The organism is Enterococcus sp. AZ126, assembly GCF_051714545.1.
GTDB lineage: Bacteria > Bacillota > Bacilli > Lactobacillales > Enterococcaceae > Enterococcus_L.
Map to the genome: position 1 here is coordinate 1,960,825 of NZ_JBIOSB010000001.1, position 115,343 is coordinate 2,076,167.

Sequence of the window (115,343 nt, forward strand, 5' to 3'; positions counted from 1 at the left end):
TTAAACGCTTCTCCTGCTTTTGATTCCTTTAAAACCGCTCTGCTATATCCTGAAAGAACACCTATTATTGGAATACCGCAGCCTAAATAATCAATTAATTTTCCAGGAAGTACTGATTCAAAGATTTGATGGTTTTTCAAACTAAGAAAAGCCAAATCTGCTTGTTTCACCTCATTCAGTACACTTCCTCTTGAAGTTGGCGGAAGAATTTCCACTGTGTTCTCTAATTCTTTTTCTTTGATTTTTTTTTCTAAATACTCTATTCTATAACCATATCCAATTACAATAAATCGAATCTGGTCATCCATTTTTAATTTTTCTGCAACCTCAAGGAAAATATCAAAATCTTGCGCTAGGCCAACGTTCCCTGTGTAAATAATCGTAAATAGCGATGATTTTTCTTTTTTTTTAATTGCTAAATCAGTTTTAGTTAAGCTATTCGGTATAAATACTAGTTTTTCTTTACTAACGCCCTTTTTTGTTAAATAACTTTCAAATCCTTGACTATTTATGATAATCTTATCTGCTGATTTGTATAGTTTTTTTTCTAATATGAAAGACATTTTAAGCAAAAAAGAATTAGTAAATTTGTCGACTCCCAAAAAAGAGTCTGGCCATAAATCTCTTATATCCATTATTAAATCGGCTTTCCATTTTATTTTTGCAACAATTCCTGCTAAGATAATGAATACTGGCGGTGAAGAAACGAAAATCTGATCATAGGTTCCTTTCCTCTTTAAGATGACAATAAGAATTTTTGCCAAAACCTCTATATACAATAGAAAGCGAAAAAACAAATTTTTTTCATATTTTTTGATCTTAATATTAACTTGAGTAATATTTTCAGAGCCTTTTTCTTGTTTGTCTACATACAAACGCGTATCTGGATAAACAGGAATGGTCGTAATAACATCTACTTCGTTATCTTCAGACAGTGTTTCATAAAAATTTTTCATTCTATTTGCAGCACTACCTATTTCAGGGAAATAGTTTTGAGTAATTAACAATATTTTCTGACCCAAACTTGTAAGCTCCTTTTCAATACTTTAAGCATTATATTAAGACATCATTTCATAAAGATTCCCTAAATTATAGTAGTGATCGCCTTTTTCTTCTAAAACATTTTTTGTATCGAGTATCGTTGAGTTTCTCATACATCGAAAATTTTCTTGATTTAATTTTTTGAATTCACTATGATCCGATAATATCAATGCTATATCTGAGTTTTCTAATGCAGTTTGGAGATTCTTTTCAACAAAATCCGCTTCAACGTGTGGATCAAATGCAATGATTTCAAAGTTTGTTTCTTCTGTTAATCTCTTATAAATTTCCATAGCTGGGCTTTCTCTTACATCATCAATATCTCCTTTGTAAGTTAATCCCATAACTGTAATTTTATTTCCATTCATTTTATCCATCATTGCTATGACCGTGTCAAAAACATATTCTGGCATTGAGTTATTTACTTTTCTTGCCAACTGAATTAATGGTGAGTACTCTGGTGAAGCAGCCGCAATAAAATAAGGGTCGACAGCCAAGCAATGACCTCCAACACCTGGTCCAGGTGTATGTAAATTTACACGCGGATGTTTATTTGCCATTTCGATAACATCTAAAACATTAATTGATAAGTCATTAGCTATTTTTGCTAGTTCATTCGATAACGCGATATTAACGTCTCTATATGTGTTTTCCATCAACTTAGATAGTTCCGCAGTCTTTGCTTGTGTTAGTATCAATTCTCCTTGAACAAAGGTTTCATAAACTTTTTTTCCTGCTAACGTACATTTGGGCGTGACACCACCGATAATTCGATTGTTGGAGACTAATTCTTCTAAGACTTGTCCTGGTAAAACTCTTTCTGGACAATGTACTAAGAAAATATCTTCGCCGACAATAAAGCCTTTTTCTTCAATCAAAGGTAAAATATAATCTTCGGTAGATCTTGGTGCGATAGTTGATTCTACAATAATTGTATTTCCTTTTTCTACATGTGCTAACACATTTTCTAGTGCATTTAGAACGTAAGATAAATCACACGACTGATATTCATCGTCATTATTTGGTGTTGGAACAGCAATAATGAAAACATCTGCTTTTTCTGGCGTTAATTGCGGTTTAAAATTCCCCTTATGTAGCGCTGACTGTAACGCTTCTTGTAACCCAGGTTCTTCAATATGTACCTGTCCATTTTTCAGCATTTCTATTGTATCTGTATTTATGTCTACACCAATTACTTCTTGACCATGATTTGCAAACATTACTGAGGTTGGTAATCCGATATAACCTAATCCCATTATTAAAATCTTCATTTCTATTCTCCTTTGTTATTTTGCCTGTGGAATAATTAAATCCCATTTTCCTAGAATTTTTTCATTTGGGATATACACAAGTTCAGCCTTTTTTAAATTTTCTGGTACTTCAAAATAAATATCCCCTTTGATTTCTTTTCCAACTTCAATTTCTTGTCCAATATTATTCGCATCACTTACTACACTATATTGTTTTTTTTCTGCTTTTAATTTAAAGTCGCTGCCGCCAATACCAATTACTGTACTCTCTTGATTTTTGATTGCAAAGTGAAGTTGAATAATTTTTTTCTTTTCATCTACTCCTGATTGCATTGCATCAATAGATAATAATTTCATTTTAGTATTTTGGATTAATTTCGTCTTAAATTCTTGTTTAACTTCACTGACCTCAGAATTCTCAGAATTTTTCGTTTTAGCAACTTTCGTACATCCAGCTAACAATAAAACTACGCTAACTAAAATAAACACTTTTTTTTTCATTTTATTTCTTTCCTACTTTCTTATAAAAATATTAAAAGTTAATTAATTATTAGCTACTAGCTACTAACATTGATTTGTATTTAACTTTTTTCCAATTATGTTAGTTCTAGTATTTACTTATCATATAAAAAATAGACATCAAGTACTTCATTTTGAAAGCGCGTTCTTAACTTTTCACGAAAAATATACTCATATGAAGTCCACATCCTTAAACAGAAAAAAGGGGTTAATTTTTTAATAATACGAATGTGTTCCTGCCTTAGTAAATCATATTTTTCTAGCAATTTTATTCCATTTCCTTATTATATAGAGATTATATTTTACTTTTCGGTAATTGATATAATCAAAAAATCGGAAGGTATCAGAAATTATTATTATAGTTTTTCGTACGTCATGTTCAAAGAAGACAAAAAAAGTGATTGAGACAAAACTCAAAGAGTTTTGTCTCAATCACTAAAGATTTGAATAAATGATATGCAAAAATTGAGCACTCTATTATTCCATTTAAATCTATTTCCTAAAACATTAGATATAATACAAATTCTCAGACGGATATACCGCATCACTGGTAATATCTAATCCTAACTCCCGTAATGTTTGCTCATCATTTTTACTCAGCATTACAGTAGAGTGTGCTTGGACACCATTCAATTCAGATAATTGATCATAAGCCAATTGAGCTGTCGGATTCGTCACCGCACTGATCGCTAAAGCAATCAAAATTTCATTCGCTTTTAAAGCCGTAATTTTACTATGAAGATCTTTTCGTTTCATTGTTTGTATGGTTTCAAGAATCACTGGTGATAATAATAAAATTTCATCTGAAATATTGGCTAATGTTTTAATAGAATTCAAAATAGCAGATGAACATGAATCCATTAAGCTGCTAGTTCTCCCCGTTACAATTCGACCATCTTGTAACTCAAAGGCAATAACAGCTGGTGTATCGTTGCTTTGGGTTTGTTCTCTTAACTGCTCTGAATACTGCCGAGCAGGAAGCACTGCTTTGCGATCTTCTTTTTTCAGTTCGACTTCTTCCATGATCAATTTAATGCGATTGACTGTTTCTTCATCGATCAAGCCTTTTTTAAAGTCACATTCTGTGGCAAAACAACGACGAATGATTTCTTGTTTAGAGGCTTCTTTCACTACGTCATCATCGATGATTCCAAAACCAACACGGTTCACACCCATATCGGTTGGGGATTGATAAACAGATTCTTCGCCCGTGATTTTTTCAATGATCCGTTTGATCACAGGGAACGTCTCCACATCGCGATTATAATTGACGGCAACTTTTTGGTATTTATCAAAATGGAATGAATCGATCATATTCACATCTTTTAAATCAACAGTTGCTGCTTCATACGCAATATTTAAAGGATGCTTCAACGGAACATTCCAAACTGGAAAGGTTTCGAATTTTGAGTAACCAGCGGTCTTGCCCTTACGGCTTTCATGATAAAGCTGATTCAAACAAGTCGCTAATTTTCCACTACCAGGACCGGGTGCTGTGACCACCACGATTGGTTTGGTTGTTGGGATGTAGTCATTTTTACCAAAGCCTTCTTCGCTAACGATTTTCTCAAGATTTGATGGATAATCTTCGATTGCTCCATGTTTATACACTTTGATCTCTCTTCTTTCAAGCTTATTAATGAACATTTTTGTAGAAGGCTGTCCACTGTAGCGTGTAATGACCACGCTATTAACTGCTAAGCCGTATTCTCTTAATTCATCGATTTGACGTAAAATATCCATGTCATAAGTGATTCCATAATCGCCACGAATTTTGTTTCGTTCGATATCACCTGCATACACACAAATCAAAATCTCAGCTTGATCTTTTAATTTCTGTAGAAGTTTAATCTTAGCATCTGCATCAAATCCTGGCAAAACACGTTTTGCGTGCATATCGCCGATTAATTTGCCGCCAAATTCTAAATATAACTTATCATAGTGATCGACTCTTTCTAGGATATATTTTGATTGTTCTTCGATGTACTTTTGTGGATCAAAACCCAGTTTTTTCACGTGAGAACCCTCCGATACTTGTATACTGCCATCTATTATAAACTTATTTACTACAGATTACGATATAGAATTTTATAATTTAACAGCTAAACGTATTTAGTACATAATTGACTACTAAATATTCCTATGCTACCATATTTGTAATAAATTGAGGAGTCTTTTGTTTGATAAACTTATGTCCACTACGGGTAATCTTGTCTTACTTATAGTTGATTAAATACAGAGGAGACTAACTATTATGGAAATTAGAACAGTTAATCGCAATGACTATCAAAAAATCGATGCATTAATACGTAATACATTTACGCATACAGAAAATGGTTATGGTAATGAAACGGAGTTAGTTGATACGATTCGTAAGAGTCAGGAGTATATTCGTGACTTGGAGATTGTAGCAATAGAAGAAGGTAAAGGAATTGGCAAAAAGTTAATGGAAGAGTTAGAGAAGCGGGCAAAACACTTAGATTATCCCTTCATTTATTTTAGGTCATGCAGATTATTATCGTAAATTCTGCTATATTCCTGCTAGTAAATTTAACGTAAACGCCTCTTTTGATGTGCCTGATGAAGTATTTATGCTTAAACCTCTTTATGATGATGGTTTGACTAATATCAGTGGTGTCATCAAATATTCAAAAGCTTTTGAGTCATTTTAATTTTTAGGATGTAGAAATTTCTATGTTGTCACACAAATCTCGGAAATAGTGAATTATAAGAATAATCTTAGGACAAAAGTCTTTGACTCTGAGAAATAAGAAGGCATTGCTTCTGCTTCTATCATTTATTTGGATTCCTTTGAGCTAGGATATGACTCGCAAAGTTATGTTCTAGCCTTTTTATTTTAAACTAAAAAAAATTTTTATAACCAATGACATTGTGGATTGGTGAGTATTATTACTTTTCTTTTTTTAATGGTACAATTTTTTCTAGTCAAGAGTCATCTTTGAAACTTGAATCAATTTCAACTGTTAGGAGTTACTTTTTTATGATAAAAAAAGAAGAAATGCCACTTTGCGACGTGGCGACTACTGTTCAATTAATTGGCAGTAAATGGAAAACGTTGATTTTACGAGATCTCATCACTGGGCCAAAAAGAAATTCTGAGCTAAAACGATCATTATCTGGAATTTCGCAAAAAGTGTTGACTGAAAGTCTTAATTCAATGATTGCAGATGGAATTGTGGAGCGAGTCGATTTTCAAAAAGTACCGCCTCATGTTGAATATCAACTAACCCCCTTAGGGGAAACGTTGTTGCCTGTTATTGAATCAATGAGGCAATGGGGGCAGTTTTATAAAAAACAGCTTGGATAGATAGTTACAAATTAGTGCCTACTTAACATTTCTTAAAATATTGTCTATACTTTTAGGAAGGAGATACGCAATTATTAAGGAGGATATCTAAATGAATATTGAAACTACAACAATGGAAGCGATTCATACCGACGTTTTGCAAACAACACTAAACGGAGAGCCTGTTTTAAGAGTTGTAAAAAAAGATAAACTAATGGAATTTGACGAGAATACGTATGCTAAATTAGTTGGTTCATCTTTTCATAATGGAACAATCGAAGTAAAAATGTTAAGCCGTTTATTGTCGAATGCACCAGATTTTGCACGTGGTTTTATTGGGATTGCGTTTAGGATCAGTGAGGATGATACAACATTTGAATCATTTTATGTACGACCAACAAACGGTCGGATTGATGATCCTGTCAGAAAAAATCGTGCTATTCAGTATTTTTCTTATCCTAAATATACGTTTGACTATTTCCGAAATCTTGGCATCACTGATTTTGAAGGTACGGCTGATATCGGGCTTGACGAATGGATCAGCTTAAAAGCAGTGATCAATGGTGCTAGAGGAGCCTTTTATTTGAACGACAGCAAAAAACCTTTGTTAGTGGTAGAAAATATGAAACATGGCGCTGATGCCAAAGGAGCGATTGGATTCTTCGTTGATATTGGAACAGAAGCTTTCTTCAAGGATTTGAAGATTACCAAAACAGATTAAAAAAATCATTTAAAACGCGTAAACATCTTTAGATATTCCAGTAATCACTTCAAATGATCTGGCAAAGAAGTAATCGACCTATACATCACACCTATCCTATCTATTATGACAGGGAATGTCGTTGTAGGTCTATTACTTTTTTATTAAGATGAAATAATCGTAAAACTGGTATTTGACCCCTCAGCAAAAATCTGTTCCAGTTGACTAAATGGAGATAACCCTTCTAGATCAAAACTTTATCACTAAGCTCCGTATAGATCGTTTCAATGTAATTTTGAGCTACATTTTTTTCAATTATCCTATACAAAAATTATTAACTTTAATTTTTTGTGAATCTATCGATCATTGCTTACTTTTCTCTTCTGATAACAGCTCAATCAACTGCTGTTGCTGTTCAACCACTTTCACTAGCTGTTCATTCAATTCTATTTGACGGCTTCTTTTCATTCGTTGTAATTTCGTTTCTACCCACTGACTATTTTTAAAGAGGCGAAGTGCTTCAATTATATGTCCTACCAAAATAATTCCGACTGCACTAATGCTTAAGCCAACGAGCCAATTTTTCAAGATAAGTAACTGTTCCCACGTTTGTTGCACTAGATTGGGAATTCCAGCAATATTTTTTGTTGTTTGAATCAGTTCTCTCACTTGCTCAAACAATGACATTATACTAGGAATCAGCTGATCTAGCGTGAAGGTCGTGCTAAGAAAAATATTGGAGAGATTTTCTTGAAATACATTCAGCTCATTTAAACTCAACCTGTTGATTCGTTGATCAATGACAACGTATGCCTGATACGTTTCAATTGCCATTTTTGTCAAGATCGTTAAAAGAGTGATTATTAAAAATAAATACCCAATAACAAGTAATTTTTCGCTTAAGTGCCACTGATCATTTTTTCTCAAACGCCATAAAAAATACCCAATTAATACTAATCCTGCTAGTACGACTAAACTTTGAACAATCACTAATATTGCGAGTTGGTTGATCATTTGTCGAACATTGTCGACAAGTGCTGTCTGCCAATCTTTAGATAAAAAAAACGTTAATACATTATTGAATGTGATCCTAAAGTTTTTTCGAATGATTCCCTCAATAAATCCTTGTTCGTTGACCACTAAATACAACAAGATCCCCAAATAAATCAAGCTACTAAAATGAACTATCGCCCGCAAACGATTACTCTTAACTGACTGTTGTTCCCCCATCACGAATCCCCCTCTTTTAACTACTGCTATATTATAAACTTATCATAGCATTAAAAAGTGAAAGTCTGTATTAATAAACTTTTTTCATATTTTATTTGTAGAAAGTTCTAACGTATTTATTTGATTATAAATTTGAACTACGTTAAACTTTTAGAAAGTTCACTTTAGCTTCATACTATTTTTTAGATATAATGTTTATTTTATAAATAAAAGGGAGTGATAGTCGATGTGTACAAGTATTACGATGACAACGAAAGAGCAACAGGTTTTATTGGCTAGAACAATGGATTTTGCGGTTGTTTTAGATGCGGAACCAACGTTTATTCCAAGGAAAAAATTTGTATTCTCCAATGATGAGCATTATGATCGTAAAAATGAATATGCTTTTGTTGGAATGGCACGTCAAGTAGATAAAGAACGCTTTGTTTTTGCGGATGGTTTGAACGAAACAGGACTTTCTTGTGCTGCCCTTTATTTTTCAGGGTATGCTGACTATAACAGCCAAGACAGCGATAAAAAGTATACTTTAGCCCCTCATGATGTTGTTCCCTTTTTACTTTCCAACTGTTCAAGCCTTGAAGACGTCTCTCGGACAATGGAAAATGCCCAGGTTGAAAATGTGGCTTTAGATTTTTTAGGTATCGTCTTACCTCTTCATTGGGTCGTCACTGAAAAAACTGGAAAAAGTATGATCATTGAATACACGGAACAAGCATTACATATTTATGAAAATACGATTGGCGTCATGACAAATAGTCCTGATTATAAATGGCATACGACAAATTTGAGAAACTACATTGGACTTCAACCTGAGCAAAAAACTGAAGTTCATTTGAAAAATATGGTGATGAAACCTTTTGGAGAAGGTGCCGGTGCTTTTGGTCTTCCAGGTGATTTCACTCCACCATCAAGATTTGTCAGAGCGACTTTCTTGAAAGCTTGCTTACAGGATGTCCAGACTGAATTAGATGGTGTCACTGCCATGTTTCATGTTCTTTCTAACGTTTCTATTCCTAAAGGTGCTGTGAAAGCAACGCAAGCCTTTGATTATACGCAATATACCTCAGTTATGGTGAATAGTTCACTTCATTATTATTATAAAACATACACTGATCAGCGTATTCGCTGCATCCAATTAGATAATGAAGATTTTGAGGCAACTTCTGGAAAAATTTGGTCTAATAGAGAGTCAGAAGATATTTTGTATCGAAATAGTAAAAAATAAGGTATTAACATAAATAACTAGAGCTGTAACCTTTTTAGCATAGGTTACAGCTCTAGTTTAATTATTATTTATATTCTCTAACCAAAGACATACGATCAACAAAATTCTAGAATTCTCTCTATTTTTGAACGTATTTAGTTATCCTCAAATTTCTGATTGCTACAATTACACATTCATTTTTCTGCTCGCCATCCATTTGATCATTTCTGGGTCTGCATGAGAGAAAAATTGACTTTCACCTTCATTCAACGTAGAAATTTCTGCTTTGTCTTCCTTTGATAACTTAAAATCAAAAACAGCTAGATTTTCAGCCATTCGTTCTGGCTTCACTGATTTTGCTAGAACAACGATCTCTTGTTCAATTAGCCAGCGTACAATGACTTGAGCGACTGATTTATGATATTTAGCAGCAATATTAGTCAGAACTTCATTTGAAAATATCCCATTTTTCCCTTCAGCAAATGGTGCCCAAGCTTCTGGTGTGATACCTTCTGCTTTTAATGCTTCGATATTTTTTGTTTGATGATTGAAAGGATTGATTTCGATTTGATTGACTTGTGGGACAACCTTGTTAAATTCTGCTAAATCAACTGCTCGATCGACAGCAAAATTTGATACCCCGATTGCGCGGATTTTCCCAGCTTCTTGTAGTTCCTCCATTGCACGCCAGGCACCGTAAACATCATTGTACGGTTGATGTAATAAAAGTAAATCTACGTATTCTAAACCTAAACGATCAAGTGAACGTTGAAAAGAAGCTTTAACGCCATCATAAGACACGTTTTCCACCCAAATTTTAGTTGTTATAAACAATTCTTCACGAGGAATACCTGAAACTTTGATGCCACGACCAACTGCCTCTTCATTCAGGTAAGATTGAGCGGTGTCTATATGACGATAACCCGCTTTGATTGCGTCGATTACTGCTTGTTCTGCTTCTTTTGGCTCTGTGATTTGATAGGTACCAAAACCTAAGATCGGGATTTTTATTCCATTATTCAATGTGACTGTTTGCATTTGTATTTCCTCCATTTCTCGTTCTATGACTGACTAACAACATCACTATAAACTATGGAGCTAACTTCATAGCAAGCATTATCTTCCTAATTTTAATATTTTACTTTCCAAAGTTCCTCAACGTTCTCTGAGGTAACTTCTCCTGATTTAAACTTGGCGATATGCTCATCATACGTATTGATTTTGTATTGAAGTAAATCGCGGGTTTTGGTCATTTTTTCTAGCTTATCAGTGATTTCTTGTAATTGGTCGTATAGAATTTGTTTTTGTGCCTCTTCCACATTGCCACCTAATTGTGAAAGTGTGGCAAATTCAATGAGAGACTCGATTGAGACACCTGCATGACGTAGACTTTTGGCTAAATAAATCCAATTTAAGTCTCTTGTTGTGTATACTCGGTAACCATTTTTGTCTCGCTCAATTGGCGGGATCACACCGACACGTTCGTAATAGCGAACCGTATCTGTCGTTAGGCCAAACATTTCAGCTGCTTCTTTACTATTCAATAGGTTCCTCTCCTTTTATTCCTTATTCTAAACTGGAAAAATCGTGATTGATAATTTCTAGTAACTTAAATGTATCCGCCTCAAATTCAAATTTTAAAATACAACAATTTCCTAGTCGGTCCTTTTGATCTATTTCACTTGTATGGGCCCAGTTTCTCATGAATTGTCGACAAGAGGCCCCGTGGGATACGGCTAAAACTGTTTCGCCTGCTTCTTTCATTATGTTCATTAACGTTTCAGACACTCGTTCTCTAAATTGAAACTCCTCTTCCCCACCATAGGCAACAAAGAAATCGCCATAAGGTAATGGTGGATTTAACGCTTCACTTTCTGACTCGAAACGGCCAAAGTTCCATTCTTTCAGTCCTTTGACTCTTTTATAAATCATATCGGTCACTTGTTCCAAGGTATCACTAGCTCGCTCAGACGTTGAAGCGTATGCGCTATCAAAATTAATGTTATGGTCTTTAAAATAAGTTCCCGCAATTTGTGCTTGTTTGATCCCTTTTTCTGTTAGTGGGGAATCACACCACCCTTGAATTTTTTTCTGTTGATTAAACAACGTTTCACCATGTCTCATTAGATATAATGTTTTAGTCATACACCCATCCTCATTTCTATTCTATAGGTTCATCCTAAACCATGAAGTGAACTTCAAGGCAAGCAAAAAAAGCGAAATAGTCATTTTTCAATTCAATTTCTATTTATTTACAATAAGCGCCCTTCATCATGCCACATCCCATACATCTTATTCGCTTTTGTATTCTTGATAAATTTAGCCAAACGTTTCTCAAATAGTTCTGGCTGGTCTTTATAATTTTGGATCGTATCTATACGAATACGTCGATATATTTCTGGGAAAGTCATGAAAATTTCATAGGTTTCCAAGTCTTCTTTCAGTCGTTCCATGATGGTTTCGTCGATTTCAAAAGAAGCTTCTGTCATATCAGGCAGGATATCTCTACCTCGTGCTGTCATCAATCCTACTCTTTCGAGACGACGAGCTCTTTCTTTGTTCAATTCTGTCCAAGAACTTTTTTTGGTTCTTGGTGATAGTCGTTGAGCCGTTTGAGTTTCAGATATTTTCTTTTTGATCCCATCAATCCAGCCAAAACACAATGCTTCTTCTACTGCATCTAGGTACTGGATTTTATTTGGTTCAGCTTTGACACTGACAATGATCCAGCAATATTTTTCAGTCGTACTGTTTGCTTTTAGCCAGTTTCTTAATTCTTTTCTGGTTGTTATGGTCAGTAAGTTGTCAATTTCCATTTCTGCCCTTTCTTAAACCCTATTTTTCATCTTGATCTAGTTTTTATAGGTCTGAGTTAATTTGATGATCTCTTGCTTATGTAATTCTTTTAAAGTTTTCGGTTCAATGACGTTGACGCCACTACCAAACATCAGTAAAAAAGGTAAAATCATTCGCTGCTGTTTCGCATAAATTATTACGTCTACATACGTTTCTTTCACCTGGATTTCATCTTCTGTGTAATAATCATACAGTTTCCCTAACTCCTCTTTTTTGAATCGTAGATGAATTTTCTCTTCGCGTTTTTCTAGTATTTGGTCATTTGAATATTCGATAGGATCAAAGTCTGCTGAGTGAATCGCTAATTGACGAATTCTCGTTACTTTAAAATATCTAAAAGCCTCTCGATTCTCGCAATAAGAGTATATATACCAACTACCATTCATCAGCATTAATTCATAAGGATGGATCAGTCTATTTGTGTGATCTCCCTTGTTATCCACATAATCGATCAATATCTTTTTATTTTGTTTTAAAGCAAGATTGATCTGATTTATTTTTACTTTTGTTTCTGTTTCAATTTCCAGTCGATGCATCGTTGGAGAGTCGAAGGAAAACCGTTTTTTGGGTATCATTTTATGCTCTGTTTGTTTCTGTAGTTGCGTGATTTTTTCTTTGATAATAGCTTGATCGTCAAAAATTCCAAATAGGCCTTCTTGAACATTCAACGCATTCAAAATCGCTTCTTTCTCTGACTCACTATAGGTATATGTTTTTAACTTGAAAGAGTTTATCAACGAAAAACCGCCATTACGGCCTGAATGAGAAATAATTGGAAATCCAGCCATTTCAATCGTTTCCATATCTCTAAAAATGGTTCTTTTGGTCACGTCAAAGCGCTGAGCCAACTGAGCGGTTGAGACAATTTCATTATCCAAAAGCAATACGATGATCGCTAAAATCCGTTCAATTTTTTTCATAATTTTCCTCCTTTCATCACTAGAAGAAAAAAGACAAAACTTGCACTTTCGAGCTAGTTTTGTCAAAATAGTTCCTTCATCTTATTCCCGATACTTGATTGCCAATCCTTTTAAGAAGTTTCGAGCATAACGATCACCACATTCTTTGTAGTTTCGGTGCCCTTCTTTTCTTAAAATTGCACTTAATTCACTTTCAGATGCATAGACGCCCGCAAGTCGCAATACATCCAACATATCATCACTTGTAAGTGTTAAAGCAATCTTTACTTTTTTTAGCAACACATTATTGACAGTACTTTGGTTTGTGATCAAAAAAGTCGGCTTAGGTGCTACACCATTTTTTACAGGTGGTTTGCCTCTTTTATATGTGATCAAACCGTTTAAAAAAGCTTCTAATGTCCGATTATCACAAACAGCATCCCGCGGAAGTTCATCTTCTTCATTCTGTTTTGTTAAAAGTACGCGTAACTCTTCTCTTGTAACTTCTAAGTCACCTAGTTTAAAAATTTTGATCATATCTGTATCTTTAATATCTAGTGCATAACGTAAACGAATCAATATATCGTTATTATTCATCTTTTTCCTCCAAAAAAACATCATTATTCATTAGTATAAAGCTTTCTTTCAGAGAATGCATCCATTTGTTCTATAATTTTATTTTATGTAGTATCTATTTCTTTATCTACGTTATTTTTAGTACTACATCTGCAACTCCTAATAATCCTCGTAAAAAATGATTTAATGAAAAAAGAAGGTGAATCAAAAGTAAAAATACTTTTCGAAAACCCCTTCTTTTTCCTCGGGGTTAAATACTTTTATTCCAACCTTCTTGTATTTTTTTTGAACAAGGTAAACTAACTAAACGCATTATCTCAAAATACCTATTACAAAACCGACGCAACCGAAGTATAAGGCAGCCCTAAATCGGTCGCTACTGCTTGATTGGTCAGCACGCCGTTCATAGTATTAATACCTGATAGTAGTGCTGGATTTTGCTCTACGGCTTGAACAAAGCCTTTGTTTGCTAGCTCTAGTACATACTGTAATGTCGCATTGGCTAAAGCAAATGTTGCGGTTTGAGGGACTGCTCCTGGCATGTTAGCAACTGCATAATGGATCACATCATGTTTAACATACGTTGGATGTTGGTGTGTAGTCACTTCATCGATTGTTTCAAAGATTCCACCCTGATCGATAGCAATATCGATGATCACGGAATATTCTGGCATTGAAACGACCATTTCTTCTGTGACTAGTACTGGTGCTCTTCGCCCGGGGATCAAGACTGCTCCGATGACCAAATCAGCTTCTTTCAGTGTTTCTTGAATATTGAAATGATTCGAAACGAGCGTTTTAACAGCTCCATTAAATTGATTATCGATAGCTTGTAATTTTTTGATATTTACATCTAGAATCGTGACATCTGCCCCTAATCCTAGAGCTATCTTCGCTGCATTACAGCCAGAAATCCCACCACCGATGATTGTTACTTTCCCTTTTTTTACTCCTGGAACACCACCTAATAAAATTCCTTTTCCTTCTGGGATTTTTTCTAAAAACTGAGCGCCGATCTGAGTAGCTAATCGACCAGCAATCTCACTCATCGGGGCTAACAGCGGTAATTCTCCGTCAATGAATTGAACACTTTCATAAGCAATCGCTCTCGTTTTTGTCTTCATTAATTCTTCAGCTAAAGACTTATTTGCTGCTAAATGAAGATACGTGAATAAGATCAACTCTTCTCTTAAATACTGATATTCTTCTTTTAAAGGTTCTTTTACTTTTAACACTAATTCTTGTGCCCACGCTTCTTTAGCAGACGCTACAATTGTTGCACCAACTGCAACATATGCTTCATCATGGATCGAAGCACCTAGCCCCGCATTGGTTTCAATATATACTGAGTGACCATGCTTAATAAGATCCAAAACACCTGAAGCTGGTAGTGCTACGCGATTTTCACCGTTTTTTATTTCTTTCGGAATACCTATTTTCATTTTTCAGGACCCTTTCTAGCTTTTTGCTTATCTTTTTAGATGATAGGCTATTTACTAAATTATAGTTTAATGAAAGTTTATCTGCAATACAAAGTGAAAAGTTTAACATTCTCTTTTATTTTTAATCTTCCAATCACTAAAATACCTGAAATAAATCAAGAATCGATTTATTTCAGGTATTTTTTAAAGCGTCAATTTTTGAGTCTATTCACTATTTTCAAAAAAAAATAAAAGCAAGCTCTTAAAAAAGAATAGTATTTAAGAATCCAAAAAAATGACTTATAGAATATATGGTATACGCACTTAAACAAATTAGCGTAAACAGGTAACTAGAAATACTGACTTTATTTAGAGACGATTTTTTTAATTGAAATAAAATAACAAACATACATATTACTTGAGCATATAATAAAAAATCTCTGATTAAGTTGTATTTAAATCCCAGAACAAGGCTAGTCACATCTAGCGTAATCACAACTAATATCATTAATCCAAATAGACGAAAACTTTTCTTAGCATTCGGTGTCAGCTGACTTGGACTAAGCGATCCATAAAGAACAATTATTGATATATACGCAATATAAAATAAATTATTAAAAATAACCCCCATTTTTTCACTCCTCTAATCTTTGACTCTTTCAACCATAGTTTACCACATTCAATTACAAGTCAGGAGTGTTTTGACTCCATTTAAAACTGATTTTGAGCGTTGATCCATTATTTTTTGTGATGAATAGCTATAAAAAAGTTTAGTAAGGTGATATTTTATCCTACATACAGATCTGTGCTAAAGCTAACATAGATAAGAACAAATAGCTGGAACAAAAGCCTCCTTTCGGAATTAAGCTTCTGTTCCAGCCTTTTATAAACATTCGTTTAGATTATTTGACCATCACAGTAAAATTATCAATAACTAGATCATACGCACCACCTGTTGTATAAATACCAAATGTCGTATTTCCTGAGGTGTCACCGACTATTTCTGCTTGATATTTTTTGGTTTTTCCATCTGCGGAAGTTTGTACGATTTCGCCAACTTTTTTAAGGTCTTGCAGTGTTTTATATTCTCCTGTCATTGATCCAGCAAAGAAACTATCTTTTCCATCGGTTTGATAATCAAAACTGATCGTGTATGTTTTTCCTGCTTCAAATTTTACATTTTGCGGTGTTGTTTGAAGCATTAATCCAGCGCCTTGCTTATGGGATTTTAAAGACCAATTGCCTGATAATACATCAGATACTTTATTTTCGTTCCAACCATATTGTGTATACGGTTCATTTTTTTCTGATAAATGGATTCGTGGGTCTTCAACACCACCCGCTTGTCCTTTCACAAATGGGAACAATCCGATTGCTTGGGTATCTTCAAAGTCTTGTTTGATGATCGTTTTACTTGTTACATTGATTACATCTGTTTGTCGTTCAACTATGCGAATATCATCAAATTTCGTTTTGTTAGTTCCTGCTTCTGCTGCTAAAGTTAGGGTTACTTTTTTCGCGTTTTCTGGAACAACAAAATCGACTCTGACATTTTGCATGTATTGAGGATATTGACTGCTTGTATGATTAATATCTGCTTGAATATAATTTTGGACGACAGAATTAGAATATTCATTTGTGTATTTTTTTCCATCAATGTCTAGAGTTACGCTTGCTTTGCGATTATGGGTCTCCGTATTAACGTATGCGCTGTATTTTCCTGCTTTTGGCAATGTTAATTCTTGTTTGATCGTCATCGCTTTTTTGCCAGTGTTTAAAACATAATCACCATTTGGATCTTTAAGAACTGCAGCGTCCCCTTGAACGACTTGCCAATTTTTAGACAACGTATCTTTTTCATTAAATCCTGGATCTTTGACTGGTGTTCCTGTCCCAAATTTCACTGGTTCAGTAGTCGTTGGTTCAGCAATAACATATGGTATTTTAGCCTCCGCTTGCAGCGTTACTTGGTTGCCATTTAGATTCGCTGTCCCTTTGTCTATTCTTCCTTGATCGGTTAATTCATAAACATGTAAATTGGTTTTTCCTTGTAACTTCTCTGGAATCGTCCAAGTTGTAGTGCCACCACGTTCATTCCAATGATATAACTTAAATTCATTATTGACTGTCCATGGTAATAAATACGTATCGCCTTTCAATACTTCCACATTATTTAATGTTATACGCTTTTGATCATTTACATCTTTTTTCGTCACAATTACTTTGTCACTAGCATTTGCCAGTTTGATCGTACCGTATATTTGACCCTTTTCAGAAGTCGTTGTATCCCAGTTCGTGATTTGATAATGTTGTAAAAACTTCGTTGGAATATTGATTGCAAAGGTTTTGTCTTTATACGTATTAAAGTTTGTTTTACCAACCCAGCCTTCGTATGCTTCAAATTCTGTACCGCCAAGCAATGGATTATCAGAAATGATCCATGTGTCTTTTTGATGATTACGGATAAAGCGGACAATATCACTGTTAAATCCTTTTGTTGCAGTTCCTCCATACGCTTTTTCAGCAGACCAGTGATTCCATATCGAATCATATTCTAGGGCGTTTGGAAATTCATTGGCCGTGATCCAGCCCAATCCGTTGATTTCTTTCCCTAATTGTCGGCTTAGCCAACCTGCTTCACCTTGATTCCCCCAAACATCTACGTAAATATAATCCAAGTTCGGTACATTTTGTTTTAGTTCTTTAAAACGTTCCAAGCGATTTCCACTGATCGTATCTGGTCGTTGTTTGATAAAATAAGACGGATCTAACCAATCCCAGCCTTTTTTTGTCGGATCTACCAAGTCTTCATTGAATGATTTTGCTTCTGGATAAGATTCTGTATCATTGACGTGTACACCAAAAATGGCATTGAGTTTATGACCTTCATCAATCAATGTGTTTAACTCATTTTGACCCCCTTGGCGTTTTCCAACAGCACCGTAATCTGGATGAGCTGAATCGTGCCCTTCATTTTGATACCCTTTCAACAAGTTCATTTGTCCTAAGCCATCCGTCAAATTATAGACGCGTTTTGATTCATCCAACGTTACTGAAAATGGATTCGTCGCCTGACTAGCAAAGTTGAAAGGAATTCGTTGATTGACTAATTCTGGGACTTTTTCTGCACCAACAGGGTTATTCATGATTGCTCGATAATTGATTGCTGCATCTTGCCAATCGACTTTACCATCCCCATTTAAATCTTTTGCAAATTTGATTTTCACCTCTGGTACTTCACCCGTCAAATAAGTATCAGGCGCATCAAAAGGACGATATGTCCAAGAACCGCTCCATATTGATGTTACATAACCAGACTTTGTTTCTTTGGTTTGTTTATAGATTCGATTATTATCACTGTTATCCACGCTTCCATCACCATAAGCATTGGTCCAAAAACTTGCAGCATACTCATCTGTATTTAAAAATCCGTACATGTACTGCTTGGTGCCAACTTCGTTTGATGTCGTTAGATTCTGGAAGGTATCTCCATTTTTATTTCCATTGTTTGCATTGGTTCCCGTATTCATAACGACACCAGAAAATGCTGCTCCTGGATCTGTACTATTTACAGAAAGTAATTCTTGATTTGCAATGGCTAGCGTATGGATTTTCGTTGTGCCTTCTTTGATGTCTGTTATCTTCATAGAAACTTCTTGACCATCAGATGCTGTAAACTGGACGTTGAATCTTAGTCCTAATGATGGAACCGTTACTTGATAAATTGCCTTATTTTGGCTTGTGGATTCTTTTGTCGCTGTTGCTTCATGTGGTTTTCCATCGACTAAGACTTGGCTGATTTTTTCTTGTTGCCCTTTAAAGATGATTTTGTTGTCTCTCGGATTTTCATAGCGAATCACTCTTGGAAACGTAGGGTCTAAAACAGCTGTGATATCAGTAGAGGAAATTTTGTCTCCACTTTCAATACTTCCGTCATCCGTAACCGTTACGGTGGCTTTTGCTTTCAAAGTGGTGCCAGAAACGGTGCCGGCTACATCAAAAGTGCCGACTTTTTGATAAGATTCTGGCGGAATACTATCCCACGTCACGTTTTCTTGTTTTTGATTACCTGTATTGTAGATTGCTTTAACAGTAGCAGGTAACATTGGAGCTATCCCTATTTTTGTATACATCTTGACTGGCGTTAATTCAGTAATTTCTGGTACTAACTCAGGAATACTACCGCTGTCACCATTTTTAAAATAGCGATAGCTGATTGTTTTTTGATCATACCAGGTTCTAAAACCAACTCGGCCTGCTGTTGTCGGAATTTTACTTCCATTCGCCAAAACTGGTTCTCCGTCATAAAATTGTGTGCCGTTTAACCAGATTGTGATCTTTGTCCCTACATAACGAACTTTTAAAACATATGTCGTATCGGCAGCTAATGTTGGGCCTGAGATTCCATCATTCCAGGAGGTCGGACTTTCAACAAGCCATTTGCCGTTTACATTATAGCCTACGAAAAGCCAGCTATCTTTTGAAGTGCCTCTAATAATGACACCTGTTCGACCTTCTCCTTGGCTAAATTTAAATGAGGTTTCTATTTCTCCATCTGCTTTTTGAGGTGAATCTAAATTGATCGATACCGCATTATTTCCAGCCTCCGTTTTGCGAGAACTATCTAAGACATTGTCTTTCAAACTCCTATTTGTCCCGCCAACCAAATCCTGCCAAGTGCCTAACGTTCCATTTTGAAAATCCGTCTGCCAATAAGTTGCCGCAGCTGCTGGATCAGCTGGAACCTGAGATTGTCTTTCACTGCCGCTCTCACCTTCATCTGCTAAAACACTCATCGGTGTCAGCACAGCAATACATATCATCAAAGCAACTAAGCTGATCGATACCGTCCACATTTTCTTCATTTCATGGTCACTCTCCTCATATTTTTTGAATACGCTATCATTTTCATGCTAATCAAATTTCCCCAAAATCCTTAGTGATCAAAAACTAGAATGGGATTCAGAATCTATGTTTTTATCCTCATTCTAGTTTTTGTACTGCTATTATTTTTTGTTTCTAAAAAACTCTAACGACTCAATGGACTATTTCTACCTTATCATGCCACGAACTCGCTGTTCTTTCTACGACTTCATTTAGTTGTTGAATATGTTCTTTTCCTTCTGTTCGAAGCCAATTACGGCCTGCTTTTTCACCACTTTCAATGAACGGTGCCACGCCATTTTTCCATGTTGCCCGTCCACATAAGACACCATTGAATGTAGAACCCGCTTCTTTCGCAAATTCTAACGTGTCTTGGAACATTTTTGCTGTAACACCAGCGCTTAGAAAAATGAAGGGCAAATGCGTTGCATCACTTTGTTGTTTAAAATATGATAGTGCTTCTTTGCGAGAATAAACAGCCGGTTCCTTCCCAATTCCTTCAACATAATTCATATTTACAGGAACTTCTACTTTTAACACGTCTACTTTATACTCTGGTTTTGAAAATTCTCTCATCATCTTGATGACTTTTTCAGGTTTTATTTTTGCATATTCACTAGAAGATGCATCTGTAATTTGGGCATCGTACGAAACTAATTCTAAATAAAAGGGAATATCCTCAGCGAAACATTCGCTGCCCAAGCGTTCGATAAAAACATGTTTGAGATGATTGATTTCCATTGGTTCATTTGCATCATAATACAATAAAAATTTAATGGCATCGGCACCATTTTCAAGCAAGCGTACGACAGACCAATCTTCTAAAAGATCTGGCAATCGTCCTGGTGTTGAAGCGTCATACCCTGTTTTTTCGTATGCTAGTAATAAACCAGATTTTGGATCTCTAGCCTCAGCTGCAGGTATACCATATTCTGGATCTAATAAAATTGCTGAAGCAAATGGAGTCAATTCTTGAGAGACCATTGTTTTAAAATCAATGATATGCTGCTCAGTCGGTTCGACTCCTAAAGCATGGATCATTTTTTTCAAAGCACCGCGTTGGTCGATCGCCAACGCTTCAATGATGCCATTTTCTGTTGACAAACGATCCATCGCTGCTTTTTTAGTTGCTGTCATTTTTAACATTTATATCTCCTCTTTTTTTTATTTTAGTCCTGATACTCGTAAATTTTGACTCCCTTTACCACACGATTGACAGTACCTGTGGCTGAAGGAGTGTCTGGGGTATTGTCCACATTTAATGCGCTATGGATAGCAATCGTTTGCGCCAATAAAATGTAAGGCAACACCAGATAAGCTTCAGGTAATGCTGTACCTTTGGAATAAGTGAAGCGTCGACCAGAGAAATTAGCAACCGCCTCTGTATCCACTGTCACAATAGCTGCAGCAATAGTATCTGCTTTGATTTCTTCTGCAATATCCAGATCATATTTCCTTGTATAAGGATCATTTGCAACAAAGACGATCACAAGTGTTTTTTCATTGACGAAGGATTTTGGGCCATGTCTAAACCCAACGGATGAATCAAAAATAGTCGCGGTTTTTCCAGCAGTCAGTTCGAGAACTTTTAATTGCGCTTCTCTTGTTAAGCCAGCTAAACTACCTGAGCCAAGATAGGCTATCCGATCAATAGAGCCTGCCAATAGTTCTTCTATTTCAGATTCTCTTGTGATCACTTCTTCTCCCATTTGAATCGCAGTTTGGACAAATAATTCTTTTTCATCTTCACTGCTCGTATCAAAAATCAAGAGAGCACTTAACAGCATACACGTAAAACTACCCGTCATCGCAAATCCTAAATCATTAGATTTTTCAGGCATTAGTAAAAGTAAGTTTCTATTATCCCCTGCCGCTTCAAGAGCAAGTTGACCTTCTTTGGCACAGGTGATCGTAAGTTGATATAGATTTTTTACTAGCTGTTTTGCTAGTTTCACGGTTGCAACCGATTCTGGTGAATTACCGCTACGAGCAAAGGAAACTAAAATTATAGGTTCTTCTGTTTGTAAATAGTCATACGGATTAGAGACGATCGTTGTTGTTGGGATACTCTCAAAAATAAAATGTTCTTTATTCCCTTTATGATTTAAATAGGGCGTGATCGAATCGCCAACATACGCGGAAGTTCCTGCACCAGTAAAAATCACACGAATTTTTTTACCTTTTTCAGCTGCTATGATTGACGCAATAAATTGCTCTATTCTTTGACGCTGATCATTATAATGATCAAATGCTTCTTGCCATAATGTGGGTTGCTGTTTTATTTCTCGGGTCGTGATCGAAGCACCTAGTTTTTCCAATGTTTCTTGGTTTTCTTTGAATAATTCCATGTTGTGTTCTACTCCTATCTATTCATCTTCTTCATCAAATGCATCTGACGTCAATAATTCATTGACTTTAACCGTATGTTCCTTTGCCTCCGATACAAAATCACTTTGACTGCCTAACAAGCTTGCATTAACAAAACTGATAACCATTGGTAAATTCATACCGGCATATAGTTCAAACGAATCCCCGTTCATTAGCTTTTTCGATAATATATTGCAAGGTGTTCCACCTACTAAATCTGAAAAAACGATAAAGTGATCTAATGATCGTGTGATTTCTTCAAATTTAGTTAAAAACTCTTTTTCACCTTCTTCGGCTAGTAAAGGAACAGTATAAATATTGTGTTGTTCCCCCATGATCATCTCCGCACTACCTTTTAGTGCTGTACAAAAGTTTCCATGACTAACTAATATTAAATTGTCCAAACTTAGTACCTCCCAACTATTTTGAAATGACTCCTAAAGCAGATAGCGCAACTGAAATGATCAATACGATAAAAATTGCTCTAGTCGACGTGATATTTTTTTTGCCAAGCAACCAATACACACCACCGACGATTGCAGCTGGTAACAAACGAGGCATGATCATATCCACATTATTTTGAACATTAATCGTTAAATCTCCAATGGATGGTGCCCAAGCAAAATGGACATTGATCATCGTGGCAACCAACGCTCCGACCATAAAAACACCCATAAGTGTTGCTGCATTGGTCATTGCTGTCAGCCTACTTTGCATTGTCGTTACAAGTGAAATTCCTTCTTTATACGCAAATGCCAATTGCTTCCAGCGAAATACCATAATGCCAATTTGTGCGGCCATCCAAATAAATGCACCTATCGGATTACCATTGACCGCCATGTTTGCCGCCAACGCGCCAAAGATGGTTGGTACTAACGCCCCAAAAATCGAATCTCCGATTGCAGCAAAGGGTCCCATCAAACCAACTTTGATCCCAGCAACTGACTCTTTTGCTGAAAACCCTTCTTTTTCTTCAATTGCCAAATCGATCCCTGTAATGATCGTATTTAAAAAGTTACTGGTATTAAAAAATTGTGCATGTGTACGCATCATTTCTTTTAATTCCGGTGTATCATCACCATACATTTTTCTTAATTGAGGTAAAATCGTGTATAAATAGCCCGAACCTTGCATTCTTTCATAGTTCCAGCCTAACTGGAAAGTGAATAAACTTCTTTTATTGATTTGATTAAAGTCCTTTTTCGTTAATTTATAGTTAGATTTCGTCATCTTCGATCTCTCCTTCATTCGTTTCTTGTGAACGATCTTTTACGACAGCAGGTTGTGCGATTGATTTTTTATATTCATTTAAGGCTAACGCAAAACCGATCAGTGCAATCGCAAGCATTGGTAAATTAGTAAATGCTGGAGCAAAATCTTTTGCGACACCGGCAACTGCGCCACCTAGTAATTGAATATTTCCAAATACAGTCGTTAAAAGTGCTGTCAATACAAATCCTAAAATCAAGTAAGCTAAATGTTTTTTTACTGGTAAGTATCTTAATAAAATTGCAAACCCGACAGCAGGTAAAACAGCCCCTGCAACTGATAAACCATCGCCTAACCATTTTAAATCTGTATTCAAATAGCCCACAACATTATCGACAAAACCTCCACCAAAACTAAGAGCAAAAAATACAGGCAACGCTCTTGAAAGGGCCCAAGGGACAGCGCCTAGTAAAAAATTCCGTTCAATCCCTTTATAATTCATTGCTTCAATATTACTATCTATTCTGTGCGCAAAGAATGTATTCGTAAAACGACCAAGAATATCCATTTGAATCATCAAACTAGCTACTGGTACTGCAATCGCAGCAATCGCTTGTTCTGGATTCATCCCTAATCCTACTGAAAAAGCTGTTGCTAACACTGTCCCTGAATTCGCATCGATTCTGGAAGCGCCACCAAATGTTCCTACACCTAAAATAGTCAATTGCATACTTCCGCCAATAATCAATCCTGCCGTTACATCTCCCATAACAAGTCCTGTCACCAACCCAGCAAAAACGGGTTGGCTAAACGCTGAATAAATTTGTAGTTCGTCTAAAATTTGATACCCTGCATAAAGCGTTAATAATAAAATTTGCCACCATTGAATTGCCATTGATATTCCTCCTAAATTTAAAAGTGCAGCGGGCTCGTTCTGGCTCGAATGGAAAATAGGAAAAATCGACTGAGACGCTTTTTGTCTCATTCTATTTTTATCTTTTTCCCGAGAGACTAGCCCGTAGAACTAGACAACATTAAAAGTGCAGCGGGCTCGTTCTGGCTCGAATGGAAAATAGGAAAAATCGACTGAGGCGCTTTTTGCCTCATTCTATTTTTATCTTTTTCCCGAAGAACCAGCTCAAGTGCTATCTTTATTTCAACAATCCCATAAAATCTTCTGATTTATCACTCGGTACCATTTGAGAAACCAATTTCACTCCTGCAGCATCTAATTTTTTAAAAGCTTCTATATCATTTTCCACTACATTGATCGACTTGCTGATTGCTTTTGACTCTTCACTTTGAGACATATTGCCAACGTTTATTTCTTTGATCGGGACACCTAATTCTACTAATTTTAATAACCGATCTGGTTTTTTAGCGATGATCAACAATCGTTGTGAATCATATTTTCCAGCTAAAATATTAGTAGCTGCTTTTTCTATCGGCAAAACACTTAGTTTTACACCAGCAGGCGTCGCTAATTTTAATCCACTTTTTTCAATCGCATTTTCTGAAACCTCATCTTCCACAACCATAATACGACTAATATCGAGCTTCGTTGTCCAAAGATTTGCTACTTGTCCATGAATCAATCTTCCATCAATTCTTACTGCAATGATCCCCATCTTCCTCACTATCCTTCCTGTATTTCCTTATATTTCGGTTGCTTTTCAAATGTAACTTGTGAAGCCCACAATCCTTCTGTTTCAAAGATAACGATTTCATTTCTTCCTTTTTGCAAAACAGACGCTGGAACATACAACGACAATGTCGGACCTTCGTCCCAAAATCTCCCTAAGTTGAATCCATTGATGATCACTACCCCTTTACCAAACTCATGCAACTCAATAAATGTATCTCCTGCCTCTTCAACATCTAATTCATAGCGGTAAAACGCCGGTGTCCCTTCGATCCATTCTTTCTCGTAATCAATACGATCAAGCCTTGAAAAATCAATACTATATTGATCCCAGTCACAAATAAAATGTAAGTCTGACATGACACCCGTTCGAATACCTTTTCGCTGTGTATTTGCCAATAACTTATGTCCGTAATTCACACGTCCCATATTTTCAACTAGAATATCCAGCTGATTTTGTTCTTCCTTCGGGTTGCAACTAATTTTTTCACCAATTTCATCTCGATACTGAGTAGCGATTTTCGTTTGATTCAAGAAGAATTGGATACGATCACTGGCATCGATCACACGATAAAATTCTTCATCTGATCGCTGTGGCTCTTTTGTTCGATACAGTAAATAGCCGTAATTTTGATTTAATTTTTCCATACTTTCAGGATATTTACTATGGTGATGTGTCGCGATTGATTCTACAACCGAAAACAGACTCACCTTTTCTTTTAAAGAAGCTGTAGTTGGCTCTAAATCAATTTTTCTAAGTGGTTCTGATTGTTCTATTTCAGGAAATAGTGTGTGGATTTTTCGTTGCACTGAGAAAAATTTTTCAGTTGGATTTCCTTGTTCATCTAAAAGTGCGTCATAATCATACGACGTGACCTGTGGTAAATCCTTACGTCCCCGTGCTGAGCAGCCATTCATAAATCCAAAATTAGTTCCTCCATGGAACATATATAAGTTGATACTACCTAATTTTAAAACTTCTCCAACAGCTTCTGCTAATTCTTCTGGATCTCTTCTAACGATTTCTTCACCCCAACGATTAAACCAACCATCCCAAAATTCCATACACATCAACGGCCATTTTTTCCCATGAAGTTGGTGTAGGTTCCTTAGTTGAGCAAAATTTTCTTTTGCTTTTGAACCAAAGTTACCAGTACTTACTATATCTTTTTCTAAAAGCATCCCAGCAGTCTGTGCCTGCTCCCAAGCTCCATCCGAGGTAAACAGTGGAACCGTGACATTATTTTTTATCATCAAATCGTAAAGCCCCAACAAATATGCTTTATCCTCACCATACGACCCATATTCGTTTTCCAGCTGCATCATGATCACAGGACCACCTTGATCAATTTGCAGTGGACTGATTTGTTTAAACAGTTTTTCATAATAACGAGCTACTTTTTCAATAAACTTTGGATCCGATGAACGGATCCGCATCTCTTGCTCATTCAACAACCATGCTGGCAATCCGCCAAACTCCCACTCTGCACAAATATAAGGCGATGGACGCAAAATGACGAATAAGCCTAAACTTTGTGCTATACCTGCAAATTTTTGAATATCTAATTGATTTGTAAAATCAACTGTCCCTTCTTGTGGCTCGTGTAAATTCCACGGAATATAGGTTTCAACCGTATTAAACCCTAATGCTTTCAAATTATAAAGCGAATGATACCACTCTTGCGGCCTAATTCTAAAATAATGTATAGCTCCTGACATGATTTTAAACGGCTTTCCATCCAGTAAAAAATCCTCTTTCACTTCAAATGTATGCATTTCAGCCTCTCCTTTAAAACGCTTTCAGTTAATATATCAACATATTAACTTCTTTTCGTAGGATTTGTCAATATATTTATTTTTAAATGTCTAACATGAAAAATCATGGCTATTTTTTAGCATTTAACTTATTATATTAAGTAAGAGAAAAATGGAGGTGTAAAATGAAAATTCCAAAGTATCAACAAATCAAAAATGATTTATTAAATAAAATAAAATCTGGTGAGTTTGAACATGGGGATCGTTTTTATAGCGAAAACGAATTGATCAAATTATACAATGCTAGCTCTATCACAGTGATTAGAGCAATCCAAGAATTAGCATCAGAAGGATATCTGGTCCGTTATCAAGGAAAAGGGACGTATGTTTCTCGCTCTAGAAAAAGAAAATTAGTCGAATTTACCGATATCGAAATTTTTGCAGGTAAAACTGAAACAGTCAAAGTTGTTAGTATTGTAGAAGAAGCTGATCCAAGAATACTCAAAGAACTAAACTTAGACAAAGACCAAACATACAGACGAATCACTCGAGTTCGTAAAGTGGATAACGTCTCGTTTATTTTACATTTCACTTATATGCCGAATCAATTTATTAATCCAGACGTACAAGAATTGAGTTACTATGACTCTATTTATGAGCGTTTTAAAACAGAATTTGGTATTCATATGTATGATGAGCATGCAACAGAAACAAATGAAATTTTATTCCCTGCACCGAAAAAAGTAGCCAAACTTTTAGCTATTTCTGAGACTGAACCAGTCGTTTTCCAGAAAAAAAAGACGACCTTGCAAGATGGAACAATCGCAGAATACGTTGAAAGCTATAAAAAGTGGGACTATTATAAGATTGAATTTTCAACCTATACAATGTAACGATTATCATATGTTAGAAACACACGAAAACAAAGATTCTCATTTCTTTTGTGTGTTTTTTCAATGAAAAAATGAAACCGTTTAATAAAAGAAATTATGTTAATAAAAATAGAAGGAGCTGTTTCAATTGATTCATTTGATTTGTCCAAATCCAGCAATTGATCGAACCCTTTTGGTAAAGAACTTTACTGCTGAACGCCCAAATCGACCTTATAAAGGGCAAGATTTTGCTGGTGGAAAAAGCTTTAACGTCGCTTATGCGATGGATTTTGAAGATGGTTCTGTTCCTTATTGTATTCATACGATTTTAGGCGGAAGAAATGGGGACTATCTAAACGAGCTTGCTTCAAAAAGAAATATTCAGTTAGAAATAACCGAAGTAGAGATCAATACACGTTTTTGTACCATCATTGTAGATACAACAAACACTACAATTTATCCCCTCTATGAAAATAGTTTCGTATTAGATGAACATTTGTTAAACAAATTCACCCGACAATTATTGAATGCCGTTCAGCCAGAAGATACGGTCGTTTTTTCAGGCTCTCTAATGAAGGGCATGCCAAATGATTATATTGCACAGATAAAAGAGCAATTAAAGGGGCAAGACATTCGATTTTTCATCGATACTAGTGGTCAAGCTCTAGTTGAAGCTTATAAAGGAAATCCTGAAGTAATCAAAATCAATGATGAAGAATTAAGTGATTTAGTTCCTGACTACACTTTTGACAGATTACAAGATTATGCTCATTTTCTAAAATCTGAAGCAGCAGCTACTATTCCTTATTTCATTGTCACACTTGGTGAAAAAGGTGTTATTGCAAAATTAAATCAACAAGTTTATCATCTTTGCGTTCCGCCTGTACAAGCTAAAAATCCAATTGCCTGCGGTGATTTCTTTTTAGGTGGATTGGTCAAATATTTAACGTTAGGACAACTAGATGCTGTTGATGTCTTAAAAAAAGCAGTCAGCTATTCGACCGCTAATGTGCTGAACTGGTTTCCTGAAATGAAACAAGCCGATATCGAGCGAATCGAACAAGAAATAATCATCACCCCCTTATAAAAGAATAAATAAACGAATTCCTCTTGACCTGATACGCGTTTCATACTTTATAGTGAAAAAAAGACTGGAGGAATCGTTTATGATAAATGGGATGCTTGAATTGACTGATGATTTAGGACTTGATTATTACTTTGTTTCTTTAGCAACTGAACATGGAATACTTGTCATTCGCAGCTTGAATAACTATTGCAAACCAATCAATAAAACTGTAAAATTGGCTGAAATAAAAAGATTGACGTTTGGAGAAGAAGACACACTTGATTTTATTTGCTTTGATTATAAGGAAGAACATTATCACTTTCTTGATTATGGGAATCATCTGATGCCTTTTTTAAGTCATATACTTCGACCTTTGGACGTTAGTTATTAGGTGTGAAAGGAGTCACTTATGGCAAATATTCGTGATATTGCCAAGTTATCAGGCTATTCGGTCACTACTGTTTCTCGTGTTTTGAACAATCATCCTTATGTATCTGAGGAAAAACGAACAAAGATCTTAAAAATCATGCAAGAACTTGATTATATACCCAATGCTAAAGCGCGTGATTTGAGTAGTGGAAAATCAAAACATATTGCCGTCATGATTCCTTATGCCAATCATCCTTATTCTGACAAAATCGTCAGTGGTATTTTGAATGCTGCCTTTAAGGATGGCTATAAAGTAACCTTGCTGCCAACTAATTATGATCCTACTATTGAGATGAATTATTTAAATGCATTAGCAGCAAAAGCTTGGGATGGCATGATCATTACCTCAAAAAAAGTTTCATTTGAGGTGATCGTCCGTTATCTTAAATATGCACCGATCGTTTGTTGTGAAAATACTGGTGATTTTCCTATATCTTGCGTTTCGATCAAACGTGAAGAATCCTATATCGATCTGTTTACCAGTTTGAAAAAACAAGGGTATCATAACATTGGCTTAACCGTCGGACGAACTGAAAAAGAAAGTGCTAGCACAGGATTGGTTTTACAAGCCTACAATTCCATCATCGGCTTATCAGATCCATCTATGATTGTTAGAAACTGCCGTACATACGAAGATGGTATTCAAGCTGGCATTCATTTTGCAACGTTAAAGAATCTTGAAGTGATCGTGACCAATGGCGATGATGTAGCTGCTGGTATTTTGCAGCATATTTCTTTAGCGCAGGTCAGTGTGATTGGGGAAGAAAATTTACTCTCTAGTAGACTGCTCAATTTTTCTACCATTGATCATCATATCGATCAGTGCGGTGAAGCAGCTTTCCAGCTTTTATGGGAAAAAGAAAGTAGAACTGTGTCTATCCCTTATACATTTATTGAACGAAGATAAGTTTATCAAGCTTTGTCACTATTCTTTTCTCTTAAATCAAAAGGGACTGTATTCTACAACTGTTGATACGTTGTAGAGTACAGTCCTCTTTCGCTTATCTCTTATGATAAGTCAATGCTTGTTCAATACAAAAAACCAATTCATTGATGGGTAATTCTTTTTCAGGATCAAGTACAATTGCCCGATTTTTAGAAAACTCGAAAACATCATGAAATAATGCTCTAAATTCCTCCACCAATGTTGTTTGACATTGAAAGAAGAGGGCAATTTTTTCATCCCCAAAACGATCGATACGAATGGGACTACCAGATTTGCTGCTTTTTGTTGCATAGGATGGCTGATTCCACTTTAAACTTTCTTCCAACTCACCAACAATCGTCAAACTCGCTGCAGTATCAAAAATTAATTTTCGAAGTGCAAGTAATGGTTTTCGGTAACGTTCAGGATACTGTTCAAAAACTGTCACTACCTCATCTGCCATTTCTTTCATTATATCCCTCTTTTTATTTTATAGAGATCCATCATTCTTAGTGATCAGCTACACATTTATTTGGTAACTATAAAGTAACATAGAAATGCTGACATCTTTGAGTCATCATTTACTCTTTTAAAGGAAATCACATATCAGCTGAGGTGAAAACATCCGATACATCATCATCTTCTTCTAATTTATCAATCAAAATTTGCAGTTGCTCTTGTTGATCTTCATTTAGCTCTACTAATGTTTGCGGCACCATCGTCAATTCAGCTTGTGCCAATGTATAGCCGTCTTTTTCTAAGGTATCTCTAACTGTAGTAAAATCTTCTGGTGCTGTATAAATTTCAAATACTTCTGCCGATGTTTCCAAATCTTCTGCGCCTGCTTCCAGTATATTTTCAAACATCGTCTCTTCATCAACAGAAAGATTTGAGCGCTCGATCGCAATGTATCCTTTACGATCGAACATATAGCTAACAGAACCTGTTTCGCCTAAAGAACCGCCATTTCTAGTAAAAGCAACTCGGACATTTGTTGCTGTACGGTTACGATTATCTGTCAAAGCATAAACTAAAATCGCAACACCCGCTGGTCCATATCCTTCATACGTAATTTCATCATAATGTTCAGTTTCACCTGCGCTACTGGCTTTTTTAATTGCACGATCGATATTATCATTGGGCATATTCGCCGCTTTTGCTTTGTCCATTACAAGCCTTAACGCCGCATTTGTTGCAGGATCAGTCCCGCCAGATTTAGCTGCTACGTAAATTTCCCTTGATAATTTTTGAAAAATCTTTCCTCGTTTTGCATCTTGCGCATTTTTTCTACCTTGAATATTTTTCCACTTGCTATGACCTGCCATTGATTATTCCTCCTATTCTAAAAGCCGAGAGAGCTTGCTCAGCCTTGACAGGAAAATAGGAAAAAATAACTGAGACGTTCTCTGGCTCATTTATTTTTTATCTTTTTCCCGAAAGGCTAGCTCTTGAAGCTAGATAACACTAACGCTGAATAATCTTACAACGTTTGTTTACCTTCTATTCTACTATGCTTGTAAATAGTTGCAACCTTTACTCTTAATCCATCCATTTGCTATACTAACAATCAGACAGTATTTCATTGAAAAGAGGAAAAATTGTGAGTATATTTTTAAAGAAACTCCAAAAACATCAAGACAAACTCAGCCGGCTAGAAAAGCAAGTTTTAGCTTATATTATTGAACATCCAGAAGAAATTGCTCAAAGTCGTATTGACGAGATCGCTAAAAAAATATATGTTTCGACTGCAACAATCAGCCGAACAAGTAAAGCTTTGGGCTATAGTGGTTTTCAAGAGTTCAAATATACGTTGATCCATCATTTAGAAGAAGAACAGCGACCAGCTTATCAGCCTTCAGCTAATTTCACTCAACTAGCTGAACGTGTCCAAAATGAAATCAGCGAAACCTTACAATTAGTGAATCAAGAATACCTCGACGCAGGTGCAATGCTGCTTGCGAATAGTCAGCGAGTAGAATTTTTTGGTGTAGGCAGCTCTTATTCCTGCTGTTTTGAAGCTGCACGTAAGTTGACTTTTGCTGGTAGAATTGCTAACGCGCGAGAAGACTGGGATGAATTGAGAATCGTTGCCAAACATTTAACAACAACAGATGTTGCGATTCTTGTCAGCTATAGCGGTGAAACGAATCTCCCCTTAGAGTATGTTGCGATTTTAAAAGAAAAAAAAGTACCCATCATCGCAATCGTTGGTTCTGCCAATAGTCCTCTTGAAGAATTAGCTACATTGGTCTTTCATGTCAAAGTTACGAACGGTTATTATGGTGATATCGACATGAGCTCTCGAATTCCGATGCATCTTGTTTTAGAACTGTTGATTCTTCATTACATCGAAACTTATGTAGAAAAATGAAACAGCATACATTTTTTGTAAATCCTTTCTACTTATTTGAAAGCGCTTGTTTTTTGATTTTTCCCCACGTACACTGGAGCTACTATAAAAGAAAATATTTATTTTTCTTATCTAAAGGGGGAATACTACTGTGAAAAAGAAATTTAGTTTTTGGGAATTTTTTCAAGGTATTGGAAAAACATTTATGTTACCTGTAGCCTTGCTCGCTTTTATGGGATTGATTTTAGGCATCGGCAGCTCGTTTTCTAGTCCAACGACAATTGAACTATTGCCATTTTTAGACCAGCCTTGGTTACAAGTGATTTTTCGCTTTATGTCTACCGTTGGCGGATTTGCTTTTACCTACTTGCCATTATTATTTGCAATGGCCATTCCATTAGGCTTGGCCCGTAATGAAAAAGGAGTTGCAGCTTTTTCTGGTTTTGTCGGTTATGTTGTCATGAACTTATCCATTAATTTTTATTTGACTGAGACAGGCAAATTGGCAGATCCAGACCACCTCCGTGAAGCAGGACAAGGAATGGTTTTAGGAATACAATCGATAGAAATGGGCGTTCTCGGCGGTATTATTGTTGGAATCATCGTGTACTTGCTGCATAGTAAATTCTATACGATACAATTACCAGATGCTTTTGCCTTTTTTGGTGGAGCACGGTTTATTCCAATCATCACCACACTTGTCATGGCGATCGTGGGGATTTTAGTCCCAATTATTTGGCCACTATTCGCACTTGGAATCAATAGCGTGGGCTTTATGATTCAAAAAGCAGGAATTTTTGGCCCATTTTTATTTGGCGCAGGTGAGCGTTTGTTATTACCTTTTGGTTTGCATCATATTTTGGTTTCGATGATTCGCTTTACTGAAGCTGGTGGGACACAAATCGTGGATGGTCAAAGTATATCTGGTGCCTTAAATATCTTTTATGCACAACTTCAAAGTGGTTCACCCATCAGTCCGGCTGCAACAGCCTTCTTGTCACAAGGAAAAATGCCAACGTTTATGTTTGGTCTCCCAGCTGCAGCTTTAGCAATGTATCAAACAGCATTGCCTCAAAATCGGCATAAAATTAAGGGTTTATTGATTTCTGGAGTCATTGCTACTTTTGTCACAGGTATTACAGAACCAATCGAATTTTTATTCTTATTTATTGCCCCTGTATTATACGGATTTCATGTGATCATGACAGGAGTGGGCTTTATGATCATGGCGCTGCTTCAAGTTGTGATTGGCAATACAGATGGTGGTGTATTAGACTTTTTAATTTTTGGTGTCTTACAAGGAACGTATACAAAGTGGTTCTTCGTTTTGATCGTTGGTGCCATCTGGTTTGCGTTATATTATGTTGTATTCAAATTTGCGATTCAAAAATTCAACTTAAAAACCCCTGGTCGAGAACTCGTCACTGAAAACGTTTCTGAAACAGAACGAACGTATAAGAAAAAAGGAAACTATAATGGCCCACTGATTCTTGATGCTTTAGGTGGGACTACAAATATCGTTTCGCTGGATAATTGTATCACACGACTACGTTTAGTTGTAGACGATATGAGCGTTGTAGATGAACAAGAACTGAAAAACCAAGGTGCTATCGGCGTTATTAAATTAGATTCAACTAATCTTCAGGTTATTATTGGAACTCAGGTCGCGACTGTAAAAAATGAACTAGAAAGTTTAATGGAATAGGACGTAAACAGATGAAAGATAAAATTGATTTTGATAAAGTTATAGACCGAAAAGGCACTTTTTGCACACAATGGGATTATATCGCTGACCGCTTTGGTGAAGCTGATTTACTTCCCTTTACTGTCTCTGATACTGATTTTGCTGTCCCTGACGAGATTTTAGAGACTCTTCAACATCGTTTGAGTCACCCGGTTTTCGGCTATACCCGCTGGAATCATAATACCTTTAAAGAAAGTATTCAACAGTGGTATCGCAAACGTTTTGATTATAAACTGAATAGTGATTGGATCGTTTATAGTCCTTCCGTCATCTATTCGATTTCTAAACTAATTGAATTGAAGTCGACAATCGGCGATCAGATTATTGTTCAAACCCCTGCTTACGATGCTTTTTTTAAACTGATCGATGCACAAAATCGAACGTTGATAGAAACAAAACTTCTCTACCAAAATAACCAATATACTATAGATTTTAACGACTTAGAGCTAAAACTAAAACATCCAGACTGCCGAATTTTTTTATTGTGTAGTCCCCATAACCCGACTGGCCGTGTTTGGACGCAAGACGAATTGACACAACTCCTCTATCTTTGTGACAAACATAAGGTCTTTCTAATTTCAGATGAAATTCATATGGATATTTTGCGAAATACTGAGCAGCATTCTCCTATTTTTAAGTACGCAGTAAATCCAAACAATGTTGCTTTATGTACCTCAGCAAGCAAAACATTCAATACTCCTGGTCTAGTGGCTTCTTATCTGATGATTCCAGATATTGCTTTGCGGGAACGTTTTTTGACACTACTAAAAAACCGCGATGGCCTTTCATCTACCAGTATTTTGGGAATGGTAAGTACAATCACAGCTTACACTCAATGTGACTATTGGCTAGATCAGTTGAATCATTATCTAGATCAAAATGTCCAGTTGACAGAAGACTTCCTCCAAGAACATTTACCTGAACTAACCGTTGTGTCCGCCCAAGCCACGTACTTACTTTGGATCGATTGTTCTAACTTGTCTTTTTCAATGGAGGAAATTCAAAACGCTCTTGTAACACATGGAAAAGTCGCTATTATGAGTGGAGCGACCTATGGTGAAGCAGGTGCCTCATTCCTACGTTTAAATATTGGCTGCTCCAAAGAAAAATTACTTGAAGGGTTACAACGGCTTAAAAAAAGTATTGTATACTTAAAAACAATATAAAAAAGCAAGGTAAATCAACATTTTTCAACAGTTGCCTTACCTTGCTTTTTTATTTAATCAATCATTTCAAAACGAACCTCAACACCACGTAATACAAACAGTCCACCGTCTTTAAATGGCACCGTACATTCTTCTTGAGTTCCACTTAATAGTTGAATATTAATGCATTCTGTATCTGGAAAAATACGATAAGCTAGCATCCCCAAGCTAGGAATCGTTGCAGTATCTCTAGTCTTGCTTTTATTAATAGCGATAATCTCCATAATCAATCACTCCTCGTCTTATTATAGAATGAATTCTTTTAAATTCCACTATGTTCTACATAAGAGTTTTTTCATTTGACGATAATAATGGTATTTTATCTTCTAGTACCTCTTATCCATCAATTTTTTTTCAGCTCCTAATAATATAAAAAAAGCAAGACTCCGCTCAACAAAGTCTTACTTCCGTTATTTTTTCCTCATTTTTTTAATACCAATCACAAGTAAACACAAAACAATTGCCGTCAGAGCTCCGATAGAATCTAACATCACATCCTGAAATAGTGGTGTCCGTCCTCCTGTCAGCATTTGATGGTATTCATCTAAACCAGCGTATCCCGTAGCCGTAAGCCACGTCACAATACCAATCAAAAGCGGTTGTTTGATTTTCATATTCAATCCAATGAACCAACTACCGCCTAACAAAAAATACGTCCCAAAATGAGCGCCCTTACGAATGAAGAACTCTACAAATTTTGAATATCCTCTCGCTTGAATACTTATTTCACTACCAGCATAGTTAAATGAAATTCCTTTTAACTGTTCTTTAAATGGATGATTGCTGAATAGCTTATCCATTAGGCCCACTTGAGATTGCTGTTCATAGGTTTGAGAAGAACTATAAAATAAAATAGCCATGATCAAAAAAGCTAGAAATATATATGAATTACTATTTTTTAACTGTTTTTTCAATTTGTCACCTCGTTTCAGATACTATTATTATAATTGTTTTTTTTAATAAAATAAACAAGCACTCAATCTTTTTTTCTTATGATATACTAGAAGAAATAGATTTAAGAAAGAAGGAATCAGATATGACGTATTCACTTGTTTGGGATTTAGATAGTATTTTTCCTGGGGGCAGCCACTCCGTACAATTGGAACAAAGATTAACAGAATTGAAAGAGCAAAGTCATACCTATCACCAATTGATCGAACAATGGACACCAGGAAATGATGCTGACTATCAAGAATTACAACAAATTTTAGCTTTACAGGGAAAAATTTCTGATGGTTTTTCTCAATGTAACAGCTTTATCACAGCTCTATCATCCGCTGACACAAAAGATAAAAAAGCTAAAATCTTATCTGGTGATTTGTTTTCATTATTACCTGCAATTCAACTAGCAGAAACAATTTTTACAAAAAAATTGACAGAAATTTCTGATGAACATTGGGAAATCTTGACAACTTTACCTGTCTTTGAAAATATTGCATTTCGTTTAAATGAAATTCGCCGTGATGGTAAGCAACTCTTATCCGAGCAGGAAGAAAACATTATCAACACATTATCTTTAGATGGGCTTAATGCTTGGAGTAGCCATTATGATACGATTGTGGCTAGCATTTCGATTCCATTTAAAGAAGGAGATCAGACACTATCACTTTCAGCTGGACAAGCTTTCAATCGGATGATGAGTGATCCTAACACAGATGTTCGTGCAAAGCTATTCAAAGAATGGGAAAAAGCTTGGAATGAAAAAGCCCCATTACTAGCAGATACGTTGAATCATTTGGATGGCTTCCGTTTGAGTGAATACAAATTGCATGGTGTCACAGATTTCTTAGAAAAACCACTAAACTATAACCGCATGCAAAAAGAAACTCTAGACGTGATGTGGGCAACGATTCAAAAAAATAAAAAACCTTTTATCGATTTCTTGACTCGTAAAGCGCAATTATTTGGAAAAGAAAAAATGGATTGGCAAGACCAAGATGCTCCGATTATTTTAGGAGATTTAGAAGAAAAAGCATATAGTTTTGACGAGGCAGCCGAGTTTATTCTGAAAAATTTCGAAAAATTCAGTCCTAAAATGGCAACATTCGCGAAAGGTGCTTTTGAAAAAAGTTGGATCGAGGCAGAAGATCGCCCAGGTAAACGCCCAGGCGGCTATTGCACAGAACTTCCTGAAACCAAAGAATCAAGAATTTTCATGACATTTGGAAATTCAATCAACGAAGTCGCAACATTGGCTCATGAATTGGGTCATGCATTCCATAGCAGCGTGATGTGGGATCTTCCTGCACTTGATCGGGAATACGCAATGAACGTCGCAGAAACGGCTAGTACATTCGCAGAATTGATTGTTGCAGATGCAACGCTTAAAGAAGCGAAGTCACCTGAAGAAAAAATCAATTTATTAGACACCAAGATGCAAAATGCAATTGCAATGTTTATGAATATCCACTCTCGTTTTATTTTTGAAAATAGCTTTTATGAAGCGCGCCAAAAAGGATTGCTTAGTGAAGATGAAATAACAGAATTGATGCTTGACGCTCAAAAAGAAAGTTATCAAGATAGTTTAGGAACTTATCATCCTCATTTTTGGGCAAGTAAATTGCATTTCTTTATTGACGATGTGCCGTTTTATAATTTCCCGTACACATTCGGCTATTTGTTCAGTATGGGAATTTACGCTTATGCTAATAAACAAGGCAGTGATTTTGAAGATCAATATATTGCCTTACTTCGAGATACTGCATCTATGACTTCAGAAGACTTGGCTAAAAAACATCTTAATATCGATTTAACCAAACCTGATTTCTGGCAAGCAGGGATCGATCAAGTGATCAAAGATGTGAATGAGTTTATGGAACTAACGGAAGAGTATATTAAATAGTATTAAGAAGCTTCAACGCATTTTTCGTTGAAGCTTCTTTTTAAATTGCATGCAAAAAAAGAATCAGACAATCGTCTGATTCTTAAATTATTAAGATAAACTTGATTACATACGTACAGCAAAACTCGGTGTAAATGAGCCAACATTGCTGTATTCAACGCCTGTACTTTCGTTACCAGCGTGAATATAACCACCGCCACCTGTAGCAATCGCTACGTGGTAAGAAGCACCTGGGCTACCCCAGAAGTATAAATCTCCAGCTTGCGCTTCTCCTACAGAGATGCGTGTACCAGCACTTTCTTGAGCGACTGTATAGCCACCGACATTACGGCCAGATGATTGCATGAATGAGTAGTAGACTAAGCCAGAACAGTCAAAACTATTTGGTCCCTTAGCACCCCAAACATATGGTTTACCAACTTGTGCTGCTGCAATAGCAATCGCAGAACCGCCAGTTGGTTCTGGTGGTGTTGGTGTTGGTGTTTTATCTTCTTCCTTTGGAGTTGGAGATGGTGTAACTCCTCCGTCGCCATTATTAACAGGAGGTGTTACAACTCCTGAATTATTATTTTCTGTTGAACTACCTGTTGTTGATTCTTCAGTAGATGAAGCAGTTGTACTTGGTGCTGTTGCTTTAGCCGCTGCAGCTTCTTCAGCAGCTTTTTTAGCATTCGCTGCTACTACTTTTTCTTGTTCAGCAATACGTGCTTGTTCTGCGATTGCTGCTTCTTTTTCTTGTACTAGTCCAGCTTTTTGATCTTCTGCAGTTGCTCTTTCAGCAGCTAATGTTGTTTGTAATACATTCAAATCTGCTTCTGCTTTAACAAGATCGCCTTTTTGAGCTTCAAGTTCTACTTGGTTGTCTTGTAGTTCTTGTAATTTTTCTTCATTTTCAGTTTTCTTTGTTTCAACTGTTTTTTTGTCTTCTTGTTGTTGTTTTACTAAACTATTATTTGCTTTAACAATAGTAGACATTGCTGTTATACGAGTAATAGCATCAGAAACTGATTTTGAGTTCAACAATGTATCCATGTAGCTAGTGCTGTTCCCATTCACTTGTACATCACGTGCTTGATTTTTGATAGCAACTTCGCGTTTGTCGATACGTTTTGTTAATTGCGTAATTTCTTTTTCTAAGTTAGTAGATGTTTTTCTTAATTTGTTTTGTTGTGCTAGCAATGTTCCTGCTTTTTCGTTAATAGAAGCTACTTGATCTTGTACTGCAGCCACTTGGCTTTGAGCGTCAGCTTCTTGAGATTTCAATCCTGAAATTTTTTGGTCTTTTTGTTGAATTTTAGAGTCCACTTCGTCTGCTAATGTGATTGCTGGAAAAGCTACAGATGTAAGGGCTAATGAGCAAGTCATTAGTAATGGTAATATACTTTTTTTCAAAATTCATTCCTCCGACTTTTACTATTAATAAATTCATTGTTTGAGTAATTTTCATTCTTATTATTGATAACGAAACCATTGTAGCATAATCACATGTCATACATATAAAAATAATGTTACAGGAGTATTTCATTTTTGAAAGTTGAATATGACATTTGATATATTGTCATATTAACTGACTAAAAATATATGGATTACAGCTTTCATATTATTTTATGTTGGCTACTAATTCATCAAAAAAAGAAACACCGTATAAAATCGTTTAATACTTTAATGCAAAAAAATTTCCATTAGCAACATCAATCATCTTTGCTAATGGAAATTCCACTTTCATCTTAAACTATCCTGGAAAGCGCCATACAACAGCTCTAAAGTTTGCTGCATAAGGACTTGGGGTCCATCCTGTAGTTGTTGACACATAACCAGAACCTGCTGGATTGTTGGATTCAACAATCTGGACTGAACTACCGTTGACTCCCACGACTAGAACAGTATGAACACCATCTAACCAAGCATCTGGACTAAGAGAGTTTTCGTATTGAACGACATCTCCAACCTGAACATCAGACCAAGAGACTTGAACTGCTCCTGATTGAGTATATCCGCTATGTGGACCTCCTGGTAAGAATCTAACACCTGCTGCATTTAGCCAATTTTGCACGGCTACAATGCACTCACCACTTTGTCCCCAACCTGTTGGATTTGTCTGACCAACAGAATTCAAAGCGATTTGCGCTGCTCTTTTCTTCGCTTCAGACACACCACCAGTACCGATACTGGTGCCACCGCCATTATTACCGTTGTTTTTCCCTGGTGTTGGCGCCGCAGCTGTTCTACTTGTTGTGCCATTTTCTTCTACAAGATTGGTTTGTGTAAGACCTGGATTTGCAGCTTGTGCTTCAGCAAGTTCCTTAGCAGCTTGTGCTTCGGCTTTTCTTTGTGCTTCGGCTTGTTTTACTTGCTTCGCTTGTTCTTGTTCTAATTTCTTTTGTGCTGCTGCTTTTTGTTCAACATACTCAGACTTTTTGTTTTCTTCTGTTGAGCGTTGTGCTTGTAACTCATTTTTAGCAATTTCTTGTTCAAGTTTCAATGTATCTAAAGAAGCTTGTTTATCTGCTAATTCTTTTGTAGAAGTCTCCAGTACAGAGATTTGCGACTCCACTGTCTTTGTCTTTTTTTCTACATCTTCTTTATCAGAAGTTTGTTGTGCTAATAGATCATTGTTCGCACTAACGAGTGCTGTAATGCCTTGTACTCTGCTGATTGCATCAGAAATAGACTCAGAATTGACGATCACATCTAAGTAGCTAGTACTTGTTCCACTTACTTGAACATCACGAGCTTGATTACGCATTTGAACTTCTCTTTTTTGAATACGAACATTCAAATCAGAAATCTCACCATATAATTTCGTGATTTCTTCTTTAAGTGCTTTTTTCTTGGCTGTTAATTCATCAATTTTAGTCGCTGTAGTCAGCATATCTGATTCGATTGTTGCTAATTTAGTTGCAGCTTCTGATTCTTTTGTTTTTAGCCCATCGATGATTGCATCTTGCTGTTCAATCTTTGTATCATAGTCATCGGCAACTGCAGCCATCGGCAACACAGCTGAAGTAAGTGTGATTGAGCAAACCATCAATGCTGATAATATATTTTTTTTCACTCTTTATTCCTCCGGATTTACTTATACATTTATAATTTATGTGTACTATTTCGGTTTTATGTTTCTTGACAACAGTCTTATTGTATCATAGCAGTATGACATACAGATAAACAGTATATTACAAAATTGTTTCATGCAACATAGTTAAATAACGTTTGATATTATTCAACACACTAGAAATTCATAATGTTAAATAACGATTTTTCGCAACATCCCCAAATTCAAAAAAAGAAAAAGACTACTCGTTAGCGAATAATCTTTTTAGTGGATAGGAAAAAATAACAAATATCAACATATTAAAAAGCAACGTTGGACCTAAAACCTTCGTGATAAATAATAATGGTGCAACATTTGATATATGAAAAATAATTTGGAGTCCCATTGCAATCAATTCATACGTAGTTACAAAAATAATCATACCAAAAAATGCTGTTAGCAGATTTGTGTGAACCACTCGTTGGAATCGGTACATCATCATAACTGTTGCCGTCAGTGCAACAGTATAAATACCAATGATCCCGATATAATAACTGTCGCAAATCATCCCCAAGATAATCGCCGTAATTAGTAAATAACGTCTAGACAGATTAGGGACTGCCATCAAAAAAGCCAGCAACAGGAAATGAGCATTTGGAAAATAAACATTATCAGTTACATTCCGCGCAGCTTGAGTCAATTGACCATCGATCAGCATCAGTACAAAGAAAACTACTGGCGCATAGTATTTAACATTTTCTTTTCGGATCACTTGCATCTTACTCCCCCGCTCCAGCTAGTCTCTTAATGATCGTTACAACGGGGATATTATACATTTCAGCATAAGGCTTAACATAAACTTCACGATCTAAACCAAAACTGTCTGGTTTCACTTTTTGAACCACACCAACTGGTAAATTCGCTGGAGAATTTTGACCTAGCCCAGATGTTTGAACAACATCACCTTCTTTGATCTCCATATCTCCTACTAACTGGCTGATGATCAATGTATTATCTTTATCATTGTAATTTTTCAAAAGGCCATATGAATCTCCATTTTCAGAATTGACTTTAACTGGGAAATGGTTAGAATTTTGATTTTTAGATGTTAATAGTTCTACTTTAGAAGACGTCGCATTCACTTCAACCACCCGACCAATCAACCCTTTTTGGGCTAAAACTGCCATATTTGGTTTGATACCGTCATTTGAACCTCGGTCAACAACTAATAAATCTTGCCACATATCCGGTGAACGAGTAATAACTGTTGCTGTTACTTTTTCATAATTCCCCAATGTTTCGTTTAATTCTAATTCTTTTTTTAATGTTTCGTTTTCTTTTTTTAAGTTATCATTTTGGATAGAAAGTTCACCATATCCATCGATTCTTTCTTTTAAGCGTTCATTTTCGTCATAGGTCTTAAAAAGTGTGCTGATTGATGATACTCCGCTTCCGATGACTTTACCTGGAAATGAAATCACTTTGTCAACAAACCCTACGCTATCGTTGACTGCTGATTGACCAAGATTGGCTTTTCCGCTGTTTGCTCTGTGAGCTGCAGTCAAACTAATGATCGTAACCACGATAATCACTACGATCAGCGTGATAATTATATTTTTATTTGGATTAAATTTTTTCACATCGACACCCCGAATAATCTTTAGACTGATAGCAATAATTTTACCACTAATTAGAGGCAAACAAAAGAGCTGTGGTGCGTCTTTACCTATTTTTATTAAATAAAGCTCATTTCCAAGAAAAAACAGAGTAGGCTAAATGCCTCACTCTGTTAGAAAAGTAAAATCAAACGCAATGTGTATTGCTTATTTTTCTTTATTTTCTTCAGTCAACAATGCTTTGCGTGATACGTTCACACGACCTTGTTTATCGATTTCGGTAACTTTTACAAGTACTTCATCGCCAAGTTTCACAACGTCTTCTACATTGTTTACTCGTTCATTGGCTAATTGAGAAATATGAACTAAACCATCTTTTCCTTTGATCAAATTAACAAAGGCACCAAATTTTTCGATACGAACGACTTTACCAAGATAAACTTGTCCAACTTCCACTTCTTTTGTTAATTCTTCAATGATCTTGATTGCTTTTTTGATCATATCAGCATCAGCAGAGGCGATACTTACATTACCTTCTTGATCGATATCGATCTTAACACCCGTTTCATCAATTATTCCGTTAATTGTTTCTCCACCTTTACCAATAACATCTTTGATTTTTGCTGGAGCAATTTGGATCATTTCGATTTTCGGTGCGTATTTGCTTAACTCTGGACGAGGTTCAGCTAACGTTGATGTCAATTCAGCAAGAATTTCCATACGTGCTTTTTTCGCTTGAGTTAATGCTTCTGTCAAGATTTGTTCAGTGATCCCTTGGATTTTGATATCCATTTGTAAGGCTGTAATTCCATCTTTTGTTCCAGCAACTTTAAAGTCCATGTCGCCTAAGTGATCTTCTAATCCTTGGATATCTGTTAAAATTGTATAGTTTTCGCCATCACTGACAAGACCCATTGCAATTCCTGCAACTGGTGCTTTGATCGGCACACCAGCATCCATCAATGCTAAGATTCCTGCACAGATACTTGCTTGTGAAGAAGAACCATTTGATTCTAAGACTTCTGATACCACACGGATCATATATGGGAAATCAGCTTCATCAGGAATAATTTGTGCCATCGCACGCTCACCTAAAGCACCGTGACCGATTTCACGACGGCCAGGTGATCCAGCACGACCTGTTGAACCTACAGAAAATTGTGGGAAATTATAATGATGAATGAAACGTTTACTATCTTCTACACCTAATCCATCAATGATTTGATGTTCGCCAAGTGGTGCTAAGGTCACTACAGACAACGCTTGTGTTTGTCCTCGAGTGAATAAACCAGAGCCATGAACACGTGGTAAAATGCCAACTTCTGAAGCCAAAGGACGGATTTCGTCTAATTTACGACCATCAGGACGGATTTTATCGATCGTAATCAATTCACGAACTACGTCTTTTTCTAAATCTTCAGCGATTTGTTTTACTTCTTTCCCTACTTGCGCTTCTTCTTCATGACCAGCAAATTTTTCAGCATACGCTTCTTTCAATTGATCTTTGATTGCATCGATATTGACTTCGCGAGCTAATTTTTCTTCTGTCATCACAGCTTCTTTCATTGAAGCGTAGTAGGCATCGAAGATTTCTTTTTTCAAGTCAGCATCAACTTGTAATAATTTGATTTCCATTTTTTCTTTACCGACAGCGGCAACGATTTCTTCTTGGAAAGCCACTAATTCTTTGATGGCGTCAAAACCGAAAAGTAACGCACCTAGCATATCTTCTTCAGATACTTCTTTGGCACCACTTTCAACCATGTTAATGGCTTTTTTCGTTCCAGCAACCGTTAATTCGATATCTGTTTTTTCAGATTGTTCGACTGTTGGGTTCAATACGTATTCACCATCAACACGACCGACATCAACACCTGCAATCGGTCCGTCAAATGGAATATCTGAAATTGCTAATGCCAGAGATGAACCAAACATTGCAGCCATTTCTGGTGTGCAATCTTGTTCCACACTCATTACAGTATTTGTGATTTGAACTTCGTTACGGAATCCTTCCGCAAACATTGGACGAATTGGACGGTCGATCAGACGAGCTGTCAATGTTGCACGTTCGCTTGGGCGACCTTCACGTTTGATAAATCCACCAGGAATTTTCCCTACTGAATACATTTTTTCTTCGTAATTCACTGTCAATGGAAAGAAATCAAAATCTCTCGCATCTTTTGAAGCAACAGCCGCACTTAAAACGACTGTCTCCCCATAACGAACTAATACTGCACCATTTGCCTGTTTGGCTAATTGGCCGACTTCAACTTGTAATGGACGTCCGCCCCAAGTTGTTTTGAATACTTGTTTTTCTGACATATATCTCTTCTCCTTCGATTCTTCGGAAAAGTTAGACTGCTACTAAACAAATGAAAAGATTCAAAAAAATTGAGTCCTTTTATTTGGTTAGTAGATTCATTCAACCCTTCCAAAGATGATGATTTTTTAGTATTTTAAGGATAACTAGACCTTTGCTTTTAAATAAGCTAAAAAGCGAGGTTCGTTACGAATCTCGCTTTTCCAGTGTTTGATTAACGACGTAATCCTAAACGTTCGATCAATACGCGGTAACGTTGGATGTCAGTCTTACGTAAGTAAGCTAACAAGTTACGACGATGACCAATTTTTTTCATTAGTCCACGGTAAGAATGGTGATCTTTTTTGTGAACGCGAGCGTGTTCATTCAAGTGATTGATATCAGCAGTCAATACAGCAATCTGTACTTCTGGTGAACCAGTATCTCCTTCATGACGCGCGTATTCGCTAATGATTTCGTTTTTCTTTTCTTTTGACATTGCCATGTTTTTCACCTCTTCTTTAATAGTCATCTTCTTACTGAGTAATGCGTTGGTGATTCGCACAACCAAGTAATAGACGGTATGTTTTCATACAGTTACACTTTACAGGAAAGTTGTTCATAATGCAAGACCCAGCTCAATTTCCTTCCTGTTTTTTGATCAATTTATTCCCACTACTAATAATTTTATGATAAACTGTATAGGCGAATAAATACATTGATGGAAAGATTTAGTTTCTAACTGAGACTGATCTAGACTTTTAACTATAGAAGGAGGGATTATCCTATGATCACCATGGAGGATATTATCCGCGAAGGAAACCCAACACTTAGAGAAGTGGCAAAAGAAGTAGCTGTGCCTCAATCGGATGAAGATATAAAATTAGGCGAAAAAATGATGGAATTTTTAAAAAACAGTCAGGATCCTGTTAAAGCAGAAGAATTAGGCTTACGAGGCGGCGTCGGTTTAGCTGCACCTCAATTAGATATTTCTAAGCGCATCATCGCAGTCCATGTACCAAATAGTGATTTGGAAAATCCTGAACCAACATTGAGCGCAGTGATGTATAACCCTAAAATTTTAAGCCACTCCGTTCAAGATGCTTGTCTGGGTGAAGGCGAAGGTTGTTTATCTGTCGACCGTGAAGTGCCAGGTTATGTGGTCCGCCATAATAAAATCACGCTCTCTTATGTAGATGCAGCTGGCGAGAAACACAAAATTCGTTTAAAAAATTATGAAGCGATCGTCGTTCAACATGAAATCGATCATTTGAATGGTGTGATGTTTTATGATCACATCAATGCAGAAAATCCTTATGCTTTGAAAGATGGCGTTTTGGTGATTGACTAAAAAAAGTGATCTGTACAAAACCGTTTGAGTCTGTACAGATCACTTTTTATTATCGTTAAATCGCCTTTAATTCTTTCAACGCTTTCCAGATTCCATCATTATCATTGGTATCTGTCACGATTTTTGCTTCTTTTTGAATATGAGACAACGCATTCCCCATTGCTACACCAATTCCAGCTTCTCGTAGCATTTCACGGTCGTTTTCACCATCGCCAAACGCAACGATATCTTCACGAGCAATCCCAACACGGTCTGCTAAATTCAGTAAAGTCGCAGCTTTAGAGCCATTCTTAGGGACAATATCCACACTTTCAGAATGCCAGCGAATAAATCGGAATTTAGAAAATTCACGATCAAAAATCCCCTCTGCTGAATCATCATAGAAAGCCAATGCTTGATACACATCATTTTCTTTTTGGAAATTCAAATCATATTCTGGTGCTTTAAAATCGATTGATCCCATCGCTTCAGCCACTTGAGCACGACGGTGATGATTATTTTTTTTCACATCATCTAAACCAACATAAGCCAATCCGATTTCTCTTTTTTCTACTTCTTTGGCAAAACGGTTTAATTCGTCTTGGTCTAGTAGATTTTGGTAATACTGTTCATGATCTAAAAATGCGGCTGCTCCATTACAAAGGACATAATTGGAAAAATCTAAGTCTAAAATAATATCTTGCGCCATAAAACGGCTGCGACCTGTTGCAATTGTTACAAGATGTCCTTGTTGTCTTAACATCTTTAATGCTTCTCGTGTGCTCTCCAACGGTTGTCTGTCGGTTCCAAGCAATGTTCCATCAATATCAAATGCAAAAAGTTTTCTTCTCATGGCGTAATAACTCGCTCGCTTTCTATGTTTTTGGCAAATACTTGCTGCCCTCTCTAATAGCTAATGGGCTTAAATCAGTTGACTTGATCAAGTCTTCGACCCAAGATGGATCAATTTTACTATGTTGACGCAAAGACCAGCCAATTGCTTTTTGAATAAAGAACTCATCTGTAGTTTTATCATAAATGATGGCTTTTTTCAATAACACAGTGTTTGTTTTTTCTTTATATAACAATTGCAAATTGATGGCAATTCGCCTGTGCCAAAAGTTCTCTTCACCAAAAAAGGCGTCAAATAACTGAGGCATTTCTTCTAAATAGTGAAATCCCCAAAGTCCAAAAAATTTACGCCACGCATCTACGCTATCCCACCAAACCTTTTCTACAACAAAAGGTTTGAAACGCAGCATTTCTTCAAAAGAGAATCGTTTGTAGTTAGCCGTTGCTAAATCGATTGCGACATATTGGTATTCTCGCTCTCGTTTATTATAATAAAAACTAATTAAGTCAAATAACTCTGAAAACGATAGTTTTTTGCTGGCTTTTAAGAGCTCTTTCTCCAATATAGCACGCTCAGGTGCAGGAATGCCTGCAAAAGGAAATAAATGCTTCATGTATGCCGACATTTGCTCCGCCTTGTCTTTATTTTTTGGAAAAATCACTTCATTCATTTCATTGCTCCTTTTTCTTCTTTCTTCTATCTTACTTGAAATAACTTTAGACAGCAAAAAAACTGAAACGGAAAATCCGCCTCAGCTTCAAAATTTCTTAATCTAAATAAGTGGTATCTGCATTGTTCAGCCACGCATAACCCAATCCCATCACTAAACCGCCGCCGATAAAGTTACCAATCAAGGCAAAGAATAGATTGTGTGCCACACTGCCAACAGTCATTGCTGCCATTGTTCCGTGAGAAGCGAAATACGCTAAGCTAAACGCAGGGAAGTTGGCGATAACGTGTTCATAGCCTAAAAAAGCAAAGATAAAAATGATGAAAATGATTGCAGCAACTTTACCAGCATCATCTTTCATACGCATACTCACTAATACAGCAGTATTGACCACAATGTTCGCAAAAATACCTTCTACTAAAATCTGTGTTGTGGTTTTATCTAATTTTCCAGCAATCGAAGTAAAGAAGAAACTATCAGATGCTAAATCTTGATAAGGAACCGTCAATGAAATCAAATAACCAAAGAAAACACCACCGACTAAGTTAAATAGAATACACGTAACTAAAATTTTGGCCGCAAAAGATAAATTGATTTTTTTACGATAAACGCCGACTGTCATATACAGCATGTTCGATGTTCCTAGTTCAGCATTCATATACAAAATCATAACAAGTGACCAGCTAAACATAAACGCATAAAGTATCTTGCCTAAGCCATGCGCCATATCTTCGCCTTTCATTGCGATTCCAAAAGCCACGGCTGTTCCTAATGTTAAAAACATACAAGCTAGCACAGCGCGAAAAGCGTAGCGCATAAAACTATTTTGGAATAAGTTCATTTTTTTACTAATTGATTTGTCGATCTGCTCAAATAATGGCGATACAGGTTTCATTGTGTTTCTCCTTTTCAATTTGTTCTCATCTCATATTTTCAAAAACATCCTTTATCATTTTAAAGACTACCAAGCGTTTTGTCTAGTGCTTTCTATGATAAAAGAACGATTTTATTGAATTGATGTGATTTAGTGATCAAGAATAGAGAACTTCATGAACGATAACTTGATTAACTTTCTACTATACCTAATATAATAGAACTCTACTACTTTCACAATTATTTAAAGATAACGACGTTTTTTAAATTGTTTTGTCTTTTGGAAAAAGCTTGAGTTATCCCCTTTTTTGCGTTATACTAATCTTTGTGTAAAATAATGCAGCAGAAAAATAATAGCTCGTCAACAGTTCATTGCCTTGATGTTTAGCTTTTCTCTTCAGGTTCAACTGCGTAACCACGGCTGCAAAGGGCGAAGGTTGAAGAATGAACTGAACGAATATGAATTTTTCAGAAGATTATTTTACTCCAAAAAAACTTATTTTATTGGAGGAATTTTTAATGTCACGTTATACAGGACCATCATGGAAAATCTCTCGTCGTCTAGGTATCTCTCTATCAGGAACTGGTAAAGAACTAGCACGTCGCCCATACAAACCAGGACAACACGGACCAAACAGCCGTGGTAAAGTTTCTGAATACGGTATGCAATTAACTGAAAAACAAAAATTACGTCATATGTACGGTATGAACGAACGTCAATTCGTTAATTTGTTTATTAAAGCAAGCAAGATCAAAGAAGGTAAACACGGTGTTAACTTCATGATCTTACTAGAACAACGTTTAGATAACGTCGTTTACCGTTTAGGCCTTGCAACTACTCGTCGTCAAGCACGTCAATTAGTAAACCACGGTCACGTTACTGTAGATGGCAAACGCGTAGATATCCCTTCATACCACGTTGAAGTTGGTCAAGTGATTTCTGTTCGTGAAAAATCTCAAAACATCGTAACTTTAAAAGAAGCTGTTGAAGCTACTGTTGGACGTCCAGCATTTGTAAGCTTTGACGCTGAAAAATTAGAAGGAAGCTTCACTCGTTTACCAGAACGTGATGAATTATATCCTGATATCGACGAAGCTCTTGTCGTTGAATACTACAACCAAAAACTTTAAGATTTATATTGAGTTGGGCGAAAAAAGTCCACCTACTCTTTTTAGAAAAACTTGCTCAAGCTTTATTGAGCAAGTTTTTTTATACAAAAAAAAGCTGAAACAGAAACTTTTCCCCGAAAGGATTGCTTCTGTTCCTGCCATTTATTCACAGTTAGGGTGTGAAACAAAAGTGAACGTTCCTTTTGTTCCACACCCTTTTTTATGATTTTTGTTTTTCCAATACGCCATCTTTCATCACAAATACTTCATCACAAAATTCAATCAAGCGCTGATCATGCGTTACCATGATCGTTGCTTTATTTTTTTCTTTCGTTTCTCGAGCTAAAATCTTTACCACTTCAAATGCTCTATCCGAATCTAAACTTGCTGTGGGTTCATCCGCTAAGATAATGGATGGATCATTATACAATGCCCGAGCGATCGCCACTCGCTGACGTTCCCCACCAGAAATTTCATCGGGGTATTTTTTCTTTAACTTTTCAATTCCAAGCTCTGTTAATAACTTGTTGACCTTATCCATATCGGTCTTTTCTTTTTTGACTTTATCCACTAAACGTAACTGTTTTTCCACAGTTAAAAATGGAACCAAATTGGATGCTTGCAAAATAAACCCAATTTCGGAAAAACGAATCTTAGAGCGTGTTTTTTCATTTTGTTTGCTAAATGCATCGTTATTTATCTTAACTTCGCCACTTGTCGGAGTTTGTAAGCCCCCTGCAAGTGTTAAAAACGTACTTTTTCCAGAACCACTTGGACCGATCACTGCGACAAACTGACCCTTTTCCACAGAAAAATTTGTGGATTTCAACGCTTCTATTGTCGTGTCGCCATCTAAAAACTGTTTATCAACAGCTGAAAATTCGATTGCCTTCATTATACATTCGCTCCTTTTCTATCCAATTGCTTTCAACGGATCGATTTTGACGATCGTTCGAACTGAGAACAGTGCACCTAATACCGCAATAACCAGCATGATTCCGCCTATCGACAGGAAAAACAGCCAGTTCGTTTGAAATGGAACAGCTGTTGGTAGCACTAATGCTGTTCCTACCGTACCAAGTAAACCTATACTTATCCCCAAAAATGCTAACACAAAGGTTTGTACAATCACAGAGACGGCAATATACATTCCAGAAATCCCTTGTGCTTTCATAATGCCAAAGATATTTGCTTTTTGCATGGTCAAGACATAAATAAAAATCCCTATAACAATTGCCGCAATCACGATCAAGAATCCGATCATAAACCCAAATGTCAGCACTTGAGCACTATATCCTGGTAACTCATTGATAAATTTTTTGATGCTGTAGCTAGTTAAACCATCGTCTTTTAAGTCAATATTTTTTAATGAGCCATCTTTTGCACGAAAAACAATCGCATTTACACGAGCATTTTCTGAAGTATCCGATTTTTCAAAACGAATCTGTTGAAATGCGTTAGTGGATACATACAATACTGGTGAGACATTAAACTTTGCATTGTCTGTAAATCCTACAACTTTAAGCGTTTTGTCACTGCCGGATAGTTTTATTGTGTCTCCAAGTTTAACATCATTTTCTTTTTTCAAACTGTTATCCACAACTGTTTCATTATCATTTGTGAACGGCTTGCCTTCAATGATATTTGGCATTAAAAATTCCTCTTTGTTGATGCCAAAAAAACTGGCGTTGATTTTTTCCGCATTCTTTTTATCTAGTTGGATCACCGCTGCTGTTTGCCCTAATGACGCTTTTTCTTTGGCTTTAACTTCATCTATTGATTTAATCGGAATCATCGACATATTGATATTTGTATTCGATTCATCAGACAAGACGATACCATCCGCCTGCCATTTATCCACAGCTGTTCGATTATCTTGCGCCAATCCATACGCTAATCCCGTTAAAAAAAAGACTAAATAAGAGATTAAAAACATCACACCAATAATCAGTGTATAGCGTAATTTTGAGCGCGTTATTTCATTCCAAGCTAAAAACATAATTTTTCCTCCTCCTTATCAATCGATAAGTTCTATAGAAAGTATAGCAAAGTTTAGAAATGACAACAAAATATTTGCTTAGGTATTTTCTTCAAAAAAAAGAAAAGGACATAATTTTTTCGATTTTTCTTCTTATTTATCAAAAATAATCTGATATACTAAAAGAAACAATAAGTAAAAAGGAGTTTTTACATGAAAAAGAAATATGGTACCCTTTATACAGTAATGCAGTTTGCAATGATTTTACTATTTGCACTTTTTTTGCGGACGTTTATTCTAACGCCTGTGCAAGTCGTCGGCATTTCGATGGAACCAACTTATCATGAATCGGATCGCTTATGGCAGACCTCTTTAGTTAGCCCAAAACGATTTGATATAGCAACATTTCCTAGCCCACGAAGCGGAAAACGAATCGTCAAACGCGTTGTTGGTCTGCCTGGTGATACGATTCGAATGGAAAATGATCAGTTGTATATTAATGATAAGAAATACGACGAACCTTATTTAGATGAATTTAAAGAAGCTTTGACTGACGGTCAACCTTTGACTGCCGATTTTACTTTAGCCAATAGTGCAGCGGGTCCTGCTACTATTGTGCCAGAGGGAAAATATTTTGTATTAGGCGATAATCGCCGAAAAACAGATGACAGCCGTTACTTTGGATTTGTGGATAAAGAGGCTATCGTGGGGGTTGTTTATTTTCGATATTATCCGTTGAATAAGATTGGGCTACAATAACTTGTAATGAGCTGAGCATTGGAGTCCTTTTATTGAAAGCTGTATAATGTAAAAAAACATTGTACAGCTTTTTAATAGGAGCAATAAGCGGATGGAGTTGAGAAAAAGATGGAAAATTCACCAGAACTACTAGAGGGAGAATGGATAATACGAGGGACCAACTTTCCTCTTTGGTTGTCTAACAAACGAAGCAATCCTACTATAAAGTATGAGAAACTAAAAAATTCTCCCTTAACATTTTTGGATACCGTCAGCTATAAAAATAAAAAAAAGCAACAAAAACAGATAATTGGAGTCGATACCTATAAGCAAAATCGATTTATTTGGAGAGGTCGTGGGTTTTTAAAAATTTTAAGTAGCAAATGGTCGGTCTTAACGGTCACTGATACTATCCTTGTCATCAAATTCGAGCGTTCTTTCTTAACACCTGCCGGAATTGATATTTTAGTTCGAAAAGGCATAGAGCTTGATGATCCAAAACAATTCATTTTAAGATCCTTTGAGCAGTATACTATTACAACAAGTGAATTTGATAGTTTGGTTTGGCTTTAGAATACTCGAATCAACATAGCAAAAACGAGACAAACGTGTTTAGCCAGCTAGAGCGCCTCTGATAAAACGAAAGATCAGTTTTATCAGAGGCGCTCTAGTCCTTCTTAATTGCTCTACTTATTGTAATCCAATCGCCAATTGATATAGTGGCAATAAGTCCTCATAAGTTTTCAACATATAATCACGCGCTTTTTCTGGATCATTCAACAAGTTATCTGTCTTTCTAATAATCCTGCCAATTTGAAATTCCCCTTTTTTCACATCACGAAAGCGAGTTAAGTATTTCTCTAAATCTGCTTCATTCAAACGTTCGATCTCAGGTTGTGTATGATCCATCGACAGATAAAAATCATCATCTAATTGTTCAAATAATGAATGATTATCTAAAAACGCTTGTGCAATTTCTTTTTCGTTTTTAGGATTATCAATTAGTGATAACCACATGAAAAGATAGTCTGGCCAAATACCTAATTGAAAATGGGCTTCCATTTTATAGCCGCGTTTTTTCTGACTTAATGCAGACCATGTATTTTCTGGTGGGTAAACTGTTCTGCGACGGTGTTGGGCAATGTGAACAAAAAATTCTGTTTCTAGTTTTTCGCCCAATCTTTCAGCAAAATAATCATCTAATTCTTGAAATTTTGGTTGGATCGTGGAACGAATACCAGCCATCCTTGGGTCTAATCCATCTATTGTAAAAACATCAAAATCTTTTTCAGTAAACATTAACATGTAGTCATTTCTCCTCTGAGCTGTTCTGTAGGTTAGTTATGCAATTTTTGCCATTCTTCGAGCGTGATACCGCGAATAATATCTGTAACGACTTTCCCTTTCCACATCCGGGCATTCGGGATATTGCCTTCTATTTTCATACCTATTTTTTCCATCACACGACCAGATTTGGAATTATCAATATCATGCGTTGCAAAAATACGCATCAATTTTAGCTCTTCAAAGCCTAAGCAAAGTAGTTCGTGTGCCGCTTCTGGCATATAGCCATGTCCCCAAAATACCTTGTTTAAAGAATAACCAATTTCTGCAATATTATGCTGATCTACCACACGCAAATCGATCGTTCCAATAAATTTTCCAGTCGCTTTTAACTCGATGCCATATTTGCCAAGTGGTGCTGCTATGAAGTAGTTTGCAATACTTTCTTTAGTGTCTTTAATAGACTGATGAATCGGGAAAACATAGGTGACCGTTTCTTCATCGGATGCATATTCGTGCATATCATTAGCGTCACTTAATGTTACTGGACGTAACTTTAAGCGTTCCGTTTCCAAATATTGATTTTCTGCAAAAATTAAATTGCGATTGATGACAATCTCCATAATTCCACCTACTTTTCATACTACTTTACAGAAAGAAATGCTCATAGGCAAGAGGAAAAATATAAAATATAAAATTATTTACTGACTGCTTCTTTGATAAACGTACTAACTTCTGCACGTTTTCCTTCACTAAGCAGCTGAACGATCTTGCTACCTACGATCACGCCCGCACAACTTTTCCTAAAACGTTCCACATGTTCTTTAGATGATACGCCAAATCCTGCTAAAACTGGTTTATCACTGACTTTTTGAATATATGCTAAATGTTCATCTAATGTTTCTTGATAATTTCGTCCTGTGCCTGTTACACCGTTGACTGCCACCGCATAAATAAATCCTTCTCCTGATTCTACTAAAGTTGGAATTCGATCTTTAGGTGTGTTTAAAGCAATCAGTGGTATCAACGAAATATCACTGTCTTTTAGTAATGGTGCTACTAATTCTTGATGCTCATGTGGTAAATCGGGGATGATTAATCCTTTTACATCCGTTTCAGCTAAATCGTGAATAAATGTTTCTAAACCATAGGTAAAAATCGGATTGAAATAGGTCATGATTACTAAAGGCCTTTTAGTTTCGATTTTTTTTAACTGCTGGATTATTTTTCGCAATGTTACGTTATTTTCTAAGGCTCTTAGGCCAGCCGCTTGAATTATTGGACCATCTGCAACTGGATCTGAAAATGGAATCCCTAATTCGATAGCACTAGCTCCAGATTCTGTTAGTAGTTGGATTTCATCGGCTAACTGATCTAGACCTTGGGCACCCGCCATGATATAAGGGATAAAAATCGTTTCATTGGCTTGTTGTTTCGCTTTTAGTTGCCTCGTTAATGATTTCATTGGTTTTCCTCCTTTGCCATCAATTCTTTGATTTGTTGTACATCTTTATCGCCACGCCCTGAAAGACACACGATGAGTTGTTTATCTGATCCAAGTTCTTTTGCGACTTTTAGCGCATGGCTAATAGCATGAGCGCTTTCTAATGCTGGAATGATTCCTTCTGTTTGGCATAATATTTTAAACGCATCCAATGCTTCTTGATCCGTCACCGACTCGTAGCTAGCTCTTTGTGTTTCGTTTAAATGGCAATGCTCAGGTCCAAGACCTGGATAATCCAATCCCGCTGAAATCGAGAAGGCTTCTAAAATTTGACCATCTTCGTCTTGGAGCAGCTTCATCATGGCACCATGAAGGACACCTGTTTTTCCTTTGGTGATTGAAGCGGCATGTGCTTTTGTATCCAATCCTAATCCTGCTGCTTCAACGCCGATCAATGCAACATCATCATTAATAAATGGATAAAAAATTCCCATTGCATTACTACCACCGCCTACACAGGCAACGACTGCATCTGGTAATTTGTTTTCGACTTCTAAAAATTGGCGTCGAGCTTCGATTCCAATAATACTTTGATAATCTCGGACAATTTCAGGAAATGGATGTGGACCTAAGACAGATCCCATCACATAGTGAGTATCTTCAACATTGGCAACCCAAAAACGTAACGCTTCATTGACTGCATCTTTTAATGTTTCACTTCCAGAAGTCACACGTTCAACTTTAGCACCTAATAATTCCATGCGAAAAACATTCAATGCTTGACGATCCACATCGACGGCTCCCATAAAAATCGTACATTCCATGCCAAACAAAGCGGCCACTGTAGCAGTTGCTACACCATGTTGACCAGCGCCCGTTTCTGCGACGACTTTTTTCTTGCCCATTTTTTTCGCTAGCAAAATTTGCCCAATCGTATTGTTTATTTTGTGAGCACCAGTGTGATTCAAGTCTTCTCTTTTCAGATAAATCTTAGCACCACCAGCAAAATCAGTTAAACGTTGCGCAAAATATAACGGATTTTCCCGTCCTACATATTGCTTTAAGTAATAATTTAACTCTTCTTGAAAAGCATCATCTATTTTCGATGCTTCATAAACTTCTTCTAACTCTTTCACAGCGTGCATCAATGTTTCTGGAACGAATTGCCCGCCGAACTCTCCATAAAATCCTTGGTTTGGTTGATTATACATACTATTCCTCCTTATAATTAAAGCTGAATGAGCCGATTAGCATCAACGAAAAATAGCAAAACATGGAGGTGGCGTTCTTTGCCACATTTAGGTTTTGTCTTTTTTCTAAGATGTTGGCTCATGAAGCTAGATCGCTTTTTTTAGAAAAGCAATGATTTTTGTTGGATCTTTTACCCCATTTGTCTCAACTCCACTTGATACATCCACAGCATAAGGGTCAAATAATTGTTTAGCTTTTTGTACATTTTCGCTAGTCAAACCGCCAGCGATGATGATTTTTTTATTTTTGATGAATCGTGTATCTAGTTTCTGCCAATCAAACACTTCACCATTGCCTCCGACAAAACGTTTCGGTGGTGCATCGAAAAGTAAAAATTCTGCAGTTGTGTCTTTAATTTTTTTTTCTAGTCCTACTTCAATAACTGGTATTGCTCTGATCAGCGGTACCGAAAACGCCGCTGCTGCCAGAGAACCATGAATTTGCACCATATCTAACCCAGCTTGTTGGATAGTTTCTTCTACTTCTGATTGAGTGGGTGAAACAAAGACCCCTACTTTTTTAACCTTTTTAGGTACATCTTTCGTAATTTTTTTAGCTTTTTCAGGCGTGATTTGACGTTTACTTTCTGCAAATACAAATCCAAGATAATCTGCCCCATGCGCCACTGCAACATCTACATGTTCTTTGGTTTTCAACCCGCAAATTTTCACTTTCATCGTACTACCTGCAGTTCTCTGACTTTGGCTTTCGAGTCGTTTTCTCGCATCAACCCTTCTCCGACTAAAACAGCTTGATAATTTTCTTTCACAAGAGCCACTTGTTCATCAGTCGAAAAACCAGATTCGCTGATATAAACAGCTTCTGTCTTTTGTTTTTTTCCTAGTAGTTGACTTACTCCAATTGAGACCTCAAACGTTTTTAGATTTCGATTATTCACACCGATCAATCGTGCAGATAAGGCTTCAGCAATATTTAGTTCTTGTTCATCATGAACTTCTACCAACACTTCTAACCCTAATCTTGTGGCTTTTGTATATAATTCTTCTAATTTTTGTTTAGGCAACGCTGATACAATCAATAAAACTATTGTCGCACCCGCATTTCTTGCCCGAATCAGTTGTTTTTCATCAATGATAAAGTCCTTACATAAAACAGGGGCATTCACTTGTGATGCCACTTGCCTTAAATCCTCGATTGATCCTTTGAAGAAAACTTCATCTGTTAATACAGAAATGGCTGTAACACCCGCTTGTTCATATGCCTTTGCTTGTTCGACCACATTTACAGACAAATTAATTGCACCTTTTGACGGTGACGCTCGTTTAACTTCTCCAATGATATGCATCTTTTCAGGATGATTTTTGACTTGCTGGTAAAACGAGTATGTTTCTCTTAGTGGTTGAACGATTTCTAAAGGCATCATCTTCACTTCTTGTTCTTTTTCGTTGATAATTTTTTCTAAAAAATCCATTTAAGCGACCTCCTTTTGTACTCGAAGTAGTTGTTGCAACTTATCCAAAGCCGCACCACTGGCTACACAATCTTTTGCCAATACAATCCCTTCTTGTACTGTTTGCACTTTTCCATTACTGAAAAAACCTAATCCAGCATTCAATAGGACCGTATCTAAATAGGGACTTGCTTGATTATTCAAAATAGATAGCAGTATCTCCGTATTTTGTCCGGCATTCCCACCACGAATCGCTTCTATGGGAAGACGAGCAAAACCAACTTCTTCTGGTTCGATCGTATGCATAGTGATTTGCCCGTCTTTTAATAAAGAAAAATATGTCGTTCCAGCTAGCGTTGCTTCATCCAATCCGCCTGAACCATTAACCACCACCGCACGTTTGCGTCCTAATTCGCTCAATGTTTTCGCTGTTTCTTCTAACAAATCTCGTCGATAGGTTCCCATTAATTGAGAATTTAACGACACTGGATTTGTTAATGGACCAATCAAATTTAAAATCGTCGGCGTACCTAATTCTTTGCGAACCTTCATCACATATTTCATTTTCGGATGCATATGGGGAGCAAATAGAAAGGCTAGTCCCACTTCATTCAATACAGTACTTATTTTTTCTGGGGAAAGATTAATATTTACACCTAGACATTCAAAGATATCTGCACTACCTGATTTACTGGAAATACTGCGATTACCATGTTTAGCAACTGTTACTCCACCAGAGGCTAAAACAAATGCTGCTGTTGTACTAATATTGAAACTACCTGATTGATCGCCTCCCGTTCCGCAATTATCCATGATATTTTCTTTTTGACACGTGATCGTTACTGCTTTTCGCTGAATCGTTTCTGCAATTCCTGCCATTTCTTCTGCTGTTTCGCCTTTGCACTTCAGCGCTGTTAAAAAAGCAGCGATTTGACTATCTGTTAATTGACCTTCAAAGATTTTTTCTGCGACTTGTTGTGCTTCTATGCGGGATAAATGTTCCTTACTAAAAACTTTCTCAAATAAATTTTCCATGTTTTTGACCCTCCATTACTTGGATAAAATTTTGAATGATCATTGGACCAATTGGCGTTCCGACTGATTCTGGATGGAATTGAAGACCAAAAATGGGGTATTCTTGGTGTTCGATCGCCATGATTTCCTGATCATCATTCGCTGTTGCTGTAACTGTGAATTCTTCTGGTAGTGTTTTTTTATCTATTATGAGTGAGTGATAACGCATGACTGAGCTTTCGTCTGGTATTCCTTTAAAAAGTCGACTTGCTTTGACTGTTGTAATGTCGGATTGTTTCCCATGACGAATTTCTTTCGCTGCGTTTACCTTGGCACCAAATACTTCGCCGATCGTTTGATGACCTAAACAGATCCCTAATAATGGTTTCTGCTGGTAAAATTGTTGAATTACTTCTTTTACATAACCTGTTTCTTTAGGGGTTCCAGGTCCTGGTGAAATGACGATTGCTGCAGCTTGTTCAGCTAACTCGAAAATATTGTCAGCATCATTTCGAACAATCACTACTTCATGCCGAGTACCAATCAATTGCGCCAGATTATACGTAAATGAATCATAGTTATCAATCAATAAAATCATTGGTCCACCTCCAAAAGTGCCTTGGCTTTTTGCAATGTTTCTTCATACTCTTTCGTTGGATCAGAATCATAGACGATACCAGCACCAGCTTGCACATATGCTTTGTTTTTATGAATGACCATCGTTCGAATTGCAATGGCAAAATCGGCTTGATCATTTTTTGATAAGTACCCAACTGCTCCTGCATAGATATTTCGTTTTACAGGTTCTATTTCATAAATGCGTTGCATCGCTCGAATTTTTGGTGCGCCGCTGACTGTTCCAGCGGGAATTGTTGCCTTTAATGCGTCCATCGAAGTCAATTCTTTTTTTAGTTTACCTGTCACGACTGAAACTAAGTGCATAACAAACCGATATTTTTCTACGATCATGTAAATAGGAACTTCCACAGAACCTATTTCACTAACTTTTCCTACGTCGTTACGTCCTAAGTCGATCAACATCAAGTGTTCTGCGCGTTCCTTTTCATCGGTGCGTAGTTCTTGTTCTAAAATCAGGTCTTCCTCTACTGTTTGTCCTCGTTTGCGTGTTCCTGCGATTGGATTTGTTGTGACGATTTGATTTTTTACACTGACCAGACTTTCTGGAGATGATCCAATCACATAAGTTTCACCAAAATCTAGAAAATACAGATAGGTAGATGGATTGGTCACACGTAATCTGCGGTAATAATCGAAAGGCTCTTCTTCAAAGCTTGCTGTCAGACGTTGAGAGGGAACCATCTGAAATAGATCACCTTGCTTGATATAGTCTTTTACTTTAGTGACGACTTGTTTAAAGTGTTCTTTGGTAAAGTTGCTTTGATAATTCAATTTTTTTAAATTGATTTCTTTTTGTTCTTCTTCATTTGGTGTTTGCAATTCTTTTATTTTTTGTTTGATTGCCTCTTCTAATGTTTCTTTTCCTCTTTTTGAGTAAGTATCTGCTTCAATCAAAAAGATTTTTTCACCCACATGATCAAAAATCAAATAGGAATCGAATAGATAAAAATGAATATCTGGGACCTTTAATTCATCAAACGGCATCTTCCCTAAATCTTCATAGCACGCAATCACATCATAGCCGACATAACCGATTGCACCTCCTTGGAAGGGAAGTTCTTTTAGAATCTCTTCTTTCTGCAATACATAGGTTTCGATTTCTTTTAATGGATCTTTTGCAGTTTTTGTTTGCCCATTGATTGTTAGCTGATGACCATAACAAGTAATTTCGGAAACCGCATCCCACGCGATGATCGAATACCGCCCTTTGCTTTTATCTCTAGGAATACTTTCTAAAAGGCATTTGTTTGTTCCTTGGATTCTTAAAAATGCGGATATCGCCGTTAGATAATCGGCTTTTATTTCTTTGACCAATTGCATGTGATTTCCTCTTTTCTTATTTTTTATCGGTAAAACAAAAAGCCCTCACAAAACAGACTTTTATCTGTTTTGTGAGGGCGAATAATAGTATCCACGGTACCACCTCAATGAAAAAAATATTCTCTTTAAAGTAAACTTAGGATACCGTTCGCTGCTAATCTTTTAGGATTATTGCGTTTGATACTTCCTATTCAGGTTACTTCTTCCCTTTGGCACACCTTATATTGTTCCATCACCCGTTTTGCAAAGTCAGTTGTGATTTACAATAAAATAAGCCCCCAAACCACACAAAATCTGTGGTTTGAGGGCGAAATAATCACGGTGCCACCTCAAGTTTGAAAGAAATTCTTTCCTCTTATCAGTCGTCTATCAACGACCTTACTCTATAACGGGAGTTCCCGAAAATGCCTACTGAGATTCAACATTTCACTCGAAAGTCCATTCACAACCCATCCCTTACTGATTCGCAGTACCATCAGCTCTCTGAAAAGTTCCAGTGTTGTTACTCCTCTTTCTCAAAGCTTTGTTATTGAAGATAATCATATTAAAAAATTCTAATATTGTCAAGTATTTTTTATATAAAAAATGAAAGATTTTTTCAATCCTTAGATTTACCAGCATTTTCTTTAATAATTTCTACGATTGTTTTTGATGCTAATGCCATTGATTCTAGCGTGATAAACTCATATTGCCCGTGGAAATTTTCGCCGCCTGTGAAAAGATTAGGGGTCGGGATACCCATAAACGAAATTTTTGACCCATCTGTTCCCCCACGAAAAGGTTGGATGTCTGGTTTGATTCCAAGATTTTCCATCGCTTTTACCGCAAGCTCAACAGGTGTCATATCTTTTTCAATGATTTCTTTCATGTTGTAGTACTGATCTAGAAAATAAATCGTGATTCGTTTTTTATCTAAGGTTTCATTTAATTCATTGACGATATCTGTGAGTTGTTGTTTTCTTTTTTGGAAAAGTTCCTTATCATGATCTCGAATAATATACGTCAATTCAGCGTGATCTAAGCTACCAATAAACTTCGTCAATAAATAAAATCCTTCATAGCCGCGTGTTTTTTCCGGAACTTCTTCTTTTGGTAATGAAGCATCTATTCTCTCGCCCAGCTTGATTGCATTCACCATCGTTCCATAAGCCGTTCCTGGATGGACACTAGTTCCTTCGATCGTAATCACTGCTTGAGCAGCATTAAATGTTTCATATTCAAAGCAGCCGACTCTACCACTATCTATTGTATAGGCAAATGCCGCTGGGAAATTTGCTGCATCAAATCGATCTGCTCCACGTCCGATTTCTTCATCAGGTCCAAAAGCAAGCAATACTTTTCCATGAGGAATTTCAGGATGTGCCAGTAGATACTCCACTGCGTCTAAAATTTCTACAATTCCCGCCTTGTCATCTGCACCGAGTAAGGTGGTACCGTCTGTTGTGATCAATGTTTGACCGACATAATCTTTTAAATTTGGAAATTCTTCTGTTTCCATGATGATTCCCAGTTTTTCATTCAGTACAACATCTTGTCCATCATAGTTTGGAAAAATAGTTGGTTGAATGTTTTCAGCGTGGTAATCCGCAGTATCCAAATGTGCAATAAATCCAATCGTCGGTACATCCTCCGTTGAAGTTTCTGGTAGAACAGCTGTTAAAAAACCATTCTTTTCATTGTACTGAATCTCAGAAAGGCCAATTTCAGCTAATTCTTCTTCAATGATTCGAGCAAATTGAACTTGTCCTTGTGTGGTTGGAATTGTCTGACTAGCCGCATCAGAACGAGTATTGACTTTGACATAGCGAATAAATCTATCTAATAATTGAGACATCGTGTTCTCCTTCCTTTCAACTATTCAACTTTTTAAACACCTCTATTCTTGTAAATAGGCTGTTCTAAGATTGAAATAGTCACCGTACAAGTGGTAGCTGATTCCTTTGATGTTTGGATTGATCAAATAGTTAGATGCACTTTGATAAAGTGGTACTTGAGCTGCATCTTCATCTAATAAAATTTCTTCTGCTTTTTTGTAATCATCAAATTGTTTATCCGGGTCATTTGCATTGATTGTCCGAGCATCCGTGGTTAATTTGTTGTAATCGGCATTTTTGTATGAACCATAATTATAGGCTGACTCTCCAGCATACAAATTGAAATACGAATCTAAATCACTGCTTCCAGCAATCCATCCTGATAACGAAAGTTCATAGTTTTTCTCTTTACGTGTTTCTAAAACATTGTTTTTTGGTTGAGCATTGATCGTGATTTCTAATCCTTCTAAGTTTTCTTGTAATTGACTTTGTACATATTCAGAGATTTTCTTGCCATTATCATCATCAGAAACTAATAGTGATAATTTGATTTTATCACCTAGGTCTGCTTTGGCTTTATTCCACTCGACTTGTGCTTTTTTCACATCATATATTGAATAGTCGCCACTAAACTTTCTGAAATCTTCAGATGTTTCAGGATTCTTATATAGTCCACTTGGAATCAAACCGTTCAATGGTTTTGAGCCATCATTTAGTACACTTTTTGTTAAAGCATCTTTGTCGATTGCTTGTGCGATCGCTTTTCTTAAGTGAATATTAGCTGGCGCTGTACCTTCTTTTTTATTGAAGTCTAAAAAGTAATTTGCTACATCAGAATGTGTAACATAGCCTGTCTCATCGCTGTATTGTTGAACGTATTGACCACTGATTCGAGTCAGATCTAATTCATTTGATTGATATAAATTGATGCCAGTATTTTCTTCTTTGATGGTATTTACTTTGACCTCTTCTAATTTCACTTTATCTGCATCGTAATATTCAGGGTTTTTCTTTAATGTCCACGTATCTGATGATGCATCCCAATCCGTCAAAATAAATGGACCACTGTAAATCAAATGCTCGCTGTCTGTTGCGTAATCTTTTCCTTGTTTTTCAACATAGGCTTGATTTTGCGGCGCTAACCAACCGATTGATGCAACGGTTAAAAATGACGGTTGTGCTTGTTCTAATGTTACCTCAAATTCTTTATCACTTGGAGCGGATAGCCCGATTTCATCTACTGATTTTTCACCATTGCGAATTGCTTTACTATTTTTTACATTGTCTAACAAATAAGCATTTGGACCGATCGTTGCTGGTGTTACAAGTTTTTTCCATGAATATAAGAAATCTTGTGCGGTGATCGGTTCTCCATTACTCCACTTTATATCATCTTTCAATGTAAATTTATACGTTAAACCATCTTCACTAATCTCAACTTTTTCTGCCAATCCTGGAATTGGTGTACTGTCATCATCAAAACGATACAGGCCTTCAAAAAGGTGTTGAACGATCGTAAAGGTGTTTTTGTCCATTGTTTGTGTTGTGTCTAATGTTGAAAGCGGCGCTGGTGAGCTGATTTTGATTTTTTGACTTGTAGCGATTTTTCCCTCTTCACTCTTGGTTGTTTCTTTCTTGTCGTTGCCCCCGCATGCTGTTAATAATAATCCCGTTAATACTACACTTACGACTACTAATTTCTTCACTTTGTTTCCCCCTTCAGTATCTGTATACATTAACTACTCCTACCAGATTGTGTAAACGTCGAAAAAGCTGAGTAAAATGACTTTTCTTCTCTTGTCTCAAATCTTGTGAATCATCTATCGGCAAAACCACTCGTCGTCCTTTGATTCTTAGCTCATTGGCTCTTAGAAATTGATGTGATCAAAACGATAGCAGTGATTTACTAGTAAGATTTCTCTTTCTATGATTGCAACAAAAAACTCTCATCCTGTAAAAGGACGAGAGTTATAAACTTTCGCGGTACCACCTTCAATTGGCTTAACATAAGCCCACTCTTTCAGTACAATCATACTGAGGCGCTGTAACAGGCGCACCTGAATTGATCTTAACGTGTTCGATCAATTTGTTCAAAGGCCATTTTCCTTTTCATCTTCACTATCTCTTTCCACCAGCCGAGACTCTCTTTGAGTTATCTGAAAAATACTTTCCTTGTCTTCACATTTATTTCTAATAGAGAATGTATTACATGGATTGTAGCACATAAAAATAACGAGCGTCAACCATAATTTTCAATCGCTTTCTTTTATTACTATTCTCGCATTTTATTCTTATAAACATCTCTATTCAACCGTTCAAATATGTTAATTGCAAATCAATTCTATAAAATGAGGACGTCCAATCACTTGAATCAGCAAGGGGATTCTTGGTCCACTATTTTTTTTCAACGTTAATTGATAAATCGCTTGAAACAATTCTTTTTGTTTTGCACGTCGTTCTTGTTTATCTTCTGATTTAACCAAATCATAGACTGTTTGCATCAACTCATCACCCGTTAAATCAGGATTGTTTTTTAAGATTTCAGCTAATTTATTAAGCGTTTCTTTAATCTCTTGTGAAAGGCTATCATAATATACGTTGTCTTGTTCTGTTTGAATCGTTAGTAAGTGATTATCTGCATCATTTTCAATCCAATAGGCTGCTCTAGGAACAATATGATCTAACTCTTCTGAAGTGTAAGGTGCTTCTTTTAAAAGAATATCCTTGGCCATTTGTTGGTCATTATTTGTTAAGGATAAAATGCTAACCGTATGTGAAAAGGATGGATAATTTTTTTGAAGATTTATTTTCGTCAATTTAATCATTTGTGCGGTCAACTCATCTTGATCAGGATTCTCTCTTGATTGTGACACTTTCCGTTCAAATTCTGTATAATTCTTCAACACATCCGTATCTAAACCAATATCAAACTGTGCTTTTGGTAGATATTTGGCATAAAGATAAAAGATCAACTCAGGCGTATAGATAGCTAATAAATCTGTTAATGTAATAATATTCCCTGCAGAACTAGACATTTTTTGCGTTTGTCCTTTTATGTTTATAAAATCATACGGTTCATAGTTTGGTGCTGTATAATCAAAAACTTTTTTTGCAACCATTTTAGCGACATCAAAGCTGCCATTTTTTGAAGAATGATCTTTTCCTCCTGGCTCAAATACAACTTTTTCAAATTTCCAACGCATTGGCCAATCAACTTTCCAGTGTAATTTCACTTTTTGTTTTTGCCCGATCACTTGTGAGCCAGTATGTCCAAAATGGCACGTATAGTCGATTTTTTTTGTGCGTTCGTCATAATTTGTAATTGTTGTACTATCATGACCACACGTGTCACAATACAACGATATAGGATAGAATTTTTCTCGTGCCTCTTCATTTGATTTTTCAGTTCGGAAATTTTCTAAAATGTCATAAATTTCTCTTCTTTGTTCCATCGCTTTTATTATATAATCATCGTATACGCCAGACTCATATCGCTGTGTCTCATATATATATTCAGGCGTAATACCCATTTTCGCTAAATCTGCTTCAAATGTTTTCTCAAAAAATGCGCCGTAGCTTTCTTCTTCATCAAAAGCGCATGGTACTTTTGTATATGGACGCCCAATCTGATCTTCATTCACGCCAAATACATTTGCAGGAATCTTTCTTAAACGATCATAATCATCCCATGACAAGATAAATCTAGGATTTCCTCCTAAATCTTTTAATGCTTCCGTCACAAAATAAGTGGTTACAACCTCTCGAAAATTGCCAACATGAATATATCCAGAAGGACTAACGCCGGATGCGCACGTTAATCCTAACCTGTCTGGATAGTTGTTTAATAATATATTTGCTGCTTCATAAGCCCAATGCATACGTCATACACTCCTTCATCATCATCATTGATTTTTTTACTACTTGTTTTTCACTTTATTTTTTTCTTACCATTCGTACTGAAACAACAAAAAACGGACTATATAATAAAAATAGACTCACTCTTTGAGAAATACCAGTAAAATTACTTATTCTAGAAAGAATCAGCATTGAAAATACTGCGCCGACAAACGTTATACTAGAGAATAAAAGCAACGGCCTATTTTCTTCAAGAATGCTTAAATAGATGAGTAAAAATACACCGATCAATAATCCTGCAAGCCCTATCCCTGATCCGTATAAATGAACCTTTGCTAAAAAACCTCTTTCATTAGAATCACTTACATGATTAGCCAATCCTGAAACAATACAGTCTAAAATTGCAAATGCTGCAATCGATCCGCCTAAAAAAGCTGCAGCTTTTTTAGATGTTTTTTTAAAATGGGTATAAAATGCTGGTATGGTTAATAAAAATAATAAGCCATTCACTAGTTGCCACTTTTTAAACAAGAATTGAACTGGGCTACCATCTTCTCCTAACGCGCTAATAGGCATAGATATAGAGTGATAAGGAGGATAGTACTGAGCCAATATGATCGGTATGATGATCTCACTACATAATACAACTATCATGAGATAGAAGCCTTTTTCTCTTATGAATTTCATATGCTTTGTTCGCCTCTTTCCCAATAAGTTATTTATTAGCTATGAAAATCGCCCACAAATAGTTTTTACGTTGATCGGAATTGCTGATTTAACAGGAATCGTTGGCGCTTCTAGAATGTCATCGTAAAAAATAATCGCATTTTTTACGATCCGCTCATCGACTTGATCCAATTCTTTATATGAATTAAAAAGCTTTGTAGGGATATTTAAGTATTCTTTCTTTTCTTGAAAAATACTCATAATCAACGAGTTATAAAGTTTATTTGTTAAAATCACAAAAGCACTTGTAACCTTTTCATTTTGATCCAATAAAAAAATCACTTCTTTGGTAAATCGTTTAACATAATTTTCATTAAACGTGTATTTAGTTGTGGTTTCCTTTGAAAGAGAACCGAGTACGTAATTGATTTTTTGATAGGTGGCGATCTCTTTCTCGTTTAAATGGACAGACTGTGATGGGAACAATAGTTGCTCATTCAAATAGGCTGTTTTCAACAATTTTGTCACCGCGTTTATAAAGAATTGATTCTCTTTTACCTCTGCCTTAAATTGTCCTGAAAACCGTTCTACAAGTTCAATTGAACCTCTTTCCCCATAAATAAAGACGTTATTTAATTGCGTATAATGCTCATTAAATCTATTGATTGTCGCAAATGTATAGTGACAGGAATTGAGAATGATCGTTAAAAAGTAGAGTTCATCTATAGGTAAATAATTCTCTAAATCACTGAATGTATAAAATTCTTTTAAACACTGAAACATCTCTAATTGTTCTAACATTTTTTTGCGCTTTTTTGTATACTGAACACAATGTTCTCTTCTATTATATGCGGTTAGAAACCCCATCGACACATAATATTTATTTTCTGGTGATAATATGAATCCTTTTTCGATCATCACTGTAAAAAAATAATTTAACCATTTCTGAAATCCCTTGTTTTTTTCCATAGAAAATACAGGCGTTACTTTTAAACTAATATTCATACACAATAAACGATACCCTAATTCGTCTATCTCTTCAAATCTTAACCCTAATTGATTGAATGCTTGTTCCACTTTGCGCTTTAAACTATAAGAAGAACCGACAGAAATATATAATTTTTCAACAAATTCTAAGTAATGAGTGCACTCTTGCAAATACAATAATACCCCTTGCAAAAACCTTGATTCTTTAAAAATCAACTTCTGATAAACATATACTGGTAGATGAGTAGCCAATACTATTTTATACTCACCACAGTAATAATTTTTAGCTAATACATATGGTTTTAATCGCTCACAAATTTCTTCTATGTAGTCAATCAACGTTGCAGAAGATAGTTGAAAAAGCTGACTAGCACTTGAAACTCCAATCGTTTCACCTTGGTATAGAGAATTGATAAGTTCTGTTTTTATTAGAATATCTTTTTCAATATATGATTCTATCAACACGAAAACCTCCCACCAATCATAGTACGTTGCATTTACGCTCGTTTACTCATTTATTTCGTCTGTTCATTCGACTAAATTTTAAAAATAGACTTTCATACAGACGCTTTCATTTTATTTTACTTTCTGATCAAAAAAAACGAATAATTTTGAAAAAAAATACCTACATGGTATGTTAAAGTACATGTAATCACTGGAAAAAATGATGGAGGAAAACGAGATGCAGTTAAAAATTGGTGTGATGGACAGTGGTGTAGGCGGCCTGACGGTTGTAAATGAACTTCAAAAAATAATTCCTGATGCAACGATTTTATATTATGGTGATAGTGGTAACTGTCCTTATGGTAATAGAAGTCAAAAAGACATTATCGAATTATCAAAAAAAATAATCGATTTTCTTTTATCTCAAGAGGTTGACTTCATTTGCATTGCGTGCAATACTATTTCAACTGTTATTGAGAAACTTCAAAAAGATTGCCCGATAAAACTTATTGGGATTATCCAGCCTGTTTCAAATTATATTGCAACAGTCTTAAACCCAAAAAAAATTGGTTTAGTTGCCACAGTTGACACTGTCCAATCACAAGAATATCCTATAAAAATTCACGAAAAAAATAAGCATATCACAGTCATTGGTCAAGGTAGTCCTACTTTGGCAGCACTTATTGAAAGCGGAGAATTTACGACTAAAAAAATTGAGGCCGAAATTCAAAAAGAGATGCAGTTGATTTTACAAAAAAATGCGATTTATTCTGTCATTTTAGGCTGTACACATTATCCGATTGTAGAAGATCACTTTAAAAAGTTGTATCCTAAAATTACGTTCATTAACCCAGCGCACTATCAAGCGCTTGTGGCGAATAAAGTGTTTTTGAACAAACCTATTGAACAAAATACCGGCACTGATACTTATATCTACACTTCTGGTGATATCTCTGTTTTTTCAAGTATTGTAGAAAAAATAGGTATCAAGACCCAACAGCCAGTTAAAAAATTGGTTCTTTGATTGTTTCAACTATACGTGTTATATCATGGTCTATTGAATATAGAAAGTACCTATATATGATAAGTACGCTAAACGAAAAAAATATGCGAGGAGGAAATTTTATGTGTACAAGCTTTACCGTATCCGTTAAAGACCAACAACATTATTTATCTAGAACAATGGACTTTAGTTTTTTACTTGAAGGGCAACCAATTTTTATGCCTAGAGGATTTGAGTGGTCTTCTTTTAATGGAGAAGTTCATCAAAATACCTATGCTTTTGTAGGTACAGGAAAAAAATTAGAGGACTATATCTTTGCAGATGGGGTCAATGAAAAAGGCGTTGTTGCTGCTGAATTATATTATCCAAATGAAGCGGATTATGCTACAGATAGTGTAGCAGGTCAGAAAAACTTAGCCCCGCATCAATTTATTATGTGGCTATTAGGAGAAAATAGCTCGATTGCTGAAATCAAAGAAAAAATCGGAACAATTACTTTAGTTGATTGCCCAGTAGCTTTATTAGGTATTACCGTACCACTTCACTTTATTGTGACTGATTCTTCAGGTGAAACAATTACAATTGAAACCAATCAAAAACAATTGATCCTAAAAGACAATCCAATCGGTGTCATGGCAAATAGCCCCAACTTAGAATGGCACCTGCAAAATTTAAACCAGTATGCTTCAATCAAACCAACAAATAACCCGTCACAAAAATTAGGTCCATTAACCCTAACTCCATTCGGACAAGGATCAGGGACTTTTGGTTTACCTGGAAGTTATGTCTCAACGGATCGTTTTGTTCGAGCTGCATTTTTAAAATACAATATGGTAACGAGTACAACAATGGAAGAAACGGTGAACAATATTTTCCATGTATTAGACAGTGTCACCATTCCAAAAGGGATCGATATTAAACCTGATGGAGAGATTGACTTCACTCAATATAGAGTCGTTATGGATAGTATCAGCTCTTCTTATTTTTTACAATTATATGAAAGCAATAGAGTTTACTCTGTGACAATAGATGCAGAACTTCTGACTAATACAACACCCATTGTCTATCCCGTCAGCAAAGACATGCTTTTTGAAAAATTAGAGCAATCGAATTAGACCAACATAAAAAATCAATCTACCCTTCTTATCATTATGTATGGATAAGAAAGAATAGATTGATTTTTTTATTATGCACATGTGCTACTCACTTTAGCAGCCGTTATATCTCTATTTTAATGCTTTTTGTACATCTTCGATCATCAAGTGTGTAGATTCTAATCCACCACCACTAAGGTACCAAACATCCGGTTGTAATGAAATAACTTTACCATTTTTACCAGCATTCGTTTGTTTGACCAACTCATTATTTTCTACGTTGTCATTTGTGTCATCGCCACCAATTGCTTTTGTCCGATCAATAACAAACAAAATATCCGGATTTTTTTCTAATACATATTCGTAAGAAACACTTTGACCATGAGTTGATGCTTCAATTGCATCATCTGCTTGTTTAAAACCGAATGTGTCATGAACGATTCCGAAACGAGAACCTGTCCCATACGCTGAAAGTTGACCTTCATTTACTAAAACAACCAATGCTTTTTCATCGCTTGCTTGCGCTTTTTCTTTAACATCTGCAATTTCTTTTTCTAAGTCAGCAATTTTTGTTTTCGCTTCGTCTTTTTTATCAAAAATTTCAGCTAATGTTTCGATATTATTTTTGGTAGAGTTCCATGTATCTTTGGCGTCTACTGCTAGATAAATTGTTGGCGCGATTTTGCTTAATTTATCTTGGAAATCTTGTTGGCGTCCAGAAATAATGATCAGGTCTGGCTTCATTTGGTTAATTTTTTCTAAATCTGGTTCTTTGATTCCACCAGCTGATTCTACTTTTTTATAGTCTTCTAAATACTTAGGCAAATTTTTTGTTGGTGCACCAACGACTGCATCCCCTACACCCAAAGCATCCATCGTATCTAATGAACCATTATCAAAAACAACAACTTTTTCAGGATTTTTTGGAACTTCGACTGAACCATTTGAATCTTTTACAGTAACTGTTGTGGCATTTGCGCTTGAGTCTTTCGATGCCGACCCATCTGTTGCTTTTTTATCGTTATTGCCGCATGCACCTAATGTAAGCAGTGCGACCATTGAGATTGTTGCAGCTACTAAAAATTTCTTTTTCATTTTATTTCCCCCAGTTTAATTAATTTTTTTATACCTTGACTTAACATGTTTGTTTCGCCTTTTTTGATCCAGCTACACACGTTAGCCTTTTCTAGTTAAAATACATACAAAATCTTTTTCCTTCTATTTCACAAATGCGGATATTCATATCGTAAAGCTCATTCAATACTTCTGATTGGATAATGTCATCGGTACTTCCGTGAGTGAACAGGCGCCCATCTTTCATGGCGACGATCTCATCTGCATAGCTTGCTGCAAAGTTGATGTCATGCAACACAATAATGACTGTTTTACCAAATTCATCCACTAAGCGTCTTAACGTTTGCATCATTTGAACAGCAAAGTTCATATCCAAATTGTTCAACGGTTCATCCAGCAAAATATAATCCGTATCCTGTGCTAAAACCATGGCAATATAGACTCGCTGTAATTGACCGCCTGACAATGTATCAATCAATTCATCTGCTAAATCTAGTAAGCCAAGATTCTTCATCGCTTCTTCAACTTTTTCATGATCTTCCTTTTTCAAACGACCTTTGCTATATGGAAATCGCCCAAAATTAACTAACTCTCTAACCGTGATTTTCAAATTAATCCCGTTTGATTGTTTTAAAATCGATAGTTTTTTTGACAATTCACTTTGCTTCCACGTTTTTACTTCGTTGTGATCCAAATAAATCTCACCTGTATCTTTAGGAACTAATCGACTCATCATTGAAAGCAGCGTACTCTTCCCTGCGCCGTTTGGACCAATAAAAGCAGTTAGTTTTTGCTCCGTGATGGGCAATTGAACTTCTGAAACAACTATTTTTTCACCATATCTTTTTGAAACATTCTTGATTTCGATCATCTGCGCTGCTTCCTTTCACTAATAATCTTTCCGACAAAATAAACGCCACCGCCAAATTCAATGACGATACTTAACGTCGTATTCAACTGAAATACTTGCTCAACCAGAAACTGTCCAAAAACTAATAAAAGGATGGACAATAAACTACCGCCTAAGAATAACTCCCGATGTCTATATGTTCCCATCAACTGATAGCTCATATTTGCCACAATGAAGCCGAGAAAGGTCACTGGTCCTACTAAGGCCGTTGATAATCCAATCAAACCGCTGATCACTGTCAATAAAATAAATTGAAACCTTGGAACATTGATGCCTAAACTAGTTGCTTGCTCATTACCTAAATGTAAAACGTCTAAAGCATGGCTTTTTATCCATAAAAAGCCTATCAAAAAAGTGATCAAAATACCGGCAATAACTAAATGCTGACTATTCACATTTCCAAAACTGGCAAATAATTTCCCTTGTAGTAAATCGTATTCATTTGGGTCCATCACAACTTGCAGGAACGTACTGATACTATTGAAAAATGTGCCTAATATAATCCCGATCATCAACAATAAGAACAGATCATTTCCGCCTTTTCTCAATAAAAATCGAGACAACATAATACTAGCACTGACCATCAATAAAACGTTCAAAAGAAATGTAGCAATCGTTTCATTCCCTAAAAGTTGTTGTCCACCTAAAAAGAAAAATAGCAAGGTTTGAATAAAAACATACAATGAATCCAACCCCAAAATATTCGGCGTTAAAAAGTGATTTTGTGTCATCGTCTGAAAACTGATTGTTGAAAATGTTGCCGCAATCCCGACAAATACAAAAGCCAACAATTTTTTTCCTCTAAGTTCTAAGGCAAAAGCCCAATTTCCATAGGTTTTATAGGACAAATACAAGGCACAAACCGCAATCACAGCAATCAATAATAATAGGATTTTTACTGTTGATGATTGGAAGAATTTTTTCATGCTGTTTTCCTCCTCATCAATAATGCGATAAAAATAAAGCTGCCAAGTACTCCAACAACTACACTTACTGGAACTTCATAGGGTGCAATCACGATACGAGCTAAAATATCACACGCTAATAAAAAGATACTTCCACCAACTGCTGTGATCGCCAGCGTATTTTTCATATGATCGCCATAACGCATCGATACCAAGTTAGGAACTATTACACCTAGAAACGGGATATTTCCTACCATAATCAAAACAACTGCACTTGATAAAGCCACGATACCTAGTCCAAATAATTGGATGCGTTGATAATTCAATCCCAGATTTATCGCCATATCTTCGCCCATGCCAACGACTGTAAAACGATAAGCAAAAAGGTACGTAACAATCAATAAGGGAATGGTGAGATAAAGCAGTTCATAATTTCCTTTCATCACGGTTGAAAAATTCCCCTGTAACCAGGAAGACATGTTTTGGACTAACTGAAATTGATACGCAAAAAAGGTTGCCACAGAGCCAATAATATTGCCAAACATCACACCGATCAGTGGAATCATGACCTGATTTTTTGCGGGTAAAAAGCGCGTTAAATAAATAAAAATCAATGTCCCACCAAACGCAAACAAGAATGCAATAAACGATCGAAATAATAACGGTGCTGTGGGGAAAAGAATCATCACGACTAAAATCCCTAAACGCGCACTATCCATCGTTCCTGCTGTACTTGGTGATACAAATTTATTCTGTGTCAAATGCTGCATGATCAATCCAGAGATACTGATCGTACTTCCGGCAATCACTAAACTGATCGTTCGAGGCAGCCTTGTAGTCAACAATACTAATTGTTGCTGTGAATCCCATTGAAATAATTGTGTCAGAGAAATATCTTTCACCCCGACAAAAATTGATAATACAATCAAAAGGAGTAAGAGAACAAATAGGCCTATTTTTTTCATATACTTGCTCCGTTTTTCTACTTGCTAGAATGAATTACTCAAAAGAGGAACGAGACTGTTCAGCTTTTCTCTTTGTCTAGCTTTACAGACTAACACCTCGGAAAAAAGATAAAATCTGCTCGTGCCTAAGAGCGGCACAATCATCTTTTCCTATTTTTTTGTCGGTGCTAAACGAGCCTGTTCAGCTTTTCTCTTTGTCTAGCTTTACAGACTAACACCTCGGAAAAAAGATAAAATCTGCTCGTGCCTAAGAGCGGCACAATCATCTTTTCCTATTTTTTTGTCGGTGCTAAACGAGCCTGTTCAGCTTTTCTAATTGAGAATGATTTTCATTCTTATCTACTAGTCTATGCGAAATGGATCATAAAAGCAATACTTTTTTAGCTTTTATTCATTCTCATTTAGTAAGGAAATTCAGTTATTTCGGGTGTTTACTGCCTGTTCTATGCTATAATTTGACTTAGGACTATATGAAAGCAGGTTAGATAATTAATGGCACAAGATGACTTACAGAAACATTTGGATAATGCAATGTATGGCACCCCGCTACTAAAACCAGAAGAACAGCGCAAATATATGGGAACCTTCCGTGAAAGATGCTACCTAACGATGACGATTGCACAGATGAAAAATGCAGAAGACAAAGCAAATTTCTTACAAGAACTAACGCAACATCCTGATGCTACCGTTCTATTAAATGGCACCATGGCAACTGATTTGCAATCTGTTTATATTAAATTGATCAATGAACGACAAATAAAGTTCACTGTGATGAACGATTTTGTTGAGAATACTCCTGATGCTTTGGGGTTAGTTTTAACTGCAAAAGACGCTGTAAATGAAGCAATAATTGACGTTGACAAAAAATATCCTAAACCAGTCTCAGCGACTCGACCTGAACAACCAAAAAAAGGCTTTTGGCATAAATTATTTAAATAAAGGAGAAATCATTATGATAGAGTCATATTTATTAAAACAAGATTTAGCAAATGCTTTGAATGCCCATATCAAATTATTACGAGAAGTAGAACAGATTGAAGAAGATCATATGGATGCTTTCACTTTTATGATGCGTAGTTTTGGATTTATGTTAGATCATTCGCCAAGTGTATTAATAAATCAAGATGATGAGGCGCTGCATTTTATGATGTTTCAATATTATAGTTTATTAACGGAACTCAAATATAATCTCATTTTGAATTATCCTTATGCTCGTATGCAAGGAAAAACAATGAGTGAGGTAGTAGAAGCATTTCCAACGACTTATGAACGTGAGATGAAACAATGGTGGGAAAAGAAAACTGGATTAGAAGTAGAAGAAACCAAACAAACAATCACAATCAAAGCGTTAGAATATTAAATTTATTTGTCGTAGTTCTAAGTTAATTCTTTTGCCAAAAATCTACAAAAAAAGAGGCTATGGTAACTCTACGAGTTATACCATAGCCTTAATGAATCGGAGCAAAAGCAACGAGTGGATGCTTTTTAGTCAAAAACTCGCAGATAAACATTGATGCACAGACTATACTTGATTCTCTGATCTAGATGGTTTTTGCCCAAATATTTTCTATATTTAACATTATTTCTGTTGAAACACTTCCGGATATAACATCTTCAATACATCCATCGTCAAATGACGACCTTGACCTGAATGTGGATAAGCATGCATATGCATAGCTGGATTAAAGTTTGCTTCTATAATGCCATACGTTTGGCTATTCTTCATTCCCTTAACTGATTTATCTGGCACAATCAAGTCAATTCCACAGATTTTCGCTCCTATTGCTTGGACTGCTTCAATGGCAATCTGTTTATAGCTTTCATCAAAATCATCTGTTACATCAATGGAATCTCCACCCGTACTGATATTTGAATTTTCGCGTAAATAAACAATTTGATCTTTTTCAGGAACAGATGTCGTCAAAAGATTCTGCTCTTTTAACATCAATCGTTCAACATCACCTAACTGAATCAATTCCAATGGAGAACGATGATGCGTTCCTCTTAATGGATTTAGATTTTTTTCTGCTACCAACGCTTCAACAGATCGAATGCCATCGCCGACTACATTTGCCGGTATACGAAGTAAGATCGCTCGCACTTTGTCATCTATCACAAAGAAACGATATTCCGTTCCTGGTAAGAATTCTTCGATCAACACAGCTGAATCTTCTTTAAAAGCTAATTTTAATGCTTCTGTGTAATCTGCTAAGGAAGCTCCCTCTTTAAAAATAGTAATTCCTAAACCGTAATTTGTCGTTTTTGGTTTGATCACAAAGGCTTTTTCCGAATACTTCACATAAGCTTGTTCCGCCTGTTCGATCGTATTAAATTCATCTCCAGCAGGTACCGTAAAACCAGCTTCTGCCAAAACTTTTTTAGTAACCGTCTTATTCTCCATGATCAACGGAACAATATAGCTATCTTTACTCGTCATATTCGCATTTTTGACATACTCAATATGGTCGTTGTGCTTAAGTTTCAAAAATTGTTCTGATTCATCTAATAACTCGACTTCTACACCTTTTTGGATAATATCAAATAAAAATAGCTGTGTGGATAACTCCATATTTCTAAAACCAGCTAATTGATATGGCCGCTCAAAAGCCATTCCTTGGTATTCTTTTCCAAAAATAATCCCCAATTCATGATTTGAGTTATTTTCAATGATCGTCCACATTTTTCCAGCGATCGTCAAATCGGGTGTTCTTAGTTGCGCTCGGTGAACTTCTAATGATTTCTTCGCTCTAAATAGACCCAAAGCTTCGATCATTTCATCCATTTCTGCAAAAATACGATCCCCTTCTGCCAATAGCTTCACTTGGGCAAAAGGATGGCCCAATGCAACTTGTTCATTCAAGAAATCACCTGTTGCTACCCAATCATTAGGCGCTTCTTTTTCATCTGTCCACAACAAATACAACATAAACAAATGAATAAACTCAAGTGATTCTTCCTCTACTCCTAATGGCGCAAAGGGATTTAAATCTAGATTTCTAAGTTCGATGTAACGTACACCGGTTTTTGGCAAATCAGCCATTTGTTTCCCACCGCGCAAGCGAACTGCAGAATAAAATTCCTTTTCTTCCGATAATACACCATTTTCAACCATTCGATGAATGTCATGAATATAGTGTTGAAGCGACTCATAAGATACGTTGACATTTTCATTATTTTTATAGCCAAATGAACTGTTTCGTAAACTTCTGACAGGCCCTTTCGGTTGCTCTTCTTGTTCTGTAAAATAGCCAGGCTCACTGACTGGGGATGCGCCAAATAGATACGTAATTAGCCATCGGTAACGCAAATAGTTACGTGAAACTTTCATATAGAGAATATTTTTAAATTCTTCGATTGTTTCGTATTCTGTTTGTTCTGAGAAAAGCTTTTGGACCAATTCGATATCATATTCAAAATTAAAATGAATCCCGCTAACCATTTGCTTGCGTTTGCCATATTCTCTTGCCAAATAGCGACGATAAAGAATACCATCATATTGTTCAAGTTTGGCAATTTTTATGTCTTCATCTTTTAGCGGTAATTTTGGCGGCATACTTAGCGGCCAAAGCATCTCGTGCTTATTCATCGAACGCAGTGCTACATCATGAATCGCTGCAAGATAACGCATCATTTCATTAAGAGAGTTTGCCACTGGTGTGATCAATTCCATTTGAGTCTCACTAAAATCAGTTTGAATGTATGGATGATAGGAGCGATTTCCCAAAACTTCCGGATGATCTGTCATAGCTAATTGACCATCAAATGTTGTGCGTTGGCTTTCTTTTTCTAATCCAAATCGTGCAGCCATCAAATAAGGGCGTGCATTTTTTTTCTGTAACAACTCTTTAAATTTCATACTGTCGCCTTTCTTCCCGTTATTATTTCATCACTCATCATTATATAGAAAAAGAGATGTAAAAAGAATCTTTTAGCTTAAATTTTGTTAAAAAAAAATAAATTTCCTTTGTTTGGTAAAAAACAGTTCTTTTATTCGCTGAATTCTATCCTTTCAAGACATTTAAATTCATTGTATACTAGAAAGAAAAATAATTTATAACAAAGGAGCAAACAATGCCTACTAAAGCTTTGGTAGTAATCGATCTTCAACAAGGTCTAGAAAATTTTGGAACTGGGTTATTTCAGCTTAATGATCTATTGATCGCTGTAAATCAGCGCATTTCAGACTATAGGCAGCATCAATTACCGATTATATTTATCCAACATGAAGATGCCGATTTAGTCGTTGATAGCCCCGACTGGCAGCTATTTGATCAGCTTAATGCTACAACAGAAGACTTTTACGTTGGAAAAACCCACGCAAATTCTTTTTTTCAAACACCATTAAAAGACCTCTTGGATGAACTTTCAGTCACCGAACTTGAATTTTGTGGTGCTCAAACGGAATACTGCGTTGATACGACTATTCGCATGGCTCATGGTTTAGGCTATACCTGTTTTATGAAACGTGGTCTAAGTACAACGTTAAACAATGATCTGTTAGGCGCAAAAACAATTATCCAGCATCATGAACAGCTATGGGATAAACGTTTTCTAACATTCACATAATTAATTAGTGATAAATCTTTTACTTTCTCTAATTTTACCACACTCCCTGACTAAAAAATTAAAAATATCTCATGATATCTTCTAGTTATTCGTGATAGTATAACTAGGGGATATTTGTTGAACTATTTTTCTTTTGCTCTTATTTTTCGTTCAATAGAGAGATACCCGACATTCTATGAAATGGAGGAACAGTTTAAATGAAATTTTCAAAAAGGCAAATCCAAGATACGTTATACGTGACAATTGGCTCTTTTATTTTAGCAGTATCGATCAATTCGATTTTACTACCAAACAAAATAGTAGCAGGCGGCGCCAACGGAATTAGTGTGGTAATCAATTATCTGTTTGGAACCAATCCAGCCTTAGTTTTATATGCAATCAACTTACCTTTATTACTTCTTTGTTTTTTACTTTTAGGGAAAGAGGTAGGGATAAAAACAATTTACGGAAGTTTGATTTATCCGTTTTTTGTAGGGATCACTACGCATTTACCTGTGCTCACACATAATATTTTCCTAGCAACGATCTTCGGTGGTATTTTAACTGGAATTGGGTTAGGGCTAGAATTTAGAGGCAATGCTTCGACTGGTGGAACAGCAATTATTTCTCAAATCGTCAACAAGTATTTTAAAATTTCATTAGGTGTTTCGATTTTATTTGTCGACGGACTAGTGATTCTATCTGCTTTATTTGTTTTTAATACTGACACAGTACTATTCTCTCTGATTTGCTTATATCTCATTGGACGAATCGTAGATATGGTGCAAGTCGGCTTTGTTCGTTCGAAAAATGTGATGATCATTTCACCAAAATATGCGGAAATCAAAGAGAAAATTTTGGTAGAGATGGATAAAGGATTGACCCTGATCCCAATTGAAGGTGGCTATCAAAAAAATCCAAGTATGTTGATGATGACGGTTATCAGTGAAAAAGATTTTGCTAAAATCAAAGAGACTGTTATGGCTATCGACGAAGAAGCATTTATTGTTACGATGAACGCAAGTGAAGTTTTCGGTCGAGGATTTAGCTTGAAGAAAATCGCTGAAGATTATGGAATTGAAACGAATAATTTGTAAATAGAAAAGCGGAATGAACCGTTTAGCTCTGACTGAAAAATAGGGAATCCTATTCGTGATGCTTTTTATCACTAATAGGATTCATCTTTTTTCCGAAGAGCTGGTTCATGCAGCTGGATCAATAGAAAAGCAGAATGAACCGTTTAAACCTCGAACAAATTAGGAAAATCGCTTAAAGATGTTCTTTATCTTTAAGAGATTTTGTCTATTTGTTGAGAGGTTTGGTTCATGTAGCTGGATCAAGAAAAGCGGAATGAACCGTTTAAACCTCGAACAAATTAGGAAAATCTCTTAAAGATGTTCTTTATCTTTAAGAGATTTTGTCTATTTGTTGAGAGGTTTGGTTCATGTAGCTGGATCAAGAAAAGCAGAATGAACCGTTTAAACCTCGAACAAATTAGGAAAATCGCTTAAAGATGCTCTTTATCTTTAAGCGATTTTGTCTATTTGTTGAGAGGTTGATTCATGTACCTAGATCAATAAAAGCGGAATAAACCGCATAAATCTCGAACAAATCAGAAAGCAGAATGATACGCTTTCTGTTTAAAGAAAATAAATGGTTGATTTTCATTATTTCCTCTGTACATCATTTTCCCTTAATGATATAATTAATATACAGAAAAAAAGCATAAGATACACTAACCCCCTAGAGTTTGGGTCTCTAGGGGGTTTTCGTGGGCTAATGCCGCCGTGATTTGTTTTACTTCTTCTTTTTGGTATCTAGCCAATACTCAAATAGAGCAATCAATATCCCTACAAGAAGAGGGCAGAAAACTGCTAAAAGCATAAGATACACCCCCTTTCAGCCGTAAGACTTTCGGGTAGGCGACATATTAAAATACGCTATTTTGCTCTGATGTCATTATTCTTCTTGTTGGCTGGGGTCTTTTCTATCTATGAAAAATATCAGCTCTGATCAGTTAGTATCATTTCCCAGATTTTTTTTATTTTTCCTTATATATAAGAGAGCGATTTTTTGTTGTTATTTAATTGTTTTAAAGTAAAAAATATATTTCATTTTCAGATATATTTGAAAGGTAGAGTAGAAAATAATTCTGTACATAAGAAAATAAATTGGCACTTCATCACTTGACAACAACCAACTGATGAAGCCTTGTATAGACACCACCTATCTATACAAGTTGCCCATCGCTAGTACAAAGTACTAGCATTCTTTATTGTGCCTAATTTTACTGGAAATTTCTAGCTTATTAAAAGATTTTTGTCTGATTTAGTGTACATCCTAAAATTTGCAGTCCTTTTCTAGATCATGGAAGTAACCCGGGAGCTTACACGAGAGAATAATCACCATATAACTAAATTTAAGAATAGTTTTTATCACTATTAAATTTCATTATTAATTTTACTTTGCAGAAGAGCTCCCTGAGGAATAACTTCCACAGAGAGCTCTTTATTTTCTTTAAAATTCATAGGCACCTGAAAATTTTACAGTTAATCTTCCACCTTCAACAATCCCTTAAACAATCCAACCGCAAAATCATTTGCGTCAAACGGTTCTAAATCATCGATTCCTTCACCCAGCCCAACTAATTTCACTGGTAAATGCAGCTCATTGCGAATCGCTATCACGATCCCACCTTTAGCTGTACCATCCAATTTAGTTAGAACTAATCCAGTAACATCTGTCGTTTCTTTAAATTGTTTCGCTTGTGACATCGCGTTTTGTCCAGTTGTTGCATCGACCACAAGTAACACTTCATGCGGTGCATCTGGCAATTCACGTTGGATCACTCGTTTGATTTTTTCTAATTCGTTCATCAAATTGACTTTATTTTGTAAGCGTCCTGCTGTATCCACAAGCAAGATATCCGCATTTTCTGTCTTCGCTCGTTCCACTGCATCAAAAACAACCGCTGCTGGATCTCCACCCGCATTGCCTCGAACAACTTCGACACCAGCACGTTCGCCCCAGACCACTAACTGATCGATGGCTCCTGCTCTAAAGGTATCTGCTGCTGCTAATAGGACTTTTTTTCCGTCTTGCTTGAACTCGTGCGCTAGTTTCCCAATACTGGTTGTCTTACCTACTCCATTAACACCAACAAAAAGCATAACTGTTAGTCCATTTGCTTGAATATTCAAAGCATTATTTTCTTCGATGCCTTCTGCTTCGTACAAATCAACCATTTTTTCAATAATTGTATTTTGAACTGCTGCAGGTTTTTTCACATTACGTAATTTCACTTCTTGGCGTAAAGATTCAGTGATTTTAATCGCTGTATCAAAACCAACATCTGCACCAATCAAGGTTTCCTCTAGTTCTTCAAAGAAATCTTCATCAACTGAACGGAAATTAGCGAATAACTCATTCAAACGTGCGCCAAATGTTTTTCGCGTTTTTTCTAACCCTTTTTCATACTTTTCTTGTACAATGATTTCTTCTTGTTCTTCAATCTCTTCAGGTTCAACGAGTTCTTCTGTTTGAATAACTGGCGTTACCGTAGTCAAAGGGGCGATTTCTGGTTCTTCTGTTGGTGCTTGTGTTGATTCTTCAGGAAACTCTTCTTGTACTTGTTCCACCGGTTCTTGTTCAGCTTGTTTTTCTTCTGAAACTTCGTCTCTTTTCACAGGTTCTTCTAGTGTTTGATCGGTTTCAATTTCAGCTGGTTGCGTTTCTTTTTCGTTCATAAAAGCTTTTTTTATTTTATCGAAAAATCCCATTTAATTTCCTCCTCTCAATGGTTCTAAGACAAATTTTTCAACTGCTTGTGCAACACCGTCATTGTCGTTTGTGTCTGTGATCACGTCTGCCAAACTTTTCACTTTGGGAACAGCATTTTCCATTGCTACACCAAGTCCCGCATATTCGATCATCGGTAAATCATTTTCTTCATCACCGATTGTCATGATCTCGTCTTGTTTAATGCCTAAATCTCTTGCTAATAATGAAATCCCATATGCTTTTGTGATTCCTTTAGGCATAAATTCTAGTAAATTACTTCTAGTTTTGATGATTTCATAGCGGTCGTAAAATGCGCTCGGGATTTTTTTGATTTGCTCATCTAAATATGTTTGATCTACTGCGATCACGGCTTTGTTATAGATTCTATCCGCAGTCAGTTGGGCTAATTCATAAGACTCATATGTTAGTAATTTATTTAGCTGGCTGTATAACGATTCATGATCTTGTGTCGTTGGCAGCTGCAGCACCAGTCCATCAGATAAAATATCCAAAGGAACATTCAATGATTTGGCCAGCTCATACAGATCTTGCACATTTTCTAAAGGCATGGTTGCTTTTTCGATAATTTTACCTGTATCGTTTTTTTGAACCAAACCGCCATTGAAAGTGATACTATAATCTCCATTGTCTCGCAAATTCAAAGTATCTAAATAAATGCCGATTGCTGCTAACGGTCGACCTGTACAAATGACGATTTTAACACCTGCAGCTTTTGCTTGTGTCAATGTTTCTTTATTTCGTACAGAGATTTCTTTTTTACTATTTAAAAGTGTGCCATCTAAATCAATCGCAATTAATTTAATCAATCTGTCGTGCCCCCTATCTTATTCAATTACGTTTCAGCAACGATTGCGCCGCCTTCTTTCACTTCTTCCAAACGAACAGAAACGATTTTCGATACTCCTGATTCTTGCATCGTTACACCATATAATACGTCGGCTGCTTCCATTGTTCCTTTACGGTGCGTCACCACAATAAATTGCGTATCGTCTTCAAATTCACTCAAATAATGACCAAAACGCGAAACGTTCGCATCATCTAATGCTGCTTCGACTTCATCCAAGACACAAAACGGAACGGGTCTGACCCGTATAATTGAGAACAATAAGGCAATCGCTGTTAATGCCCGTTCGCCACCTGAAAGTAAGCTTAGATTTTGCAATTTTTTGCCTGGAGGTTGTGCTTCGATTTCTACCCCGGTATTCAATAAATCTTCTGGGTTAGTTAAAATCAGCTCTGCTCGACCGCCACCAAACATATTGGGGAAGACAACTTTAAATTGTGACCGAATTGCTTCAAAAACTTCACTAAATCGCGCTTTGACTTCTTCGTCCATCTCACCCATCGTTTCGAATAATTGCTCTTTGGCGTCTAACAAGTCATCACGTTGAGAAACTAAAAACTCATGACGTTCATTGACTTGTTCGTATTGCTCGATGGCGTTTAGATTGACTGGGCCTAATCGTTCGATATCGCGTTTCAAGCGTTTTACTTCGATTTTTGCCTGCTCTTTGTCAATCGTTAATTCATAATCTTCATTAGCACGTTCAAAGGTCAAGCTATATTCTTCTTGTAAATATTGTAAGGAGTTATCTAGTTTGATTTCTGAACGGTTTTTCTCAACTTCGATCTTGGTTTGTTCTGTCAATAAATGTTGTTGTTGTTTATTTTCTTCAGCCAATCCAGCATCCATATGATCGACATGCTCTTGTAGTTGTTGACGAGCAGATTTGGCTTCTTGAATGCTTGTCTGTAATTGTTCTTTTTTCTCGGCTAGTTGTTCTAATTGAACAGCTAAACTTTCCTCTGTTACTTGATGATCGGTCGAATGGTCATTCAATTGTTGTAATTGTTGACGTAAGGCTGTTTCTCTCGCTAAAAATTCATCTAATTGCGTTTGTTTTTCTGCTGTTTGTCCATTTAAATGAGCCAATTGTTCCGTTACAACAGCTTGATCTGCCTGGATTTGATTAAACCGTTCAAATGCTTCTGCTCGCAATGTTTCCATTTGGCTGGCTTCTTCATCGACTTGTTTCATTTCTCGATCTAAACGGTCTTTTGTTTGATTCAGTTCTTGTTGTTGTTGTGTTAGCTCTTCTTTTCTGGTTTGATACTCTGTTAAAAATTGATGGAGTTCACGCGCTTCAAATTCAAATAAGCGTTGTTCCTTTGTTAAACGAGTGATTGTTTCTTCTTGATTCGTTAGTTTATTTTGTAATTCTTGTTGTCTTAAACGGCTCGTTTCACCTGTTGAACGTAGTTGCTCTAATTTCTCATTAAGGTGTTTGACGTCCTCCGTTAATTGTTGAACTTCCTTTTCGTTGGCTGTCAATTGCTTTTCCACGCGCTCCATTTGTTCTGTCAGGGTTTGGAGTTCTTGTGTTTGAGAAAATAGACTACCTTGGTTGCCTCGTTTAGTAGCACCACCAGTCATCGAACCGCCTGAGTTCATGACATCGCCATCTAAAGAAACGACACGGTATTGATAATTCACCGCTTTCGCTAATTGATTGGCGCTCTCTAATGTTTCAGCAAGTATAGTCACTCCAAGCAGATTCTGGATGACATTGCTGACTTCATCTGAAAAGTGGACTAATTCGCTGGCAATTCCTAGAAATCCTGAAATATTGCTGACACGATCCCGTACTGCGCTAGAAACCATTCTTGGTTTGATTGTAGTCAACGGCAGAAAAGTTGCACGTCCGCTATGTTGCTGTTTCAAAAAAGTAATACCTGCACGACCATCTTTTTCCGTTTCCACAACGACATGTTGCGCCGCACCACCTAACGCTGTCTCGATCGCCAACGTATAGTCTTTTGGTACATCAATCAATTCGGCAACAGCACCCACGATTCCAGTTAATTGGGCTTTGTGTTTCAAAACAGCACGAACGCCTTGATAGAATCCTGAATAATTTTCTTGGATTTCTTGTAGGCTCTTTTGACGAGCTTTGGCTTGTTGTACTTGGTTCATCGCTTGGTACATTTGCTTTTGTTTCACAGCTAATTGCCCTTGCTTTTGATCCAATTGTTGCTTTAATTGCGTATATTGTTCTCTTTGATCTGATAACGATCGATCAGATGTAGAGACACTTGCTTCTAATTGTTCTTTCTCCGCTAAAGCTTCTTGCATTTGTTTTTCTAATGCTTCATGTTTTTGGATAGATTGTTGATTTTTAGCTGTTTCTTGTTGATACTGACGTTCTAAATATTTTAGATCATTGGTCGTGTTGGCTTGTCCTTGCATCACTTCAACGTATTGACTACGTAATTCTTCTAATAATTCTTTTGATGATTTACTATATTTTTCGACTTCTAGCTCTGAGGCGTTGATTGCTTCAACTAATGATTCACGTTGGGCTTTTTTCTCAGTCACTTTTGCTTGCAGTTCTTGGACTTCTTCACGATAGCGAGTAATTTTCTCCGCATTTTCCTCTAAAGACTGTTGGTATTCACTGGTTGTTTGCATCGTGTGTTTTGAGCGTTCGACTAAAACGTTTTTTTGTCCTTCGGTTTGTTTCAATGCTTCAGTGATTTGTAGAAGCTGTTGTTGTTCCGTTTCGATCTGCTCATCCAATTTATTGCGTTTGCCACGTAGTTGAAATAGTTCATCTTCTGAATCACGAATTTTTTTACTGGCAAGCTGTAACTTTTCTTCGATTCCAGTCAGTTCAGCTGTTTTGATTTCCCAGACTTTTTTTGCTGCTTCGATTTCTGTTACCGTTAAGCTGACATCGATTTCAGTCAAGCTCTCTTTAAGTTTCAAAAACTCCTTGGCCGCTTCGCTTTGTGCAGCTAGAGGAGTCAGTTGGTCTTCTAATTCATAAATGATATCTTGCACACGGCTCAAGTTATCTTCTGTTTCAAATAGTTTTTGTTCTGCTTTTTTCTTACGTTGTTTGTATTTCAGAACCCCAGCCGCTTCTTCAAAAATACCACGTCGGTCTTCTGGCTTACTATTAAAAATCGCTTCGACTTTCCCTTGAGAGATGATTGAAAAAGATTCTTTCCCTAAACCAGAATCCATAAATAAATCGTGAATATCTTTCAAACGGCAGGCTTGTTTATTGATATAAAAATCGCTTTCACCTGTTCTGCGATAGCGACGCGTTACACTGATTTCCGTGAAATCTAGCGGTAAAAAGTGATCACTATTATCTAATACAACAGTTACTTCAGCAATATTCAAGGCTTTACGACCTTCTGAACCTGCGAAAATAATATCTGGCATCTTGCCGCCGCGAAGGCTTTTAGCAGACTGCTCACCTAAGACCCAGCGGATCGCTTCGGTGATATTACTTTTTCCACTGCCATTAGGTCCAACGACAGCCGTCACACCATTTTCAAACTCTATAACGGTTCGATCCGCAAAGGATTTAAATCCTGCGATCTCAATTCGTTTTAAATACACGAATAAAACGGCTCCTTCCAAACTTATTCAGGATTTTGTTTCAGCGCTCGTTCAGCGGCATCCTGTTCTGCTAATTTCTTCGACTTACCAAAACCTGTTCCAATCATTTTTTCATTGACATAAACTTCAACAAAAAAGATTCGATCATGGGCAGGTCCTTCTTCATTGACCAGACGATATTCAATAGTGACATCCCCTTGTCGTTGTAATACTTCTTGTAAGTGTGTCTTGTGATCCATCTCATGTGAAAAAGCACCGGCGTCGATTTTTGGAAAAATAACTTCTTCAATAAATGCTTTGACCGCATCAACTTTTTGATCTAAAAATAAAGCACCTAAAAAGGCTTCAAATAAATCACAAAGCAGTGCTGGGCGTGTCCGTCCGCCAGAATTTTCTTCTCCTTTGCCTAAAAGAATATAGTCGTCGAAATGACATTCTTTCGCAAATTTGGATAAACTGTCTTCACGAACGATCGCAGCCCGCATTTTCGTCAGCTTCCCTTCTGGCATTTCTGGAAATTGTTTATACAAATATTGAGAAACCAATAACTCTAAAACGGCGTCTCCTAAAAATTCTAGTCGTTCATTGTCAGATAATTTTAAGTATCGATGCTCATTCACATAGGATGAATGGGTAAAAGCTTGTTCTAATAGGTTGACATCATGGAAAACAATGCCGTAACGTTCTTTTAATTCTGTAGTTAGCTGATTGTCCATTTGCTACATTCCTTTAAGTTTATTTACAACCTTCTCTATTATACTTTTTTTTGTTGGATTTTTAAATGGTTAGAGAGGAATTGCGTTAAAAACACTGCTGAATTCATAGTATTTGAAGAATTTCCTAATGATTTGAGCATATTTTTATCATAAACTACGAATTTCCTGCTGTTCATTGAATGTAAAAAGACAAAAAGCGCTCAAGATCATCACAAAATCTTGATACGCTTTTGATTTAATTGTCTTCATGAAAAAACCGTTTGATTTCAATTTCCGCGGCGGTTGGTGAATCCGATGCATGGATGATATTTTGGTGACTATTCGCGCCATAATCGCCTCGGATCGTTCCAGGTTCAGCTTCTAAACAATTGGTTGCACCGATCATTTTCCGAACCGTTTTGATAACACTAGTTCCTTCTAAAACGAGATAAACAACTTCTGACGATGTCATATAGGTGATCATATCATCAAAGAAATCAAATTCTTTCACATGTGCATAATGCTCTTGTGCTAATTCACGAGACATTATTGCCACTTTTAATTGACTAAGCTTCAATTGTTTTTTTTCAAATCGCTGCAGGATTTCTCCGACTAATTTACGTGAAACGCCATCTGGTTTGATGATAACGAGTGTTTTTTCCATCTTATCTCTCCTTATTTAAATTATTTACGACACTCCAAATGAAAGCGCTTAACAACAAGATTATCATTCTTCCAAATCTCTGTCTAGTGTACAAGTGACAAAAAATGTTTGTTCTTTGTCACAGTTAGATATAAGCCTCTTGAATTAAGAGTAATAGAGACATCCTTACTTTTAGACCTATATCTACTAAGTAAGCAAGATGATCTTGTCCACTTTTTTTCCAAACTTAATTATCTTATGCTGCATGCTGTAATTCTCCTTCGTTTATAAAGCTGCCATCTATGGAATTCAACAATAATAAAAATAAGAACAAGCAGCTATGAACTTAACTTCATAACTACTTGTTCTTCAATTCAATAGACTAACGTTTTTCAGCTGTTAATTCAATAGTATAGTAATCTCTAGTATTTTCATAATTCCAAGTAAATGATTTCACTCGATCATTAATTGGCATGATTTCATTACGATACAATGTAGGAATAACAGGTGCTTGCTCAAACATATATTCTTGCCATGCATCATAGGCTTCCTTACGTTTCGTATCATCAAAAGATTCTTTTGAATCAATCGCGCTTAATAATTTATCATTTTCTTCTGAAACAAAACGAGAATAATTAAATGCGGCATTACGTCCGTATAAACCGGCTGGAGATGGTGCGCTGTTCACACCCCAAGCAGCTTGGAAAACATCAATCTCTGGATCATCATTTTTAATCTTATCGTAGAATGCTTGGAAATCAATTAAACGACCAGTTGCTAATTTCACATCTAATCCGATTTCTTTCCATTGTTGTAGGTAGTAATCCGCTAAAGGTTGAGCTGTTTCGCCACCTGCCATTGAGGCAAAGTTGATGGTCAATTTCTCCCCTTTAGGATCTTCTCTAAGACCATCACCATCTACGTCTTTATAACCTGCATCGTCCAAAAGTTTCTTCGCTTTATCTAGATCATATTGGTACCCTTTTACTTCTGTATCATGTAACGTTTTAAAGATTGGCGGAATCAATGTTGTTGCTCCAGTACGTAGACCATTGTAGAATTTTTGACCAATTGCATCGTTGTCCACCGCATAACCCATCGCTTGACGTAATTTCACATCAGCCATTTTGGCATCTGGATTTAAAATAGATTCCCCTTTTTCTTTGTCAAAAGTACCTAGTTTGAACCCAATATATGTGTATGCTAATTCTTCACGTCCTAGCATTTGATATCCTTCTGAATCCTTGTATGTTGGATAGTTATCTGTCGGCATTGAATAAATCATATCATATTTCTTCGCTTTTACAGCTTCAACAATCGATGCTGTCGGTACGTTTGTAAATACGATTTTGTCTAGTTTAGGTTCGCCTTTATAGTAGTGCTCATTCGGCAAGTATTCTACTGACTCTCCAGTTACGATCTTACTCATATAGTAAGGACCGAATGTTACAGGATTTTTGCGGACTGCATCACTTTTTTCTTGATCTTTGATGGGAATATCTTTAAAGACATGCTTTGGCATTGCACTTGTATACACGCCACCACTTAATTGGAGCATTCCTGGGTTCATTTCTTTATAGGTTACTTCAATCGTTTGATCATCTACTTTTTTGATACCAGAAATAGTATCGGCTTTTCCATCATGGTATTCGTCCATACCCACAACATTCATAAAGTCGTCATCATAACGAATCCCAGTATATTCTTTATTCCCAATTACTTCATAAGGGTAAACCAGATCATCTGCTGTTACAGATTCTCCATCTGACCACTTAACATCTTTTTTCAATGTGATGGTTGCCTTTTTATTGTCAACGTCTAAATCTAGTTTAGCAACTCCATCATCTGTAATCACGAAGTCTTCATCGTACGAGAATAATCCTTCATGAGATGGAGCCATATAATAATAATCATACGTATCTTGGTAATAGACTTCTGAAAACAATCCTTTAAACTGTGTATCAGAAGCCACAGCTACATCCAAAGTCCCGCCTTTGATTGCTTCTTTATCATTTTTGACCGTCATTGTAAATTTACTGATATCTTCAGTTTCCACATTCTTATTATCAGAACCTGATTTTTTACCCCCACCACATGCAGTTAATGTTATAGCCACCACTGCTGTTAATGTCATTAAACCCAAAAGTTTTTTGCTTTTCACACTAATTCCTCCTCTTCTTAACCTAAACGCTGTCTAGCATCTGCTGAACGTTTAAACGCTTGGCCAATATAATTTATACATAACATCATAACTAAAATCAGTACTGATGCTGGTACCCATATCCATGTTTTATTCGCTAAAACATCACCATTGCTGGCATATCCGATCAATGTTCCAAGGCTCGGTACATTTGTCGGCAAACCAAATCCTAAGAACGTAAGCGTTGTTTCGATTCCGATATTTGCCGCAAAGTTGATCGTTAAGTTCGTGATGATCAATGAACTTAGATTTGGCATGATTTCTCGAAACATGATTTTAAAATCACTTGTTCCTAAGGTTTTTGAAGCACTCACATAATCTCTTCGGACTTCCGATAGTGTTTTACTTCTGAATAGCCGCGCCTTTGCGACCCAGTAGAACGCACTCATGATCCACACAAAAGACCAAACATTATAATTAGGAATGATTGTAACAAAAACAATAATGATCATCATAATCGGTAAGATCATGATAAAGTCAACAACACGCATCACTGCATTATCAAATATTCCACCATAATAACCTGAAATAATCCCTATACCTACACCGATGATCGATGTAAGGATCGTGATAGCAAAACCGATCACAACAGAATTACGCGCTCCAATAATCAATTGACCAAGGATATCACGGCCACCCTCATCTGCTCCTAGTATGAAGTTCCCACCAGGTTCGGCATATTTATCTAAAATACTAACTGTCATCACTTTGTCTTGATCGGTCAATAAAGCTCCTATGAAAACAACCAATAAAATAGCGACTAACAATACAAGTGAAAAAATAGCTAATTTATCTTTTTTGAATTCTCTTGCGATCATTCGAAATCCCATCGGTGGGATCGTTTCTGGCACAGTCACTACTTCAGTTTCTTTATTTTTATCCATCTCGTCTCTTCCTTTCCTTAAAATTGATTTTCTATTGAACCCGAATCCGTGGATCTACAAGACTCATCACAATATCTGAAATCAAATTCCCGACAAGCGTTGCAACTCCTAAAATCAATACTAAGGCCGTGATTACTGCATAATCCCGTTGTCCGATCGAGTCGATAAATAATTTCCCAATTCCTGGATAACCAAAGATTTTTTCAATAACTACCGATCCACTGATCAAAGCAGTAATTTCGTAGCTAAGTTGAGATACGATTGGTAATGAAGCATTTCTGAAAATATGTCTTGTATAAACTTTATTTGTTGGTACCCCTTTTGAACGAGCAGTCCGAACATAATCAAGCGACTGAGAATCAATCACTTCATTACGTAAATATTGGATCGTGATTGCCGTTCCAAGAAGTGCCTGAGATAACGCTGGTAAAATCAAATGATAAAAACGATCCCAGATGTAAGCTGCTGTTCCTGGTTCAACACCACTAGAGACTGAACCTGTCGTTGGAAACCAATCTAAACGGTACCCGAAAATAAATAGCATAACTAGTGCAAAAATAAATGGCGGTACCGCAAAGCTAATAAAGTTGTATACCACTACAAATTTATCTAAAATAGAGTTTTGATAACGTCCAGATAAAACACCTAGTGGTAAAGCAATTGCATACATGATCACAACTGTTAATAAAGACAAGAAAATAGTATTAACTGCACGACCACCAATCAAAGTTGAAACGGGTAACTTGAAAATAAAGCTCTCACCAAAATCTCCATGGAAGACATTCACGATCCAACGTACATATTGTGTTGTCCAAGGATCATTCAATCCAGCTGATTCACGCATTTTTTCAATTACTGCAGGATCTGTATTTGGATTTATTAGCCCTGTAAAAGGATCACCTGGCATCATTTTAGCCAATATGAAGATCAAGACGCTTAAAATCAAAATTTGAGGAATCATTAAAAGTATACGCCGTAAAATTGTCTTCCACATTAGACTGCACTCCCATCTTTTAACGCTACTTGATGCGTTTCACTGATCTTACGTAAATCGTACACGCGACCATCCTGATCATAATAATCTTTTTGATGTTCGATATATTCCTTTTCTACTTGGCGACGCTGCGCTTTATGTTCTTCACGATGCGCAACATCGATTTTAGGAATAGCTGACAATAAGCGTTTTGTATAAATGTGCTGTGGGTTTGTGTAAATGTCCTGACGCGTACCAATCTCGACAAATCGACCTTTATACATGATCGCAATATTATCACACATATGTTTTACAACACCTAAGTCATGTGAAATGAATAAATAACTCAACCCATATTCTTCTTGGATATTTTTCATAAAATTCAAAACTTGCGCTTGAACGGATAAATCTAAAGCTGAAACTGGCTCATCTGCAATAATCAGTTTAGGATTTGTTGCAACTGCTCTGGCCACACCTAAACGTTGCCGTTGTCCACCTGAGAATTCATGCGGATATTTATACAACGCATCTTCCGGCATTCCTACAATATCTAAAAGCCCTTTGACTTTTTTCTTTTCTTCTTGATCACTCAATCGTTCAAAATTACGGATCGGTTCAGCAATAATATCCAGCACTCTTTTTTTAGGATTTAAACTGGACATTGAATCTTGAAAAATCATTTGAACATCCTTATTGTATTTCATCGCTTTGCGATTATGCGCTTTTGTCACATCTTGATCTTGATATAAAATACTGCCATTGGTTACTTTCTCTAAGCCAATAATTGCTTTTCCTGTAGTTGATTTTCCAGAACCAGATTCACCAACTAAACCGTATGTCTTCCCTTTTTCAATAATAAAATCAACACCATCAACTGCCAGCACATGATCGGTCACTCGATTGAAGAAGCCACTGCGGATAGGATAATGAACTTTCAAGTCTTTGATTTGAATGATTTCTGCCATTATACTTCCTCCTGATCGTCTCTAAAATGGAAATGCTGATAGCATGTACAGCGGACAAAATGGCCCTCTGACACTTCATGCAATGTTGGTTCTGCTTCATGAGCATCCTCTGAAATCCAAGGAATTCTCGGAGCAAAACGACAGCCTTCTCTTGGTAACTTGCTTAATGATGGAACGACACCTTCAATTACATGCAGTTGACTATCATCTGAATTTTCTTGAGGAATCGACTGTAATAAAGAACGTGTATATGGATGTTTCGGATCGTTAAACAATTCTTCTGCTGTCGCAACCTCAACAAATTGCCCGGCATACATCACAGCTACCTTATCAGCCATTTCAGCTACTACCCCTAAATCATGAGTAATCAAAATAATGCCAGAACCCGTTTCTTCTTGTAAGTCCTTGAGTAAATCTAAAATTTGCGCTTGTATCGTTACGTCCAATGCTGTGGTTGGTTCATCCGCAATAATGATTGCTGGTTTACAAGCAATAGCAATTGCAATAATTACACGTTGACGCATTCCTCCAGATAATTCATGAGGATACTGCTTCCCAACTCGTTCAGGTTTTGGAATACCTACTTGTGTCAATAATTCGATTACCCGAGCTTGTTTTTGTTCTGCGTTCATATCTGTATGATAAGTCAAACTTTCTTTGATCTGATCTTCAATTCGCATCAAAGGATTCAACGCTGACAATGGATCTTGAAAGATCATTCCAATATCATTGCCTCGAATTTTATTATATAGTTGCTCATTAAACGTAGTTAAATTCAAATCTTTGTACAGAATTTCGCCCGTTACACGAGTATTATTTGCATCATGTAAGCCGATTATCGTTGTAGCTAAAGTACTTTTTCCACAACCCGACTCACCAACAATTGCCAAAATTTCGTTCTTACCTAATTCAAATGACACATCATCAACAGCATCATAATATTCATCTTTAATACGAAATCCTGTGTGCAGATGTTGAACATCTAACAATTGATTACCATCACTCACTTTAATACACTCCTCTATACTCAGTTAAATAACACAACACAGTAAAGAACATTAGTAAAAAAACCTCGTTTTTTAATACTTTCTATTCACTTACTCATTGTAATCGTTCCCAAATAATCTATATTCTCATTGTAATCATATTTAGGCAATTGTATATAATATTTGTAAAAATTGCAACATTTTGGTAATGCAAATTTTTCTAAATAATTAAAAAAGAGGCTAAGACATAACTCTACGAGTTATATCCTAACCTTAAGGAATCCGAATCAATGGCAAGAGCAGAAGCAACGCCTTTGGAAATAAGAGAAAATTCACAAAAATTTTAAGAACAATTTTCGTGAATGTCCTCTTATTTCTCGAAGTTATACACTTCTATCCTAACCTCTGTTTTTAATTATAAGTTATTCATAATATAATCTACAGCAGCACCAACTGTTTCAATTTGCTCTGCGTCTTCATCAGAAATTTCTGTACCAAACTCATCTTCTAGCTCTAAAACAAATTCCATTACACTAATTGAATCTGCGTTCAAGTCATCTTTAATGTTTAATTGATCTGTCACTTTCTCAGCTTCAATATCAAAGTGGTTTGAGATAATCTTCGCTACTTTTTCAAGTACTTCTTCACGAGTCAATTGCATTCACCTCCACTGCATTTGAAAAGCGTTCCTCACGATTGAGTTAAACGCTATGATACATTGTACTCACAAATGATTGATTTGTCCATCCTTTTTTGCAAAATTATTACAATAGAGTTGCAAATAGGTTGCGGACTTAATTATTCTTTTGTTTCATAATAGTTAACCAGTTGAGGTACAACCTCTGTTTTCAGCATTGTATGAATTTGACGAATCGTGTAACGTACGGCTTCTGGTCCTGTCGATCCATGTGTTTTGATGACTGGCGCTTTCAAGCCAAAAAGAACCGCTCCACCATGTTTGGAGTAATCCATTTCATCTTTCATACCACGTAAGGCATTTTTTAAAAGTAATGCGCCCATCTTGCCTTTGAATCCTTCTGCAAGAATCGATGATTTTAAAAGTCCCATCATATTTAAGGCTGTTCCTTCAATTGATTTTAGCACTGCATTCCCTGTAAAACCATCTGTCACAACAACATCTGCTGCTCCACTTAATAAATCTCGCGCTTCGACATTTCCGATAAAATGAATACCTTCTTCTTCTGAAAGTAATTCAAAGGCTTTTTTAGTCAGCTCACTACCTTTAGTCTCTTCGGCACCATTATTTAAAAGAGCCACTCGAGGTTTCGCGATATTTCGAACTTTTTCAGCATAAAATGAACCTAACACAGCGTATTGGACAAGATGTTCTGGTTTATTATCGGCATTTGCACCTAAATCTAACATATCAAATCCACCATCTGGCTGACCAATCACAGGCAAAGTCGACATCAAGCCTGGTCGTTCAACGTTTTTGATTCGTCCAACGATAAATAATCCTGCAGCTAATAACGCACCTGTGTTACCTGCTGAAAAAATTGCATCAGCTTCACCATTTTTTACTGCTTGTGCGGCTAATACCATCGACGCCGTTTTCTTACGACGGATCGCCTTAACTGGCTCATCATCGCTATTGATTTTTTCATCAGTATGGATAACCGTAATATTCGTTTCATCTGTTACATATTTTTTAATGTCATCTTCTTTTCCATAAAGTAAAAACTCAATCTCTGGAAAATCCTGTTTGGCCAACATCACGCCTTCAACAATAGCCTGTGGCGCATGATCGCCACCCATTGCATCAACTGCAATCTTCATAACATAGTCCCTCCTAGGTAAATTACAATAAGTAGTATAACATATCGAAAAGCGGAACGAAGCGTTTAGACCTTGAACAACCAAGTAGGTACCTTTTTACATCAACTCTTTTCATTCGTTGTGTGTCAAGGCAATTAGGAAAATGATGGGAAGATGCTTTTTATCTTTTCATCATTTTATCTATTTGTTGAGCGGTCTGCTTCGTACAGCTAGATCACGAAAAGCGGATCATCTCTCTTCAGCGCATGTAACTTCTCAAACACTAATCAAAAAACTGTTGCTCATCATCATTTGGCTTAATTTTATCAGCAATACCACGATATTCCGGTAAAATCCACCATTGCTCTTTTTTCCAGATAACGCTAGCTTCTTGGCGTGCAACCTCAAGAATATTGAAATCCGTTACGATATCGCCAACTGCAAATTGAGGCACACCCGATTGTCTGGCGCCAAACACTTCACCTGGTCCTCGTAATTCCAAATCCTTTTCACTCAGCACAAAACCATTATTCGTTTCTGTCATGATTTTCATTCGCTCCACACCCATTTCATTCTTCGGGTTTGCAACTAAAATACAATAAGACGCCTCCGAACCTCGACCAACACGCCCACGAAGCTGATGTAATTGTGCTAGTCCAAAACGATCCGCATCCATAATTAACATAACCGTCGCATTGGGAACATTTACGCCAACTTCGATCACAGTAGTAGAAACCAGTAACTGCAAGTTATTTTCTTTGAACTCCTGCATGATCTCTTCTTTTTCTTGATTTTTCATTTTCCCATGAAGCAAACCGACCTGATAAGTAGGATTGAAAAACGCCGACATATGTTCAAATATCTCTGTTGCATTTTTAACATCCAGTGCCTCAGATTCTTCAATCAATGGGCAAATCACATATGCCTGATGCCCGCGAGCCAATTCTTTTTCCATCCATTCTAAGACTGTATCTAATTGAGGCGGACGAATCCAGCGCGTTTCTATTGGAATCCGACCAGCTGGCATTTCATCAATGATCGAGACATCCATCTCACCAAAAGCTGTAATTGCCAAAGTTCTAGGGATCGGTGTAGCAGTCATGAATAACACGTCAGGCTTCAACCCTTTTTCTCTTAAGACTCTGCGTTGATTCACACCAAATCGATGCTGTTCATCTGTAATCACTAGCCCTAGCCGATGGAACAAGACATCTTCTTGAATCAACGCATGGGTACCAATGATGATATCGATTTCGCCTGTCGCTAATTGTTCAAGAAGTTCTCGGCGTTCCTTTGTCTTGGTCGATCCAGTCAACAACGCTGTACGAACTTCTAATGGATCATACAATTGTTGAAGGCTTTCCATATGCTGTTGTGCTAATATCTCAGTCGGGACCATTAAAGCCCCTTGAAAACCTGCTGTCATCGTTGCGTAAAGAGCAATTGCCGCTACAACTGTTTTCCCACTTCCAACATCGCCCTGTAATAAACGTTGCATATGATTCGGACTCATTAAGTCCCGACAAATTTCATTTGTTACTTTTTTTTGAGCTGTAGTCAACTCAAAAGGCAGCTTTTGTGTAAATGATTTTAATCGTTCTACATCATACTGAATGCTCAATCCATTTTTTTCTGCTTTTTCTTGTCTCTTCAATCCTTGCATTTTTAATTGAAATAAGAAAAATTCTTCAAAAACGACTCGCCGCTTTGCTTGATGACTATCTTCTGGATCGTTTGGAAAATGCATGGCCAACATCGCTTCTTTTCTTGGCATCAAACGATATTTCGCTAATAAATCTTCCGGTAAAATTTCAGTAATCAACTCACCGTATTTTTCAAACCCTGTACGAATAAGCTGGATCAGACTGCTTTGACGAACTTTTTTATTTACATGATAAATCGGAGCAAAATCTTCACCATCATTTTTAGCTGCTAAAATTTTCATACCATTCAATGATTTTCGTTTAGCATCCCATTTTCCATAGACTGCAATTTCTTCGGACAGTATGATTTTATCTTTTAAATAAGGTTGATTGAAGAAGGAAACGTTGATCACCGCATGGTCTTGCATCATCCGAAACATCATTCGACTTTTTTTATACCCATAACGACTAACAACAGGTTCAGATACCACTAACCCTTTTAAGGTAACTTTCTCTTGATCTTGAATTTCGTTTAGCTCTTTTTCTTGGATATCATCATATCGAAAAGGGTAATAAGATAACAAATCCTCAATCGTTTGAATGCCTAACTCCTTTAGGTTTTCCGCCCGTTTTGGCCCAACACCCGGGAGTACACCGATGTCATCTGATACGTTCACCACTTTTCCTCCTCTCATTAATAGATACGTGATTTACACTCTATTTATTTATTTTCTATAGAAAAAGCCAAACAACAAGTGTCTGGCTTTTTGATTCTCTCAATTTATTCAGCTGAAAACAGGTAAGGATAAACAGGCTGTCCACCTTCATGAAGTTCTGTCTCTAACTCTTCATATTCAGCAGTCAATGCTTCTACAAATTTTTCAGCTTCTTTCATTGTACCACCGACACCTACAATAATCGTTATGATTTCTGTCTCATCATCGATCATGCGTTTTAGTGTATCCAATGATGCGTTGAACATATCTGGTTCTGATACTACGATTTTGCCGTCGATCATGCCTAGATAGTCATCTTTTTTAATTTCAACATTGTCGATTGTTGTGTCACGTACAGCTGTTGTTACCTGTCCGCTGACTACACTTTCGATCATTTCTGTCATGGTTGTTTTATTTTCTTCTAAAGTTTGTTGATCATTAAAAGCAAGCATCGCTGTCATTCCTTGAGAGATTGTTTTTGTTGGAACAACTGCTACTGGAATATCTGCTACTTCTGCTGCTTGATCAGCTGCCATGAAGATATTTTTATTGTTAGGTAAGATAATAACTTGATCTGCGTTAACTTCTTTAACAGCTTTCAATATGTCTTCAGTACTAGGGTTCATTGTTTGACCACCGCTGATGATATAGCTTGCACCAAGGCTTCTGAACAATTCTTGAACACCTTCTCCTGCTGCAATTGCAATAACTGCATAAGGAACACGTGCCTTTTTAGTTACGGCTGCTTGTGCGTCATGCTCAACTAGCGTTTCGTGTTGTAAGCGCATGTTGTCTACTTTGATTTTCACTAATGAACCGAATTTTTGACCGTAATTCATCACTTCACCTGGATGCTCTGTATGCACATGAACTTTGATGATTTCATCATCGTTTACGACAAGTAAAGAATCTCCTAATTCGTTCAAGTAGTTTCTAAATGTTTCATAATCGAAATCACTGTCCACAGTTGGACCTTCACCGATTTGAACCATGATTTCTGTACAGTAACCGAATTTGATATCTTCAGTCGCAACATGTCCACTAACACCACGGTGATGTTCAGCGTTGACCATCTCATCCATCTCACCTGGGCTTGGCTCATAGATTTCTGTTGCTAAAAATTCGCCAGATAAAGCTTCTAAAAAGCCTTCATAAATAAATAACAAACCTTGACCACCACTGTCGACCACGCCTACTTCTTTTAAGACAGGTAGAAGATCAGGAGTTTTAGCTAAAGCACGTTTTGCACCTTTAACGACAGCTTCCATCACTTCGATACAGTCATCCGTTTCTTTTGCTTTGCGTTCGCCAGAACGGGCAGCTTCACGGGAAACAGTCAAAATTGTTCCTTCTACGGGTTTCATTACTGCTTTATACGCAGTCTCTACTCCATGGGTAAACGCTGCTGCTAAATCTTTAGCATTCAATGTCTCGACATCTGGAATTTGCTTCGAAAAACCACGAAATAATTGTGATAAGATAACACCAGAGTTTCCTCTAGCGCCCATCAACAATCCTTTTGAAAGAATTGTTGTAAGTTCTCCGACTTTTTCAGAACGAGAATCGGCTACAGCCTTCGCTCCACTTGTCATAGATAAGTTCATATTTGTTCCTGTATCACCATCTGGCACAGGGAAAACATTCAATGAGTTGACGTATTCTGCATTCACATGCAGACGACTCGCACCAGCCTGAACCATCTCTTGGAACTGACTTGCACTGATTTCTGTTACATTCACCTAAAAAATCCTCCTTTGAGATTCCTGCAAATAGATGATCGTTCATCTATTTGACAGCTGGCTACCTAGTCAGGCAACACACGAACACCTTGCACAAATACGTTGACCGAATTAGCTGTCACGCCTAATAGTGTTTCAAGGTTATACTTTACTTTTTCTTGCACATTACGAGAAACTTCTGAAATTTTTGTTCCATAACTTACAATAGTATATACGTCGACCGCAACGCCATTTTCTTCTTGACGTACGACCACGCCTTTAGAATAATTTTCTTTACGCAAAATGCCATTTAAATTATCTTTGATTTGGTTTTTACTAGCCATACCGACGATTCCGTAAATATCTGTCGCAGCACCGCCAACAACTGTGGCGATAACCTCATTGGTAATCTCAATGGTACCTGCTGGTGTTTTGATTTTTACAGCCATTGATGAAAGCCTCCTTAAAGAGCACAATTGCCCTATTTTCTTCTATAGTATTTTAACATAGGCGTACCTTAATGAAAAGGAACTTATCTAGATAATTATAGAGAGTCTCATCGAATTTACCAATAATTGTATAATTTACATCGTTTGTAGGAAAATGTCAAACTGATTTAAAATTCCTCTTGCAAAAAACTGCTTTCTATGATAAATTAAGTTAGTATGAGCTGAAAACTATCGCTCCGAGATCAAAGCAAAGGAGGAAACTAAAAATGGCAAAAGTATGTTATTTTACTGGTCGTAAGACAAGCAGCGGCAATAACCGCTCACATGCAATGAACGCTACTAAACGTACTGTTAAACCTAACTTGCAAAAAGTTCGTGTATTAATAGACGGTAAACCTAAAAAAGTTTGGGTGTCAACTCGTGCTTTGAAATCTGGTAAAATCGAGCGTGTTTAATAGAACGTAATCAAAAAGCTGAACGGCATGCCGTTCAGCTTTTTTTATTGTTCATCTCGACTTTGAATAACGGCAATCATTCCTGTATCAAATGAAAACCCAGCTGTTTCGCCTATAAACTCATTACTCGCGTATGAAGTTGGAATTGCGACATCCACATGATTTAAGAGATATTTACTTTCAATTAAAGTTAGGTTTTTAACAGGCGTTAAACAACAATACGCTAGGTAGTTCATCGTAGTTTCTCTTTTTACCACATAGCTTCCAGGGAGATAATAGCTGATACTGTTTAGATGATCTTTAACATTTATTTGCCGAGCAAACTCTTGAAATCTTGGTTCTAAAGGCAGCCATAGATTTGCTAGAAAGTGATCCAGTCGGCCGCCAGTCGCGCCTATGATCATGACTTTGGATTCTGGAAATTTTTTCATTACCAGCGCCAAAGCCAGCTGCGTATCCGTATCATCTTTTTCGGCTTGTGCCTGTACAACTTCTTTTGCTTGTTCTTGGACTACTTGCTTCTCATCATTCGTTAAAGAATCAAAATCACCAACTGCTAAATCTAACGTCCAGCCCTGTTCCAAAATATATAAACTTCCTCGATCGATTCCTACAATGTAATCAAATCTCTCTGAATTTAGTTGCGGCCACTCATCAGGCGAACCACCTGCTACAAGAAGAATTTTCATTAATCTAACACAGCTCTCAAAGCAGCAATACGATTTTTAGGACTTTCTGAATCATAAATATAAGAACCTGCTACAAAAACATTCGCACCCGCTTCTTTACAACGTTTAGCTGTCTCTGGAACAATTCCTCCATCGACTTCGATATCATACGTATAGCCTTTTGATTCTTTCCATTCTTTTAATTGCGCAATTTTATCCAACGAACTTTCAATAAATGATTGTCCACCAAATCCAGGATTCACTGTCATGATCAACACTTGATCAACTAAATCCAACACATACTCAATCGCAGACAATGGCGTCCCAGGATTGATCACAACACCCGCTTTCACACCAGATGCTTTAATCATTTGAACGGCACGATGGATATGCGGCGTTGATTCGGCATGGACAGTGATGATATCTGATCCAGCTTTCGCAAATGCTTCAATATAGTTTTCTGGTTGAACGATCATCAAGTGAACATCCAAAGGTAATTTGGTCACTGGTCGGATCGCGGAAACAACGTTAGGTCCAAGTGTGATATTCGGCACAAATTGACCATCCATTACATCCACATGAATGTAGTCCGCCCCTAATTTTTCGACTAATTGAATATCTCTTTGTAGATTGGCAAAATCGGCACTTAAAATTGATGGTGCTAGTTTCATGAAAGTCACTCCTTTATTTTTTCTTATAAATCGGTCTACGATTTTCTATTTCTAGTAAAAATTGCAGGTAATTATCATAACGCGATTGCGCGATTGTTCCTTCTTCTACACATTTTTTCACTTCACAGCCTGGTTCTTTGCGATGCATACATTCACGGAATTTACATGACGAAGAGACTTTTACAAATTCCGGAAATTGTTTAGGCAGATCTGTTGCTTCCATTTCTAAAAAGTCGATCGAACTAAAGCCTGGCGTATCTGCAACTAAGCCATCATACAAAGGAAGCAGTTCTACATGACGAGTAGTGTGCTTTCCTCGGCCTAAAGATTCAGAAATTTCATCGGTTGCAAGTTGTAAATCGGGAGAGATTTTGTTTAGTAAGGTTGATTTGCCAGCACCTGATTGACCCATAAAAACAGTCAAACGTTCTGGAAAATACTGTTCTAGAGTCTGAACGGCTTCTTCATCATTCGCTTTTGTCGCAGCGATTACGGGATACCCAATTTCTCCATAAACCGTTTTGACATCCGCTACATGTACAGCTTCGGTCCCTTTCAACAAATCAACTTTTGTCAAATAAATGATTGGGGAAATGCCTTTATCTTCTAATGTCACTAAAAAACGATCCATTAAATTGTATGAGAAATTAGGTTCGATCATACTCATGACAACCACGCCTTGATCCACATTTGCTACTGGCGGGCGCACCAGCTCGTTATGCCTAGGATAGACTTCCAGCAAATAGCCATCGGTTGGATTATCACTTTCAAACATGACTTCATCCCCGACTAGCGGGGTGATTTTTCGATTTCGAAAATTCCCACGGGCCCTTGTTTGAAATGTTGCCCCATCTGTATAAATGTAGTAAAAACCACTTAACGCTTTTCTGATTTGACCTTTCAGAAATGCCACCTCCTCGTTTCTATTGGTTCTATTTTACCATAGGTTTGATAAAAGCTAAACGCTTGGCTTAGGAAAGTCGTCTCTTCAAAAAAAGGCTAAGGTATAACTATACAAGTTATACCTTAACCTTAAGAAATCCGAATAAACGGTGGGAGCAGAAGCAACTCCCTCTTGTTTCTCGGAGTTAAACACTTTTGTCCCAACCTCTTATCCTATTTATTAATTATTTTCATTACCTGTCGAATCCGTTGTGCTTGAGAAATTAACGGTTACTGAAGTGCCTTTTCCAACACTGTCACCCACACTTGGCGATACACTCGTTACTTCTCCTTTTGACGCATCCCCAGATCCTTGTTTATATTTTAAGCCGCTGCTTTCTAATTGAGCCTTAGCTTCAGCTGAAGAAAGTCCTATTAGGTTAGGAATACTAACATTACTTGGTCCAGTACTCACTTTTAACGTAATTTTCCCATTTTTAAGATCGAACGTTGCACCAGCACCTGGATCCTGTGAAATAACAGTACCTTTAGCCAAGTCGCTAGCTTCATCGACCCTTGAGATTTGATTTTCTTTGATTCCTAAACTGATCAATGCATTTACTGCATTGTCATACGTATAATTTTCTGCATAACTACCTAAAACAACTGTATTTGATTCAGAGCTAGCCGTCGTTTTTTCTGGTCCAGAGCTTACCGTTAATGTGATCTTCCCTTTTTTAGGGTTAAACGGATTGCCTGCTGCTGGATTTTGGCCAATCACTACATCTTTAGCTACCGTATCACTTGGCTTATCGACACGAGAAATTTGGTTTTCTTTGATTCCATAGCTTAATAATTCAGCTACCGCACTCTCATAACTGTAGCCTAAGCTGGCATAATCAGCTAAATAAACATCGTCTGGTCCTTCACTAACAACTAAAGTGATTTCATCTGTTTTAGGATCAACTTCTGTACCTTCTTCTGGTGTTTGACTGATGACTTTATCTTCATCTACTTTAGAATCTGTTTCTTTCGTAATTTTGATTTGACTCTCTTTAAATCCTAGTTTACCCAATGCTGCAATAGCATCCTTATACTCTTCTCCAGAATAATCATCTAGTTTGATTTTTTTATTTCCAGAGCTTACATAAAGTTCGACTTCGCGATTTTTCTTCACCGTAGAACCAATCTCAGGATCAGTCTTGACCACATTTCCTTCTTTAACGTCATCACTTTGGACTTGTTTTACCTCAGATTTTACTTTCAACCCTGCATCTTCCAGTGTCTTTCGCGCTTCTGATTCTGTCTTGTCTTCTACATTAGGAATTTTGACTTCACTGTTGCCTTGTCCAGCCAAAAAGAACACGCCACCGATGATCAAAGCTAATACTAAGAGAATAATAACGATGATCAATGGTTTCTTTCTTTTCTTCGCAATTTCTTGTGCCTCAATCTCTTCATGTTCATTTCGCTCTTCAGGCGGTGTTTCCATCGAATTAAAAGAAGACGGCATCGCCATATCATCTGTGATCGGGGTTAAAATTTTTGTTTCACCCATCAATCCTGTTGGTTGCCATTTAGGTTCGTTTAAACGATTTGCAGCTAATACCGTATATAGATCACGAGACATTTCTTCTGCCGTTTTATAACGATCAGCTGGATCTTTAGCCGTTGCATGTAAGACCACATTTTCCAACGATTGAGGAATATTAGGATCAAATGTTTTAACTGACGGCATCTCTTCTTGGAAGTGCTTCAATGCAATTGTAACAGCAGATTCACCGTCAAATGGTACATTCCCTGTCAGCATCTCATATAATATGATCCCAACTGCATAAACGTCAGATTGATTAGTCGCCATACTGCCACGTGCTTGTTCAGGAGATAGGTAGTGAACAGAACCCAACATCGTATTGGTTTGTGTAATCGATGTTTCCGTTAATGCAATTGCGATTCCGAAATCTGTAATTTTCACAACGCCGCTTTCATCCATCAAAATATTTTGCGGTTTTAAATCTCTATGAATGATTCTATGTTCATGCGCTAGTGAAACTGCTGATAAAATTTGTTCCATGATATCAACAGTTTTTGCATATGGAATTGGATATTGTGTCTGGATAAATCGTTTTAAATCCATCCCTTTTACATATTCCATGACTAAGTATTGCATGCCATCTTCTTCACCTACATCATAGACACTGACGATATTGGGATGAACCAACTCAGTAGCAGCTAAAGCTTCTCTTTGAAAACGACGGATAGCTGCTTGATCATTTTGAAAGTCAAAACGAAGCACTTTGACAGCTACGTCACGATCCAAAATCAAGTCATGCGCTAAAAACACGTTTGCCATGCCGCCACTACCGATATTGCCAATAATATGATATCGACCATTCAATTTTCTGCCGATTTCGATCATTGGTTTTCCTCCTTATATTCGTCAAAATGAATCACTAAAACCGTGATATTATCCAACCCGCCTGCTTCATTGGCTGTCGCAATCAGTGTTTCAACTTTTTCATTCAATGGTTTTTCCGAAAGTACGATGGTCAAAATATCCTCTTCTGAAACCATATTTGTCAGCCCGTCTGAACATAGCAAAATATAGTCATCAGGTACCCAAAGATGATTGGCAACATCAACTTCTACCATTCTAGGCATACCTAATGAACGTGTCAAAACATTTTTTCTCGGATGATTAGCTGCCATTTCGCGCGTAATTTCACCGGATTTTACTAATTCATTAACTAAAGAATGATCCTCTGTCAGTTGCCGTAATTGATTATTGCGAACTAAATAAGCCCGACTATCACCAATATTTGCCAATACAAATGACTGATCCAAAAGTACCGCACTAACAATTGTAGTTCCCATGCCTATATATTCAGGTCGTGACTGCCCTTTTTCATAAATCATTGTATTTTCGTCCTGAATTTCTTTGATCAACCACTGTGCCGCTTTTTCTGATGTATCGATAAGACTTTCTTGCCATCGCTCGCCAAGGTTATTGACTGCCATTTGGCTCGCTACATCTCCTGCTTGATGACCACCCATCCCATCAGCTAAAATAGCTAAAGAAACTCCTGACTGATTCTCAAATAAACCAGCATAATCCTGATTGGTATTACGTTTTCGTCCGACATCTGTTTGAAAATTGATTTCCACTATGCTTCACCTCGTTTAACAAACTTTCTGCATACAGCAAATAAAAAATCCGTCCGTCCCTAATTGATGCGGGTATAGTGTGAGCATTTGATCCTGTACAGAAGGCTGAACTGCCTCACTGACACTCACATCGATTTTTTTAAATTCTGGATGCTTTTGTAAAAATGCTGCAACTACTTGCTGATTTTCTTCTTCGGCAATCGTACATGTGCTATAGACCATTATACCGTATTGTTTCAATGTTTGGGCAACACTTTCTAGAATTTCTAGCTGAATTTTAGGTAATTGCTCAAAATCTTGAGCTGATTTATTGTATTTAATATCTGGTTTACGCCGCATCAAACCTAATCCTGAGCATGGCGCATCTACTAAAATACGGTCAAAATATTCTGCTGGAAATTCTTCGCCTACTTTACGCGCATCTAGTTTTTCAGTATCGACAACATCTTTCACATGCATACGTTCAGCATTTTGTTTGATCAATTTAATTTTATGATCATGGATATCTAAAGACTTCACACGACCACCTTGTGTAGCATCAAGAAATGTTGCGATATGAGTAGTCTTACCTCCTGGTGCAGCGCAGGCATCTAAAACCACGTGATTTTTTTCAATCTGCATCGCCGGAGCAACTAGCATAGAACTTTCATCTTGAATCGTCAATTTACCAGCATCAAATAAATAATTCCCTGCTAAAAATCCTTTATCTGCAACCACACCATAAGGCGACACTTGGCTGGCAGAGGCTTCAATATGATTTTTTTGTAATTCTTTCAATGCATCAGAAATACTGATTTCACGTGTATCAACACGTCCACTGACATGACTTTTTTCAAAAAGAGATAAGCCTAATTTTTTTGTTTCTTCTATTCCCATTTGTTTGATCAGCTTTTCCGTCAACCACATTGGCATACTGATCTCCACTGATAGACGTTCGACAGGATCTTTGATATTCTCTAAATTAGGAGCTCCTTCACGCTGGAATGCACGAAGAACACCATTCACAAATTTACCGATTCCAACATTTCCTCTGTGTTTTCCGATTTCCACCGCTTCATTAATAATCGCATGATCAGGAATTTTGTCCAAAAACACCAGCTGATAAATCGACAGACTAAGTAAATTTTTCACCCAACTATCGACTTTTTTTGGATTTGTAGTAAAGGGTGTCAAATAATATTCCAGTAACAACTTGCGGCTGATCGTACCATAGACAAGTTCCGTGAATAAACGGCTGTCTTTTTCTCCTAAAGCAGACTTGTTGATCATTTCATTTAATAATAAATTTGAATAAGCGCCTCCGTTATCCACACGTTCAATCGTTCTTAATGCCACGTAACGCACAGAGCTCTTTACTCTTGCTGGTATTTTTTTCCCCATATCAATTAGCCCACCTTATCTGATTCTGCAACTGTTTTACCGACGCCATTCAAGAAATCTTGAATGAATAGCTTTCCTTTGCCAGACGGCTGAATCGTATTTATAGAAAGAACCGTTCCTTCTCCACAAGCGATCCATAATTCTTTTTTACTACGTTTGATGATCGTTCCAGGAGCAGCTCCAGTTGTTTCTTCTAAAGGCGTGACTTCCCATAATTTCCAATTGATTTCATTATATGTCGTGAAGGCTGTTGGCCATGGACGCATACCACGGACCTGATTGTCGATTTGTTCCGCTGTTTTCTGCCAATCAATTCGTTCTTGTTCTCTGGTAATATTTGGCGAAAACGTCACTTGGCTCTCATCTTGTGGGATCGGCGTGATTTCATTCGCTAATAATTTTGGTAATGTATCCAGTAATAGCTCTTTTCCAACGACACTTAGGCGGTCAAACATCGTCCCTACATCATCCGTTTTAGTGATCGGAATCGCTTTTTGCGAAAGGATATCACCAGCATCCATTTTTTTCACCATTTCCATTATCGTGACACCAGTTTCTTTTTCTCCTTCGATGATCGAATAATGAACAGGGGCGCCCCCACGGTATTTCGGCAACAACGACGCATGAACATTGACTGCGCCAAATTTAGGAACATTTAAAATCTTTTCTGGTAAAAATTGACCGAAAGCAGCTGTCACAATAAGATCAGGCGCAAGTTCGATGATTTTTTCCATTTCAGGTGAACCTGAGATTTTTTCCGGCTGTAAAACAAGTAAGTCATGCTTTAGTGCTGCTTCTTTTACAGGGGTTGGTGTGATTACTTTTTTTCGTCCAACTGGGCGATCTGGTTGAGTGACCACAGCCTTTATTTCATAGCCATTATCAATCAATCCTTCTAAAATTGGTACCGAAAATGCCGGTGTTCCCATAAAAATTAGTTTAGTCATCTAAATGTTCCTCCATATATGCATCTAAATCTTCTGGTTTGATCGGTTCAATGATCTTATCAATAAATAGTTCACCATTCAGGTGATCGATTTCATGTTGAAACGCTCTGGCAAGATAACCATAAGCTGTTACTTCGATCTCGTCTCCTTCACGATCAAAATAACGAACGGTGACTTCATCTGCTCGTTCGACTGTGCCATAGGTTTCTGGAATACTTAAACAGCCTTCCACATCGATATCGCTGCCTTTGTGCTCGATGATCTCAGGATTGATCAATTCAAACAATCCAGTTTCTTCATCCACTTCGATTACTGCAAGCTGAAAATTTTTACCGATTTGAGGTGCTGCCAGACCGATACCGTCGTGGGCAATCATCGTTTCATACATATCTTCTAAAATAGTGATTGTTTCATCAGTGATCATTGTGACTGGTTTTGCTTTTTGTTTCAAACGTTCATTTGGGTGTATTACTATAGGATAGCGCATAAAATTTCCTTTCTTTTTAACAAGAGAAGAGCTGGACGAGAAGACGATCTCGATAAGCTGGTTCAAAGCAAAATTAGATTATATAAAATTCATTGGCTCAGCATCGATAGATAGTTTCAGTCCATGCGCTGTTGCTCTTTGGGTGTCAGTCAGTATTTTCTTTAAGATATTTTGTAAATTTGGTTCGTTTTTATATTTAATGATTACTTGATAAAAGTAACGATTGTTGACCCGCATGATGGCATTTGGCGTCGGGCCAAGTAAAATACTTTGATCAGATAATCCTTCTTTTAACTCCTTGACTAGTTCAAACATCTGCTTAGCCGCTTGATTTTCTTCTGGGTGACTAGCTGTGATTTGTACTGTAAAGTAAAATGGCGGATAGTCACCACGATGCCGAACGTACATTTCTTTTTGATAAAAGTCTTCATAATCTTGTGCTTTAGCTAGCTGAATCGCGTAATGTTCAGGATTAAAGGATTGAATGATGACTTCTCCTGGTTTTTCTGCCCGTCCTGCCCGTCCACTAACTTGAGTCAATAGCTGGAATGTTCGCTCACTGGAACGAAAATCAGGTAGATTCAATGCGGTATCAGCATTTAAGACTCCAACCAATGTTACGTTAGGAAAATCTAAGCCTTTAGCTATCATTTGAGTTCCTAATAAAATATCTGCTTCATGATTACCAAATGCTGTCAAAATCTTCTCATGTGCGCCTTTTCGCCTTGTCGTATCCACATCCATTCGCAAAACGCGGCTATCAGGGAAAAGAGCTTTAAGTTCTTCTTCTACTTTTTGAGTCCCTGTTCCATAGTAACGGATTTTATCTCCGCCACAATTAGGACAATGATAGGGAATTCGTTCTTCATGACCGCAATAATGGCATTTCATCGTTTTCGTATCCATATGAAGCGTCAACGAAATATCACAATTAGGACAAGGCAAGACATAGCCACAATCTCGACACATCACAAAAGAGGAATAGCCTCGACGATTTAATAAAAGAACACTTTGTTCTTTCTTAGCCAAACGATCTTTTATTTTTTCTTGAAGTGCTAGCGAGAAAGATGACGTATTTTTATTTTGGATTTCTTCACGCATATCTACCACATCGATCGTTGGTAATGTTGCAGTCTGATTCGCTCTTTTAGATAACACTAATCGTTCGTACACATTTTTTTGCGCCCGTGCTCGCGTTTCCAATGACGGGGTCGCACTTCCTAATACAACTGGGCAATGATGATATTCTCCGCGCCAAATCGCCAAATCACGCGCATGATAGCGTGGTGTTTCTTCTTGTTTGTAGCTAGCTTCATGTTCTTCATCAATGATTATCACTCCAAGGTTTTCCAATGGAGCAAAAATAGCAGATCTTACACCAACGACGACTTGTGCTTCACCACGTTCGATTTTACGCCATTCATCGTACTTCTCACCTTGAGATAAAGCACTGTGCATCACCGCTACCTGCTCCCCAAAGCGACTCTTAAAACGATGAACCATTTGTGGTGTCAGTGAGATTTCTGGCACAAGCATCATAGCTGTTTTCTCTTGATTCAATACTTCAGCAATCACTTGCAGATAGACTTCGGTTTTTCCACTGCCAGTAATTCCTTCTAGTAAATAGGTTTGACTCGTTCCTTGATTCATCGATCCCAGAATTTTTTCTACTGCATTTTGCTGTTCATCATTCAGAGCAAGTGCTGTCGTTTTTTCAAATGTATGGTCAGCAAACGGATCACGATAGGCTTCAGTTTCAATAAAAGTCAGCCATTGCTTATTTGCGCCATCATTTAAAACAGCCGTACTAAATCCTAGCTCTTTCATCTCTTTTACTGTAGTCATTTTTTCTAGCCCTAGTTGCTGTAAATAGTGGATCAATTGTTCTTTCTTTTGTGAGCCTTTTCTAAGCGTCATTCGTGCTTCTTCTAATTGTTCAAAATCTTTCAGCGATTGAATGTAACGAATCATTTTCACTCGATTTCGCGTGTTCACTTCGTAACGGATATCAACTTTTTGCTGTTTTCTGAGCTGCATCAGTTGTGGTAAAATATTACGAGTTAAGGCATCTTCCCACGCAATTTCTTCCAACCCATAGAACAACTCATCTTGCATATCTTCTTCTAATTCATCGGTTAAATATATGTATTTGCTATAATCTGCACGCATCACGCTAGGCAGCATTGTTTGTAAACAGGTGATTTTAAAGGCAAATGTTTTTTCCTTCATATAGTCCGCTAAATCCAGCAGTTCAGCATTGAGTACTGGTTTTAAGTCTAAAACAGAAAGAATTTCCTTCCATTCAAACTGTTGTGCTGCTATCACCTCATCTGAAACTTCCTCAATCGCTAAAACAAACCCTTGCAGATGTCGATTTCCATTACCAAAAGGAACTTCAACTCGCATACCAACTGTTAATTGCTGTTCTAAGTTAAAAGGAATCAAATAAGTAAACGGTTGATCTGTCTGCATCGTTGGGACATCAACAATCACTTGGGCCGCTTTTCTCATAAACATTCCTCCATTTCTATAAAGATCTGTGTAATCTTTTCTATCCATTCCTAATTATTCAACATATTCTTTTAAATTCTCTTTGCTTATTGTACTAAAGAATCAGACATTTGTCTTGTTCCTCTGATTTCTGTAGAAATAAGAAAAGTTATTTCATGTCATTTTTCACTTTATAAATGGGCTATCCGTCCGTTTCTTTTTTAAAATACAAGTCATATAAGTCGGGTGAATTTTCATGGATTTTTTCCGTACCTGTCTCTACAGCTTTTTGGTAATAGTCGATTTTCCAGTCAATTTTATCTAGGTTTGACTCTAAAGATGCTAACATTATCTCTAACTTTTTTCTGTACTCTTGATAGTACAGCAGCCGTTGGTCCAACGTGTGTTCTGAGAAATCGGTCATTTTTGCTATTTCTCCAATTGTATACACCTATTACTCTCCTTCTTGACTTAGAATATACTCAAGGGCGTATTATAACACATATAACGCAAAAATGAGGAGTTTCCTTATGAAATTATTACAGGTGCTAGTTCAGGATTTGATACCGAAATGCCTAAACTATTTAGTCCCCACAATTATCCATTATTACTGCTTGAGCATAGAATTGATAAAATAAATACTTTGCCTCTAAATTTTGATGGTATTTTAGTTAAAGTCTCAGATGGCAAAAGATGCTGGACGTAAAACCTTTGGCAATCATGCTATTTACGCAGCAGGTAAATTTGGTGTACATGCTTTATCAGAAACTGTTCGTGAGGAGGTTTCTGCTCATAACGTCCGAGTAATGGTAATGGCACCGGGTGCTGCTGAGACTGAACTTTTAACTCATATTACAGATCAAGAAGCGATTGAAACCTATGAAAATTGGAAAAAAACAATGGGCGGTACTACCTTAGATCCAACTTACGCTGCAAAAACAGTTAAATATATGTACGAATTACCTCAAGAGATTACAATTAGAGAAGTGTTAATCGCTGCAACGAACCAAGATGCATAATTCAATTTAACAATTAAAATAAAAAAGCCACTATAATCTAGTAAATAGATCATAATGGCTTTCTTTATTTTATAAATTTTTTTCTTCGCGGATGCGATTTTCAAGTTCTTTTTGTTCTTGTTCATGTCGCATTTTTTGTTCTTCTTTTGCCATACGCATTCTTTCACGTTTTTCTTCTGGACGAGGATCATTGATTACTGTTGCAGCGTCGATTTCTTCCAATGCTTGGCCTACGCTTTTTACAGATTCGAAATTTTCTAGTGTTGGTTGTGCACCTTCATCTAATTCGTGCGCACGTTTGCTTGCTAAGATAACAAGTGAATATTTTGATGGTACTTCTTTCAATAATGAGTCAATAGATGGTTTTAGCATCATGAGGCTACATCTCCTTCAACATTTTAATATATTTACCAATTACGCGATCCACGCGGAAATGTTCACTCGCAATAATTTCTTTGATTCGTTTCACTGCGAATGGCACTTTATCATTCACAACAGCATAATCATATAATGCCATCATTTCGATTTCTTCGCGAGCCACACGCATTCTTTCTTCGATTACATCATGATCATCAGTACCACGACCAACAATTCGAGATTTTAACTCTGATAAATCTGGCGGCGTCAGGAAGATGAAGACACCGTCTGGTACTTTTTCTTTGACCTGTTCGGCACCTTGGACTTCAATTTCTAAAAAGACATCTTTTCCTTTATCAAGCGTTTCATTCACATATGAGAGTGGTGTTCCATAGTAATTCCCCACGTATTGTGCATATTCTAACATTTCACCAGCTTCGATCATTGCTTCAAATTCTTCTTTTGTGCGGAAGTAGTAATCCACGCCTTCTACTTCTCCTTCCCGCATTTTACGGGTAGTCATAGAAATTGAGTACTGAAAATCATTCTCTTCACTATCAAAAATTGCTTTTCGTACCGTTCCTTTACCAACTCCAGAAGGACCTGATAGTACAATTAATAACCCACGCTCTGACATGATGACTTCCTTTCAAACTATCTCTTTTAAGTATTACTTCTATAATGCACTTTTTTTCAGTAATTTTCAAGGCTTTATTACGCAATACTTTCAAAAAGACAATACACTATGCTTTATTTCTATTAAAAGGTAGTAATGCTTATGCTACCTGTCGCCTTTTAACAAATTGCCCGAATCAGATGCAGCAGCCGAAAAACGACAATCCCAATGAGTCGTTAGTTCTTTATTTTAGGAATTCGTATCATTCAGCAATTGATGTCTTTATCTGTTTATAAAAAATAAAGGTGAGGAGCGTAATATAGGGCTCTCTCCACCTTTATTTTTATTGTTGAACTTAAAAGCCCATATTTGATAAAGTGTTCACAACACCCATAATTTCATCATGGCGTTTAATTTTTTTATCCACAGGTCCATCTACTTCTTCCGCATCTATGCGGACAACGAAACGACGGTTCAATGTCACAAAGGTATCCTCATTCACTCGAATGTTCAAAACATCCTCTGTAAATGAAACACAGGCATCTTCCCAAACCTCAAAAGGTTTTTTATTAGAAATGATTTCTCTTTTTACCACGGATTTTCCGCTTAACTCATGGAACGTTACATCATAATACTTTGACATAATTATTCACCTCTTCGCTTTATTCTCTTTTATTATAGCTTTAAAAAACAGAATGACAAACTATTTTCTATTATTCTACATTTTGAATTTGCTCACGAATTTTTTCAAGAATCGTTTTCATTTGAACAACTATATTTTTAATCTCGATTGGACTCGACTTAGAACCGATCGTATTTACTTCGCGGTTCATCTCTTGTATCAGGAAATCTAATTCTCGACCAACAGGTTCTGCCTGTGTCAATAATTCTTGCAACTTATCCACATGAATCATCAAACGATCCAATTCT

General features: G+C 36.6%; 107 protein-coding genes, 1 pseudogene and 2 other annotated features (2 of these 110 only partly in view). Of the genes and pseudogenes, 24 read left to right on the forward strand and 84 right to left on the reverse strand.

The window, feature by feature from the left end; translation table 11 throughout:
- The 4 genes from IGI43_RS09340 to IGI43_RS09355 all read right to left on the reverse strand — a co-directional run.
- On the reverse strand, positions 1 to 1,007 hold the 5' portion of the coding sequence (locus IGI43_RS09340; RefSeq protein WP_438757524.1) for a glycosyltransferase family 4 protein. It extends 154 nt beyond the left edge of the window; the window shows 1,007 of its 1,161 coding nt (coding positions 1-1,007); it begins with the start codon at positions 1,005 to 1,007; its stop codon lies beyond the left edge, outside the window.
- Positions 1,008 to 1,058: 51 nt separating this feature from the next.
- Entirely contained in the window at positions 1,059 to 2,312 is a 1,254-nt protein-coding gene (locus IGI43_RS09345) for a nucleotide sugar dehydrogenase (RefSeq protein ID WP_438757525.1), read from the reverse strand.
- Positions 2,313 to 2,327: 15 nt separating this feature from the next.
- Positions 2,328 to 2,792: a DUF4352 domain-containing protein gene (locus IGI43_RS09350; RefSeq protein WP_438757526.1), complete on the reverse strand. Its 465-nt coding sequence runs from the start codon at positions 2,790 to 2,792 to the stop codon at positions 2,328 to 2,330.
- Positions 2,793 to 3,317: 525 nt separating this feature from the next.
- Entirely contained in the window at positions 3,318 to 4,826 is a 1,509-nt protein-coding gene (locus IGI43_RS09355) for a DUF1846 domain-containing protein (protein ID WP_438757527.1), read from the reverse strand.
- 238 nt (positions 4,827 to 5,064) lie between these two features.
- Here IGI43_RS09355 and IGI43_RS09360 point away from each other — a divergent pair, with 238 nt between their 5' ends.
- The 3 genes from IGI43_RS09360 to IGI43_RS09370 all read left to right on the forward strand — a co-directional run bounded on the left by IGI43_RS09360 (position 5,065) and on the right by IGI43_RS09370 (position 6,838).
- On the forward strand, positions 5,065 to 5,334 hold the full coding sequence (locus tag IGI43_RS09360) for a hypothetical protein (RefSeq protein ID WP_438757528.1): 270 nt from the start codon (positions 5,065 to 5,067) through the stop codon (positions 5,332 to 5,334).
- A 477-nt stretch (positions 5,335 to 5,811) separates the two neighbouring features.
- Entirely contained in the window at positions 5,812 to 6,138 is a 327-nt protein-coding gene (locus IGI43_RS09365; protein ID WP_438757529.1) for a winged helix-turn-helix transcriptional regulator, read from the forward strand.
- A gap of 91 nt (positions 6,139 to 6,229) precedes the next feature.
- The gene (locus IGI43_RS09370) at positions 6,230 to 6,838 is read left to right on the forward strand and encodes a hypothetical protein (RefSeq protein WP_438757531.1); all 609 of its coding nucleotides are present in this window, start codon (positions 6,230 to 6,232) and stop codon (positions 6,836 to 6,838) included.
- A gap of 342 nt (positions 6,839 to 7,180) precedes the next feature.
- Here IGI43_RS09370 and IGI43_RS09375 read toward each other — a convergent pair whose 3' ends face one another.
- Positions 7,181 to 8,047, reverse strand: a complete 867-nt coding sequence (locus tag IGI43_RS09375; RefSeq protein ID WP_438757532.1) for a hypothetical protein — start codon at positions 8,045 to 8,047, stop codon at positions 7,181 to 7,183.
- A 226-nt stretch (positions 8,048 to 8,273) separates the two neighbouring features.
- On the opposite strand from IGI43_RS09375, the gene IGI43_RS09380 reads away from it, so the two are divergent.
- Positions 8,274 to 9,272 carry a linear amide C-N hydrolase gene (locus IGI43_RS09380; RefSeq protein ID WP_438757533.1) on the forward strand — a complete coding sequence of 333 codons (999 nt, stop codon included), beginning with the start codon at positions 8,274 to 8,276 and terminating at the stop codon, positions 9,270 to 9,272.
- Between the two features lie 165 nt (positions 9,273 to 9,437).
- On the opposite strand, the gene IGI43_RS09385 is transcribed toward IGI43_RS09380, so the two are convergent.
- The 15 genes from IGI43_RS09385 to IGI43_RS09455 all read right to left on the reverse strand — a co-directional run bounded on the left by IGI43_RS09385 (position 9,438) and on the right by IGI43_RS09455 (position 26,881).
- Positions 9,438 to 10,289: an aldo/keto reductase gene (locus IGI43_RS09385; protein WP_438757534.1), complete on the reverse strand. Its 852-nt coding sequence runs from the start codon at positions 10,287 to 10,289 to the stop codon at positions 9,438 to 9,440.
- Between the two features lie 92 nt (positions 10,290 to 10,381).
- Positions 10,382 to 10,795: a MerR family transcriptional regulator gene (locus IGI43_RS09390; RefSeq protein WP_438757535.1), complete on the reverse strand. Its 414-nt coding sequence runs from the start codon at positions 10,793 to 10,795 to the stop codon at positions 10,382 to 10,384.
- Between the two features lie 22 nt (positions 10,796 to 10,817).
- Entirely contained in the window at positions 10,818 to 11,396 is a 579-nt protein-coding gene (locus IGI43_RS09395) for a histidine phosphatase family protein (RefSeq protein WP_438757536.1), read from the reverse strand.
- A gap of 107 nt (positions 11,397 to 11,503) precedes the next feature.
- Positions 11,504 to 12,067, reverse strand: a complete 564-nt coding sequence (locus IGI43_RS09400) for a YdeI/OmpD-associated family protein (RefSeq protein ID WP_438757537.1) — start codon at positions 12,065 to 12,067, stop codon at positions 11,504 to 11,506.
- A 36-nt stretch (positions 12,068 to 12,103) separates the two neighbouring features.
- Positions 12,104 to 13,027: a helix-turn-helix transcriptional regulator gene (locus tag IGI43_RS09405; RefSeq protein ID WP_438757538.1), complete on the reverse strand. Its 924-nt coding sequence runs from the start codon at positions 13,025 to 13,027 to the stop codon at positions 12,104 to 12,106.
- An 81-nt stretch (positions 13,028 to 13,108) separates the two neighbouring features.
- Entirely contained in the window at positions 13,109 to 13,603 is a 495-nt protein-coding gene (locus IGI43_RS09410; protein ID WP_438757539.1) for a DUF1456 family protein, read from the reverse strand.
- 308 nt (positions 13,604 to 13,911) lie between these two features.
- On the reverse strand, positions 13,912 to 15,024 hold the full coding sequence (gene ald, locus IGI43_RS09415; protein WP_438757540.1) for an alanine dehydrogenase: 1,113 nt from the start codon (positions 15,022 to 15,024) through the stop codon (positions 13,912 to 13,914).
- An 881-nt stretch (positions 15,025 to 15,905) separates the two neighbouring features.
- On the reverse strand, positions 15,906 to 19,868 hold the full coding sequence (locus tag IGI43_RS09420) for an endo-alpha-N-acetylgalactosaminidase family protein (protein ID WP_438757541.1): 3,963 nt from the start codon (positions 19,866 to 19,868) through the stop codon (positions 15,906 to 15,908).
- A 172-nt stretch (positions 19,869 to 20,040) separates the two neighbouring features.
- Positions 20,041 to 21,033: a tagatose-bisphosphate aldolase gene (gene lacD, locus IGI43_RS09425; RefSeq protein ID WP_438757542.1), complete on the reverse strand. Its 993-nt coding sequence runs from the start codon at positions 21,031 to 21,033 to the stop codon at positions 20,041 to 20,043.
- A gap of 23 nt (positions 21,034 to 21,056) precedes the next feature.
- A complete protein-coding gene (locus IGI43_RS09430) occupies positions 21,057 to 22,235 on the reverse strand; it encodes an SIS domain-containing protein (protein WP_438757543.1) in 1,179 nt (392 codons plus the stop codon).
- Between the two features lie 18 nt (positions 22,236 to 22,253).
- Positions 22,254 to 22,658, reverse strand: a complete 405-nt coding sequence (locus IGI43_RS09435) for a PTS sugar transporter subunit IIA (protein ID WP_438757544.1) — start codon at positions 22,656 to 22,658, stop codon at positions 22,254 to 22,256.
- Between the two features lie 16 nt (positions 22,659 to 22,674).
- Positions 22,675 to 23,484, reverse strand: a complete 810-nt coding sequence (locus IGI43_RS09440) for a PTS system mannose/fructose/sorbose family transporter subunit IID (protein WP_438757545.1) — start codon at positions 23,482 to 23,484, stop codon at positions 22,675 to 22,677.
- On the reverse strand, positions 23,471 to 24,358 hold the full coding sequence (locus IGI43_RS09445; protein WP_438757546.1) for a PTS mannose/fructose/sorbose/N-acetylgalactosamine transporter subunit IIC: 888 nt from the start codon (positions 24,356 to 24,358) through the stop codon (positions 23,471 to 23,473). The genes IGI43_RS09440 and IGI43_RS09445 overlap by 14 nt, the downstream gene beginning before the upstream one ends.
- Positions 24,359 to 24,614: 256 nt before the next feature.
- Positions 24,615 to 25,091 carry a PTS system mannose/fructose/N-acetylgalactosamine-transporter subunit IIB gene (locus tag IGI43_RS09450; protein ID WP_438757547.1) on the reverse strand — a complete coding sequence of 159 codons (477 nt, stop codon included), beginning with the start codon at positions 25,089 to 25,091 and terminating at the stop codon, positions 24,615 to 24,617.
- An 8-nt stretch (positions 25,092 to 25,099) separates the two neighbouring features.
- The gene (locus IGI43_RS09455) at positions 25,100 to 26,881 is read right to left on the reverse strand and encodes a glycoside hydrolase family 35 protein (protein WP_438757548.1); all 1,782 of its coding nucleotides are present in this window, start codon (positions 26,879 to 26,881) and stop codon (positions 25,100 to 25,102) included.
- A gap of 164 nt (positions 26,882 to 27,045) precedes the next feature.
- Here IGI43_RS09455 and IGI43_RS09460 point away from each other — a divergent pair, with 164 nt between their 5' ends.
- The 4 genes from IGI43_RS09460 (at position 27,046) to IGI43_RS09475 (ending at position 30,134) form a co-directional block, all read left to right on the forward strand.
- Positions 27,046 to 27,753 carry a GntR family transcriptional regulator gene (locus IGI43_RS09460; protein ID WP_438757549.1) on the forward strand — a complete coding sequence of 236 codons (708 nt, stop codon included), beginning with the start codon at positions 27,046 to 27,048 and terminating at the stop codon, positions 27,751 to 27,753.
- 127 nt (positions 27,754 to 27,880) lie between these two features.
- Entirely contained in the window at positions 27,881 to 28,819 is a 939-nt protein-coding gene (locus IGI43_RS09465) for a 1-phosphofructokinase family hexose kinase (protein ID WP_438757550.1), read from the forward strand.
- A gap of 79 nt (positions 28,820 to 28,898) precedes the next feature.
- Positions 28,899 to 29,189 carry a hypothetical protein gene (locus IGI43_RS09470; protein WP_438757551.1) on the forward strand — a complete coding sequence of 97 codons (291 nt, stop codon included), beginning with the start codon at positions 28,899 to 28,901 and terminating at the stop codon, positions 29,187 to 29,189.
- Between the two features lie 18 nt (positions 29,190 to 29,207).
- Positions 29,208 to 30,134: a LacI family DNA-binding transcriptional regulator gene (locus IGI43_RS09475; protein ID WP_438757552.1), complete on the forward strand. Its 927-nt coding sequence runs from the start codon at positions 29,208 to 29,210 to the stop codon at positions 30,132 to 30,134.
- 94 nt (positions 30,135 to 30,228) lie between these two features.
- On the opposite strand, the gene IGI43_RS09480 is transcribed toward IGI43_RS09475, so the two are convergent.
- Both IGI43_RS09480 and IGI43_RS09485 read right to left on the reverse strand, forming a co-directional pair.
- Positions 30,229 to 30,624 carry a DUF1801 domain-containing protein gene (locus IGI43_RS09480; RefSeq protein ID WP_438757553.1) on the reverse strand — a complete coding sequence of 132 codons (396 nt, stop codon included), beginning with the start codon at positions 30,622 to 30,624 and terminating at the stop codon, positions 30,229 to 30,231.
- 127 nt (positions 30,625 to 30,751) lie between these two features.
- Entirely contained in the window at positions 30,752 to 31,477 is a 726-nt protein-coding gene (locus IGI43_RS09485) for a YebC/PmpR family DNA-binding transcriptional regulator (RefSeq protein WP_438757554.1), read from the reverse strand.
- Between the two features lie 275 nt (positions 31,478 to 31,752).
- Between IGI43_RS09485 and IGI43_RS09490 the strand changes: the two genes are divergently transcribed.
- The 3 genes from IGI43_RS09490 (at position 31,753) to IGI43_RS09500 (ending at position 35,412) form a co-directional block, all read left to right on the forward strand.
- On the forward strand, positions 31,753 to 32,523 hold the full coding sequence (locus IGI43_RS09490) for a MurR/RpiR family transcriptional regulator (protein ID WP_438757555.1): 771 nt from the start codon (positions 31,753 to 31,755) through the stop codon (positions 32,521 to 32,523).
- Positions 32,524 to 32,707: 184 nt separating this feature from the next.
- Positions 32,708 to 34,207 (forward strand): maltose/glucose-specific PTS transporter subunit IIBC, encoded by a 1,500-nt coding sequence (gene malX / locus IGI43_RS09495; protein WP_438758839.1) that lies wholly within the window; start codon positions 32,708 to 32,710, stop codon positions 34,205 to 34,207.
- A gap of 11 nt (positions 34,208 to 34,218) precedes the next feature.
- Entirely contained in the window at positions 34,219 to 35,412 is a 1,194-nt protein-coding gene (locus IGI43_RS09500) for a MalY/PatB family protein (RefSeq protein ID WP_438757556.1), read from the forward strand.
- Positions 35,413 to 35,465: 53 nt separating this feature from the next.
- Here the strand turns inward: IGI43_RS09500 and IGI43_RS09505 are convergent, their stop codons facing one another.
- Both IGI43_RS09505 and IGI43_RS09510 read right to left on the reverse strand, forming a co-directional pair.
- Positions 35,466 to 35,675, reverse strand: coding sequence for a hypothetical protein (locus tag IGI43_RS09505; protein WP_438757557.1), 210 nt, complete (start codon positions 35,673 to 35,675; stop codon positions 35,466 to 35,468).
- 186 nt (positions 35,676 to 35,861) lie between these two features.
- Positions 35,862 to 36,365 carry a VanZ family protein gene (locus tag IGI43_RS09510; RefSeq protein ID WP_438757558.1) on the reverse strand — a complete coding sequence of 168 codons (504 nt, stop codon included), beginning with the start codon at positions 36,363 to 36,365 and terminating at the stop codon, positions 35,862 to 35,864.
- 122 nt (positions 36,366 to 36,487) lie between these two features.
- On the opposite strand from IGI43_RS09510, the gene IGI43_RS09515 reads away from it, so the two are divergent.
- Positions 36,488 to 38,293, forward strand: a complete 1,806-nt coding sequence (locus IGI43_RS09515; protein ID WP_438757559.1) for a M3 family oligoendopeptidase — start codon at positions 36,488 to 36,490, stop codon at positions 38,291 to 38,293.
- 105 nt (positions 38,294 to 38,398) lie between these two features.
- Here IGI43_RS09515 and IGI43_RS09520 read toward each other — a convergent pair whose 3' ends face one another.
- From IGI43_RS09520 to rpsO, 6 genes are all read right to left on the reverse strand, one after another.
- The gene (locus IGI43_RS09520; RefSeq protein WP_438757560.1) at positions 38,399 to 39,685 is read right to left on the reverse strand and encodes a coiled-coil domain-containing protein; all 1,287 of its coding nucleotides are present in this window, start codon (positions 39,683 to 39,685) and stop codon (positions 38,399 to 38,401) included.
- Positions 39,686 to 40,025: 340 nt separating this feature from the next.
- Positions 40,026 to 41,348, reverse strand: coding sequence for a coiled-coil domain-containing protein (locus tag IGI43_RS09525; protein WP_438757561.1), 1,323 nt, complete (start codon positions 41,346 to 41,348; stop codon positions 40,026 to 40,028).
- Positions 41,349 to 41,586: 238 nt separating this feature from the next.
- Positions 41,587 to 42,096: a rod shape-determining protein MreD gene (gene mreD, locus IGI43_RS09530; RefSeq protein WP_438758840.1), complete on the reverse strand. Its 510-nt coding sequence runs from the start codon at positions 42,094 to 42,096 to the stop codon at positions 41,587 to 41,589.
- 7 nt (positions 42,097 to 42,103) lie between these two features.
- Positions 42,104 to 42,964 carry a rod shape-determining protein MreC gene (gene mreC, locus IGI43_RS09535; RefSeq protein ID WP_438757562.1) on the reverse strand — a complete coding sequence of 287 codons (861 nt, stop codon included), beginning with the start codon at positions 42,962 to 42,964 and terminating at the stop codon, positions 42,104 to 42,106.
- Between the two features lie 183 nt (positions 42,965 to 43,147).
- Positions 43,148 to 45,262, reverse strand: a complete 2,115-nt coding sequence (gene pnp / locus IGI43_RS09540; RefSeq protein WP_438757563.1) for a polyribonucleotide nucleotidyltransferase — start codon at positions 45,260 to 45,262, stop codon at positions 43,148 to 43,150.
- A gap of 212 nt (positions 45,263 to 45,474) precedes the next feature.
- On the reverse strand, positions 45,475 to 45,744 hold the full coding sequence (gene rpsO / locus IGI43_RS09545; RefSeq protein WP_010770485.1) for a 30S ribosomal protein S15: 270 nt from the start codon (positions 45,742 to 45,744) through the stop codon (positions 45,475 to 45,477).
- 282 nt (positions 45,745 to 46,026) lie between these two features.
- On the opposite strand from rpsO, the gene def (IGI43_RS09550) reads away from it, so the two are divergent.
- The gene (gene def / locus IGI43_RS09550; RefSeq protein ID WP_438757564.1) at positions 46,027 to 46,590 is read left to right on the forward strand and encodes a peptide deformylase; all 564 of its coding nucleotides are present in this window, start codon (positions 46,027 to 46,029) and stop codon (positions 46,588 to 46,590) included.
- 55 nt (positions 46,591 to 46,645) lie between these two features.
- On the opposite strand, the gene IGI43_RS09555 is transcribed toward def (IGI43_RS09550), so the two are convergent.
- The 3 genes from IGI43_RS09555 to IGI43_RS09565 form a co-directional block, all read right to left on the reverse strand.
- On the reverse strand, positions 46,646 to 47,422 hold the full coding sequence (locus IGI43_RS09555; RefSeq protein ID WP_438757565.1) for a Cof-type HAD-IIB family hydrolase: 777 nt from the start codon (positions 47,420 to 47,422) through the stop codon (positions 46,646 to 46,648).
- A 22-nt stretch (positions 47,423 to 47,444) separates the two neighbouring features.
- Positions 47,445 to 48,092 carry a DNA alkylation repair protein gene (locus IGI43_RS09560; protein ID WP_438757566.1) on the reverse strand — a complete coding sequence of 216 codons (648 nt, stop codon included), beginning with the start codon at positions 48,090 to 48,092 and terminating at the stop codon, positions 47,445 to 47,447.
- Between the two features lie 97 nt (positions 48,093 to 48,189).
- The gene (locus IGI43_RS09565; RefSeq protein WP_438757567.1) at positions 48,190 to 48,987 is read right to left on the reverse strand and encodes a formate/nitrite transporter family protein; all 798 of its coding nucleotides are present in this window, start codon (positions 48,985 to 48,987) and stop codon (positions 48,190 to 48,192) included.
- A gap of 497 nt (positions 48,988 to 49,484) precedes the next feature.
- On the opposite strand from IGI43_RS09565, the gene rpsD reads away from it, so the two are divergent.
- A complete protein-coding gene (rpsD, locus tag IGI43_RS09570) occupies positions 49,485 to 50,096 on the forward strand; it encodes a 30S ribosomal protein S4 (protein WP_438757568.1) in 612 nt (203 codons plus the stop codon).
- A 199-nt stretch (positions 50,097 to 50,295) separates the two neighbouring features.
- Here the strand turns inward: rpsD and IGI43_RS09575 are convergent, their stop codons facing one another.
- Together IGI43_RS09575 and IGI43_RS09580 are read right to left on the reverse strand one after the other, a co-directional pair.
- The gene (locus IGI43_RS09575; protein ID WP_438757569.1) at positions 50,296 to 50,970 is read right to left on the reverse strand and encodes an ABC transporter ATP-binding protein; all 675 of its coding nucleotides are present in this window, start codon (positions 50,968 to 50,970) and stop codon (positions 50,296 to 50,298) included.
- Between the two features lie 18 nt (positions 50,971 to 50,988).
- Positions 50,989 to 52,074, reverse strand: a complete 1,086-nt coding sequence (locus tag IGI43_RS09580) for an ABC transporter permease (protein ID WP_438757570.1) — start codon at positions 52,072 to 52,074, stop codon at positions 50,989 to 50,991.
- 192 nt (positions 52,075 to 52,266) lie between these two features.
- Here IGI43_RS09580 and lepB point away from each other — a divergent pair, with 192 nt between their 5' ends.
- Positions 52,267 to 52,812 (forward strand): signal peptidase I, encoded by a 546-nt coding sequence (gene lepB / locus IGI43_RS09585; protein WP_438757571.1) that lies wholly within the window; start codon positions 52,267 to 52,269, stop codon positions 52,810 to 52,812.
- Between the two features lie 108 nt (positions 52,813 to 52,920).
- Entirely contained in the window at positions 52,921 to 53,364 is a 444-nt protein-coding gene (locus IGI43_RS09590) for a hypothetical protein (RefSeq protein WP_438757572.1), read from the forward strand.
- Between the two features lie 117 nt (positions 53,365 to 53,481).
- Here the strand turns inward: IGI43_RS09590 and IGI43_RS09595 are convergent, their stop codons facing one another.
- From IGI43_RS09595 to IGI43_RS09660, 14 genes are all read right to left on the reverse strand, one after another.
- Positions 53,482 to 54,096, reverse strand: a complete 615-nt coding sequence (locus IGI43_RS09595; RefSeq protein ID WP_438757573.1) for a DUF1054 domain-containing protein — start codon at positions 54,094 to 54,096, stop codon at positions 53,482 to 53,484.
- Positions 54,097 to 54,128: 32 nt separating this feature from the next.
- On the reverse strand, positions 54,129 to 54,698 hold the full coding sequence (locus IGI43_RS09600; RefSeq protein WP_438757574.1) for a GNAT family N-acetyltransferase: 570 nt from the start codon (positions 54,696 to 54,698) through the stop codon (positions 54,129 to 54,131).
- Positions 54,699 to 54,772: 74 nt separating this feature from the next.
- Positions 54,773 to 55,540, reverse strand: coding sequence for a tryptophan synthase subunit alpha (gene trpA, locus IGI43_RS09605; RefSeq protein ID WP_438757575.1), 768 nt, complete (start codon positions 55,538 to 55,540; stop codon positions 54,773 to 54,775).
- Positions 55,537 to 56,730 carry a tryptophan synthase subunit beta gene (trpB, locus tag IGI43_RS09610; protein ID WP_438757576.1) on the reverse strand — a complete coding sequence of 398 codons (1,194 nt, stop codon included), beginning with the start codon at positions 56,728 to 56,730 and terminating at the stop codon, positions 55,537 to 55,539. Before trpB ends, trpA begins: the two co-directional genes overlap by 4 nt.
- A 126-nt stretch (positions 56,731 to 56,856) precedes the next feature.
- Complete coding sequence (locus tag IGI43_RS09615) at positions 56,857 to 57,447, reverse strand: phosphoribosylanthranilate isomerase (protein WP_438757577.1); 591 nt, start codon at positions 57,445 to 57,447, stop codon at positions 56,857 to 56,859.
- The gene (trpC, locus tag IGI43_RS09620) at positions 57,444 to 58,202 is read right to left on the reverse strand and encodes an indole-3-glycerol phosphate synthase TrpC (RefSeq protein ID WP_438757578.1); all 759 of its coding nucleotides are present in this window, start codon (positions 58,200 to 58,202) and stop codon (positions 57,444 to 57,446) included. The genes IGI43_RS09615 and trpC overlap by 4 nt, the downstream gene beginning before the upstream one ends.
- Positions 58,203 to 59,216 carry an anthranilate phosphoribosyltransferase gene (trpD, locus tag IGI43_RS09625; RefSeq protein WP_438757579.1) on the reverse strand — a complete coding sequence of 338 codons (1,014 nt, stop codon included), beginning with the start codon at positions 59,214 to 59,216 and terminating at the stop codon, positions 58,203 to 58,205.
- Positions 59,200 to 59,793, reverse strand: coding sequence for an anthranilate synthase component II (locus IGI43_RS09630; protein WP_438757580.1), 594 nt, complete (start codon positions 59,791 to 59,793; stop codon positions 59,200 to 59,202). Before IGI43_RS09630 ends, trpD begins: the two co-directional genes overlap by 17 nt.
- Positions 59,790 to 61,154: an anthranilate synthase component I gene (trpE, locus tag IGI43_RS09635; RefSeq protein WP_438757581.1), complete on the reverse strand. Its 1,365-nt coding sequence runs from the start codon at positions 61,152 to 61,154 to the stop codon at positions 59,790 to 59,792. The genes IGI43_RS09630 and trpE overlap by 4 nt, the downstream gene beginning before the upstream one ends.
- A gap of 300 nt (positions 61,155 to 61,454) precedes the next feature.
- Positions 61,455 to 61,682 (reverse strand) — a binding site (T-box leader).
- 70 nt (positions 61,683 to 61,752) lie between these two features.
- Positions 61,753 to 62,988 carry a peptidase T gene (pepT, locus tag IGI43_RS09640; protein ID WP_438757582.1) on the reverse strand — a complete coding sequence of 412 codons (1,236 nt, stop codon included), beginning with the start codon at positions 62,986 to 62,988 and terminating at the stop codon, positions 61,753 to 61,755.
- Between the two features lie 42 nt (positions 62,989 to 63,030).
- Complete coding sequence (locus IGI43_RS09645) at positions 63,031 to 64,704, reverse strand: peptide ABC transporter substrate-binding protein (protein ID WP_438757583.1); 1,674 nt, start codon at positions 64,702 to 64,704, stop codon at positions 63,031 to 63,033.
- A gap of 218 nt (positions 64,705 to 64,922) precedes the next feature.
- Positions 64,923 to 65,156 (reverse strand) — a binding site (T-box leader).
- Positions 65,157 to 65,292: 136 nt separating this feature from the next.
- On the reverse strand, positions 65,293 to 66,846 hold the full coding sequence (gene lysS, locus IGI43_RS09650; protein ID WP_438757584.1) for a lysine--tRNA ligase: 1,554 nt from the start codon (positions 66,844 to 66,846) through the stop codon (positions 65,293 to 65,295).
- Positions 66,847 to 66,901: 55 nt separating this feature from the next.
- Positions 66,902 to 67,477, reverse strand: a complete 576-nt coding sequence (locus IGI43_RS09655; protein WP_438757585.1) for a DUF998 domain-containing protein — start codon at positions 67,475 to 67,477, stop codon at positions 66,902 to 66,904.
- Positions 67,478 to 67,549: 72 nt separating this feature from the next.
- A complete protein-coding gene (locus IGI43_RS09660) occupies positions 67,550 to 68,938 on the reverse strand; it encodes a hypothetical protein (RefSeq protein ID WP_438757586.1) in 1,389 nt (462 codons plus the stop codon).
- Positions 68,939 to 69,158: 220 nt separating this feature from the next.
- On the opposite strand from IGI43_RS09660, the gene murI reads away from it, so the two are divergent.
- Both murI and IGI43_RS09670 read left to right on the forward strand, forming a co-directional pair.
- Positions 69,159 to 69,944: a glutamate racemase gene (gene murI, locus IGI43_RS09665; RefSeq protein WP_438757587.1), complete on the forward strand. Its 786-nt coding sequence runs from the start codon at positions 69,159 to 69,161 to the stop codon at positions 69,942 to 69,944.
- A 101-nt stretch (positions 69,945 to 70,045) separates the two neighbouring features.
- Entirely contained in the window at positions 70,046 to 71,038 is a 993-nt protein-coding gene (locus IGI43_RS09670; RefSeq protein ID WP_438757588.1) for a choloylglycine hydrolase family protein, read from the forward strand.
- A gap of 111 nt (positions 71,039 to 71,149) precedes the next feature.
- Here IGI43_RS09670 and IGI43_RS09675 read toward each other — a convergent pair whose 3' ends face one another.
- From IGI43_RS09675 to IGI43_RS09690, 4 genes are all read right to left on the reverse strand, one after another.
- Positions 71,150 to 72,112 (reverse strand): siderophore ABC transporter substrate-binding protein, encoded by a 963-nt coding sequence (locus tag IGI43_RS09675; protein WP_438757589.1) that lies wholly within the window; start codon positions 72,110 to 72,112, stop codon positions 71,150 to 71,152.
- A 91-nt stretch (positions 72,113 to 72,203) separates the two neighbouring features.
- Positions 72,204 to 72,962: an iron ABC transporter ATP-binding protein gene (locus tag IGI43_RS09680; protein ID WP_438757590.1), complete on the reverse strand. Its 759-nt coding sequence runs from the start codon at positions 72,960 to 72,962 to the stop codon at positions 72,204 to 72,206.
- Entirely contained in the window at positions 72,959 to 73,927 is a 969-nt protein-coding gene (locus IGI43_RS09685; RefSeq protein ID WP_438757591.1) for an iron chelate uptake ABC transporter family permease subunit, read from the reverse strand. Before IGI43_RS09685 ends, IGI43_RS09680 begins: the two co-directional genes overlap by 4 nt.
- On the reverse strand, positions 73,924 to 74,871 hold the full coding sequence (locus IGI43_RS09690; RefSeq protein ID WP_438757592.1) for an ABC transporter permease: 948 nt from the start codon (positions 74,869 to 74,871) through the stop codon (positions 73,924 to 73,926). Before IGI43_RS09690 ends, IGI43_RS09685 begins: the two co-directional genes overlap by 4 nt.
- Before the next feature lie 492 nt (positions 74,872 to 75,363).
- On the opposite strand from IGI43_RS09690, the gene IGI43_RS09695 reads away from it, so the two are divergent.
- Positions 75,364 to 75,810: a YueI family protein gene (locus IGI43_RS09695; protein ID WP_438757593.1), complete on the forward strand. Its 447-nt coding sequence runs from the start codon at positions 75,364 to 75,366 to the stop codon at positions 75,808 to 75,810.
- Between the two features lie 13 nt (positions 75,811 to 75,823).
- Positions 75,824 to 76,231 carry a hypothetical protein gene (locus tag IGI43_RS09700; protein ID WP_438757594.1) on the forward strand — a complete coding sequence of 136 codons (408 nt, stop codon included), beginning with the start codon at positions 75,824 to 75,826 and terminating at the stop codon, positions 76,229 to 76,231.
- Positions 76,232 to 76,450: 219 nt separating this feature from the next.
- Here the strand turns inward: IGI43_RS09700 and gshAB are convergent, their stop codons facing one another.
- Positions 76,451 to 78,727, reverse strand: a complete 2,277-nt coding sequence (gene gshAB, locus IGI43_RS09705; protein WP_438757595.1) for a bifunctional glutamate--cysteine ligase GshA/glutathione synthetase GshB — start codon at positions 78,725 to 78,727, stop codon at positions 76,451 to 76,453.
- Positions 78,728 to 78,942: 215 nt separating this feature from the next.
- Between gshAB and IGI43_RS09710 the strand changes: the two genes are divergently transcribed.
- The gene (locus tag IGI43_RS09710) at positions 78,943 to 79,437 is read left to right on the forward strand and encodes a cysteine hydrolase family protein (protein ID WP_438757596.1); all 495 of its coding nucleotides are present in this window, start codon (positions 78,943 to 78,945) and stop codon (positions 79,435 to 79,437) included.
- Between the two features lie 197 nt (positions 79,438 to 79,634).
- On the forward strand, positions 79,635 to 80,513 hold the full coding sequence (locus tag IGI43_RS09715; RefSeq protein WP_438757597.1) for a YitT family protein: 879 nt from the start codon (positions 79,635 to 79,637) through the stop codon (positions 80,511 to 80,513).
- 700 nt (positions 80,514 to 81,213) lie between these two features.
- Here the strand turns inward: IGI43_RS09715 and IGI43_RS09720 are convergent.
- The 16 genes from IGI43_RS09720 to IGI43_RS09795 all read right to left on the reverse strand — a co-directional run bounded on the left by IGI43_RS09720 (position 81,214) and on the right by IGI43_RS09795 (position 101,276).
- Entirely contained in the window at positions 81,214 to 81,300 is an 87-nt protein-coding gene (locus IGI43_RS09720) for a type I toxin-antitoxin system Fst family toxin (protein ID WP_438758841.1), read from the reverse strand.
- 665 nt (positions 81,301 to 81,965) lie between these two features.
- Complete coding sequence (gene ftsY, locus IGI43_RS09725) at positions 81,966 to 83,195, reverse strand: signal recognition particle-docking protein FtsY (RefSeq protein ID WP_438757598.1); 1,230 nt, start codon at positions 83,193 to 83,195, stop codon at positions 81,966 to 81,968.
- Positions 83,196 to 84,023, reverse strand: a complete 828-nt coding sequence (locus IGI43_RS09730; protein WP_438757599.1) for a Cof-type HAD-IIB family hydrolase — start codon at positions 84,021 to 84,023, stop codon at positions 83,196 to 83,198.
- Positions 84,024 to 84,049: 26 nt separating this feature from the next.
- The gene (gene smc / locus IGI43_RS09735) at positions 84,050 to 87,628 is read right to left on the reverse strand and encodes a chromosome segregation protein SMC (protein ID WP_438757600.1); all 3,579 of its coding nucleotides are present in this window, start codon (positions 87,626 to 87,628) and stop codon (positions 84,050 to 84,052) included.
- Positions 87,629 to 87,651: 23 nt separating this feature from the next.
- Positions 87,652 to 88,344, reverse strand: coding sequence for a ribonuclease III (gene rnc, locus IGI43_RS09740; RefSeq protein ID WP_438757601.1), 693 nt, complete (start codon positions 88,342 to 88,344; stop codon positions 87,652 to 87,654).
- A 235-nt stretch (positions 88,345 to 88,579) separates the two neighbouring features.
- On the reverse strand, positions 88,580 to 88,987 hold the full coding sequence (gene ndk, locus IGI43_RS09745) for a nucleoside-diphosphate kinase (protein WP_438757603.1): 408 nt from the start codon (positions 88,985 to 88,987) through the stop codon (positions 88,580 to 88,582).
- Between the two features lie 361 nt (positions 88,988 to 89,348).
- Complete coding sequence (locus IGI43_RS09750) at positions 89,349 to 91,100, reverse strand: oligopeptide ABC transporter substrate-binding protein (protein WP_438758842.1); 1,752 nt, start codon at positions 91,098 to 91,100, stop codon at positions 89,349 to 89,351.
- A gap of 44 nt (positions 91,101 to 91,144) precedes the next feature.
- Entirely contained in the window at positions 91,145 to 92,050 is a 906-nt protein-coding gene (locus IGI43_RS09755) for an ABC transporter permease (RefSeq protein ID WP_438757604.1), read from the reverse strand.
- A gap of 31 nt (positions 92,051 to 92,081) precedes the next feature.
- Positions 92,082 to 93,044, reverse strand: a complete 963-nt coding sequence (opp4B, locus tag IGI43_RS09760; RefSeq protein WP_438757605.1) for an oligopeptide ABC transporter permease — start codon at positions 93,042 to 93,044, stop codon at positions 92,082 to 92,084.
- Positions 93,044 to 93,988 carry an ATP-binding cassette domain-containing protein gene (locus IGI43_RS09765; protein WP_438757606.1) on the reverse strand — a complete coding sequence of 315 codons (945 nt, stop codon included), beginning with the start codon at positions 93,986 to 93,988 and terminating at the stop codon, positions 93,044 to 93,046. Before IGI43_RS09765 ends, opp4B begins: the two co-directional genes overlap by 1 nt.
- The gene (locus tag IGI43_RS09770) at positions 93,988 to 94,995 is read right to left on the reverse strand and encodes an ABC transporter ATP-binding protein (protein WP_438757607.1); all 1,008 of its coding nucleotides are present in this window, start codon (positions 94,993 to 94,995) and stop codon (positions 93,988 to 93,990) included. The genes IGI43_RS09765 and IGI43_RS09770 overlap by 1 nt, the downstream gene beginning before the upstream one ends.
- 394 nt (positions 94,996 to 95,389) lie before the next feature.
- Positions 95,390 to 95,629, reverse strand: coding sequence for an acyl carrier protein (gene acpP, locus IGI43_RS09775; RefSeq protein WP_010761893.1), 240 nt, complete (start codon positions 95,627 to 95,629; stop codon positions 95,390 to 95,392).
- 143 nt (positions 95,630 to 95,772) lie between these two features.
- Entirely contained in the window at positions 95,773 to 96,771 is a 999-nt protein-coding gene (gene plsX, locus IGI43_RS09780; RefSeq protein WP_438757608.1) for a phosphate acyltransferase PlsX, read from the reverse strand.
- Positions 96,772 to 97,033: 262 nt separating this feature from the next.
- Positions 97,034 to 99,070: an ATP-dependent DNA helicase RecG gene (gene recG, locus IGI43_RS09785; protein WP_438757609.1), complete on the reverse strand. Its 2,037-nt coding sequence runs from the start codon at positions 99,068 to 99,070 to the stop codon at positions 97,034 to 97,036.
- A 104-nt stretch (positions 99,071 to 99,174) separates the two neighbouring features.
- Complete coding sequence (locus IGI43_RS09790) at positions 99,175 to 100,848, reverse strand: DAK2 domain-containing protein (RefSeq protein WP_438757610.1); 1,674 nt, start codon at positions 100,846 to 100,848, stop codon at positions 99,175 to 99,177.
- Positions 100,849 to 100,913: 65 nt separating this feature from the next.
- Positions 100,914 to 101,276: an Asp23/Gls24 family envelope stress response protein gene (locus IGI43_RS09795; protein WP_010761897.1), complete on the reverse strand. Its 363-nt coding sequence runs from the start codon at positions 101,274 to 101,276 to the stop codon at positions 100,914 to 100,916.
- Positions 101,277 to 101,542: 266 nt separating this feature from the next.
- Here IGI43_RS09795 and rpmB point away from each other — a divergent pair, with 266 nt between their 5' ends.
- The gene (gene rpmB / locus IGI43_RS09800; RefSeq protein WP_010761898.1) at positions 101,543 to 101,731 is read left to right on the forward strand and encodes a 50S ribosomal protein L28; all 189 of its coding nucleotides are present in this window, start codon (positions 101,543 to 101,545) and stop codon (positions 101,729 to 101,731) included.
- A 44-nt stretch (positions 101,732 to 101,775) separates the two neighbouring features.
- On the opposite strand, the gene IGI43_RS09805 is transcribed toward rpmB, so the two are convergent.
- From IGI43_RS09805 to IGI43_RS09850, 10 genes are all read right to left on the reverse strand, one after another.
- Complete coding sequence (locus IGI43_RS09805; RefSeq protein ID WP_438757611.1) at positions 101,776 to 102,420, reverse strand: thiamine diphosphokinase; 645 nt, start codon at positions 102,418 to 102,420, stop codon at positions 101,776 to 101,778.
- Positions 102,420 to 103,070 (reverse strand): ribulose-phosphate 3-epimerase, encoded by a 651-nt coding sequence (rpe, locus tag IGI43_RS09810; RefSeq protein ID WP_438757612.1) that lies wholly within the window; start codon positions 103,068 to 103,070, stop codon positions 102,420 to 102,422. Before rpe ends, IGI43_RS09805 begins: the two co-directional genes overlap by 1 nt.
- A 13-nt stretch (positions 103,071 to 103,083) precedes the next feature.
- Entirely contained in the window at positions 103,084 to 103,983 is a 900-nt protein-coding gene (gene rsgA, locus IGI43_RS09815) for a ribosome small subunit-dependent GTPase A (RefSeq protein WP_438757613.1), read from the reverse strand.
- Between the two features lie 210 nt (positions 103,984 to 104,193).
- A complete protein-coding gene (pknB, locus tag IGI43_RS09820) occupies positions 104,194 to 106,371 on the reverse strand; it encodes a Stk1 family PASTA domain-containing Ser/Thr kinase (RefSeq protein WP_438757614.1) in 2,178 nt (725 codons plus the stop codon).
- Complete coding sequence (locus IGI43_RS09825) at positions 106,368 to 107,117, reverse strand: Stp1/IreP family PP2C-type Ser/Thr phosphatase (protein WP_438757616.1); 750 nt, start codon at positions 107,115 to 107,117, stop codon at positions 106,368 to 106,370. Before IGI43_RS09825 ends, pknB begins: the two co-directional genes overlap by 4 nt.
- 15 nt (positions 107,118 to 107,132) lie before the next feature.
- On the reverse strand, positions 107,133 to 108,497 hold the full coding sequence (rsmB, locus tag IGI43_RS09830; protein ID WP_438757617.1) for a 16S rRNA (cytosine(967)-C(5))-methyltransferase RsmB: 1,365 nt from the start codon (positions 108,495 to 108,497) through the stop codon (positions 107,133 to 107,135).
- A gap of 5 nt (positions 108,498 to 108,502) precedes the next feature.
- The gene (fmt, locus tag IGI43_RS09835; protein WP_438757618.1) at positions 108,503 to 109,444 is read right to left on the reverse strand and encodes a methionyl-tRNA formyltransferase; all 942 of its coding nucleotides are present in this window, start codon (positions 109,442 to 109,444) and stop codon (positions 108,503 to 108,505) included.
- Complete coding sequence (gene def / locus IGI43_RS09840) at positions 109,437 to 109,931, reverse strand: peptide deformylase (protein WP_438757619.1); 495 nt, start codon at positions 109,929 to 109,931, stop codon at positions 109,437 to 109,439. Before def (IGI43_RS09840) ends, fmt begins: the two co-directional genes overlap by 8 nt.
- Before the next feature lie 78 nt (positions 109,932 to 110,009).
- Positions 110,010 to 112,442: a primosomal protein N' gene (priA, locus tag IGI43_RS09845; protein WP_438757620.1), complete on the reverse strand. Its 2,433-nt coding sequence runs from the start codon at positions 112,440 to 112,442 to the stop codon at positions 110,010 to 110,012.
- Between the two features lie 181 nt (positions 112,443 to 112,623).
- Positions 112,624 to 112,872, reverse strand: a complete 249-nt coding sequence (locus tag IGI43_RS09850; RefSeq protein WP_438757621.1) for a hypothetical protein — start codon at positions 112,870 to 112,872, stop codon at positions 112,624 to 112,626.
- 120 nt (positions 112,873 to 112,992) lie between these two features.
- Between IGI43_RS09850 and IGI43_RS09855 the strand changes: the two are divergent.
- A pseudogene (locus IGI43_RS09855) lies at positions 112,993 to 113,440 on the forward strand (SDR family oxidoreductase).
- 69 nt (positions 113,441 to 113,509) lie between these two features.
- Here the strand turns inward: IGI43_RS09855 and rpoZ are convergent.
- The 4 genes from rpoZ to IGI43_RS09875 all read right to left on the reverse strand — a co-directional run.
- On the reverse strand, positions 113,510 to 113,815 hold the full coding sequence (rpoZ, locus tag IGI43_RS09860; RefSeq protein ID WP_438757622.1) for a DNA-directed RNA polymerase subunit omega: 306 nt from the start codon (positions 113,813 to 113,815) through the stop codon (positions 113,510 to 113,512).
- 4 nt (positions 113,816 to 113,819) lie between these two features.
- The gene (gene gmk, locus IGI43_RS09865; protein WP_438757623.1) at positions 113,820 to 114,434 is read right to left on the reverse strand and encodes a guanylate kinase; all 615 of its coding nucleotides are present in this window, start codon (positions 114,432 to 114,434) and stop codon (positions 113,820 to 113,822) included.
- A 334-nt stretch (positions 114,435 to 114,768) separates the two neighbouring features.
- On the reverse strand, positions 114,769 to 115,056 hold the full coding sequence (locus IGI43_RS09870) for a hypothetical protein (RefSeq protein ID WP_438757624.1): 288 nt from the start codon (positions 115,054 to 115,056) through the stop codon (positions 114,769 to 114,771).
- A 70-nt stretch (positions 115,057 to 115,126) separates the two neighbouring features.
- Positions 115,127 to 115,343, reverse strand: partial view of a YicC/YloC family endoribonuclease gene (locus IGI43_RS09875; RefSeq protein WP_438757625.1) — the 3' portion only. 668 nt of this gene lie beyond the right edge of the window; the window shows 217 of its 885 coding nt (coding positions 669-885); its start codon lies off the right edge, out of view — the gene reads right to left on this strand; it ends in the stop codon at positions 115,127 to 115,129.

What these genes read in the sequence shown, in the direction of transcription:
- IGI43_RS09345 (WP_438757525.1), bottom strand. Translation starts at nt 2,312, where the DNA reads ATGAAGATTTTAATAATGGGATTAGGTTATATCGGATTACCAACCTCA.
- IGI43_RS09350 (WP_438757526.1), bottom strand. Translation starts at nt 2,792, where the DNA reads ATGAAAAAAAAAGTGTTTATTTTAGTTAGCGTAGTTTTATTGTTAGCT.
- IGI43_RS09360 (WP_438757528.1), top strand. Translation starts at nt 5,065, where the DNA reads ATGGAAATTAGAACAGTTAATCGCAATGACTATCAAAAAATCGATGCA.
- IGI43_RS09365 (WP_438757529.1), top strand. Translation starts at nt 5,812, where the DNA reads ATGATAAAAAAAGAAGAAATGCCACTTTGCGACGTGGCGACTACTGTT.
- IGI43_RS09370 (WP_438757531.1), top strand. Translation starts at nt 6,230, where the DNA reads ATGAATATTGAAACTACAACAATGGAAGCGATTCATACCGACGTTTTG.
- IGI43_RS09375 (WP_438757532.1), bottom strand. Translation starts at nt 8,047, where the DNA reads ATGGGGGAACAACAGTCAGTTAAGAGTAATCGTTTGCGGGCGATAGTT.
- IGI43_RS09380 (WP_438757533.1), top strand. Translation starts at nt 8,274, where the DNA reads ATGTGTACAAGTATTACGATGACAACGAAAGAGCAACAGGTTTTATTG.
- IGI43_RS09385 (WP_438757534.1), bottom strand. Translation starts at nt 10,289, where the DNA reads ATGCAAACAGTCACATTGAATAATGGAATAAAAATCCCGATCTTAGGT.
- IGI43_RS09395 (WP_438757536.1), bottom strand. Translation starts at nt 11,396, where the DNA reads ATGACTAAAACATTATATCTAATGAGACATGGTGAAACGTTGTTTAAT.
- IGI43_RS09400 (WP_438757537.1), bottom strand. Translation starts at nt 12,067, where the DNA reads ATGGAAATTGACAACTTACTGACCATAACAACCAGAAAAGAATTAAGA.
- IGI43_RS09405 (WP_438757538.1), bottom strand. Translation starts at nt 13,027, where the DNA reads ATGAAAAAAATTGAACGGATTTTAGCGATCATCGTATTGCTTTTGGAT.
- IGI43_RS09410 (WP_438757539.1), bottom strand. Translation starts at nt 13,603, where the DNA reads ATGAATAATAACGATATATTGATTCGTTTACGTTATGCACTAGATATT.
- ald (WP_438757540.1), bottom strand. Translation starts at nt 15,024, where the DNA reads ATGAAAATAGGTATTCCGAAAGAAATAAAAAACGGTGAAAATCGCGTA.
- IGI43_RS09420 (WP_438757541.1), bottom strand. Translation starts at nt 19,868, where the DNA reads ATGAAGAAAATGTGGACGGTATCGATCAGCTTAGTTGCTTTGATGATA.
- lacD (WP_438757542.1), bottom strand. Translation starts at nt 21,033, where the DNA reads ATGTTAAAAATGACAGCAACTAAAAAAGCAGCGATGGATCGTTTGTCA.
- IGI43_RS09430 (WP_438757543.1), bottom strand. Translation starts at nt 22,235, where the DNA reads ATGGAATTATTCAAAGAAAACCAAGAAACATTGGAAAAACTAGGTGCT.
- IGI43_RS09440 (WP_438757545.1), bottom strand. Translation starts at nt 23,484, where the DNA reads ATGACGAAATCTAACTATAAATTAACGAAAAAGGACTTTAATCAAATC.
- IGI43_RS09445 (WP_438757546.1), bottom strand. Translation starts at nt 24,358, where the DNA reads ATGGCAATTCAATGGTGGCAAATTTTATTATTAACGCTTTATGCAGGG.
- IGI43_RS09450 (WP_438757547.1), bottom strand. Translation starts at nt 25,091, where the DNA reads ATGGGGATCATTGCAGTAAGAATTGATGGAAGATTGATTCATGGACAA.
- IGI43_RS09455 (WP_438757548.1), bottom strand. Translation starts at nt 26,881, where the DNA reads ATGCATACATTTGAAGTGAAAGAGGATTTTTTACTGGATGGAAAGCCG.
- IGI43_RS09460 (WP_438757549.1), top strand. Translation starts at nt 27,046, where the DNA reads ATGAAAATTCCAAAGTATCAACAAATCAAAAATGATTTATTAAATAAA.
- IGI43_RS09470 (WP_438757551.1), top strand. Translation starts at nt 28,899, where the DNA reads ATGATAAATGGGATGCTTGAATTGACTGATGATTTAGGACTTGATTAT.
- IGI43_RS09475 (WP_438757552.1), top strand. Translation starts at nt 29,208, where the DNA reads ATGGCAAATATTCGTGATATTGCCAAGTTATCAGGCTATTCGGTCACT.
- IGI43_RS09480 (WP_438757553.1), bottom strand. Translation starts at nt 30,624, where the DNA reads ATGAAAGAAATGGCAGATGAGGTAGTGACAGTTTTTGAACAGTATCCT.
- IGI43_RS09485 (WP_438757554.1), bottom strand. Translation starts at nt 31,477, where the DNA reads ATGGCAGGTCATAGCAAGTGGAAAAATATTCAAGGTAGAAAAAATGCG.
- malX (WP_438758839.1), top strand. Translation starts at nt 32,708, where the DNA reads ATGTTACCTGTAGCCTTGCTCGCTTTTATGGGATTGATTTTAGGCATC.
- IGI43_RS09500 (WP_438757556.1), top strand. Translation starts at nt 34,219, where the DNA reads ATGAAAGATAAAATTGATTTTGATAAAGTTATAGACCGAAAAGGCACT.
- IGI43_RS09505 (WP_438757557.1), bottom strand. Translation starts at nt 35,675, where the DNA reads ATGGAGATTATCGCTATTAATAAAAGCAAGACTAGAGATACTGCAACG.
- IGI43_RS09515 (WP_438757559.1), top strand. Translation starts at nt 36,488, where the DNA reads ATGACGTATTCACTTGTTTGGGATTTAGATAGTATTTTTCCTGGGGGC.
- pnp (WP_438757563.1), bottom strand. Translation starts at nt 45,262, where the DNA reads ATGTCAGAAAAACAAGTATTCAAAACAACTTGGGGCGGACGTCCATTA.
- rpsO (WP_010770485.1), bottom strand. Translation starts at nt 45,744, where the DNA reads ATGGCAATGTCAAAAGAAAAGAAAAACGAAATCATTAGCGAATACGCG.
- def (WP_438757564.1), top strand. Translation starts at nt 46,027, where the DNA reads ATGATCACCATGGAGGATATTATCCGCGAAGGAAACCCAACACTTAGA.
- IGI43_RS09555 (WP_438757565.1), bottom strand. Translation starts at nt 47,422, where the DNA reads ATGAGAAGAAAACTTTTTGCATTTGATATTGATGGAACATTGCTTGGA.
- IGI43_RS09560 (WP_438757566.1), bottom strand. Translation starts at nt 48,092, where the DNA reads ATGAATGAAGTGATTTTTCCAAAAAATAAAGACAAGGCGGAGCAAATG.
- IGI43_RS09565 (WP_438757567.1), bottom strand. Translation starts at nt 48,987, where the DNA reads ATGAAACCTGTATCGCCATTATTTGAGCAGATCGACAAATCAATTAGT.
- rpsD (WP_438757568.1), top strand. Translation starts at nt 49,485, where the DNA reads ATGTCACGTTATACAGGACCATCATGGAAAATCTCTCGTCGTCTAGGT.
- IGI43_RS09575 (WP_438757569.1), bottom strand. Translation starts at nt 50,970, where the DNA reads ATGAAGGCAATCGAATTTTCAGCTGTTGATAAACAGTTTTTAGATGGC.
- IGI43_RS09580 (WP_438757570.1), bottom strand. Translation starts at nt 52,074, where the DNA reads ATGTTTTTAGCTTGGAATGAAATAACGCGCTCAAAATTACGCTATACA.
- lepB (WP_438757571.1), top strand. Translation starts at nt 52,267, where the DNA reads ATGAAAAAGAAATATGGTACCCTTTATACAGTAATGCAGTTTGCAATG.
- IGI43_RS09590 (WP_438757572.1), top strand. Translation starts at nt 52,921, where the DNA reads ATGGAAAATTCACCAGAACTACTAGAGGGAGAATGGATAATACGAGGG.
- IGI43_RS09595 (WP_438757573.1), bottom strand. Translation starts at nt 54,096, where the DNA reads ATGTTAATGTTTACTGAAAAAGATTTTGATGTTTTTACAATAGATGGA.
- IGI43_RS09600 (WP_438757574.1), bottom strand. Translation starts at nt 54,698, where the DNA reads ATGGAGATTGTCATCAATCGCAATTTAATTTTTGCAGAAAATCAATAT.
- trpA (WP_438757575.1), bottom strand. Translation starts at nt 55,540, where the DNA reads ATGAAATCATTAACGAGGCAACTAAAAGCGAAACAACAAGCCAATGAA.
- trpB (WP_438757576.1), bottom strand. Translation starts at nt 56,730, where the DNA reads ATGTATAATCAACCAAACCAAGGATTTTATGGAGAGTTCGGCGGGCAA.
- IGI43_RS09615 (WP_438757577.1), bottom strand. Translation starts at nt 57,447, where the DNA reads ATGAAAGTGAAAATTTGCGGGTTGAAAACCAAAGAACATGTAGATGTT.
- trpC (WP_438757578.1), bottom strand. Translation starts at nt 58,202, where the DNA reads ATGGATTTTTTAGAAAAAATTATCAACGAAAAAGAACAAGAAGTGAAG.
- trpD (WP_438757579.1), bottom strand. Translation starts at nt 59,216, where the DNA reads ATGGAAAATTTATTTGAGAAAGTTTTTAGTAAGGAACATTTATCCCGC.
- IGI43_RS09630 (WP_438757580.1), bottom strand. Translation starts at nt 59,793, where the DNA reads ATGATTTTATTGATTGATAACTATGATTCATTTACGTATAATCTGGCG.
- trpE (WP_438757581.1), bottom strand. Translation starts at nt 61,154, where the DNA reads ATGCAATTGGTCAAAGAAATAAAAGCCGATTATCTAACGGCGATATCC.
- pepT (WP_438757582.1), bottom strand. Translation starts at nt 62,988, where the DNA reads ATGTCTCAATTATTAGATAGATTTATTCGCTATGTCAAAGTCAATACT.
- IGI43_RS09645 (WP_438757583.1), bottom strand. Translation starts at nt 64,704, where the DNA reads ATGTATACAGATACTGAAGGGGGAAACAAAGTGAAGAAATTAGTAGTC.
- lysS (WP_438757584.1), bottom strand. Translation starts at nt 66,846, where the DNA reads ATGCATTGGGCTTATGAAGCAGCAAATATATTATTAAACAACTATCCA.
- IGI43_RS09655 (WP_438757585.1), bottom strand. Translation starts at nt 67,477, where the DNA reads ATGATAGTTGTATTATGTAGTGAGATCATCATACCGATCATATTGGCT.
- murI (WP_438757587.1), top strand. Translation starts at nt 69,159, where the DNA reads ATGCAGTTAAAAATTGGTGTGATGGACAGTGGTGTAGGCGGCCTGACG.
- IGI43_RS09670 (WP_438757588.1), top strand. Translation starts at nt 70,046, where the DNA reads ATGTGTACAAGCTTTACCGTATCCGTTAAAGACCAACAACATTATTTA.
- IGI43_RS09675 (WP_438757589.1), bottom strand. Translation starts at nt 72,112, where the DNA reads ATGAAAAAGAAATTTTTAGTAGCTGCAACAATCTCAATGGTCGCACTG.
- IGI43_RS09680 (WP_438757590.1), bottom strand. Translation starts at nt 72,962, where the DNA reads ATGATCGAAATCAAGAATGTTTCAAAAAGATATGGTGAAAAAATAGTT.
- IGI43_RS09685 (WP_438757591.1), bottom strand. Translation starts at nt 73,927, where the DNA reads ATGAAAAAATTCTTCCAATCATCAACAGTAAAAATCCTATTATTATTG.
- IGI43_RS09690 (WP_438757592.1), bottom strand. Translation starts at nt 74,871, where the DNA reads ATGAAAAAAATAGGCCTATTTGTTCTCTTACTCCTTTTGATTGTATTA.
- IGI43_RS09695 (WP_438757593.1), top strand. Translation starts at nt 75,364, where the DNA reads ATGGCACAAGATGACTTACAGAAACATTTGGATAATGCAATGTATGGC.
- IGI43_RS09700 (WP_438757594.1), top strand. Translation starts at nt 75,824, where the DNA reads ATGATAGAGTCATATTTATTAAAACAAGATTTAGCAAATGCTTTGAAT.
- gshAB (WP_438757595.1), bottom strand. Translation starts at nt 78,727, where the DNA reads ATGAAATTTAAAGAGTTGTTACAGAAAAAAAATGCACGCCCTTATTTG.
- IGI43_RS09710 (WP_438757596.1), top strand. Translation starts at nt 78,943, where the DNA reads ATGCCTACTAAAGCTTTGGTAGTAATCGATCTTCAACAAGGTCTAGAA.
- IGI43_RS09715 (WP_438757597.1), top strand. Translation starts at nt 79,635, where the DNA reads ATGAAATTTTCAAAAAGGCAAATCCAAGATACGTTATACGTGACAATT.
- IGI43_RS09720 (WP_438758841.1), bottom strand. Translation starts at nt 81,300, where the DNA reads ATGCTTTTAGCAGTTTTCTGCCCTCTTCTTGTAGGGATATTGATTGCT.
- ftsY (WP_438757598.1), bottom strand. Translation starts at nt 83,195, where the DNA reads ATGGGATTTTTCGATAAAATAAAAAAAGCTTTTATGAACGAAAAAGAA.
- rnc (WP_438757601.1), bottom strand. Translation starts at nt 88,344, where the DNA reads ATGGACAATCAGCTAACTACAGAATTAAAAGAACGTTACGGCATTGTT.
- ndk (WP_438757603.1), bottom strand. Translation starts at nt 88,987, where the DNA reads ATGGAAAAAACACTCGTTATCATCAAACCAGATGGCGTTTCACGTAAA.
- IGI43_RS09750 (WP_438758842.1), bottom strand. Translation starts at nt 91,100, where the DNA reads ATGACATTAACAGCAGTGGTGGCTATAACATTAACTGCATGTGGTGGG.
- IGI43_RS09755 (WP_438757604.1), bottom strand. Translation starts at nt 92,050, where the DNA reads ATGGATAAAAATAAAGAAACTGAAGTAGTGACTGTGCCAGAAACGATC.
- opp4B (WP_438757605.1), bottom strand. Translation starts at nt 93,044, where the DNA reads ATGTGGAAGACAATTTTACGGCGTATACTTTTAATGATTCCTCAAATT.
- IGI43_RS09765 (WP_438757606.1), bottom strand. Translation starts at nt 93,988, where the DNA reads ATGGCAGAAATCATTCAAATCAAAGACTTGAAAGTTCATTATCCTATC.
- plsX (WP_438757608.1), bottom strand. Translation starts at nt 96,771, where the DNA reads ATGAAGATTGCAGTTGATGCAATGGGTGGCGATCATGCGCCACAGGCT.
- IGI43_RS09795 (WP_010761897.1), bottom strand. Translation starts at nt 101,276, where the DNA reads ATGGCTGTAAAAATCAAAACACCAGCAGGTACCATTGAGATTACCAAT.
- rpmB (WP_010761898.1), top strand. Translation starts at nt 101,543, where the DNA reads ATGGCAAAAGTATGTTATTTTACTGGTCGTAAGACAAGCAGCGGCAAT.
- IGI43_RS09805 (WP_438757611.1), bottom strand. Translation starts at nt 102,420, where the DNA reads ATGAAAATTCTTCTTGTAGCAGGTGGTTCGCCTGATGAGTGGCCGCAA.
- rpe (WP_438757612.1), bottom strand. Translation starts at nt 103,070, where the DNA reads ATGAAACTAGCACCATCAATTTTAAGTGCCGATTTTGCCAATCTACAA.
- pknB (WP_438757614.1), bottom strand. Translation starts at nt 106,371, where the DNA reads ATGATCGAAATCGGCAGAAAATTGAATGGTCGATATCATATTATTGGC.
- rsmB (WP_438757617.1), bottom strand. Translation starts at nt 108,497, where the DNA reads ATGGGGAAAAAAATACCAGCAAGAGTAAAGAGCTCTGTGCGTTACGTG.
- fmt (WP_438757618.1), bottom strand. Translation starts at nt 109,444, where the DNA reads ATGACTAAACTAATTTTTATGGGAACACCGGCATTTTCGGTACCAATT.
- def (WP_438757619.1), bottom strand. Translation starts at nt 109,931, where the DNA reads ATGCGCTATCCTATAGTAATACACCCAAATGAACGTTTGAAACAAAAA.
- priA (WP_438757620.1), bottom strand. Translation starts at nt 112,442, where the DNA reads ATGAGAAAAGCGGCCCAAGTGATTGTTGATGTCCCAACGATGCAGACA.
- rpoZ (WP_438757622.1), bottom strand. Translation starts at nt 113,815, where the DNA reads ATGATGCTAAAACCATCTATTGACTCATTATTGAAAGAAGTACCATCA.
- gmk (WP_438757623.1), bottom strand. Translation starts at nt 114,434, where the DNA reads ATGTCAGAGCGTGGGTTATTAATTGTACTATCAGGTCCTTCTGGAGTT.
- IGI43_RS09870 (WP_438757624.1), bottom strand. Translation starts at nt 115,056, where the DNA reads ATGTCAAAGTATTATGATGTAACGTTCCATGAGTTAAGCGGAAAATCC.